The 104,685-nt window shown below is 48.2% G+C and carries 103 protein-coding genes, 11 tRNA genes and 1 pseudogene; 88 read left to right on the top strand and 27 right to left on the bottom strand.

What is annotated here, in order from left to right:
* Positions 1-249 precede the first annotated feature (249 nt).
* The 17 genes from rpmG (at position 250) to uvrA (ending at position 17,072) form a co-directional block, all read left to right on the top strand.
* Complete coding sequence (gene rpmG / locus HYX70_02545; protein ID MBI2798162.1) at positions 250-423, top strand: 50S ribosomal protein L33; 174 nt, start codon at positions 250-252, stop codon at positions 421-423.
* A gap of 339 nt (positions 424-762) precedes the next feature.
* Positions 763-1,044, top strand: coding sequence for a hypothetical protein (locus HYX70_02550; protein MBI2798163.1), 282 nt, complete (start codon positions 763-765; stop codon positions 1,042-1,044).
* Between the two features lie 176 nt (positions 1,045-1,220).
* The gene (locus HYX70_02555) at positions 1,221-1,508 is read left to right on the top strand and encodes a hypothetical protein (GenBank protein MBI2798164.1); all 288 of its coding nucleotides are present in this window, start codon (positions 1,221-1,223) and stop codon (positions 1,506-1,508) included.
* A gap of 52 nt (positions 1,509-1,560) precedes the next feature.
* Positions 1,561-2,574 carry a type I glyceraldehyde-3-phosphate dehydrogenase gene (gene gap, locus HYX70_02560; protein ID MBI2798165.1) on the top strand — a complete coding sequence of 338 codons (1,014 nt, stop codon included), beginning with the start codon at positions 1,561-1,563 and terminating at the stop codon, positions 2,572-2,574.
* 7 nt (positions 2,575-2,581) lie between these two features.
* On the top strand, positions 2,582-3,037 hold the full coding sequence (locus HYX70_02565; GenBank protein ID MBI2798166.1) for an RpiB/LacA/LacB family sugar-phosphate isomerase: 456 nt from the start codon (positions 2,582-2,584) through the stop codon (positions 3,035-3,037).
* Positions 3,038-3,195: 158 nt separating this feature from the next.
* Positions 3,196-3,831: a hypothetical protein gene (locus HYX70_02570; GenBank protein MBI2798167.1), complete on the top strand. Its 636-nt coding sequence runs from the start codon at positions 3,196-3,198 to the stop codon at positions 3,829-3,831.
* Positions 3,832-3,839: 8 nt separating this feature from the next.
* Positions 3,840-4,718: a transketolase gene (locus HYX70_02575; protein ID MBI2798168.1), complete on the top strand. Its 879-nt coding sequence runs from the start codon at positions 3,840-3,842 to the stop codon at positions 4,716-4,718.
* Positions 4,711-5,694 carry a transketolase family protein gene (locus tag HYX70_02580; GenBank protein MBI2798169.1) on the top strand — a complete coding sequence of 328 codons (984 nt, stop codon included), beginning with the start codon at positions 4,711-4,713 and terminating at the stop codon, positions 5,692-5,694. The genes HYX70_02575 and HYX70_02580 overlap by 8 nt, the downstream gene beginning before the upstream one ends.
* Positions 5,691-6,674, top strand: a complete 984-nt coding sequence (locus tag HYX70_02585; GenBank protein MBI2798170.1) for a carbohydrate kinase family protein — start codon at positions 5,691-5,693, stop codon at positions 6,672-6,674. The genes HYX70_02580 and HYX70_02585 overlap by 4 nt, the downstream gene beginning before the upstream one ends.
* A gap of 16 nt (positions 6,675-6,690) precedes the next feature.
* Positions 6,691-7,698, top strand: coding sequence for a carbohydrate kinase family protein (locus HYX70_02590; GenBank protein MBI2798171.1), 1,008 nt, complete (start codon positions 6,691-6,693; stop codon positions 7,696-7,698).
* A gap of 3 nt (positions 7,699-7,701) precedes the next feature.
* A complete protein-coding gene (locus HYX70_02595) occupies positions 7,702-8,223 on the top strand; it encodes a hypothetical protein (protein MBI2798172.1) in 522 nt (173 codons plus the stop codon).
* A 335-nt stretch (positions 8,224-8,558) separates the two neighbouring features.
* On the top strand, positions 8,559-9,482 hold the full coding sequence (locus tag HYX70_02600) for an FAD-dependent oxidoreductase (protein ID MBI2798173.1): 924 nt from the start codon (positions 8,559-8,561) through the stop codon (positions 9,480-9,482).
* 55 nt (positions 9,483-9,537) lie between these two features.
* The gene (locus tag HYX70_02605; GenBank protein ID MBI2798174.1) at positions 9,538-10,026 is read left to right on the top strand and encodes a hypothetical protein; all 489 of its coding nucleotides are present in this window, start codon (positions 9,538-9,540) and stop codon (positions 10,024-10,026) included.
* A 74-nt stretch (positions 10,027-10,100) separates the two neighbouring features.
* Positions 10,101-10,352 (top strand): glutaredoxin family protein, encoded by a 252-nt coding sequence (locus HYX70_02610; GenBank protein MBI2798175.1) that lies wholly within the window; start codon positions 10,101-10,103, stop codon positions 10,350-10,352.
* Between the two features lie 123 nt (positions 10,353-10,475).
* Positions 10,476-11,579: a M23 family metallopeptidase gene (locus tag HYX70_02615; protein MBI2798176.1), complete on the top strand. Its 1,104-nt coding sequence runs from the start codon at positions 10,476-10,478 to the stop codon at positions 11,577-11,579.
* 380 nt (positions 11,580-11,959) lie between these two features.
* Positions 11,960-13,948, top strand: coding sequence for an excinuclease ABC subunit UvrB (gene uvrB, locus HYX70_02620; protein MBI2798177.1), 1,989 nt, complete (start codon positions 11,960-11,962; stop codon positions 13,946-13,948).
* Positions 13,949-14,237: 289 nt separating this feature from the next.
* Positions 14,238-17,072, top strand: a complete 2,835-nt coding sequence (gene uvrA / locus HYX70_02625; protein MBI2798178.1) for an excinuclease ABC subunit UvrA — start codon at positions 14,238-14,240, stop codon at positions 17,070-17,072.
* Positions 17,073-17,526: 454 nt separating this feature from the next.
* Here the strand turns inward: uvrA and HYX70_02630 are convergent, their stop codons facing one another.
* Positions 17,527-17,823: a hypothetical protein gene (locus HYX70_02630; GenBank protein ID MBI2798179.1), complete on the bottom strand. Its 297-nt coding sequence runs from the start codon at positions 17,821-17,823 to the stop codon at positions 17,527-17,529.
* 139 nt (positions 17,824-17,962) lie between these two features.
* On the opposite strand from HYX70_02630, the gene HYX70_02635 reads away from it, so the two are divergent.
* Genes HYX70_02635 through HYX70_02660 form a run of 6 tightly spaced genes read left to right on the top strand, consistent with a single transcriptional unit; the run spans position 17,963 to position 23,578 of the window.
* Entirely contained in the window at positions 17,963-18,637 is a 675-nt protein-coding gene (locus HYX70_02635) for a hypothetical protein (GenBank protein ID MBI2798180.1), read from the top strand.
* 55 nt (positions 18,638-18,692) lie between these two features.
* Positions 18,693-19,772 (top strand): hypothetical protein, encoded by a 1,080-nt coding sequence (locus HYX70_02640; protein MBI2798181.1) that lies wholly within the window; start codon positions 18,693-18,695, stop codon positions 19,770-19,772.
* A 7-nt stretch (positions 19,773-19,779) separates the two neighbouring features.
* Entirely contained in the window at positions 19,780-21,231 is a 1,452-nt protein-coding gene (locus tag HYX70_02645; GenBank protein ID MBI2798182.1) for an excinuclease ABC subunit UvrC, read from the top strand.
* Between the two features lie 37 nt (positions 21,232-21,268).
* On the top strand, positions 21,269-21,631 hold the full coding sequence (locus tag HYX70_02650) for a phage holin family protein (GenBank protein MBI2798183.1): 363 nt from the start codon (positions 21,269-21,271) through the stop codon (positions 21,629-21,631).
* Positions 21,628-21,846 (top strand): preprotein translocase subunit SecG, encoded by a 219-nt coding sequence (gene secG, locus HYX70_02655; protein ID MBI2798184.1) that lies wholly within the window; start codon positions 21,628-21,630, stop codon positions 21,844-21,846. Before HYX70_02650 ends, secG begins: the two co-directional genes overlap by 4 nt.
* A 7-nt stretch (positions 21,847-21,853) precedes the next feature.
* Positions 21,854-23,578 carry a hypothetical protein gene (locus HYX70_02660; GenBank protein MBI2798185.1) on the top strand — a complete coding sequence of 575 codons (1,725 nt, stop codon included), beginning with the start codon at positions 21,854-21,856 and terminating at the stop codon, positions 23,576-23,578.
* Here HYX70_02660 and HYX70_02665 read toward each other — a convergent pair whose 3' ends face one another.
* Together HYX70_02665 and HYX70_02670 are read right to left on the bottom strand one after the other, a co-directional pair.
* Positions 23,579-24,034 (bottom strand): nucleoside deaminase, encoded by a 456-nt coding sequence (locus tag HYX70_02665; GenBank protein MBI2798186.1) that lies wholly within the window; start codon positions 24,032-24,034, stop codon positions 23,579-23,581. It abuts the gene before it with no gap.
* A gap of 54 nt (positions 24,035-24,088) precedes the next feature.
* Complete coding sequence (locus tag HYX70_02670; GenBank protein ID MBI2798187.1) at positions 24,089-24,955, bottom strand: hypothetical protein; 867 nt, start codon at positions 24,953-24,955, stop codon at positions 24,089-24,091.
* 62 nt (positions 24,956-25,017) lie between these two features.
* Between HYX70_02670 and HYX70_02675 the strand changes: the two genes are divergently transcribed.
* Positions 25,018-25,467, top strand: a complete 450-nt coding sequence (locus HYX70_02675; GenBank protein ID MBI2798188.1) for a hypothetical protein — start codon at positions 25,018-25,020, stop codon at positions 25,465-25,467.
* A 404-nt stretch (positions 25,468-25,871) separates the two neighbouring features.
* The gene (locus HYX70_02680; protein ID MBI2798189.1) at positions 25,872-27,434 is read left to right on the top strand and encodes a recombinase family protein; all 1,563 of its coding nucleotides are present in this window, start codon (positions 25,872-25,874) and stop codon (positions 27,432-27,434) included.
* Here HYX70_02680 and HYX70_02685 read toward each other — a convergent pair.
* Both HYX70_02685 and HYX70_02690 read right to left on the bottom strand, forming a co-directional pair.
* Positions 27,397-27,484, bottom strand: a tRNA-Leu gene (locus tag HYX70_02685). The genes HYX70_02680 and HYX70_02685 overlap by 38 nt on opposite strands.
* Before the next feature lie 42 nt (positions 27,485-27,526).
* Positions 27,527-28,393 carry a transglycosylase family protein gene (locus HYX70_02690; protein MBI2798190.1) on the bottom strand — a complete coding sequence of 289 codons (867 nt, stop codon included), beginning with the start codon at positions 28,391-28,393 and terminating at the stop codon, positions 27,527-27,529.
* Positions 28,394-28,493: 100 nt separating this feature from the next.
* Between HYX70_02690 and HYX70_02695 the strand changes: the two genes are divergently transcribed.
* The 3 genes from HYX70_02695 to HYX70_02705 all read left to right on the top strand — a co-directional run bounded on the left by HYX70_02695 (position 28,494) and on the right by HYX70_02705 (position 30,920).
* Entirely contained in the window at positions 28,494-30,131 is a 1,638-nt protein-coding gene (locus tag HYX70_02695; protein MBI2798191.1) for an FAD-binding oxidoreductase, read from the top strand.
* Positions 30,132-30,395: 264 nt separating this feature from the next.
* A tRNA-Leu gene (locus HYX70_02700) sits at positions 30,396-30,485 on the top strand.
* Positions 30,486-30,491: 6 nt separating this feature from the next.
* Positions 30,492-30,920, top strand: coding sequence for a hypothetical protein (locus HYX70_02705; GenBank protein ID MBI2798192.1), 429 nt, complete (start codon positions 30,492-30,494; stop codon positions 30,918-30,920).
* Here HYX70_02705 and HYX70_02710 read toward each other — a convergent pair.
* The 8 genes from HYX70_02710 to HYX70_02745 all read right to left on the bottom strand — a co-directional run bounded on the left by HYX70_02710 (position 30,865) and on the right by HYX70_02745 (position 36,226).
* Complete coding sequence (locus HYX70_02710) at positions 30,865-31,713, bottom strand: bifunctional 5,10-methylenetetrahydrofolate dehydrogenase/5,10-methenyltetrahydrofolate cyclohydrolase (protein MBI2798193.1); 849 nt, start codon at positions 31,711-31,713, stop codon at positions 30,865-30,867. The two genes, HYX70_02705 and HYX70_02710, sit on opposite strands and share 56 nt — an antisense overlap.
* A gap of 526 nt (positions 31,714-32,239) precedes the next feature.
* Positions 32,240-32,992 (bottom strand): class I SAM-dependent methyltransferase, encoded by a 753-nt coding sequence (locus tag HYX70_02715; protein ID MBI2798194.1) that lies wholly within the window; start codon positions 32,990-32,992, stop codon positions 32,240-32,242.
* Positions 32,989-33,993 carry a hypothetical protein gene (locus HYX70_02720; protein MBI2798195.1) on the bottom strand — a complete coding sequence of 335 codons (1,005 nt, stop codon included), beginning with the start codon at positions 33,991-33,993 and terminating at the stop codon, positions 32,989-32,991. The genes HYX70_02715 and HYX70_02720 overlap by 4 nt, the downstream gene beginning before the upstream one ends.
* 422 nt (positions 33,994-34,415) lie before the next feature.
* Positions 34,416-35,141 carry an SDR family oxidoreductase gene (locus HYX70_02725; GenBank protein MBI2798196.1) on the bottom strand — a complete coding sequence of 242 codons (726 nt, stop codon included), beginning with the start codon at positions 35,139-35,141 and terminating at the stop codon, positions 34,416-34,418.
* Between the two features lie 59 nt (positions 35,142-35,200).
* Positions 35,201-35,800 carry a hypothetical protein gene (locus HYX70_02730; GenBank protein MBI2798197.1) on the bottom strand — a complete coding sequence of 200 codons (600 nt, stop codon included), beginning with the start codon at positions 35,798-35,800 and terminating at the stop codon, positions 35,201-35,203.
* Positions 35,801-35,880: 80 nt separating this feature from the next.
* A tRNA-Val gene (locus tag HYX70_02735) sits at positions 35,881-35,957 on the bottom strand.
* A 115-nt stretch (positions 35,958-36,072) separates the two neighbouring features.
* Positions 36,073-36,149 (bottom strand) — tRNA-Gly (locus HYX70_02740).
* Position 36,150: 1 nt separating this feature from the next.
* Positions 36,151-36,226, bottom strand: a tRNA-Phe gene (locus HYX70_02745).
* Positions 36,227-36,496: 270 nt separating this feature from the next.
* Here HYX70_02745 and HYX70_02750 point away from each other — a divergent pair.
* From HYX70_02750 to HYX70_02760, 3 genes are all read left to right on the top strand, one after another.
* Positions 36,497-36,570, top strand: a tRNA-Cys gene (locus HYX70_02750).
* Between the two features lies 1 nt (position 36,571).
* Positions 36,572-36,656: transfer RNA gene (locus HYX70_02755), tRNA-Leu, on the top strand.
* Between the two features lie 12 nt (positions 36,657-36,668).
* Positions 36,669-36,745 (top strand) — tRNA-Val (locus HYX70_02760).
* Here HYX70_02760 and HYX70_02765 read toward each other — a convergent pair.
* Positions 36,702-37,412: a hypothetical protein gene (locus tag HYX70_02765; GenBank protein MBI2798198.1), complete on the bottom strand. Its 711-nt coding sequence runs from the start codon at positions 37,410-37,412 to the stop codon at positions 36,702-36,704. The two genes, HYX70_02760 and HYX70_02765, sit on opposite strands and share 44 nt — an antisense overlap.
* Positions 37,413-37,808: 396 nt before the next feature.
* Positions 37,809-38,285 (bottom strand): annotated as a pseudogene (locus HYX70_02770) (recombinase family protein).
* Between the two features lie 183 nt (positions 38,286-38,468).
* On the opposite strand from HYX70_02770, the gene HYX70_02775 reads away from it, so the two are divergent.
* The 7 genes from HYX70_02775 (at position 38,469) to HYX70_02805 (ending at position 43,793) form a co-directional block, all read left to right on the top strand.
* Positions 38,469-38,639, top strand: a complete 171-nt coding sequence (locus HYX70_02775; GenBank protein ID MBI2798199.1) for a hypothetical protein — start codon at positions 38,469-38,471, stop codon at positions 38,637-38,639.
* A 374-nt stretch (positions 38,640-39,013) separates the two neighbouring features.
* Positions 39,014-39,331, top strand: a complete 318-nt coding sequence (locus HYX70_02780; GenBank protein ID MBI2798200.1) for a winged helix-turn-helix transcriptional regulator — start codon at positions 39,014-39,016, stop codon at positions 39,329-39,331.
* Positions 39,318-40,721 carry a mercury(II) reductase gene (gene merA / locus HYX70_02785; GenBank protein MBI2798201.1) on the top strand — a complete coding sequence of 468 codons (1,404 nt, stop codon included), beginning with the start codon at positions 39,318-39,320 and terminating at the stop codon, positions 40,719-40,721. The genes HYX70_02780 and merA overlap by 14 nt, the downstream gene beginning before the upstream one ends.
* Before the next feature lie 621 nt (positions 40,722-41,342).
* Positions 41,343-41,945, top strand: coding sequence for a methyltransferase (locus HYX70_02790; protein MBI2798202.1), 603 nt, complete (start codon positions 41,343-41,345; stop codon positions 41,943-41,945).
* A complete protein-coding gene (locus HYX70_02795; protein MBI2798203.1) occupies positions 41,935-42,594 on the top strand; it encodes an HAD-IB family phosphatase in 660 nt (219 codons plus the stop codon). The genes HYX70_02790 and HYX70_02795 overlap by 11 nt, the downstream gene beginning before the upstream one ends.
* A gap of 53 nt (positions 42,595-42,647) precedes the next feature.
* On the top strand, positions 42,648-43,214 hold the full coding sequence (locus tag HYX70_02800; GenBank protein ID MBI2798204.1) for a LemA family protein: 567 nt from the start codon (positions 42,648-42,650) through the stop codon (positions 43,212-43,214).
* 6 nt (positions 43,215-43,220) lie between these two features.
* Complete coding sequence (locus HYX70_02805) at positions 43,221-43,793, top strand: hypothetical protein (protein ID MBI2798205.1); 573 nt, start codon at positions 43,221-43,223, stop codon at positions 43,791-43,793.
* Between the two features lie 84 nt (positions 43,794-43,877).
* On the opposite strand, the gene HYX70_02810 is transcribed toward HYX70_02805, so the two are convergent.
* A complete protein-coding gene (locus tag HYX70_02810; protein ID MBI2798206.1) occupies positions 43,878-44,243 on the bottom strand; it encodes a hypothetical protein in 366 nt (121 codons plus the stop codon).
* 120 nt (positions 44,244-44,363) lie between these two features.
* Between HYX70_02810 and HYX70_02815 the strand changes: the two genes are divergently transcribed.
* The 13 genes from HYX70_02815 (at position 44,364) to HYX70_02875 (ending at position 55,049) form a co-directional block, all read left to right on the top strand.
* Positions 44,364-45,269: a M48 family metallopeptidase gene (locus tag HYX70_02815; GenBank protein ID MBI2798207.1), complete on the top strand. Its 906-nt coding sequence runs from the start codon at positions 44,364-44,366 to the stop codon at positions 45,267-45,269.
* 15 nt (positions 45,270-45,284) lie between these two features.
* A complete protein-coding gene (locus tag HYX70_02820; protein ID MBI2798208.1) occupies positions 45,285-46,040 on the top strand; it encodes a hypothetical protein in 756 nt (251 codons plus the stop codon).
* Positions 46,018-48,036: an NAD-dependent DNA ligase LigA gene (gene ligA / locus HYX70_02825; GenBank protein MBI2798209.1), complete on the top strand. Its 2,019-nt coding sequence runs from the start codon at positions 46,018-46,020 to the stop codon at positions 48,034-48,036. Before HYX70_02820 ends, ligA begins: the two co-directional genes overlap by 23 nt.
* Before the next feature lie 145 nt (positions 48,037-48,181).
* Positions 48,182-48,838, top strand: a complete 657-nt coding sequence (locus HYX70_02830) for a transposase (GenBank protein MBI2798210.1) — start codon at positions 48,182-48,184, stop codon at positions 48,836-48,838.
* A 108-nt stretch (positions 48,839-48,946) separates the two neighbouring features.
* Positions 48,947-49,237, top strand: coding sequence for an Asp-tRNA(Asn)/Glu-tRNA(Gln) amidotransferase subunit GatC (gene gatC / locus HYX70_02835; protein MBI2798211.1), 291 nt, complete (start codon positions 48,947-48,949; stop codon positions 49,235-49,237).
* A gap of 81 nt (positions 49,238-49,318) precedes the next feature.
* A complete protein-coding gene (gene gatA / locus HYX70_02840; protein MBI2798212.1) occupies positions 49,319-50,749 on the top strand; it encodes an Asp-tRNA(Asn)/Glu-tRNA(Gln) amidotransferase subunit GatA in 1,431 nt (476 codons plus the stop codon).
* A complete protein-coding gene (locus HYX70_02845; GenBank protein ID MBI2798213.1) occupies positions 50,746-51,213 on the top strand; it encodes a hypothetical protein in 468 nt (155 codons plus the stop codon). Before gatA ends, HYX70_02845 begins: the two co-directional genes overlap by 4 nt.
* A complete protein-coding gene (locus HYX70_02850) occupies positions 51,213-52,034 on the top strand; it encodes a hypothetical protein (protein ID MBI2798214.1) in 822 nt (273 codons plus the stop codon). The genes HYX70_02845 and HYX70_02850 overlap by 1 nt, the downstream gene beginning before the upstream one ends.
* On the top strand, positions 52,027-53,460 hold the full coding sequence (gatB, locus tag HYX70_02855; protein MBI2798215.1) for an Asp-tRNA(Asn)/Glu-tRNA(Gln) amidotransferase subunit GatB: 1,434 nt from the start codon (positions 52,027-52,029) through the stop codon (positions 53,458-53,460). Before HYX70_02850 ends, gatB begins: the two co-directional genes overlap by 8 nt.
* Positions 53,461-53,463: 3 nt before the next feature.
* Positions 53,464-54,087 (top strand): mechanosensitive ion channel, encoded by a 624-nt coding sequence (locus HYX70_02860; GenBank protein MBI2798216.1) that lies wholly within the window; start codon positions 53,464-53,466, stop codon positions 54,085-54,087.
* Positions 54,084-54,356, top strand: coding sequence for a hypothetical protein (locus HYX70_02865; protein MBI2798217.1), 273 nt, complete (start codon positions 54,084-54,086; stop codon positions 54,354-54,356). Before HYX70_02860 ends, HYX70_02865 begins: the two co-directional genes overlap by 4 nt.
* Positions 54,349-54,789 carry a YtxH domain-containing protein gene (locus HYX70_02870; GenBank protein ID MBI2798218.1) on the top strand — a complete coding sequence of 147 codons (441 nt, stop codon included), beginning with the start codon at positions 54,349-54,351 and terminating at the stop codon, positions 54,787-54,789. The genes HYX70_02865 and HYX70_02870 overlap by 8 nt, the downstream gene beginning before the upstream one ends.
* Positions 54,789-55,049, top strand: a complete 261-nt coding sequence (locus HYX70_02875) for a hypothetical protein (protein MBI2798219.1) — start codon at positions 54,789-54,791, stop codon at positions 55,047-55,049. The genes HYX70_02870 and HYX70_02875 overlap by 1 nt, the downstream gene beginning before the upstream one ends.
* 99 nt (positions 55,050-55,148) lie before the next feature.
* Here the strand turns inward: HYX70_02875 and HYX70_02880 are convergent, their stop codons facing one another.
* Positions 55,149-55,535 (bottom strand): hypothetical protein, encoded by a 387-nt coding sequence (locus HYX70_02880; protein MBI2798220.1) that lies wholly within the window; start codon positions 55,533-55,535, stop codon positions 55,149-55,151.
* A 120-nt stretch (positions 55,536-55,655) separates the two neighbouring features.
* Here HYX70_02880 and HYX70_02885 point away from each other — a divergent pair, with 120 nt between their 5' ends.
* On the top strand, positions 55,656-59,279 hold the full coding sequence (locus tag HYX70_02885; GenBank protein ID MBI2798221.1) for a DNA polymerase III subunit alpha: 3,624 nt from the start codon (positions 55,656-55,658) through the stop codon (positions 59,277-59,279).
* 52 nt (positions 59,280-59,331) lie between these two features.
* Here HYX70_02885 and HYX70_02890 read toward each other — a convergent pair whose 3' ends face one another.
* A complete protein-coding gene (locus tag HYX70_02890; GenBank protein MBI2798222.1) occupies positions 59,332-59,523 on the bottom strand; it encodes a hypothetical protein in 192 nt (63 codons plus the stop codon).
* On the bottom strand, positions 59,520-59,852 hold the full coding sequence (locus HYX70_02895) for a hypothetical protein (GenBank protein MBI2798223.1): 333 nt from the start codon (positions 59,850-59,852) through the stop codon (positions 59,520-59,522). Before HYX70_02895 ends, HYX70_02890 begins: the two co-directional genes overlap by 4 nt.
* Before the next feature lie 151 nt (positions 59,853-60,003).
* Here HYX70_02895 and rplS point away from each other — a divergent pair, with 151 nt between their 5' ends.
* The 12 genes from rplS (at position 60,004) to HYX70_02955 (ending at position 71,635) form a co-directional block, all read left to right on the top strand.
* Positions 60,004-60,702, top strand: a complete 699-nt coding sequence (gene rplS, locus HYX70_02900; protein MBI2798224.1) for a 50S ribosomal protein L19 — start codon at positions 60,004-60,006, stop codon at positions 60,700-60,702.
* Between the two features lie 57 nt (positions 60,703-60,759).
* Entirely contained in the window at positions 60,760-61,020 is a 261-nt protein-coding gene (locus HYX70_02905; protein MBI2798225.1) for a DUF3850 domain-containing protein, read from the top strand.
* A gap of 15 nt (positions 61,021-61,035) precedes the next feature.
* Positions 61,036-61,647 (top strand): ribonuclease HII, encoded by a 612-nt coding sequence (locus HYX70_02910; protein ID MBI2798226.1) that lies wholly within the window; start codon positions 61,036-61,038, stop codon positions 61,645-61,647.
* 576 nt (positions 61,648-62,223) lie between these two features.
* On the top strand, positions 62,224-62,580 hold the full coding sequence (locus tag HYX70_02915) for a YraN family protein (protein MBI2798227.1): 357 nt from the start codon (positions 62,224-62,226) through the stop codon (positions 62,578-62,580).
* A gap of 386 nt (positions 62,581-62,966) precedes the next feature.
* Positions 62,967-64,223: a transcription termination/antitermination protein NusA gene (nusA, locus tag HYX70_02920; GenBank protein ID MBI2798228.1), complete on the top strand. Its 1,257-nt coding sequence runs from the start codon at positions 62,967-62,969 to the stop codon at positions 64,221-64,223.
* A gap of 104 nt (positions 64,224-64,327) precedes the next feature.
* Entirely contained in the window at positions 64,328-66,793 is a 2,466-nt protein-coding gene (locus HYX70_02925) for an ATP-dependent Clp protease ATP-binding subunit (GenBank protein ID MBI2798229.1), read from the top strand.
* Positions 66,794-66,800: 7 nt separating this feature from the next.
* Complete coding sequence (locus tag HYX70_02930; protein ID MBI2798230.1) at positions 66,801-67,355, top strand: NAD(P)H-dependent oxidoreductase; 555 nt, start codon at positions 66,801-66,803, stop codon at positions 67,353-67,355.
* Complete coding sequence (locus tag HYX70_02935) at positions 67,355-67,663, top strand: VOC family protein (GenBank protein MBI2798231.1); 309 nt, start codon at positions 67,355-67,357, stop codon at positions 67,661-67,663. Before HYX70_02930 ends, HYX70_02935 begins: the two co-directional genes overlap by 1 nt.
* Before the next feature lie 125 nt (positions 67,664-67,788).
* On the top strand, positions 67,789-69,123 hold the full coding sequence (radA, locus tag HYX70_02940) for a DNA repair protein RadA (GenBank protein MBI2798232.1): 1,335 nt from the start codon (positions 67,789-67,791) through the stop codon (positions 69,121-69,123).
* Positions 69,008-70,141 carry a TRAM domain-containing protein gene (locus tag HYX70_02945; GenBank protein ID MBI2798233.1) on the top strand — a complete coding sequence of 378 codons (1,134 nt, stop codon included), beginning with the start codon at positions 69,008-69,010 and terminating at the stop codon, positions 70,139-70,141. The genes radA and HYX70_02945 overlap by 116 nt, the downstream gene beginning before the upstream one ends.
* Positions 70,142-70,200: 59 nt before the next feature.
* Positions 70,201-70,917 (top strand): ABC transporter permease subunit, encoded by a 717-nt coding sequence (locus HYX70_02950; GenBank protein MBI2798234.1) that lies wholly within the window; start codon positions 70,201-70,203, stop codon positions 70,915-70,917.
* Positions 70,910-71,635 (top strand): ABC transporter ATP-binding protein, encoded by a 726-nt coding sequence (locus HYX70_02955; protein ID MBI2798235.1) that lies wholly within the window; start codon positions 70,910-70,912, stop codon positions 71,633-71,635. The genes HYX70_02950 and HYX70_02955 overlap by 8 nt, the downstream gene beginning before the upstream one ends.
* Here the strand turns inward: HYX70_02955 and HYX70_02960 are convergent.
* Complete coding sequence (locus tag HYX70_02960; GenBank protein MBI2798236.1) at positions 71,632-74,502, bottom strand: transglycosylase domain-containing protein; 2,871 nt, start codon at positions 74,500-74,502, stop codon at positions 71,632-71,634. The genes HYX70_02955 and HYX70_02960 overlap by 4 nt on opposite strands.
* 60 nt (positions 74,503-74,562) lie before the next feature.
* Here HYX70_02960 and HYX70_02965 point away from each other — a divergent pair, with 60 nt between their 5' ends.
* Positions 74,563-75,741 carry a tyrosine--tRNA ligase gene (locus tag HYX70_02965; GenBank protein MBI2798237.1) on the top strand — a complete coding sequence of 393 codons (1,179 nt, stop codon included), beginning with the start codon at positions 74,563-74,565 and terminating at the stop codon, positions 75,739-75,741.
* Here HYX70_02965 and HYX70_02970 read toward each other — a convergent pair.
* Positions 75,738-76,250 carry a hypothetical protein gene (locus HYX70_02970; GenBank protein ID MBI2798238.1) on the bottom strand — a complete coding sequence of 171 codons (513 nt, stop codon included), beginning with the start codon at positions 76,248-76,250 and terminating at the stop codon, positions 75,738-75,740. The two genes, HYX70_02965 and HYX70_02970, sit on opposite strands and share 4 nt — an antisense overlap.
* A gap of 48 nt (positions 76,251-76,298) precedes the next feature.
* Here HYX70_02970 and recG point away from each other — a divergent pair, with 48 nt between their 5' ends.
* The gene (gene recG, locus HYX70_02975; protein ID MBI2798239.1) at positions 76,299-78,332 is read left to right on the top strand and encodes an ATP-dependent DNA helicase RecG; all 2,034 of its coding nucleotides are present in this window, start codon (positions 76,299-76,301) and stop codon (positions 78,330-78,332) included.
* Positions 78,332-79,090 carry a hypothetical protein gene (locus tag HYX70_02980; protein MBI2798240.1) on the top strand — a complete coding sequence of 253 codons (759 nt, stop codon included), beginning with the start codon at positions 78,332-78,334 and terminating at the stop codon, positions 79,088-79,090. Before recG ends, HYX70_02980 begins: the two co-directional genes overlap by 1 nt.
* Before the next feature lie 403 nt (positions 79,091-79,493).
* Here HYX70_02980 and HYX70_02985 read toward each other — a convergent pair whose 3' ends face one another.
* Entirely contained in the window at positions 79,494-80,906 is a 1,413-nt protein-coding gene (locus tag HYX70_02985; GenBank protein MBI2798241.1) for an amidophosphoribosyltransferase, read from the bottom strand.
* A 29-nt stretch (positions 80,907-80,935) separates the two neighbouring features.
* Here HYX70_02985 and rsmD point away from each other — a divergent pair, with 29 nt between their 5' ends.
* From rsmD to rpsG, 15 genes are all read left to right on the top strand, one after another.
* Positions 80,936-81,460 (top strand): 16S rRNA (guanine(966)-N(2))-methyltransferase RsmD, encoded by a 525-nt coding sequence (gene rsmD, locus HYX70_02990; GenBank protein MBI2798242.1) that lies wholly within the window; start codon positions 80,936-80,938, stop codon positions 81,458-81,460.
* Positions 81,461-81,469: 9 nt separating this feature from the next.
* Positions 81,470-81,556, top strand: a tRNA-Leu gene (locus tag HYX70_02995).
* A gap of 58 nt (positions 81,557-81,614) precedes the next feature.
* On the top strand, positions 81,615-82,016 hold the full coding sequence (locus HYX70_03000) for an NUDIX domain-containing protein (GenBank protein MBI2798243.1): 402 nt from the start codon (positions 81,615-81,617) through the stop codon (positions 82,014-82,016).
* Positions 82,017-82,099: 83 nt separating this feature from the next.
* The gene (locus HYX70_03005; GenBank protein MBI2798244.1) at positions 82,100-82,807 is read left to right on the top strand and encodes a hypothetical protein; all 708 of its coding nucleotides are present in this window, start codon (positions 82,100-82,102) and stop codon (positions 82,805-82,807) included.
* Between the two features lie 131 nt (positions 82,808-82,938).
* The gene (locus tag HYX70_03010) at positions 82,939-83,379 is read left to right on the top strand and encodes a hypothetical protein (GenBank protein MBI2798245.1); all 441 of its coding nucleotides are present in this window, start codon (positions 82,939-82,941) and stop codon (positions 83,377-83,379) included.
* Positions 83,380-83,445: 66 nt separating this feature from the next.
* Positions 83,446-83,517 (top strand) — tRNA-Trp (locus HYX70_03015).
* Positions 83,518-83,716: 199 nt separating this feature from the next.
* A tRNA-Asp gene (locus HYX70_03020) sits at positions 83,717-83,793 on the top strand.
* 252 nt (positions 83,794-84,045) lie between these two features.
* Complete coding sequence (tig, locus tag HYX70_03025; protein MBI2798246.1) at positions 84,046-85,320, top strand: trigger factor; 1,275 nt, start codon at positions 84,046-84,048, stop codon at positions 85,318-85,320.
* An 83-nt stretch (positions 85,321-85,403) separates the two neighbouring features.
* A complete protein-coding gene (gene clpP / locus HYX70_03030; GenBank protein MBI2798247.1) occupies positions 85,404-86,018 on the top strand; it encodes an ATP-dependent Clp endopeptidase proteolytic subunit ClpP in 615 nt (204 codons plus the stop codon).
* Between the two features lie 13 nt (positions 86,019-86,031).
* On the top strand, positions 86,032-87,279 hold the full coding sequence (locus HYX70_03035; GenBank protein ID MBI2798248.1) for an MFS transporter: 1,248 nt from the start codon (positions 86,032-86,034) through the stop codon (positions 87,277-87,279).
* 10 nt (positions 87,280-87,289) lie between these two features.
* The gene (locus HYX70_03040) at positions 87,290-87,796 is read left to right on the top strand and encodes a GNAT family N-acetyltransferase (GenBank protein ID MBI2798249.1); all 507 of its coding nucleotides are present in this window, start codon (positions 87,290-87,292) and stop codon (positions 87,794-87,796) included.
* A 184-nt stretch (positions 87,797-87,980) separates the two neighbouring features.
* Positions 87,981-91,490, top strand: a complete 3,510-nt coding sequence (locus tag HYX70_03045) for a DNA-directed RNA polymerase subunit beta (GenBank protein ID MBI2798250.1) — start codon at positions 87,981-87,983, stop codon at positions 91,488-91,490.
* On the top strand, positions 91,490-95,317 hold the full coding sequence (gene rpoC / locus HYX70_03050) for a DNA-directed RNA polymerase subunit beta' (protein MBI2798251.1): 3,828 nt from the start codon (positions 91,490-91,492) through the stop codon (positions 95,315-95,317). The genes HYX70_03045 and rpoC overlap by 1 nt, the downstream gene beginning before the upstream one ends.
* Positions 95,318-95,360: 43 nt before the next feature.
* Positions 95,361-95,780 carry a 30S ribosomal protein S12 gene (gene rpsL, locus HYX70_03055; GenBank protein ID MBI2798252.1) on the top strand — a complete coding sequence of 140 codons (420 nt, stop codon included), beginning with the start codon at positions 95,361-95,363 and terminating at the stop codon, positions 95,778-95,780.
* A gap of 7 nt (positions 95,781-95,787) precedes the next feature.
* Entirely contained in the window at positions 95,788-96,264 is a 477-nt protein-coding gene (gene rpsG / locus HYX70_03060) for a 30S ribosomal protein S7 (GenBank protein ID MBI2798253.1), read from the top strand.
* A 176-nt stretch (positions 96,265-96,440) separates the two neighbouring features.
* Here the strand turns inward: rpsG and HYX70_03065 are convergent, their stop codons facing one another.
* Genes HYX70_03065 through HYX70_03075 form a run of 3 tightly spaced genes read right to left on the bottom strand, consistent with a single transcriptional unit; the run spans position 96,441 to position 97,561 of the window.
* On the bottom strand, positions 96,441-96,833 hold the full coding sequence (locus HYX70_03065) for a hypothetical protein (protein MBI2798254.1): 393 nt from the start codon (positions 96,831-96,833) through the stop codon (positions 96,441-96,443).
* Positions 96,834-96,851: 18 nt separating this feature from the next.
* On the bottom strand, positions 96,852-97,079 hold the full coding sequence (locus tag HYX70_03070; protein ID MBI2798255.1) for a helix-turn-helix transcriptional regulator: 228 nt from the start codon (positions 97,077-97,079) through the stop codon (positions 96,852-96,854).
* A 23-nt stretch (positions 97,080-97,102) separates the two neighbouring features.
* On the bottom strand, positions 97,103-97,561 hold the full coding sequence (locus HYX70_03075; GenBank protein MBI2798256.1) for a hypothetical protein: 459 nt from the start codon (positions 97,559-97,561) through the stop codon (positions 97,103-97,105).
* A 190-nt stretch (positions 97,562-97,751) separates the two neighbouring features.
* Here HYX70_03075 and HYX70_03080 point away from each other — a divergent pair, with 190 nt between their 5' ends.
* The gene (locus tag HYX70_03080) at positions 97,752-98,420 is read left to right on the top strand and encodes an NUDIX domain-containing protein (GenBank protein MBI2798257.1); all 669 of its coding nucleotides are present in this window, start codon (positions 97,752-97,754) and stop codon (positions 98,418-98,420) included.
* 82 nt (positions 98,421-98,502) lie between these two features.
* Here the strand turns inward: HYX70_03080 and HYX70_03085 are convergent, their stop codons facing one another.
* Positions 98,503-98,892 carry a hypothetical protein gene (locus HYX70_03085; GenBank protein ID MBI2798258.1) on the bottom strand — a complete coding sequence of 130 codons (390 nt, stop codon included), beginning with the start codon at positions 98,890-98,892 and terminating at the stop codon, positions 98,503-98,505.
* A gap of 28 nt (positions 98,893-98,920) precedes the next feature.
* Complete coding sequence (locus tag HYX70_03090; protein ID MBI2798259.1) at positions 98,921-99,358, bottom strand: hypothetical protein; 438 nt, start codon at positions 99,356-99,358, stop codon at positions 98,921-98,923.
* A 219-nt stretch (positions 99,359-99,577) separates the two neighbouring features.
* Here HYX70_03090 and fusA point away from each other — a divergent pair, with 219 nt between their 5' ends.
* From fusA to rpsJ, 5 genes are all read left to right on the top strand, one after another.
* The gene (fusA, locus tag HYX70_03095; protein MBI2798260.1) at positions 99,578-101,686 is read left to right on the top strand and encodes an elongation factor G; all 2,109 of its coding nucleotides are present in this window, start codon (positions 99,578-99,580) and stop codon (positions 101,684-101,686) included.
* Between the two features lie 117 nt (positions 101,687-101,803).
* Entirely contained in the window at positions 101,804-102,100 is a 297-nt protein-coding gene (locus tag HYX70_03100) for a hypothetical protein (GenBank protein ID MBI2798261.1), read from the top strand.
* Positions 102,101-102,320: 220 nt separating this feature from the next.
* A complete protein-coding gene (locus tag HYX70_03105) occupies positions 102,321-102,737 on the top strand; it encodes a hypothetical protein (GenBank protein ID MBI2798262.1) in 417 nt (138 codons plus the stop codon).
* 197 nt (positions 102,738-102,934) lie between these two features.
* Complete coding sequence (gene tuf / locus HYX70_03110) at positions 102,935-104,110, top strand: elongation factor Tu (GenBank protein ID MBI2798263.1); 1,176 nt, start codon at positions 102,935-102,937, stop codon at positions 104,108-104,110.
* Between the two features lie 42 nt (positions 104,111-104,152).
* The gene (gene rpsJ / locus HYX70_03115) at positions 104,153-104,473 is read left to right on the top strand and encodes a 30S ribosomal protein S10 (GenBank protein MBI2798264.1); all 321 of its coding nucleotides are present in this window, start codon (positions 104,153-104,155) and stop codon (positions 104,471-104,473) included.
* The last annotated feature ends 212 nt before the right edge of the window (positions 104,474-104,685 follow it).

Consider the following 104,685-nt stretch of genomic DNA (forward strand, 5'->3'; position numbering starts at 1 on the left):
ACGTCAATGTCACAAACAAATATTTAAACTCATCTATGGATCTCTGGGGTGTCCGAAGTGTAACTCCAAATTACTATTTCGTCGTAGTTATGGCCGGTGTGCAGATTGTCAAATCAAGTACTTCGCCAAGGCTGGCAGCTGCACGAATTTCCAAGCCAACACGACGACATTTGGGAAAACCCCGAACCGTATGCCCAGACTACTAAAGACTTGCTTAATAGCTAGTTTTCAGATATAATTGTCTCCATTATGTCTAAGAAAACTCAAGAACAAATCGTGGTAATGCGTAACAAGGCTACGGGTAGCCGCTACTACACCCGCAAGAACCCCAAGAACACGGCCGATAAGCTAGAACTCAAAAAATTCGACCCCAAAACACGCAAAGTTGAAACCTTTGTAGAGGTCAAAGCTAAGCTTAAGTAGCTCACCGGCCGTTGCAAGATCAGCCGTCATTGAGCCTATTCCGGCATTAAAGCAATCAGCAAGTGAAGATAGCTTTGATACTCGGTGTTCGAGGACTGTTTGAGCCCCGACGGCACCGTCGGGGCGAGTTCCACAAGAACCCGAAGTTAAAGCTATCTGAATGCTGTTGGATTGTGTCCATGCCGGCAGTTTTGGCTTAACTTTTTGCTGCCAAAAAGTAAGTCGGCCGTTCAGGCCGAAAGCTGAGTCTTGTCCTGTGCGGACAGCACTTCTTTGTGGCCAAAGAAGCAAAGCCTCCGACATAGGCTCAAGTTCTATGGCGAGACCTGCCCACATTGCATGGCAATGAAGCCAGTTGTGGCGCAGCTCGAAAAAGATTTAGATATTGAGATTCAAAAACTCGAGGTATGGAACAACGCTAAGAACCAAGAGGTAATGAAAAAGTACGAAGATATTATTGGTGAAGCCTGTGGTGGCATGGCTGGCGTGCCAAGCTTTGTAAATACCGAAACCAAACAGGCCTTATGTGGTGCTCACGACCCGGCCGATCTCAAATTGTTGATTGATGGTGCTGACTGCAAAGACAATGTCTGTAAGCCCCACAGCAAAATGAAGAAGTAACTAGGAGAGCATTTATTATCAAGCAAGAGCAAAAAAAACCAGCCTGGTTGCGGCTAAATCGATTGGCCGGTCGGCTGGGAATTCGCAAAGACAAGTCTAGCGGAAGCAAGCCCGACCAGCGCGAACTGCGTGGCCACGAACACCCTAAAGAGCCAGAGCGTAACAAAAAATAGCCAATGGAAAAGCTGCCTAGGTTTAGTTTGTATATTGCGGCAACACTCGAAATTATTTGGATTGCAGCGCTTTTATTTGCTGTCGGCACGGGCAATATAACCAGATCATTGCTACTGTTTTTGTTTTTGCTTTTCTTGCCTCTAGCGGCTACTGCTGTAGCACTGGCCGGTTTTTTTGCACATCATAAAAAGCCGATCTTGTTTGTTATACTGGCCGGCATAATTGAGTTTGCAATGATCCTTTTGGTGGCAATTGTAGCTATTGGCTTGGGCAGTCTCCAACTTACTTGAGCCAGGCACCTGTTGCGGTTACAATAGAAGCATAAGCTAAATAGGAGCTTCTATGATTCGAATTGCTATTAATGGTTTTGGTAGAATTGGCCGCAATGCGTTTAAGATTGCTTTTGCTCGCGACGACCTAGAGATTGTGGCTATAAATGATCTGACCGACACCAAGACCTTAGCCCACTTATTAAAATACGACAGTAATTATGGTACCTATCAAAGAGCGGTAAGTTCAGACGATACACATGTGATTGTTGACAACAAGGCTATTGAGGTTACGGCTATCAAGGAGCCAGATAAATTGCCATGGAATAAGCTAAGGGTTGATGTTGCTATAGAATCGACCGGGCTATTTACCCACCACAGTGATCTAAAAAAGCACTTATTAGCCGGGGCCAAGCGGGTTGTTCTTTCAGCCCCAGAAAAAGACGACCACACCCACGACACCTACGTGATTGGGGCAAACGAAAAAGATCTAAAAGCTGAGCACCAAATTGTCGATAATGCCTCGTGTACCACCAACTGCATAGCACCAGTTATGGCTGTGCTAAGCCAAGAAATCGGCATAGAAAAGTCACTTATGACTACTGTGCACTCCTATACTGCCAGCCAAGTGTTACAAGACGGGCCTGCCAAAGATATCCGCGAGGCAAGAGCCGCCGCCGAAAACATTGTACCTACCACTACTGGAGCGGCGATTGCTGCGGCCTTGACCGTGCCAGAACTCAAAGGTGCCTTCGATGGCTTAAGCATTCGTGTGCCCACCCCGGTGGTATCTATCAGCGACATTACATTTGTGGCTAAGCGCAAAACCAGCGTCGAGGAGTTGAACAATGTTTTAACCAAGGCCGCGCAAAGTACCCACCGCGGCATAATTGCCGTAACCGAAGAGGAGCTGGTGAGCAGTGACTACATAGGCGACAGCCGTAGCGCAATAATTGATAGCCAGCTAACCAATGTGGTGGGGGATAATCTGTGTAAGGTGGTAGCCTGGTACGACAACGAGTGGGGCTACTCCAACCGGCTGGTTGAAATGGTGGCACTGGTAGGCTCTAAAATAAAAGACAATTGATATAGCAATGAAGGTATTTATTGCCTCAGACCACCGCGGTTTTGTAAAAAAGAACGAGCTAGCCGAAAAGCTATCGAAGAATTACGAAGTGGTAGACTTAGGCCCCGAAAATCTTAACCCGGCCGACGATTATCCGGTTTTTGCCGAGCGTGTGGCCCGAGCTGTGGTAGAAGATCCTGGCAGTTTTGGTGTGCTGCTGTGCAATAGCGGCGAGGGCATGGAGATAGCTGCCAACAAGGTTAATGGCGCCCGCGCTGCGCTTGTTTGGCAAGAACACATAGCTCGCGAAACCCGGGCCGACAACGATAGCAACATAGTCGTTTTTGCTAGCGATGAGCATGGAGTAGAGGCGCTTCACAAGATGACCGAAGTTTTTTTGGACACAAAATTTTCTGGTGCAAAGCGGCACAAGCGCCGGCTGCACGAAATAGAGCAAATCGAACAAGAAGAGTCGAATGATTAATACTCACAATAAAACCACTTCTGATCTGCAGATCCACCAGGCGCTAATCTATCCGTCTTTTTCTTCGCAACATAGCTACGGCTATGCTTTGTCGAAAGAAAAAGAAAACGAATATTTTATTCACCGAGTAAATTTTCGAAATTCAAAAGGGGTTTACTGTGAGTATTAAAATAGTGCCGGCAGTTTTGGTAAAAACTAAGGAAGAATACAATCAGCGGGTGGGGGTTATTCGCCAACTAACCGATCGTTTTCAACTAGACGTAATAGATGCAGACTTTGTGGACAATCCGACCTTGAGCTTGCAAGAAGTTGGCCGCCCGGCCGATCTAAAGATCGACCTTGACATGATGGTGGGCGATCCGCGCAAATATTACGACCATATTATTCGCTTACACCCCTACACGGTTATATTGCATTTTGAATGCCAAGTGGAGTTGGGCCCTGTAATAGAAAAGATTAAGAAGTCTGGTTTACGGGCTGGGCTTGCTATCGACCCCGAAACTCCAGTTAAAAAAATTAAAGGTCTTATTGAGTATCTCGACTACTTCCAAATAATGGGCCATTCATCGGGCTTTGCTGGTCAGAAATTTCAACCAGAGGTACTAAATAAAATTCCAGAAGTTCGTAAACTAAGGCCGGATATTGAATTGGGGCTTGATAGCGGTGTGCGCGAACAAACTTTGAAAAAAATCTGCTCAACCGACTTAGATGTGGTTGCTGTGAATACATATTTATTTGAGACCGAGGACTCACTGAATCGCTACAGCACAATTTTGGCGGAGTGTATGCAGTGATCAAGCCAATGACTACCAAGCAATTAGAATTGACCGCCAACGAAATTCGGCAGACTATTATTAAAATGTTGGTCGAAGCCGGCAGCGGCCACACAGCTGGTCCGCTTGGCATGGCCGATGTGTTTACGGCGCTGTTTTTTGGCGGAGTGCTAAATTATAGAGCCAAGGAGCCAAACTGGGAAGAGCGCGATCGACTTGTTTTGAGCAACGGCCATATCAACCCTGTGCTGTATGTAACCATGTCGAAGGCAGGCTACTTTGCGCACAAAGAGCTAGCGACTTTGCGCAAGTTTAACACCCGCCTACAAGGCCACCCCGAGCGTACTCGGTTGCCGGGCTTAGAGACTACCAGCGGTCCGCTCGGCTCTGGAATCAGCCAGGCCTCAGGCATGGCCTACGGGCTGAGGATGGACGGCAAGAAGTTGCAGCGGGTTTATTGCCTGTGTAGCGATGGCGAACTACAAGAGGGTAATAGTTGGGAGGCAATTATGTTTGCCGGCAAAAACAAACTCAGCAACCTAACCGTAATTGTAGATCGTAACAACATCCAAATCGATGGTAACACCGAAGATGTGATGCCACTAGAGCCACTAGCCATGAAATGGCAGGCTTTTAATTGGCACGTAATAGAGGTTGATGGTCACAATTTCGATGAAATAATTGGTGCTTGTAATCAAGCCAAAGCAATTTTTGAAAAGCCAACTTGCATTATTGCTCACACTATTCCTGGCAAAGGTGTAGATTTTATGGAATACGATTTTCGTTGGCACGGCATACCGCCCGACAAGCAAGACATTCCTGGCGATCCACCGAAAGCTGTTCAGGACAGAGTAGCCCTCGACAGGCTCCGGACCCTAAACGGCCGCATCAGGAGTGAGCATGAATAAATCACAGCATTTGAGCAACAAACTTTTTCGCGACGACATTGAGATGCTGCCAATACGCAAAGGCTTTGGCGATGGCTTGCTAGAGGCTGGCAAAAAAGATAGCGAAATTGTTGCGCTGAGCGCAGACCTTGTAGAGTCTACGCAAATGCAAGCCTTTGCTTTAAAATATCCGGATCGCTACATAGAGATTGGTGTAGCCGAACAGAACCTAGTTACGGTTGCTAGCGGCTTAGCAGCGGTTGGCAAGCGCCCGTTTGTAACTAGCTACGCTGGCTTTAGCCCGGGTCGCAATTGGGAGCAAATTAGAACTACAATCTGCTTAAATAATAGAAATGTAAAGATTGTTGGTAGCCACGCCGGTGTTTCGGTGGGGCCCGATGGCGCAACCCACCAAATGCTCGAAGACATTGCGCTTATGCGGGTGCTGCCAAACATGGTGGTGGTGGTGCCGACCGATGTACACGAGGCTCAAAAAGCTACTTTGGCCTTAGCCAAAATCCAAAAACCGGCTTACTTGCGGCTAGCTCGCGAAAAAACTGCCGTTATTACAACCGAAAAATCACCATTTGAGATTGGTAAAGCTCAGATCTTACAATCTGGTAGTGATATTACAGTTGTAGCTTGTGGGCCATTGGTTTACGAAGCTTTGAAAGCGGCTCACACACTGACAGGCAAGGCTTCGGTCGAGGTAATAAATAGCTCCAGCATTAAACCGCTCGATGAACAAACAATTACCAAAAGTGCCCATAAAACCGGCTGCGTAGTGACTGTCGAAGAAGCCCAGGCAGCTGGCGGACTGGGTGGTGCTGTGGCTGAGTTGTTGGCCAGGACCTATCCGGTGCCGGTTAGTCGTGTGGGTGTACACGATAGATTTGGTCAATCGGGCGAAGTTCAACAGCTCTGGCAGGAATATCAATTAGATGCCCCGGCCATATCGGCGGCGATTCTGGCGACCATAGAAGGCAAGCAAAAATGAGCTACGACCTAATTGTACTTGGCTCTTCAGCCATGGATGTTTTTGCTGTTTCAAGGAGGCTAAAGCCAGAGAAGCACGACCGTCATGAGCTTATTGTGCTTCCTAGTGAGCAAATACTATGGCTCGATAATGCTATTCACGATGTTGGTGGTGGCGGACTAATTGCGGCTGTACTTTGTGCTCGCCAGGGTCTTAAGCCGGCTTTGGTTAGCAAGCTTGGTGCCGACATTTTTGCCCGTACCATTGAGCAAATTTTGAGCGAAGAAAAGGTGGGTCTAGACCACATAGTGACTGATCGTAAGCACCACACCGACAACACCATTCGGCTGACCGTCAACGGTAAGCACCAAACACTCTTAAAATACCAGGGCTCATACATAAGCCTTACCCCGCGCGAGATCAAGATGCCAAAAGTTAAAAAAGGCTGGCTATACATTGCTACTCTGCCGGCAGAATATAAGACATTGCGCACAGCTGTAAATTGGGCTAAGCAGCACAAGTTGAATGTAGCTATTCACCCCAATAATGTTCACACTCTTAAATCTAACCGGCTGTGGTCGCTACTGGCAGAATGCGATCTGGTAATCTTGAATAGAGATGAATTGAGTATGCTATTGGGGGGTTACTACAGTGCTACTGAGGGACTGGTAGCCGCACATCAACACGGCCTAAAAAAACTAGCCCTATACGACGGTCTCGAGGGCTCTTACTATATGAACGAGAACAACATTTTTCATGCCCCGGCCTACAAAAAGACCAAACCACTCGAAATAACCGGTGCCGAAGATAGTTTTGCAGCTGGACTTTTGGCGGCCACAATTGCCGGCGAGACAGTTGCCAAATGCCTGGCTTTAGCTGGCGCCCAAGCAGCAGCATCGTTAAGCGTGGTGGGGGGGCGCTCAGGCATATTACGCAAGCCACTGGTTAAGGAGCAAAAACTTAAGCACTTTGTGATTTCGGACCAAACGAGGCATAATTAGGTAAAGGAGAAAGCTGGTGAAAAACAACTTCGAGTTTATAGCCGTAGGCGATGTAGTGACCGACGCTTTTATTGAGCTTCTGTCGACCGAAGCCAAGGTCGAGCAAGACAGATCACATCACCCCTTGTTGTGTATGACCTATGGCACCAAGATTCCTTTTCAGGAGGCGATCGTTGTTCCAGCTGTTGGCAACGCTGCCAATGCCGCTGTAGCAGCGGCTCGCCTGGGATTAAACACGGGGTTCATAAGCGATGTTGGCAATGACGACAACGGCCGTGAAATGCTCCATAGCTTAACCAATAATAACGTTTCGACCGAATTTGTAAGGATTCACCATGGCAAACACAGCAACTATCATTACGTGTTGTGGTATAAGGCCGATCGCACAATTTTAATTAAGCACGAAGCCTACGACTATCGCTGGCCCAGGCTACATGATCACAATAAGTCAGAATGGTTGTATATGAGCTCAATCGCCGAAAGTGGTGAACCAATTCATGTTGGGCTTGCCAAGTATCTGGAGGCCAACAAAGATGTTAAGTTTGCTTTTCAACCAGGAACATTTCAGATACGTGAGGGCAAAGCCAAACTTGCTAAACTTTATAGCCGAGCCGAAGTTTTCGCGGCCAACAAAGAGGAGTTTCAGCAAATCTTGAACAGCAATTCGAATGATGAAAAAATCTTAATAAACGATATGCACAAACTTGGCCCCAAAGTCGTGTTGCTAACCGATGGCCCCAAGGGCGCGTTTGCTAGTGATGGTAAAGAGGTGGTGTTTATGCCACCCTACCCAGACCCCAAGCCACCCTATGATCGCACCGGCGCCGGTGATGCTTATGCCAGCACATTTACAGCCGCCTTGGCACAGGGCAAGGATTTGGCCACCGGCTTGGCGTGGGCCGGCGTGAATTCTATGAGTGTGGTGCAGCAAGTCGGCGCTCAAGCCGGACTGCTCAAAAAGCCAGAGATTGATCACTGGCTCAAGAAAGCGCCAACTAGTTTTAAACCTAAGTTGGTGAATTAGTCTATGAATAAATCTCCAGATCCGATTTTACAAACAGAGGGTATTTTGTTTTTTCAGAATCCAAACGACAAACTTCAGTCTAAGTTAATGCAGCATTCAAAGTTTGGCAGTTTATGTTCAGACGGCAAGCAGATTTGGTGGCAGTCCGATTCGCAGAAGCTTTTTAGAACCCGCTTAAAAAGCGCATCGGTCAGAATCGAAAACGAAAGCCAAAGAGAAGCAACTTTGCAGAATAAGCTGCCTTACATGCGCCTAACAGCTGACACTAGAGATTATTGGATTGATTTTGGACCAAATGCTTTTGCTGGTCCAACTGCAGCGTTGCTATCTAGCCGAAGGGTACAATACACCAATGCTTGGCTAAAACTATTTAACGGCGGTTCAGTTGCCGAAGCTCAGAAGATTGCCAACGAAAAAAGTCATAGCAATCGAAACAGTTTGATAATTATCTGCACAGTACTTGGCATCTTCTTGCTAGCAGCGGGTTTGATCTGGATTTTCTTGCCAAAACTCTCGGGCTTTTAGATGAGCCTAAACAAGGTTTACCCTTGTACAAGGGTAAACCTTGTTTGCGGTTATTATGGTCGTCTCTGGCAATGGGATAAGATCAGGAATAACCAAAAATGGATAGTTCAATTCGTCTCCACCGATGACTCATATATCTCAATTGAAGAAGCGCGCCATATTCACAAGGAGCTCAAAACGGAATATCACGAGCAAAATGATCAAGGTCACTATGGCAGCGATGTGAGCGAGAAGCTTGAATTTCCTGAGTTGGTTAAGATTATCACTAAGAAGCTCAAACATGACTAGGTCAAAAGCACTTTAGCCTTTTATAATAGCTTGCTATAATACTGCTTATGTATGATTTAATCATCGTGGGCGCTGGGCCGGCCGGTATGACCGCTGGAGTATATGCCGCCCGCAAAGAACTAAAAACCCTGGTAATTAGTCGAGATGTAGGTGGTCAGGCGGCCTGGAGTAGCGACATCGAAAACTACTTGGGCTTTAGTATGATCACCGGGCCAGATTTGGTTAAGAAGTTCGAAAACCACCTCGAAGAATTCAAGGATCATGTTGAGTTGCGGCTGGTGCCCAGCGGGGTTAAAAAGATCGAGAAGTCTGGCAAACACTTTAAGGTTACAACTGGCGACGGCAAGAGCGAACAGGCTCGTAGCATAATAGTCGCTGGCGGCAAGGTGCCACGACCACTTGGTGTAAAAGGCGAGCAAGAGTATTTGAACAAAGGCGTGGCCTATTGTGCTTGGTGCGACGGCCCGCTGTTTCGCAACAAAGAAGTTGCAATTATTGGTGGCGGCAATGCCGCGCTCGATGCCGCGCTCAATTTGGCCAAGACGGTTAAACAGATATATATAGTAAACATAACCGCCGAGCTGACCGGCGATCCAATAATGATCGATAAAGTAAAGGCTGCAGTCCACGCCCGAATTTTAAACAATACCGAGGTAGTAGAAATTAAGGGCGATAAATTTGTTAACTCGATTGTTATTAAGCCCCACGACTACAGCGCTACCAAAGAGCTGCCGGTTGAGGGCGTGTTTGTGGAGGTGGGCAGCTTGCCGGCTACAGATTACCTAAAGGGTCTGGTGAAGCTCAACCAGGCTAACGAGATAGTTATAGATAAGAACAATATGAGCTCGGTACCAGGAATATTTGCGGCCGGCGATATTACCGACGTGATTGAAAAACAAATTATTACAGCCGCTGGCGAAGGCGCTAAGGCTTCGATAGAGGCCTCCCAGTATCTAGCCAAGCAGGGCTAATCTAAAATCTGTTATGCTATAATCAAATTCTTAACTCAGAAACAAGGAGATTCCTGTGTCGCCCAATAAAAAATCTGTCGACGGCATGATTGTTCGCTCAGCCCAGCCCAAAACACCGGCCAAGAAGCCAGTGCCCACTAAGACCCAACCCCCTAAGCAGCCAGTAGACACCAAGCCTGCTGCACAGAACAGTGTCCAGCTTAAGTCTGAACCAGCCAATCCCAATCAGCCGCCCTTAACGGGGTGGAGCTGGGGCGCGTTTTTGCTTAACTGGATCTGGGGAATAGGCAACCATGTCTGGATTGCATTGCTGGTTTTGATTCCAATAGCCCCAATTAACCTAATCCTCGCGATCTACTTGGGTTTAAAGGGCAATGAATTAGCTTGGCGGGCAAGACAATGGGAAAGCCCTGAGAAATTTATTGAAGCCCAAAGGCAGTGGGCCAAGTGGGGTGTTGTTATTCTCATTCTTGGTGTAGTAGTGGTCTTAGCTTCAATTGCACTGGTAGCTTTGCTAGCCAGCTCCACCACCACTGGCTATTAAAATATGTTAGCTACTAACTATTTTTTAGGTACTCAAGATAGAGTATAATTAATGGTCTAAGGGAGAACCGTAAGATGGCAGATGGGTCAGGATCAGGCAAAGCGATTATCTACACTACACCGTGGTGCCAGTTTTGCAAACATGTTGAAGCTTACTTAGATGAACAAAAATATCCCTACGAGAAAATCGATGTTTCAACCAATCAGGCTAAGGCTCAAGAGATGGTAGAAAAATCGGGTCAAATGGGGGTGCCGGTAACAGAGATCAAAGATCAGATTATTGTTGGTTGGGATAAGCCTAGGTTTGAGGCTCTGTTTTCTAAATAGTTTTGTTGTTGATAGGTTTGTCTGGTTCATATAGATGAGCGCCGCTTAGATTTGACATCTGACACTGTTTGTATTACCATAAGCGTAATAACCAGCAGCTGCTAATGATGCCAAAAAACAAACATGCCAGCTAAGCCGCGTACCGGTAAGTCCCAACCCCTAGGCAAAAAGGGTGCTTTTAGGTTTCGATGGTGGATGGTGGTAGTTTTGGTAATGATTGTAGCGGTAGTCGGCATAGCCGTGCTGCGGTTTTCCAGAGCCAGCGGCAGTCAGGGGATTATGTTGCCCGACAGCCCCTATACTCGGCATGATGGTGGTGAATTCACCTCTTCTGCAGATGGTATTGCTTGGACGACAAGCGTAAATAATATTGGGCCTGGAACCTGGCAGTGGTATGGCCCTTTCGAAAAACTTACGGTTTGGCCCAATGATGCTGCCAAGTCGGTGGTTGCTTGCTGGACATTACGCGATAACTTGCCTTATGGCATACAGGCCGAGTATGCGCTCGATATAACCGCCGACAACGGTGCAAAGGTTTTAGGTAGTCGGATGGTCAGGGGGCAAGAAGGCGCCTTTAAAACTGTTGCTAACTCGCTAACCCAACAGTGCCTGAGCGCAAATATAGATAATGGTTATTATGATCTGAACAGGGTTGAGTATCGTCTTAGCATGCGCCGGGGTTCAGTAAGTATTTTTCGTGCCAATCGACAGCTAGTTGGTGCAATTACGAGTGATATGCAATTAGCTACTAGTTTTCCAGCCTACATATGGCCCTTGTTGCCAGGAGTTGGCAGTGTACGCGGGCCAGATGCGCAGGGTGGTGGCTGCTGGGGAGGCCCGCGTCCGGGCCGGCCGCACAATGGCCTAGACATATTTGCGCCTGATGGTTCCCAAGTGATATCTGTACAGGGGGGTACGGTGGTAAATATTGACAACCCACCAGACCCAGCTGGCTTTGGGCGCTTTCTGATAGTGAAAAACGACGACGGCCGCTACGCACTCTACGGGCACGTTAAAGATGTGCGTGTTGGTGTGGGCGAGCGTGTAGCGCAAGGACAGTGGATTGCAAGCGTTAGCAATACCGGCAATGCCGAAGGGGTAGGCAGCCAACTACACCTACAGATCCAGACCAACTATAACGGCAGTGCCTCAACTACTTTTGGCCAAACTATAAACCCTGCAAGCATACTGCCCCAGACACGACTACTAAACGGTTGCACACTATAGTTAAAAAAGGATACCAAACAGGTAAGGCGACAAAATAAAAATAGCAGCACGAAGTGATGTATAACAATCATTGTTATCGCACCGATTGCAATTGTTGGTATCGCCTTCGTCGGGCTGGCACCAAATAGTATAAAGCCCAAAGCCATGGGGGTAGCTGAGTACTTTATGGCAACAGCTCGGACAACATGCCACAACCAAATGATGCTAAAAGTTGGCAATATTTAAAGCCAAGAATGCAAGAATAAAAGAAAGGCCAACCAAATCAATAGCTAGCCGACTGTACAGGCGCAAGAAATCAATATAATCCCCCAGAGCCAGAACTGCCACTATAACTTTCAGGCAAAGAGGAATAGTAGTTGCTTGACTGCTATAATTAGCATGTGAGCTTGTTTAAACTTACATTCAAATACCAGGCAGCTGGTGATCAGCCCAAAGCCATAGAGCAGTTAAACAGTGGTTTGCGAACTGGCAACAAAGAGCAAACCCTACTTGGCATTACTGGTAGCGGCAAGACCTTTACTATGGCCAATGTGATTGCCGATTATGGCCAGCCAACCTTAGTACTGAGCCACAACAAAACCTTAGCGGCTCAGCTGTATGGCGAGTTCAAAGAGTTTTTCCCGAACAACGCTGTGCACTACTTTGTAAGCTACTTCGATTACTACCAGCCAGAGGCTTACATCCCGCGCAGTGATACCTATATCGAAAAAGACAGCGATATCAACGAAGAGATCGATAGGTTACGGCATGCTGCAACCGCAGGCCTGCTTAGTCGCAAAGATGTAATAATTGTGGCTTCGGTAAGCTGCATATATGGCATAGGCAGCATCGACGACTACACTAGTATGACCATAACGCTAAAGAAAGACGAAAGGCGGGTACGCGATAAGTTGCTGCGGCAGCTTAACGACATACAGTATAGTCGCAATGATACAGCTTTTGAACGAGGCACGTTCCGCGTGCGCGGCGAGAACTTAGATATCTTTCCGGTTGGCGAAGAATCGGCGTATAGGGTGGAGTTTTTCGGTGATGAAGTCGAAAGTATTAAGCAAATTGATTATCTGACCGGCGAAGTCACAAGAACCCTAAACGAATACACGATTTTTCCAGCTAAGCACTACGTAACTCCGCGCGAGCAACTCGAGCGCGCAATCGTCAATATCAAAGCCGAGGCCGAGCAGCGGGTGGCCTGGTTTAAAGACAACGACATGCTAATTGAGGCTCAACGACTGGGTGAGCGGGTGCGCTACGACATTGAGATAATGGAACAAACAGGCTACGTAAAAGGCATTGAAAACTATGCCCGTTACTTAACCAACCGCGAACCAGGCGCCCAGCCGGCCACACTTATGGACTACTTCCCAGACGACTTTTTAATGTTGATTGACGAAAGTCATATGACCATTCCGCAAGTAGGCGGCATGTACAATGGCGACCGAGCCCGTAAACAAGTGCTGATAGATCATGGTTTTCGCTTGCCCAGCGCACTCGATAACCGTCCACTAACTTTTACCGAGTTTGAACGACATATTAATAACGTGGTGTATGTTTCGGCCACACCAGGCAGCTATGAACTAGCTCGCAGTCAACAAACGGTCGAGCAGATTATTCGCCCCACCGGCTTACTCGACCCGATTGTTGAGGTGCGTCCCAGCGAACACCAGGTAGACGATGTGATTGCCGAGATTCGTGATCGAGTGGGTAAAAAGCAGCGGGTGTTAGTAACAACTCTTACCAAGCGTATGGCCGAGGATCTAGCTGAATACCTGGCTGATCTTGGTATAAAAGTGCAATATCTGCATAGCGAGGTCGACACCTTTGAGCGAACCGACATTTTGCGTGATTTGCGCATGGGGGTTTATGATGTGTTGGTGGGTATAAACTTGTTACGCGAGGGCCTGGATTTGCCCGAAGTTAGCTTGGTGGCAATCATCGATGCCGACAAAGAAGGTTTTTTGCGCTCCGAAACCAGCTTGATTCAAACTATTGGTCGGGCTGCCCGCCACCAAGAGGGCAAGGTTATAATGTATGCCGATAACATAACCGGCAGCATGAGCCGAGCGATCGAAGTTACCAAAAAGCGCCGCAAGGTTCAAGAAGAGTACAACAAAAAGCACGACATTACCCCAACCACGGTGCAAAAAGCTATTACCGAGCGTATGCATGAAGAGGCTGAGGCCGAAACGGCCGATGTTAAGGCCATAGATTTTAAGAAGGTGCCCAAAGACGAGCTGGCGTTTTTAACCAAGCAGCTTACGGAGCAAATGGAGCTAGCGGCTGCTAACTTGCAATTCGAAAAAGCTGCCGAGCTGCGCGATCAAATTGAAGAGATCAAAGAGATTCTAAAGGCTAAGAGGATAGGCAAATGAGTGTAGAAACTAATAACGATAATGCCAAAGATGCTAAGCCAGCCATGTCGGCCGACACCTTGGGGGATTTAAAAACTATGGCGGCGCGCACGTAGTTAGTCTAGAACCTGTGTTGAAATCATACTATGGCTCAATGAAAACAAATATTCAACACCATGCTTAACCCTTGAACAATCTTGACAATAGGCGTACAATGGGTGGGTTTTAGTGCTAATGGACTAACATTATTGTTCGAACAAAGTGAGAACTAAATAGTTCTCGTCGATTACTCCTCGAACAATAAACTGCAGTGGAGAAAATTGTGGCTCAGAACGACAAGATAGTTATAAAAGGTGCCCGCGAACACAACCTAAAAAACATTGACCTTGAAATCCCGCGCGACAAGCTGGTGGTGATTACCGGACTCTCCGGGAGCGGCAAATCGTCGTTGGCATTCGACACTATTTATGCCGAAGGTCAGCGACGCTATGTTGAGTCTTTGAGCGCCTATGCTCGACAGTTTTTGGGGTTAATGGAAAAGCCCGATGTCGATCAGATCGATGGTCTCAGCCCGGCCATTAGCATCGACCAAAAGTCGGCTAGTCGCAATCCGCGATCTACGGTTGCTACCGTTACCGAAATTTATGATTATTTGCGCTTGCTGTTTGCCCGCATTGGCACACCGCATGACCCAAATACCGGTGAGGTCTTAACTAAACAAACACCCACCGAGATTGTCGACAAAATCAAGGCTTACCAAAAGGACACCCGGATAATTTTACTGGCACCAATTGTGAAAGATAAAAAAGGCGAGCACCGACACTTGCTCGATGAAATCCAAAAGGCCGGCTACTCGAGAGTTCGTTTAGATGGCACAATTATGCCAATCGAAGAGGTGCCGAGTTTGGATCGTAACAAAAAGCACACCATCGAAGTGGCCGTTGACCGGATTGCGATCGACCCAAGCAACCCCCAGCGATTAGTAGAGGCCGTAGAGGCGGCACTCCACTTGGGCGAGGGCGTGATTACGGTCTTGAATTTCGACTCAGGCGAGGAACAGCTCTTTAGTGAGCATTACACAGCCGCCGGTAGCACCTTTGCTTTGCCCGAGATCGAGCCACGCCTGTTTAGTTTTAATAGCCCGCACGGGGCTTGCCCAACCTGCATGGGCCTGGGCTCACTGTTGATAGTAGACCCCGAGCTTATTGTGCCCAACAAAAAACTTAGTATTGCTGAGGGCGCCATTCGCCCCTGGAGTCGTACCACCCAGCGCCTCAATTGGTACACAAAATTGCTGGAGGCAGTTGCCAAAAAACATGGCTTTGATTTAAATGTGCCGGTTGAAATGCTAACCAAAGACAACCTATACATCCTATTTTATGGCACCGGCGAGGAGGTGGTGGGTGTGCCGGGGCCAGGTGGGCGAACTTACAAAACAAAATTTGAGGGTATAATCCCCAATCTCGAACGGCGTTATCGCGAAACCGACAGCGATTTTGTAAAGCGTGAAATCGAAAAGTACATGACCACTCAGATTTGTGGAAGCTGCCAGGGCAAGCGCTTAAAGCCCGAGGTTTTGGCCATCACTATAGACGACAAGTCTATTGCCGACGCCTCTGAGCTAACGGTTGAATCGGCCTTTGAATATTTTCAAAAGCTTAAGCTAAACCCCCAACAACAAAAAATTGCCAGCCAAATACTCAAAGAAATCTGTGCCCGTTTGCGGTTTTTGAATGACGTGGGTCTAAACTACCTTACTCTTGACCGTAGCGCCAATACTCTGGCGGGTGGCGAGGCCCAGCGGATTCGTTTGGCCACCCAAATAGGCTCTAGCTTAATGGGCGTGTTGTATATATTAGACGAGCCTTCAATTGGCCTGCATCAGCGCGACAACGACCGGCTGATAACAACGCTTAAACGGCTGCGAGACTTGGGCAATACTGTAATTGTGGTCGAACACGACGAGGATACGATTTTGGCTAGCGACTACGTGATCGACATAGGCCCTCTGGCCGGCGAGCATGGTGGCCAGGTTGTGGCGGTTGGTGCGCCCACTCAAATTGCAAAAGTTAAAGCATCCTTAACTGGTCAGTACTTAAGCGGCCACAAGAAAATCGATGTACCTAGCAGTAGGCGCAAGCCCGATGGCCGCAGCTTAAAAATAGTTGGTGCTACCGAGCACAACCTAAAAGACATAACTGTCGACATTCCACTGGGTATTATGACTGTTGTTACCGGTGTTTCTGGCAGTGGCAAGTCGAGCCTTATTAATGACATCTTGGCGCGCAAGTTGAGCCAGGAATACCACCGGTCTCAAGAACCAACTGGTAAATTCAAGTCTATCGAAGGTACCGAGAATCTCGACAAGGTAATTGATATCGACCAAAGCCCAATTGGCCGCACTCCGCGTAGCAACCCCGCAACCTATACTGGTGCTTTCAACGACATACGCGAGCTATTTGCCATGGTGCCCGAGGCCAAGATCCGTGGTTATTCGGCTGGCCGATTTAGTTTTAACGTAAAAGGAGGTAGGTGCGAGAACTGTAAGGGTGATGGAATTATCAAGATTGAAATGCACTTTTTGCCCGATGTTTATGTAACTTGCGATGTTTGTCATGGCAAACGGTATAATCGCGAGGCACTCGAGATTGTGTACAAGGGCAAAAACATCTCCGATGTTTTGGAGATGACGATCGAGGAGGCCTGCAGCTTTTTTGGCAACATACCAACTATTAGTCGCAAGTTAGAAACCTTAAACAACGTCGGTTTAGGTTATGTTAAACTGGGCCAGCCAGCTACTACGCTGTCGGGCGGAGAAGCCCAACGTATTAAGTTGGCAGCCGAGCTGAGTCGAAGGGCCACCGGCCGCACACTATATATTTTAGATGAGCCCACCACCGGCCTGCATTTCGAAGACGTGCGCAAACTCTTGGAAGTTTTGAATGCTCTAGTAGCCATGGGTAATTCGGTACTTATAATTGAACACAACCTAGACGTTGTAAAATCAACTGACTGGGTGATCGACCTGGGTCCAGAGGGCGGCACCGGCGGTGGTGAGGTGGTGGCCCAGGGCACGCCCGAAGAGGTAGCCAAAGCCGCCAGGAGTTATACGGGTCAATATCTTAAGAAATTGCTAAAAAAATAGACCAAACGGCCTTCTTATCTATTTGTCTGCAGGCCTAGACACTGTCGCCATTGACAGTGTCTAGGACCCGATTTGTGGTTGCATCACGATGCCCTCTTTTCCGGTGGGTCAGACTGCTTGGCTGGCGGGGTCGGTTCGGCTGAATGGATCTTTCGCCAGCTCGCTATCTGTTCCAGCCAGTAGCTGTCGTCTTGTGCGATGTCGAACAGAAAACCGCTGGCGAGAGACCAAGGACGTGCCGACAGAAGACCCCAGCTATCCCGACTGGGAGGTGGTTCCTCCGCTCTGAAATAGCTTTCAAGCAGGTCGACTAGCTGACGTCGGCGCACATCGTTGGGTTGACGCGCCAGCAGGTCCTCGAGCTCCATGTATACGTGCTGCATTTCACCTCCTTTCGAGGTGTAGGTACGGTTGGACAGCCCCATTGTAGAACAAATACCAAAAATTGCAAGCTCTAGAAGTTATCTGAGGTCTCGACTGCAAACCAATTGAACTGTAACTCGCTTTCTTGAGCCGGGTCAATCTGGATTTCGAAACCTTTTTCGGTAACGTTAACAACACCGTATTTTGGCGATACTATACCGATTGGTGTTACATTTATTACTGGTGGTTTGGAATATGGCCTAGTGAATTCAAGCCTAAGATTGGTTTGGCCGGCAGGAATCTTAACTGTTCCGGCGGTGTTATTGCTGACGGTAATAGTATTACCAAAGCTGACCTTTGACTCAAAGCCAACGTTGTTCTTGAACACCACCTTGTCTATAAAAGTTGCTAGCTTATAGAATACAGAACTATTTAAGAACTCGGCCGGCCCCGTAACTTTGATTGCACCATTGGCAAAAAGGGTGCCGTTGGCAGTTAAGTCTTTGGTGGTTGTGGCGTTCTGAACCGTGAAGTTGGAAAGGTCGGCTATCGAATTAGCTGCAGGGTCAGACGAAGCTCGTATAACTACTTATTCGGACAGCTCGTGGACAACCGCAATCGATGGTACTGGCGCAGGTAGCTCGGGCGTAGTTGCGGCCAGTACGGCCAGCCAGATTACTGTTAGCGGTACTGTTGATGAGACATTAACATTTTGCACAGGCACCTCTGGCATAACAAGCTCGAGCTGTGCTGGAGCCACCGGTACCAGTGCTGGGCTCGGAACGCTTTCAACAAGCTCCGCTAAAACCAGCACTTCACAGATTGGCGTAGCAACAAACGCTGGCTCTGGCTATGCCATAACCTATACAGGAGCCACTCTAACCTCTGGCTCCAACACAATTGCTGCTTGTTCGTCTGGTTGCACCTCCTCGACAGGCTCAGGCCAATATGGCTTTAACCTAAGAGCTAACACTTCGCCATCGGTAGGGTCGAATCCAGCTGGAGCTGGTTTAGCCAACCCAGTTGCTAACTACAATACCAACAACACCTTTCGCTTTGCTACTGGTGACACGGTGGTGAGTAATAGCAGCGCAGATGATTTTAGACTGTTTACAGTTGCCTACTTGGCTAACATAGCCAATACCACACCGGCAGGCATATATAGCTCGACTGTGACTTGGGTTGCAACACCAACTTTTTAAGTGTAACTCACAAGTTGTTGGTGACAACTACCTAGAGCTCGTATAGAATTAGATTATGACGCTAAGAATCAGACAGTTTTGTAGCTTTGGTGGGTTAACAATAATTATGGCTGTCGTCATGTTGGGTGGCTATGCTCATAAGGCTAAGGCTGAAGCGGGTCAGGCTTTGTCGATTTCGCCGCCACTAGTAGAAGTAAAGAGTGATCCGGGCAAGCTTGAGAAGGTTTCTATTAAGGTCACCAATCTTTCGAGCGGTGAATTATTAGTTAAAAACCAAGTCAATGACTTTGGTGCCAAAAATGAATCGGGCGAGCCCAATATTATATTCGACGACAACCAGAACGAACCTTACAGTTTGCGAAACTGGGTAGAGGCACCGGCGCCCTTTAAATTGGCCAGCCAACAGTCGCGGGTGGTGGAGTTTAAAATAAATGTACCCACCAACGCTGAGCCAGGCGGGCACTACGCCGTGTTTCGCTTTACCGGCCAGGCTCCAGAATTAGAGCAGTCTGGGGTGGCGTTGTCAGCCAGCATTGGTTCGCTCATACTTTTGCGTGTCTCGGGCAATGTTTCTGAGCAGGCCAATTTGGTAAGTTTTTATAGTGCCAGCCGGCCACAATTTAGCAAGTCAGGTTTTTTTGAGAATGGTCCGATTGGTTTCGTAGAGCGAGTTCAAAATAATGGTAATATTCATGTCCAACCGACCGGTACAATAACTATCAAAGACATGTTTGGCCGGCAGGTTGCCAGCCTTAGAGTCAACGGCGAGCCGGCCAGCAAACAGAATCCGCCTCGCAGTGTATTGCCAAAAAGTATTCGTAAATTCGAGCAAATCTACGACAAAAAATGGCTCTTTGGATATTATAGCGCGACTCTAGATCTTACTTATGGCTCAACCAATCAAACGCTGCGTGGCACCACTGGTTTTTGGGTAATACCATATAAGTTAGTGTTATTAGCGCTGTTAATTGTTGTGGTACTTGTGTTGCTGGCTCGCTGGTTACTCAGGCGCTACAAGGCTCATGTTGTAAAACAGATCCAAAAAAGCCAAGAACAAAATAATGGTTCTGACAGGCAAACTAAAAATCTAAGCGGCCACAAAAAGGTACGCCCCAAAAAGCGATCTAAGCTATAATTGCAGCGTGAAGAAGTCGTTGCAGCAAAAATTAAAAGAGCTTCCACTTAAACCAGGTGTCTATTTTTTTTACAACCAGGCTGGGGAAATTATTTACATTGGCAAGGCCTCGATATTAAAACGAAGAGTGGCTAGCTATTTTCAAAAACACCACCGCGACTACAAAACCCCGCTATTAGTAGAAAACATTGCCAACACTAGCTGGATAGAGACGGACTCAGAAATTGAAGCCTTGTTTTTAGAGGCTGAATTTATTAAGCGCTATAAGCCGCTTTACAATGTGCTCGAAAAAGACGACAAAAACTTTATTTATGTACGTATTACCACTAACCAAGACTGGCCAGCTGTTAGCTTTGTGCGTCGCCCAAGCGATGACAGGGCGAGATATTTTGGGCCCTTTGTGCATGGCTATGCGGTCAAGAAGGCTCTACGGTATTTACGACGGATATTCCCTTACTATGTAAAGCCAGAACGCAATATATCATCGAAGCTAGAACACCAGATAGGGGTGGTTCCCAAGCCAGATATGAATAAGACTGAATATCGCAAACTAGTGAAGCGGTTGATTTACGTACTCGAGGGCAAAACCTCGCAACTGCTTACGCAGCTCGAGCGCGAAATGAAAAAACTGGCTCAAGATAAAAGGTATGAACAAGCCGCTGAGGCTCGCAATCAGTACTTGGCACTTAAGGCGCTTAGTACCAAAATAGTTTTTGGCACTCAAGAAAAATTCGATCTCACACTCGACCAAGCTCTCAATGGTTTAGCTGATCGGCTAGGCCTAATGGGCGCACCAAGACGTATAGAGTGCTACGACATAAGTAACTTTGCTGGCGGCGATGCAGTTAGCAGCATGATAGTTTTTACCGACGGCGTGCCCAATCAAAGTGAGTACCGGCATTTTAAGATGCACAGTGTTGGCCCAAACGACTTTGCTATGATGCGCGAAACTTTGCGACGCCGTTTTTCTGGCCGTCACGATGCTTGGGCTAAGCCAGACTTGGTTGTGATTGATGGTGGCAAGGGGCAGCTTAGTTCGGCTTTGAATGCCATGCAAGAGGTTGGCGTGGCGATACCAACGGTTGGTTTGGCCAAACGGCATGAGCAAATAATTCAGTTAGCTTCGAGCGCCACAACAGGCCTGCAGGCTGGTGAAAGGATAGAAGGCGATTACAAGATTATTGCTCTCAACCATGGATCGGCAACTTTGCAGCTAGTGCAGCGGATTCGCGATGAGGCTCATAGATTTGCTGTTAGCTATCACACCGCTGTGCGTAACCAGCGCACCAAAACATCGCAACTCGATGCTATCGCGGGCGTTGGCCCAGCTACTCGTAAAAAACTTGTTAAGCATTTTGGCAGCGTGGCCGGCATAAAGGCAGCCAGTCGGGCCGAACTAAGTGGCGTGGTGGGGCCCAAGCTAGCCAGCACAATTAAGGCCGACTTAGGCACCGTTTAGACTACCATGCAATCTGAAAATATGGTAAAATAGCGAAATGATAAAACGCTTGCTTTTGAGCTGGCTGGTGAATTTTTTGGGTCTCTGGGCAGCCGCTAGCCTATTGGTTGGCATACAGTATAATCAACAGCTAACGGTGCTCTTGATTGCTAGCTTGATTTTTGGTATTGTCAATGCGCTAGTGCGGCCAGTGGTGGTTATACTTAGCTTGCCAGCAATAGTAGTTACCATGGGGCTATTTACGCTCGTAGTAAACATGCTAATGCTTTACATTACTAGTGCTCTCTATAAGCCATTTCAGGTTAACTCTGTTTGGGCAGCACTCGGTGCTGTGATTATTATCTGGGTCGTAAACTACCTAATGAACGATTTATTAGTTGAAGAAAAACAAGAATTATGAAAAACATCCTACCCTACATAACAATTATCTCAGCCGTTCTTTTGATCGGTTGTGTTTTGTTACAAAACCAGGGTATGGGACTGGGCTCGGCTTTTGGCGGCGACAGTAGTTTTTACCGTTCAAAGCGGGGTATTGAGCGGATATTGTTTATAGCTACCATTATTCTAGCTATTATTTTTGTGGGCAGCATCATAGGTAGCTTGGTTATTTACTAAACAACCAATGTGGAAGTATCTACGGTTTAAATTACGTCGTAAATCTCGCCGCATGTATTATCATCTTCACCTTTGGCGTATTTGGCTGTTGAACTACTTTAGTCGTCATATCTACGGTGGCTGGCAAAAGCTAGGTTCTATGCGAAGCGTAATGGTGGCTTGGCTGGGGTTAGTTTTGATTTGTTACTGGGGATTGCTGGTAGGCATTCAAAATCTCGATGCCCGCTATGTTGCCACAGTACCCGCCTATGGAGGTAATTATTCTGAAGGATTGACCGGAGAGTTGAGATCTATGAATCCAATTTTTGCCGACAACTCGGCGTCCAAGGACATCTCGGCTTTAATATTTTCGGGCTTAACCAAGATCGACCCGAGCGGAGGCTATGCTGGTGATCTAGCCAACAATTGGGATGTAAGCCCAGACAAAAAGAGCTATACATTTTATCTTCGATCCAATGCCAAATGGCAAGATGGCCGTCCGGTAACAGCCGAGGATATAGCCTTTACGGTCTCTGTTATTCAAAACCCTGATACCCGCAGCCCATATAGCGCTGACTGGAAGGGTGTTCAGGCCGAAGTACTCAATAGCTCAACCGTACGCTTTAACTTGCCAGCCAGCTATAGCGAGTTTTTATACACGACTACGGTAGGGATATTGCCCAAACACATACTGGCCAATGTTAAACCTTCGTTGCTCAAGCTGCATGAATTCAATCAAAGACCAATCGGCAGCGGTCCGTATCGGTATGTAGGTGGGTCGGCCAATTCGGGAGTGGTTCGACTACAAGCATTTAGTGAGTTTTATATGGGTCGGCCATACATTCCAACCATGCAAATGTACATATACCCAACCGAGCGCGACCAGATTACGGCCTATGAGCGCAAAGAAATTATGGGTATTTCTCAAATAGAACCCCCAGACTACCAAACGCTTTCTAAAATTGAAAACCTTAAGCTATATCAGCTCAAGCAGCCGGCCTATGTGGCGGTGTTTTTCAACCTCAAAAACAGTAAGCTTACCAAGCCTCTTCGTCAAGCTCTAGCCTACGCCACCAATCGCGACACTATAGTAAGTGGAGTGCTGTACAGTCAGGGGGTGCGATCACAACTGCCATTGCCGGCCGGCTTTAGTGGTTTTACTGCTGACACCACCCGTTATGACTATAGTCAAGATTTGGCACGCTCATCGCTAGCTACTGCTAAGGCACAAGACACCACTCTGAATCTTGTAACCCTAAAAGGCTCGGTCTACCAACAGGTAGCCGAATCGTTAAAAAAACAGTGGCAAGCAATAGGGGTTAATCTAAACATAAATGCAGTTGACGCCACGAGTTTGCAGCAAGACTATGTTCGACCCCGTAATTATGATCTACTGCTGTATGGCCAAAACCTGGGTGCTGGCTCAGACGAATATAGTTTTTGGCATTCCAGCCAAGTCGACGATCCTGGGTTAAATTTAAGCAGTTACAAGAATAGTAATGTCGATCGCGATCTAGAAGCCGGGCGAATTGCCAAGGACCCTGCCTACAAAGCTAGCAAATACACAGATTTTTTAAAGCTCTGGAGTCAAGACGAGCCAGCCATAATCTTATACAATCCTTATTATGACTACGCGCAGAGTGTCGTGTTGAAGGGCTTTAACACAACCCGCATAATAGAGCCCCAAAACCGGTTCAACAATGTTTACAAATGGTACATAAATACCCGGCCGGCCCTAAAAGCCAGGCAGTAATTATTTAGCTTTTTCCCAGTCTTCAACTACACCCAAGGCTAGTTGTTCAAGCTCTTGGAGATGGACAAGCTCTACTGGCCTCAACGACTGTCTGTTTATTTCGGCTAAATTATGATCACCCTCAAAGTGCTGTTGTGATAATTTCTCTCTTGCGCAGGCATATACTACCCTTGGAATATTGGACCACTCAGTTGCTCCATAGCACATTAAACAAGGCTCCATCGATGAATACATAGTGGTATCACTCAAGTCTGTTGTCTTAAGTTGGTGACAAGCTTTGCGGATGGCCTCAATTTCTGCGTGGCTGGTAGGGTCATTGAGCTGGTTGCCACTACTTACACCAGACGCGAGGATTTTGCTTTCTTTAACAACAATGGCGCCGGCGGGGAATCCGCCCCTTTCAACTGACTCCCGCGATAGCTCAATTGCTTTCTCTAAGTAAGCTCTATCATTCATAATTGCAGTGGTGTCTATCTACAACGAGGCTCGAACCTATTTCCAAGAAAAAGCCTAAAGTAAGCCCCGCCGTTTGCCAGCCAAAGGCTGACCCGCCCCGCCAGCCCTGGATTTTGATTGTTTTTGGATTTCCCCCGCCAAATTTCTTTGCGTTGTATTTTCGGGTTCGGTCAACCAGAAGACAACCGGATTTTTGCTACCAAAAATGGCTATCTTAGGTTCTGGTTTTGGCTGCGGGATAGAGCGGCTCAAGGTCATAACGGTCTCTGCTTGTACTCGGGCACCAGTATCGTCCAAGCCTATTTTGAATTTTTGTTTAACTTCATCTAGTTCGTTTCTGTTTAACGCTACGATCTCTGTCATTTTTCTTTCATAATCAATCTGCTGTGCCGGAACTATTACTTGGTCGTAGTGTTCGGGAGCTGCGTCCTTGAAGCCCGCAGCTAGTCTACTAGCCGCAATAAACAGATTATAGTAACCGCTGCTTTGCAGGCTTTCGAGCGGTATTTCCGCAAACCACATAAGCGCAGCTCGTCCGTCGTCAAGATTAAGGGGTGCAATCGCTACTTGAACATTGTTGACGTTGGCGAGAGCTAGGTCTGAAAACGAAACAGCTAGACGTGCAGCACCGGCATAGTCAGTCAGTGTAGACTTCTTTGCTTTTATAGTCTCCCGCCAAACCATCTTTTTCGTATCAATTGTTGCCGTAACAGTTCGTGTTCCGGGGTCTATATCTATACACATTAGGTCATCAAAGAAACCTGTTTGCAAATTTTCTGCCACAGTTGGTAGAACAATTTCTTGGTGTTGCACATATGAGTCGGCAGCTTTTGCCGCACCGTTCAACGTAATAATGTCAATCGCCGAAACACCTTTTTCAAAAACAAGGGCTTGGTCATCAAATTGGCTCTGGTATCGCATTTTTATTACTCCTTGCGTATAATTATAACTGAAATTGTTAGCAAAAACTTGAAAGGGAAACTATGCAAGACGACAATCAGCAACCACGAGACGACCAGCAATACCACAACCCAGTAGACGGCCAAACTTACGTAACGAACGGCACATGGCAGACACACAACCCTGCAAGCCCTGCGCCCGAACCAACAGGACCAGTGAAGCTGGAGGGCGTCCGTCTCTTGGCCGATGAACAGACAGTTGCGGCTAGTGTTTCCACTGAAGCCCTCAGCCAGTACATTAAAAGTATCTCTGGAGTTGTTGAAGCAGTCGCAAAAGACTCGCCTACGGCATTCGAGCTTCTTATTCAGTTTGAGCTGGCAACCGATAAGCCAGTGTCTGTACAAATCAGTAATCAGGGTGAAGTATCTCAAGAGTTATTACAAAAAATCTACGAAGCACTAGGCACATTACAAGCACCTGCTGTTTCTGGAAATCCAGTACCATTCCAGGTGCACTACAAGATTAACCCCTAGCACCGACCACCACGCCGTTTCTGCCGTTTTCGGCAGCCGACCCGACAGACCTGGATTTTCTCAACTGAAAAAAAGAAATTTGGCGGGGGAAATCCAAAAACAATCAAAATCCAGGGCTGGCGGGGCGGGTCAGCCTTTTTCGGAATTGCCGCTCATTCGGGCGGTATTTTCTTTGGCTTTGCGGAGCAAAAGCCATATGTTCTTGGGGGGAAACGTATTTGGGGCAGCCGTTGGATGCGCCTTTTTGGTTTTTAGCCGCCATTGGCGGTTTTTGGTATAATTGCAAGTGGAACCAATTCAGTAGTTGTCTTTTTCGTTTGTCGGCTTTAATAGCCGTCTCGGACAATTTAAGGCAACTTGAATTGGTTCCACCGAGGCGGCTATTTAAGTTGAGAGGGGGTGCTATGAACGAAAAATATTATTTATACGCCAGAAAATCTACTGACGTAGAGGACAAACAAGTTTTGTCTATTGAGGCGCAACTCGTTGAGTTGCGAGAATACGCCAAGCGAGAGAGTTTGCATATTGCCGCCGAGTTTGTGGAGAAAAAGTCCGCCAAGACAACGGGCAGACCCATATTCGGCAAGTTGTTAGCTGAAATAGAGCAAAATGGCGGCAATATTCTGGCGTGGCACCCAGATAGACTGGCTAGAAATAGTGTGGACGGTGGACAGATTGTCTATTTACTAGACAGCGGACAACTCGGCACACTCAAGTTCCCCTCTTTTTGGTTTGAGAATACTTCTCAAGGCAAGTTTATGTTGTCCATAGCGTTTGGACAGTCAAAGTATTATGTAGACAATCTGTCCGAAAACACCAAAAGAGGTTTGCGCCAAAAGGTGCGGCGGGGCGAACGCCCCGGCCTTGCACCTGTCGGTTACATCAACGATGTACGCACAAAAACAGTTGTCGTAGACAAACGGCGTTCGCCTATTGTCATTGAGGCTTTTGGGTTGTACGCAAAAGGCAATCAACGGCTTGAGGATATTGCGAGCTTTCTTGCTAGTAAAGGAATACTAACCAAATCTGGCAAGCAATTCCCCAAAGACAAAATTAAGCGTATGCTGACAAATCCGTTTTACTACGGACATTTCCGCTATTTTGGCGAGATACACGAGGGCAAACATACAGCCATAATTTCCAAGAAACTGTTTGACGAGGTGCAAGCTACGCTTGCCAAGCGTGGACGACCACAAAAAGGCGCAACTGCTCCACAGATTTTCTGTGGCTTGCTGCGTTGTGCAACCTGCAATCTAGCCATAACTGCCGAAAAGAAAGTAAAACATCAAAAGAACGGCAATATTCACGAATACGTGTACTACCGTTGCACAAGAAAGCACAAAACAATCCGTTGCACCGAGCCAGCAGTAACCGAACCAGAACTAGCAACACAGCTCACAGACATTTTGCATAGCTACGCTATACCCAAAAGTTGGGCAGAACAACTAGAAACAATGCTTGCTGCTGATGAAAAGAAAGCTAACCAATCCTCTGGAGTGTTTGTGGCTAACGCACAAACACGACTTGCGAGCTTGCAGGGCAAGCTCCAGCGACTTTTAGACGGCTATTTAGACCAAGATATAGAGCAGAGTGTCTATCGGGCTAAACAAGCTGAGCTAATGTCCGAGAAAAAGTCGCTAGAGGAACAAGTCAGCAAGTTCACGCTTGCTAGTAATAGTTGGGTTGAACCTATGCGCCAGTGGCTCAAACAAGCGTATGACCTCAATGGAATTGCAGAGAGTGGCGAGCATAGTGCGATAAAGTCCGCTTTTCTTGAGATGGACGGATTGAAACTGTTTCTAAAAACCAAAAAGGCGCAGCCAACGGCTGCCCCAAATACGTTTCCCCCCAAGAACATATGGCTTCTGCTCCGCAAAGCCAAAGAAAATACCGCCCGAATGAGCGGCAATTCCGAAAAAAGTTTTCTAATGGTGCCGCGGAGAGGACTCGAACCTCCACGAGCGTAATGCTCACTAGAACCTGAATCTAGCGTGTCTACCAATTCCACCACCGCGGCGTGGTTTAACTTGAGTATTTTACTATAGACGGGTCAATATGGCTATTTTGTATAGAAGAAGTTATAGCCGCCGTCGTAAGCTCGATCCCAGGTGTAAGCTGGGTCTAGCAAACACCACACACTATGGTAGCAATCAACACCGGCCCGTTGGGCCTCATAGCTCACGGCCTTAGCGTGTTCCACTACGTTATTAACACGCGCCAAGGTTGCGCCCTCTGGGGCGCCAGCGACTACACGCAAACAAAATGAATTATTAACTGGAATGCCAAAGCTAAAGCGCCCATCATCACCAGTTACTACATTACGATCACCGCTACAGGTGTTTAGGGTAACCCCCTTAACAGGTTCATTATTAAGGGTTACCCGGCCGTTAACAACTACGTTGTAGCTACCAGAGGTAACCACGAAGGGGTTGGGTGGCGGAGATGATGCCGACACGGCCGCAATTTGAGAAGACGGGTTAAGCGTGTTGTCGTTGGTGCTGGCAGGCACATCGGCGCCGCTTATCCAGCAACGATAGCTGGCATTCCAGGGCTGAGTGCCGCGCCTGGCAAAGGTGTTGTTAAATGCCTGGTCTTGCACAGCCGGTGGGGCTTGACGTGGATCGGGGTATTGAGCTGCCAAGTCGGGGCCAACTGCACCTTTCCATGTGCCATAGTCAAACTGATAAGCGCCAAAGTTGGTGCCATTGCTGGCCTGGTAGTTGCCTCCAGATTCACAACGAGCGATTCTTGAACGCCAGTAGTCTGGGTTGGTGTTAAAAACTGGAGTTCCGGCTGCATATATTTGAGTAATTATAAATACGCCAACACCCACAAATACAAAAACTAAACCGAGCAACAGAAACTTGTTGCGTTTGGTAATGGTAAGTTTGTTTTTGCCGATTCGGGACTTGGTTTTGGCAGCCATAATTTGGTATAAACCTTACGCTTAGCCTATCTTATAATCAGGCCATAGTCAAGCTGGCTAGCTTGCTGCCTACCAACATACTTGTTATGATTTTAGAGATATGAAAAGCCCCATCAAAGATCTCGCTAGCCAATTAAGCGGTGAAGTTACAATAGCCGAGTCAGCTCGTCGCTACTTTTCTACCGATGGCAGCATATTTACTGTTAAACCAAAAATGGTCATTTATCCGCGCAATGAGACCGATGTGGTAAATGTGGTTAAGTATTTGAACTGGAAGGCTCAAGAAGGCGAGGTGATTAATCTAACCGCCCGTGGCAAAGGCACCGACCAAGGCGGCGGCGCTCTGGGCAATGGTGCCATGTTGGTGTTTCCGGCCCATATGAAGGCACTCAAACACATCGATAAAGAAACCATTACCGTGCAACCCGGCATGATTTACGCTCACCTGCAAGGAATCTTGCACAGCCACTGGCGTTTTTTACCGCCGTACCCTGCTAGCATAGATTTTTGTACTATTGGTGGGGCAGTGGCCAACAATGCGGCTGGCGAGAAGACCCTTAAGTACGGCTCTACTCGGCACTGGGTTAAGGCGTTGCGTGTAGTTTTGAGCAATGGCGATGTTATTACCACCAGTCGTTTAAACAAAAAAGAGCTAAGAGCCAAGAAAGCTCAAAGCGACTTCGAAGGCCATTTGTATCGCGAGATCGATGCTATGATCGAAGCCAACCAAAAACTGTTACACGATCACAACTTGCACGTTAGCAAAAACTCTGCCGGTTACGATCTGTGGGACGTTAAACGTTCAGATGGTAGCCTTGACTTAAGTCAATTAATTGTCGGCTCCCAAGGCACGCTGGGGGTTGTGTCCGAAGCCACTTTTTATACCGAGGCCTACTCATCCAAAACCACCCTCGTGGTCGGTTATTTTGAAAGCATTCATAAGGCCCAAGAGGCTGTTCAGCACCTAATGAAGTTACAGCCCAGTGCGCTCGAGGTGGTGGATCATCACTTATTGGAGTTTTTGCAAAAAAACAAGCCCGAGCAGCTCGCAGGCTTACTGCCGAGCGAAGAGATCCCCCGAATTGTGCTGCTGTGTGAATTTGACGACTCTAAGCCAAAAGCCCAAGCCAAAAAGGCCAAAGCAGCCAGCGCCATATTCAAACACTATGCCCACGATCAACGCCTAGCAGTCAACAAAGATCAAGAAGACCAGCTGTGGCGCATCCGCCGGGGAGCGGCGGCCGTAATTTGGACCGTCGATGGGCCCAAAAAAGCCTTGCCAATTATCGAAGACGGTGCCGTGCCGGTCGAAAAACTAGGCGAGTTGCTAGAAGAAGCCGACAAGATGTTCGCCAAGTACAAGGTCGAAGTAGCTATTTGGGGTCATGCGGGCAATGGCCACCTGCATATTCAGCCGTTTCTGGACCTGGCCAACTTGCGTGATCGTGCCAAACTGTTTGCGCTTACTAATGCCTTTTACAAATTAGTCATTAAACTTGGCGGCACCACATGCGGTGAACACAACGACGGCATTATGCGCGCGCCGTATTTAAAAGCTCTTTATGGTGCTGATCTGTACAAACTTTTCGAAGACGTTAAAAACTTGTTCGACCCCAACAACTTTTTGAACAATCAAGTGAAAATTGGTGTTAGCCACGAAGACGCTGTAACCAAACTGCGCCGTGAATACAACATGCGTCATTTGCACGACCATCTGCCAGCTAGCTACAACCACTAGCTGACTTATTGTTCGAAGCTTTAGCTGAGAACTACAGCAGTTCTCGACTGTGGTCTCGAACAATAAAACTAAATATAGTAAAATGTAGCGGTTAGGCCGCGGTGGTGGAAGTTCGCAAAACACGCAAGCTGTCGAGCAGAAGCGAGCAAGTTATATTAGGCTAGACTAGCCCCTCAACTAGTTTGGGGAGCTGATCAACTTAAAGATTAATAGGCCGCGGTGGCTCAACTAGTTTGGGGAGCTGATCAACTTAAAGATTAATAGGCCGCGGTGGTGGAATTGGTAGACACGCTAGCTTGAGGGGCTAGTGCCCACTTTTCGGGCGTGGAAGTTCGAGTCTTCTCCGCGGCACCAGAAATTATGAATATTATAGACGAAGTTAAAAAACTCAATCTCCCCATAGGAAGCTATGCGGTTTTCGGAAGCGGCCCAATGCAGGTTCGGAAAATTAAGCCTTTTAATAAAGATATAGACTTAATTGTTACACCCCAACTTTATGAGCAAATGAAGAGTGCGGGGTGGGATGAGAAATTTTGGGATGAAGGCACCAGATATCTGGTAAAAGGTATTCTTGAAGTATGTGATACTTGGGATTATCCTCCTTACCACCCAGATGTGGCTAAGCTGATAAAGCAAGCAGAAGTTATCGAAGGTGTGCCATTTGTTCAATTAGAAGAGGTTTTAAAGTACAAAAAAGCCTATAATCGCCCAAAGGATCAAGTGGACGCAAAGCTTATTGAGGACTACTTAAGTTCTCAGCTGCCTCAACCACATTCTCCAGCAGCATAGCCACCGTAACCGGCCCCACACCGCCAGGGACTGGCGAGATGTAGCTGGCTTTTTCTTTCACACTGCTAAAATCAACGTCACCCTTTAGTTCACCGCCCACATCCATGGTGCCGGCATCTATCACAACCGCCCCCTTCTTAACCATATCGCCCGTAACTAGGCCAGCTTTGCCGGCGGCAGAGATAATAACATCGGCTTTTTGCAGGGTGCCGCTAAAATCTTCGGTTTGTCGGTGGGCTACAGTTACATCTTGGCTTTCGCTGGCTAAAATATCGTGCAGTGGTTTGCCCACCAACTGGCCGCGACCAACAATAACGATGTGTTTGCCCTTTAATTCAATATCCTCTCGGCGCAAGAGTTCCAGAATAGACTTGGGAGTAGCTGGCACTAGCGGGGCTTTGTCGGTTTTTAACAACTCCTGGCTGGTGCTGCTCAGCCCATCCACATCCTTTTCGGCCGGTATGTGGTCGAGCAGCTCTTGAGCACTGCCCCAACCATTAAAGGGCAGCTGGGCAATTATGCCATGAACTTTTAGGTCTTCAGCAAGCCCAGCTACAATCTTTTCGCACTCAGCTGGCGATTGACTGCTCAAGTCTAAGTACTCGGTAGCTATGTCGAGCTCGCCAGCCCGGCGTTGCTTCATGCGAATATAAACTTTCGAAGGTTCGTCGGGATTAACGCCAATAATAACTAGCTTGGGCTGCACCCCGGCTTTTGCTAGCTTTTCTACACGAGGCTTAAGGTCTTTATAAACTTTTTGGGCGATCTTGCGGCCATCTATGATTTTGGTCATAACTTAATTCTATCAAAAAAGAGCCAATAGGCTCTAATGTTGGAATAATTTATGGTGGCCCTTTTCCAACGGCTTTCGAATCCGCGCGGCGCGTTGGCGAATTCCCCTGAGGCATCCGATGAAATCGGCGCTGATGCGACACCTGAACCGTCTGGCACAACGACCGATCGGACTGTCCAGAAGCAAGTTCGACTCTCGTCTGAGCAAGTTGACGACCTCGTGGCCGCGTATCAGGCCGGGTGCTCAGTCCGTGACTGCGCACGGGACTTTGGCGTCCACCGGACAACTGTCATGAGTCATCTCGAGCGTCGCGGCGTTGAGCGGCGGGCACAGGGCCGCAAACTTGACGACGAAGCGGTAGCCCATGCCCGCTCGTTGTTCGCCGCTGGCCAGTCGGCTGCCTCGATCGCTCGCGAGTACGAGGTAGATGCGGAGACAGTTCGCCGAGCGCTGCACAACGACTATCTAACGTCGTCGCTGCCGAGCACACAGCAACCTCGTCTGACGTCAGTGGAACAACGGCCGATCAACGCGGAGTGCCGGAGATGACGACATACCCATAGTCCTTCTCAGGCGCGGTCACGAGGTCGGCATTCTGCTCAGACCATCGGCCGGTAGTGATGTCGTTCTCAAGTCGTTGCATTGCGGTCGCGAGGTCACGGTCACCGATGCGCGCGAAGGCCGAGATGTTCCGGCGTACCCGGGGATTGAGATACTGCTGAGGGCGTCGCCAGAATGCTTCGTATATACCGTCCTCAAAGTCCCACGGAAGTGGGAACGGACGCACCGAACCATCATTCAGATACTCGGTTATCTCTCCGATAGCAGGAAAGTTCGACCAGTCCTCGTCAAGCAGTTGAGGAAGGTACTGTCGTTCAAGCCAAAAGTCGTACTCGCAATCAGGATCTTGGGTGATGATCACCACCCTCGAAACACCAACGCGACAGACTTCGTCCAAGCCCAGTCGCCAGTCCTTCCAATGATGCAATGTGTGAACCGCGAGCACTCCACTCACGGACTTTGATCGTAGTGGGAGGTCTTCAGCAACGGCTCGCACTGAGATACCGCCCCCTCGCTGCGAAAGCATCGTTCTCGATGGGTCAAGACCGATGACGAACTTGTCCGGCGGCTCGTACGAACCGCTACCGCATCCGACGTTTACAACCGAGTCGGTTCCACCTAGAAGTCGATCCACGATTTCGCGTAGACGAGGATCAGTCCTTCTCGTCTCTGCGTATCCCGCGTCGAAGGCATTCGCCCCCAAGCCTGGAACAGTCATTGCTTTTGCAGTTCCGGGTGTTGACGAAGAAGGCGAACTGGATCAGAGCTCGCCACGAACCACAGGCGAAAGAATCGCCGAATGTAGGCGTCATACTCAACTGCGGGCTCAGATGGCATCCGAAACATGAACAGGTACACCCGGAAGTACACGTCACGCAAGATCAATGCTGCCTCCGCTCGTTGCAACTCTCGCATCGTCGTAGACCTCTCGCTCAATGGCACGAGGCCAAACAATCCGGCATCCGCCAAGGCCAATTCGGATGGCACTGTCAGTGCTTCCAGTCCATCCGCCTCTGGCAATACGTAACCGTCGAGGTGAAGACATTCGTGGCCGGTCTTTCTCGCGAAATCCGAGAACAGACGCCACCGACTAATCGATCGACTGCCGGAACCGGTGATCTCAAAAGACAGCCACTCGACACCATCAAGCTTCGCAATGATCAATTCGAGTTTGGCGACAAGATGACGAGATATTTCACCTTGTCCGATGCCTGCCACATTCTGGGCCCCGAAGAATCCGACATAGAGCTGACGACTCTTGCGCAATGCGATCGCCTTGACGAATCCCACCACCTCGTTGCCTGACTTTGCGACTACGAGGAGATGAATTGGATCCTCAGCATCGGCCATCCATAGCTTGTGCATGGCCCTCATGGTCTTGGGCGAGTATCGCTTGTCGCCGAGCCACACGGCCAGCTTGTCCGGCGATACTCGATCGCAGTCCTCGATGAGGTCAATGTATTGATGCACGAAGCGGTCTACCGTCGCCGGCCGTCGTGGGTTCAGTACACACCGCACGTGGCGCTTGTACTTGTCGTACATCAGGTAGGCGAAGAACCCGCCAATCGTCGCGCCCACGATCGCCACCGTCCATGCACCAATTGGGCTCGCTGTTCCATTTGGGTCAGAAGGCGTCTGCGAGGGCTTCGGTTCGGTGCCCGTCGACACGGCTGAAGACGGCGGATCTTCGCTAGCTATTGCAGTGACTGGTGTTGCCACGCCAAGAGAAACGACGAAAGCACATGCGCCGAGTACGCAGAGACAAAGGGATCGGACGAGGTCTCGGCAACCCATTCCGCTTCTCCGTACTTCCGGTAGTAGCTCCTGTACGTGCACTCGGGGGATGGCCCCCACCAACACGGTAGGTAAAAATAGCAGGTGATACCTCGATTCCCCAGTTCAATTATCGCTAGACCCCGGATCGGAGCGTACGCCTGATACTCGACTGTCCGCTTCAGAGACCTGACCACTCGCGGAGCCAGCGTCTCGACGACGTCGGTGGCCGCGTCCAAGTGTGCTTCTCGGCCATCCGCAGTCACAGCCACCACGTCGAGCGAGAGCGGATGAGCGTCATATCGTGGCAACGTTGTGCTGGCCCGCGGCCGAGGCCGTTGGGGTGACTGCTGCTCCCCCTGCATGAGCTAGTGCGGATCGCCAAGCATCGACCGGATCGAGATCTCCTCCACCACTGCCTGAGGCGAGAGGCTGAGGACGGCAGCCAGCAGTATGCCATGGTCATCCGGATCGAGAAGGCGCCCTTCCGGGAGTTCCTCGTCTGCCCACATGTCTGTCGCCGTCGCACCCGCCGCAAGATGCGTTACACCGATGTTCTCTCCGACAAGCTCTTTTCGAAGGTTCTGAGCAAATCCCCGCAGCCCCCATTTCGTGATCCCATAGTGCGCACCTCCCGGATAGGGCTCGAAGCCTGCGGTGGAGCCCGTTATCACTATCCTCCTCCGCGTCCCACGCTTCAGAAGCGGGAGCATGCAGTGCGCGATGTCCATGTTCGCCAGTAGATTCACGCGGAGTTGAGTCAGAAAATCGTCGCTCGCGCCGTCTACCGCGTCACCGTCCAGGTAGATCCCGCCATTTAGCACGAGCACGTCGAGTTGGTCACGATGGGTCGCCACGGCGTCTGCGATCGCGCGAGGGCTTCCTTCGTCGGCTAGGTCCGCGGATACGCGAAATTGCTTGCATTCTGGGGCCAGCTCGTCCAGCCGCTTGCTTATTGCGTCCAACGCTCGATCGGTACGCGCATGAAGAAATATCGCGTCGGCCATCGGCGCCGTCGCACATGCCATCGCGAAGCCGATTCCCCGCGACGCGCCGGTGATCAATATAGAGTCAATTCGCCTGCTCTCACTCATGATCTACTCCTCGTTACCTTCCAATTGTCGCGTAGTCTTACTGCAAATACAAGGTATCACTAGCCGATAAGGCCGCTAAGCCAGGTTTCCACCGATGTTCCCAGCGAAGGAAGGTGGTAACCGCCTTCCTGAACTACCACCGTTGGGATACCCAAGGCCCCAACTCGAGTGGCGGCGCCCTCATATCCACCAAGCGTAAGCAGAAAATCGCCAAGTTGATCGTCAACATAGGTATCGAGCCCAAGAGACAGCACCAAGTATGCGGGCTCGAATCGTGCGATTTCGTCGCATGCTGCCTTCAGACATTCAAGGTAAGCGGGGTCAGACGTGCCGGTTGGTAGCGGAAAGTTCCTGTTAGCACCAATGCCATCCGATTTACCCAGCTCCGTGGCCCGACCAGAGAAATAGGGATAAGCATGGTCTGGATCTCCGTGGATTGAGACATACAACACGTCTCCACGCGTATAGAACAGGTCCTGTGTTCCATTTCCATGATGGAAGTCCACATCCAAAATTGCTACCCGCTGTCCGCCTTCGCAGAGGAACTCCGCCGCCGCCGCGGCATTGTTGAAATAGCAGTAGCCGCCGAAACTTGCTCTACCTGCATGGTGGCCGGGTGGACGGCAGAGTGCGTATGCAGATCGATCGCCCAAGACCATGAGGGCCATGCACAAGCTATGGATGGCCGATGCTGAGGATCCAATTCATCTCCTCGTAGTCGCAAAGTCAGGCAACGAGGTGGTGGGCGATGTAGGACTCGAACCTACGACCTCCTCGGTGTAAACGAGATGCTCTAGCCAACTGAGCTAATCGCCCTTGTTATTTGGGTGCCCGCAAAAGTTCAGACTTTTGTGGGAGAAGGAACATTAATGCAAGAGTTACAAATGCAAATTGGTAATTTGTCTTTATCAACTGAAGCATTAAAGTGCTGTGGTGCGGGTAGTGGGACTCTAACCCACGGCCTCATCCTTGGCAAGGATGCGCTCTAAACAACTGAGCTATACCCGCTTGGTGGCGCCTGCTGGAATCGAACCAGCGACGCATGGCTCTTCAGGCCATCGCTCTACCAACTGAGCTAAGGCGCCTTAACGGCCAAAACCATTCTCGCTTTTGGCCGGGCATAAACAACTAAATAACGCAACTTATAATACCAAATTTTTGCACCTTTTTCTACCCCTTTATAAGATTAGCTATAACAGGTATAATATGGTGGTCTTGAGCTTGCGATTTGCCGCTTTAGTGAACTAATCCGCCGCAAGGCGGATGTTTGATAAGCGAGAGGAAAAATGAACACGCAAAAAAGTTGAAAATTAAATACTTTTTTGTTTTCAATATCAAGAAGTTTATTTTGACGAGGCACGTTGGCCGAGTGGTTAGGCAAAGGTCTGCAAAACCTTTTACGCCGGTTCGATTCCGGTACGTGCCTCCAAGCGCGGGTGGTGGAACTGGTATACACGACGGACTTAAAATCCGTTGCCTCACGGCTTGCGGGTTCGAGTCCCGCCCCGCGCACCAAGTAATAATTAAGGACAATTAGCTCAGCTGGTTAGAGCGCACGGTTCACATCCGTGAGGTCACAGGTTCGACTCCTGTATTGTCCACCAAGACAAAACTTTTCGGCTTTTTGAGAGCCAGATCGTGGGCGGCACAAAGTGCCGCCCATTGATTTTGTGGAGGTAAATCCTCTCCGCTCGGCGCGCGCAGGCGCGCCTCGCGGTTGGCCAAAACGAGGTTCGAGCCGAACAAAGTTCGGCAAGCAACCTTTTTCGCAAAAAGGTTGCTCTCTTTTGCGATTTTAGGCAGAGATTCTGCCTCTTTTATCCATTCCTCAAGCGGTTCGAGCCAGCCAATCCGCTTTTGTTCAAGACGGGTAGATTGTTCCTCCAGCGACTTCTTTTCGCTTAACAATTTTGCTTTTTCAAATCGGTAAATTTCGCGTTCAATATCTTGCTCTAAATACCCATCAAGAAGTCGCTGGAGCTTTGTGGTAATAGTGCGGATTTTATCTCGGGACTCTTGAACAAAAGCGGTGGAGGATTGGGCGGCTTCCGTTTTGTCTTTTTCAAGCATGGTGCGTAATCCTGCCGCCCAATCCGGTCTCAAAGAAAAATTTTGAAGCAAAGAGGAAAGCTGTTTGTCTAATACCTCTTGGCGAATACAAGGTTCGGGACATTTCATATCCTTGCGTTTTTTGGTGCAACGGTAGTAAGTGTAATTATGAACATTACCGTTTTTCTGCCTCTTAACCTTGTACTCGCCAGTTATCATCATGTTGCAGGTGGCGCAACTCAACAGTCCGCAAAATGGTCGAGGTTCATTTTTTGTTTTTTGCGGCTTTCCTCTTTGCCTTAAAACTTCTTGGACTTTATCAAAAATTTTCTTTGAGATGACTGGCTGGTGCTTTCCTTCGTGAATTTCCCCAGCATAGCGAAATAGCCCGACGTAAAATGGATTGGAAAGGATAAAAGAAATTCTGTCTCGTTTGATTCGCTTGCCGCCGGAAGAAAAGATATTGTTTTGCGCCAAAAAGTTGGAAATGTCTTCAAGTCGCGAGCCATTTTGCGCGTATAGCTCAAATGCTTTGCGAATGAGGGAGGCGCGCTTTTTGTCCACGACGATTGATTTTGTCCTAACGTCATTGATGTATCCAATAGGTGCTAGACTTGGATATTCGCCACGCCTCACTTTTTGGCGCAATCCGCGCTTTGTATTTTCGGCAAGCGAATCAACATAGTATTTGCTTTGCCCAAAGGCGATACTCAACATAAATTTTCCTTGCGAGGTGTTTTCCGCCCAAAATGTCGGAAACTTGAGTATCGCCAAATGACCGCAGTCCAAAAGATAGATTATTTGTCCGCCGTCCACAGAATTGCGCGCCAATCTGTCGGGATGCCACGCCAAAATTCCGTTTGCTTCGCCTTTCTCAATACGCGCTATCATTTTACCGAATATCGGACGGCCAGGAATTTTGGCCGATTGTTTCTCCACAAGTTCCTCAATAATGTTTAGCCCTTCGGTTTTTGCAAAGGCGCGCAATTCTGTGATTTGTGCCTCAATACTCAAAACCTGCTTGTCCTCGACGTCAGTGGACTTGCGGGCATACAAAAAGAATTTTTGCGAGATATTTTGCGTGTTGTTATTCATAAAATTTGAAAACTTAAATGGCCGCCCCGGTGCACTCAATCCAAGTTGCCCTGAACTGACCCGAGACGGCCATTAAAAAAGACAACTTGTCCGATTGAGAGCAAACTCATTATAGCAAAAATTCTTTTTGTTGGGCAAATCAAATCCGAGACAGAATTAAATCGCACAAGAGCAAACCTCGTTTTGGCCAACCGCGAGGCGCGCCTGCGCGCGCCGAGCGGAGAGGATTTACCTCCACAAAATCAATGGGCGGCACTTTGTGCCGCCCACGATCTGGCTCTCAAAAAGCCGAAAAGTTTTGTCTTGGTGTATTTATACAACCGCGCTCGAACCTATTTTAGCAAAAATCTCTAACCGAAACCAATCGCTCCGCCCCGCCGCCAGCCGCCGCAAAGCGGCGGCCTGCCTCGCAGAAAAACCTTCTTTACAATTTTGACTTTGCGCGCGCCACTAAAAAATTCTTCTAAAAAGGAAAAGAAAGTTTTTCTGCTCGGCTCCGCGCTCAATCGCGCGGGGCGGCGGGGCTTCGCTTCGGCTCGGGCGGGGCGGAATTCCCCCCCCACACCCCCCATCCGCCACGCCCTCGCTTCCGGCGGCTATTTTTTCGACGGGCTTGTCTTTTCCTTGTCCCACCTCCCAGCGCGGAAAAGATTGAGGAGCTCCCTATGAATAGAATACTTGTTGTCCTTTTTCTTTTTGTCTGCTATCATTTGAATGTAGGTTCAAATATGAAAAAGAACGAACTCAAAAAGGAACTCAAGAATAAGGAAGCAATTCTCGCGTGTGCGCGAGAATTTAACATGGTCGGCGATCCAACACGCCTGAAAATTTGTTATCTCTTGTGCCGCCACAAAGAACTTTCGGTCGGTGAGATTACCGAAGTCGTCGGCGTTTCGGTTTCTGCCGTTTCTCATACGCTTCGTAAGCTCCAAAAAGCGAATATGGTTGAAAGCCGCCGCGAATTCCGCACCGTTTATTATAAACTTAAGAAATCACCTGTCGTCGAGGTGATGAAAGAAAGAATCACCCATTATGAAAACATTTGACCTTATCATTATCGGAGGCGGAGCCGGAGCATTCGCGGCGGCAATTCGTGCTAACGAACTTAAAGCGAAAACGGCTCTTGTGAATGCCGGGCTTCCACTCGGCGGCACCTGTGTCAATGTCGGGTGTGTTCCCTCAAAGACGCTTCTTTATGCTGGCGAAATTTTGCACCATGCCAAACATCACGGCGTTACTGGCGTTGAGCTTGAAGTGAAAAACTTTGATTTTCAAAAAGTCGTGCATGACGAGCTTTCGCTTGTGGAGAAATTGCGCCAAGAAAAATACGAAAAGGTGCTCAAAAGTTTAGAATATGTAACGGCAGTTGAGGGTAAGGCAAAGTTTATTTCTCAAAACGAGGTGGAAGTGAACGGCGAAACATTGAGTGCGGAAAAATTTATCATCGCCGTGGGCTCCACTGCCAATGTTCCGCCGATTGAGGGAATACGAGAGACGGGGTTTGTCACGCATATTGAGGCGTTGCGCCTAGAAAAGCAACCGAAAGAATTGGTTGTGGTCGGTGCAGGGCCGCTTGGCTTGGAATTTGCTCAAATGTTTTCTCGCTTTGGCACGAAAGTAACCATTTTACACCGCGGCGACTCAATTTTCCCGCACTCTGAAAAAGCACTCACTGATCGCCTCGCCGAAATACTCTCAAAGGAAGGAATAACAATCAAAACGAATGTTGAGATAAAAAGCGTGCGCAAAGAGGGCGATAAAAATGTTGTCTCGTATCAAATCGGCGAGGCACAAGAGGAAGTATCCGCTGACGAAATACTTTTGGCGGCAGGCAAAACGCCTAACACGCAAGGACTCCGTCTTGATGTTGTTAGTGTTGAAATAAATAAAGGTCAAGCGGTAGTCGTCAATCAGTATTTCCAAACATCCAATCCGAAAGTTTTTGCCGTTGGAGATGTTACCAATGGTCCTTTACGGCTTGAACCAACTGCCGGACGTGAGGGAACGCTTGCCGCAGAAAATGCGCTCAAAGGCACAACACTTTCGATTGATTACAATGCCGTGCCTTACACCATTTTTACCGACCCTCAGCTTGCCGGAGTTGGTTTCACCGAAGACGAGCAAATGAAGCAAATGGGCGTTTGCGCCTGCCGCACCGTTTCGTTTGAGGATGTGCCCAAAGCAATTATTATGCGGCGCACAGAAGGAATGATAAAAATGGCGATTCATCCGCAGACAAAACAAATTCTCGGCGTGCATATTCTCGCACCGAATGCTGGAGAACTCATCGCTGAAGCGATGGTATTGGTGAAGAACAAAAACACGATTGACGATGTGGTGAATTCTCTGCCGATGTTCCCAACACTTTCGGAGGCAATAAAAATCGTCGCACTTTCGTTTACAAAAGATATTTCTAAATTAAGTTGTTGTATATGAAAAACGACGATAAAACGTTTCTTAAAATCGGGATTATAGGGGCATTTCTCGCTTCGCTCTGTTGTCTCCCCCCTTATTTTGATTGCGTTCGGGGTACAAAGGAGCAGCATTGAACGACGAAGCGACACGAACCACTGAACTCGCTCCGCTTTCTAAAACTTTTGGACTTTAATTTGATTCTCGTGCATTTTTCAAAGCACGAGCCCACCAAAGAAGTCTCTCTCGAACCCCATCCGAACAATGTTTCGGCGGGGTTCTTTGATTCGGCTTCCAGGTCGTTCGCGAGGTCGTCGCGTCGGAGGGTGGCGTACGGCTCCTTCAAGATCGCTCGAACAACACCCTCGGTATCGATGCCACCGCTTTGCGCTCTCTACAGAAGGTCTTCGAGCTTGCTGACCTCGCTCTTGATCGCGTCGCGGGTGATGGACCAAGCCGAGGCGTTGGAGGTCAGTGTGTTGGACAGCCAGGCGACGCCGAGTCTGTCATTGACACGATCTTGGCTCCCAGTCGATTGTGGCGCAAAAAAACCGGCTTTACAGAAGTCACTTTCTACTACTTCGACATGATGAGCACCAACTAGCCTATCTACCAAATTAAAGTTGTTCTGGTATAATCTCATTGATGTTGCAAAAATTCAGTAAAGAGATATTTTCCGATCCAGATGTTCACCACATGAGTATCCCGGAGTTTGTAGCCGAACACATGGCAAATAGGCTTAATAACTACGACTCTGCTGTTGAGTTATGCTCTGGAGTGGGCATGCTCTGTGTAATCCTGGCCAAGCAGATTAATCATGTAACGGGTATAGATATCAATGCCGATCGCATTAATATGTCTCAAAAGAATGCCGAACTATACGGCGTAAGCAAAAAAACTGGATTCGTCTTGGGCGATGTCTTAGCCCCAGAGCTTCTAAAGAAGCAATCCGCCGAAGTTGTGATTCTAGATCCTGACTGGAGGGAAGGTGGACCAAAGGGGGAGTTCCCGCCACTTTTAGAAAAAACCAACCCCAGCTCAAAAACACTGTTTGATCTAGCGAAACGATGGATAGCACCAAATATTGTAATTCGTGCACCAAAAACTATTCCGGTTGATGAATTTAACAAATATGGCGCTTGTGAAATTGAGAACGTTATCTGGGACGGGAGTCTTAAGTTTAAGATTGCATACTACACGCCAAACATGGAACAAACTATCGAGAAAGAGGTAGTCTTTGAAGGATGAGCAAACGAAGTTAATTTTTTTTGATCTGGACGGCACCCTTACTGACGGTTGTGAGTTTGTGTTTGGCCACGTCTGGGATTACTTTAATCTTGACCACGAATTAAGCAAAAAACTTATCGCCGACTTCAATGCTGGGCGATTAAGTTATGAGGATTGGGTCAAAGAAGATATCAGAATTTTTAAGGAAGCAGGTGTGACTAGAGACGAGATGATTAGGTCGTTTGGTAAGATTTACGTCACTAAAGGTGCCCACGAAGTTTTAGGTGTACTTAAGGGAGAAAACTATAAGATTTTTGTTGTCTCGGGCGGTATTGATCTGGTCATTTATCATTTATTTCCGCACTGGCAGGAGATATTCGAAGACATCTTTATTAACAAGTACATTTTTGACCCGCAAGGAAGCATAGCCGATGCGATCCCCACGCCTTATGATTTTGAGCACAAAGCCACTTGTATACGCGACATGGCCAAGAAGTATGGGGTTAACATCGATCAAACAGTTTTTGTGGGCGACAATCACAACGATATTCACGCAGCAATAGCAGCCGGCACCTCAGTTGCCTTTAACTGCAAGTCTGATCAGCTGGTTCAGGTGGCAACTCATCATGTTGAATCGAATGACCTGCGCGACATTCTGCCTTACTGCTGATTGCACTATGTCTGCACCGGGCGTATAATAACATCTAGATAAAGGAGTAATTTATGATTCTTTGGATTGTCTTAATTTTAGTCGTAGTGGTGCTAGTTTGGCTCTGGGCTACCTACAACGGCCTAATCAAATCGCGCAACCGGGCCGATGAGGCACTGAGCGACATTACTGTGCAAGAAAAGCGTCGCCTAGACCTTATTCCCAACCTGGTGGAGTCGGTAAAAGGCTACGCCAAGCACGAAAAAGGCGTATTCGAAGAGGTTACCAAAGCTCGTAGTGCAGTAATGAATGCTCCAGAGGGCGACCTGGGTAAACGAGCCGAGAGCGACAACATGCTTAGCGGGGCGCTTAAAAGCCTATTCGCAGTTAGCGAAAACTACCCAGACCTTAAAGCTAATCAGAATTTTATGCAGCTGCAAGAGGAGTTGGTCGATACTGAAGATAAAATTCAAGCCAGCCGCCGCTTTTACAACGGTAATGTGCGTGACTTTAATACCAAGTTACAGGTTTTTCCAACTAGCCTAATTGGTAACATGTTGGGTTTTAAGGCCAAAGATCTTTACGACGTAGCAGACAGCGAAAAAGAAGCTGTTAAGAAAGCCCCCGACGTAAAGTTCTAGTCCTTTATGATTCTCGCGGATCCAAAACGTCTTATACCCAGCGACAGCTTCGGGGTAAAAGGCAAGAACTACTATTGGAACAATCCCCAGCGATTTGGCATTAGTGAGCACGAGCTTAAAGACCTAGGAATTACCGATGAGACGGTCTTGGTTGATCTAGACCTCAAAGCACCACTGGCATTGGCAAAGCAGAGGTTGGGTAAATATGGCTATACTATCGCAATAGTAGACGGTTACCGCAGCCCCGAACTATATAAAATAGCCCATCGCACTCGCAGCAAAGTAATGGGAAAAGCTAATGCCAACGCTTTAATGAATCTCAAAGATATGCCACATGCTAGTGGGCGTGTTGTTGATGTACAGTTAATCGATACAAAAACAGGCAAGGAAGTTTATATGCGTGATTCCAAAGACAGCATACCGGCGCATTTTGTTGGGTTCTATACTGATAAAAATGATGCCCAAAGCAAAACCTTTCAACGTCTACAGGATTTGTTAGTGAAAACCATGTTGAGCTTGGGTTTCAAACTCGGCAGCAAAAAAGAATATTGGCATTTTGAGTTACCACTTGATAAATAAACGGCTATAAAAAGAAAGAGACCCGCCCACGAAGGAGCGGGCTTCTTTCGTGAGCGGGCTTGGTTGAGCTAGGCGACCGATCGGTCAGACGACGGTGTCGACGAGCTGCTGGAGCTCTTGGCGAGCCTTCTGCTCGGCCGGTGATCCTGCCAGAGTTGGCAGGTTGTCGTGGATCCAGCTGTCGACGCTCGAGAACCGGACCACCTTCTCGGGCTCCACCAGGTACCACAGGCTGTGGCGACCGCCACCCGTTGCACGGCAGAACAGCCTGAGCACGTCCATGCTGTCGTAGGCATGGTTCTTGACGGCAGGCAGCTCGGCGAAGAGCCTGGTTGTCTCCTCGAGTGAATCGGGGCCAGCGATCAGTTGTCCGTCAGGGTTGGCTTCGGTTCCGCGCGTTCCACGAGTGATCGTGATCTTGTACTCGTAGACTGCTTGAAGTATTGTCATGGCGCCTCCTGGGCGTTTGGTGCGGACGGTTTGTCTGGCGCCCATGTTACAATGGCAGATAGCATTAGTCAATACTTACAGCTTCATTTTCAGGTTAAAACCAGGTATAATTAGGGCTACATGTATACCGAAATATCCAAAAACAAGCGCAATAGTTGGTTTTTGATAGGCGGCTTTGTGATTGTAATTACATTGCTTTGCTATGTCTTTGCCTTGGCGTTTAATAATCAAGCCGTACTATACTTAGGGGTTGGCTTTGCTGTTTTTTATGCCGCTATAAGCTACTATTTTGCCGACAGCATGATATTGGCAGTCTCCAAGGCACAAAAAATAGCCAAAAAAGACAACCCCCAGCTATATAGAACTGTCGAAAACTTGAGCATCACGGCTGGTTTGCCAATGCCATCTATTTATATAATCGATGATACAGCTCCAAACGCCTTTGCAACTGGCAGAGATCCTAAACACGCGATTGTGGCGGTAACCTCTGGTTTGCTAGAGAAGCTGGATAAGCCAGAGCTAGAGGGTGTAATTGCTCATGAGCTGAGCCATGTTGGTAACTACGACGTAAGGCTTATGGCATTGGTGGTGGTTTTGGTGGCGGTGATTGTATTGTTGAGCGATTGGTTTTTGCGGTTTAGTTTTATATTTGGTGATGATAACGATTCCGGTGGCGGAACATTTCAGTTGATTATGATTGTTATCGGCATAGCCCTGGCATTACTAGCACCACTAATCGGCGTGTTATTACAACTGGCGATTAGTCGCAAACGCGAGTATTTGGCCGACGCCAGTGGGGCTATGTTAACGCGTTATCCCGAAGGGTTGGCTAAGGCACTACGCAAGATCGAAGGCGACACGGAGCCCCTAGAAGCTGCTAATAGAGCCACCGAAAACCTGTACATCATCAACCCTTTGCGTGATAATGTGCATGGGCACCGCAGTTGGTTTGCGGGGCTGTTTAGCACTCATCCGCCGACCGCTGAGCGCATAAAAAGATTAGAAAGCATGGATCTACACCCATAAACAGGAAAATTATAGATGGCAGATCAAAAACCGGTTATTGAAAAAATAAAGTTAAACCCGTTTAAGCTATTGGTTCAAAGTTGGCAGCGCTATCGCAAAGATTTTGTACGACTATGGCTAACCGCCGTAGTGGCATCTGTGCCGGCTAGCATATTAAGACTAACCGGGCAAAGTGGGACTGTTGATCTGAGCTACATTGGCAGCATGGCCGGCATTTTCATGCTAATTGCTCTGCTTTTGGTTGTATTAGAGCGTGAAACCAATGCTCGTCAATCATTGGTAGCTCTGTATAACCAAGCTAGCGGATCATTCTTGCGCTACTTGGGTCTAAGTATAATTGAGGCAGTCATCGCTGTGCCGTTAATTGTAAGTTTTGTATTGCTGGTTTTGGCGCTTGGCGTGCAATTTAGTTTTTGGCCAGCCATAGTTGTAGCAGCAGCTGTTGGACTAGGTTTTTTTGCCTATATTTTTACGCGTTTTTCGTTGAGTCCTTATTTTTTGCTAGATAGCAATATTACGGTCTGGCGCAGCTTGCGCAGTAGTTGGCGTATGACCAAAAAGCGGTTTTGGAAGATCTTGGGTGGCTATGTGGTGATCCTGCTGATTGTAATAACTATTAGCAGTGGCACTGTTCAGCTACTAAACATGGTGCCACTATTTCGACAAAACGATTTTGTAAATGCTATTATAAGCGGTCTTTTGGCAAGCTTGTTGTTGCCATTCTTGCTGGTCTATGTAGGAAAAATCTATGACCGTGTTGCCGCCCGATAATAAACCCGCCGCCGCCAAAAGAGCCAAAAAGTTACGCGACGTAATTGACCGCTATCGTTACGAGTATCATGTAATTGATAAGCCAAGTGTTACCGATGAGGTGTACGATTCACTTTTTAACGAGCTTAAGGGCATCGAGGCTAAGTACCCGGAGTTCATTACTCCCGACTCGCCGACCCAGCGCGTGGGCGGTAAAGCGCTAGAGAAATTCAAGAAAGTTGAACACAGGGTTCGCATGCTCAGCCTGCAAGATATTTTTAGTATCGAAGAACTGGAGGCTTGGGAAAAGCGAGTTCACAAACTTTTGGGCAAAACCGAAGTTGAATACTATGCCGAGCTAAAAATGGATGGTTTGGCTATGGCATTACAATACGAAAACGGTGTGTTTACACGCGCCATCACCCGAGGCGATGGTGCAGTTGGCGAAGATGTAACTCACACCGTTCGCACCATTCAGACTGTGCCGCTAAAGCTTCGTAAATCCCTAAAAGCGCCAAACGAAGTTTATAACTTCTTTGAAATTCGTGGTGAAGTAATTATCCCAAAAGCTGAATTTGAGCGCATAAACACTGGGCGAGCCAAGGCCGGATTGCCGCTGTTTGCCAACCCGCGCAACGCTGGAGCTGGCACTATCCGGCAGCTAGATCCCAGCGTGGCTGCTGGCCGCAAGCTAGAATTTATAGCTTATGGCATAGAAATGGATCTGCCACAACTCAAGACTCATGCCAACGAACATACCCTTGCGCGCGAGCTGGGGTTTAAGGTAGATTCGCACGACGGAGTTTGTAAAGATTTGAAGGCTCTAGAAGGTTTTGCGAGTGAGTGGGAGGGCAAGCGAGTTGGGCTACCATTTATGGTTGATGGCCTAGTATTTACGGTTAATAGTAATGCTGCTGTCGAGCGTTTGGGCGTAGCTGGCAAGGCGCCGCGCGGGGCGGTAGCCTACAAATATCCTGGCGAAACGGCCACAACAGTGCTAGAGGACATTCGAGTAAGCATTGGCCGAACCGGGGCAGTTACGCCCTATGCGGTTCTTAAGCCAATTAAGGTGGCGGGCAGCACAGTATCGCGAGCCACCCTGCACAACGAAGACGAGATAGCTCGCAAAGATCTGCGAATAGGTGATACGGTAGTTATTCACAAGGCCGGCGATGTTATCCCTGAGATTATTGAGCCAATAGTAAAGTTGCGCACTGGCAAAGAAAAAAAGTTTGTAATGCCAGCCGAATTTAAGGGTGTAAAGATAATTCGCTCCGAAGGCGAGGCTGTGGCTCGGCTAGCCGACCTGGGTTACGGCGAAGTTAAATGGCAACAGCTAATTCACTTTGTTAGTAAGCCGGCGTTCAACATTGACGGCCTAGGCGAGAAGATATTGGCTCAACTTATGCAAGAAGGTTTGATCCAGAGTCCGGTCGATATCTTCTGGCTCACCAAAGACGACTTAGTTGGTTTGGAGCGATTTGCCGAAACCTCGGCTCAAAACTTAGTTGATTCGATTCGTGAACATTGCAAGATTAGTCTAGGGCGGTTTATTTATGCCCTGGGCATTCGCCACGTTGGAGCCAAGACCGCCAGCGACATTGCCGAACACTTTGGCAGTCTAGATGATTTTATGCAGACCAACGAGGAGCAGTTGGGAGACATAGATGGGGTTGGTGGCGTTGTGGCTGATTCCGTGGCCAACTGGTTAGCGAATAAATCCAATCAAAAATTAGTCAAAGACTTGTTAAAAGCTGGAGTCAACGTTCAAAACCAAGCCAAGTCAAAGGACGGTAGGCTAACTGGGACAGTTTGGGTGTTTACTGGCACCCTCAAAAGCATGAGCCGCGACGAGGCTGGAGCAAAAGTTGCGGCTATGGGTGCAGATGTAACTAACTCTGTTAGCAAAAACACCAGCTATGTGGTGGTTGGTGCCGAGCCGGGCAGCAAGGTGGATAAGGCTCGTAAGCTTGGTGTAAAGGTGCTTACCGAGCAAGAGTTCATAAAGCTGATCTAACACTTCCATCCATGTCGTCCCAGCCTACGAGTTCGAGTTCTGCAAGGTTTACCCTTGTGCAAGGGTAAACCTTGCACCCGTCTTAAATCGATTCTTGAAAGTGCTTAAGCTGTACAAGGCTAACCCTTGTGGCTACAATCCAGATATGCCAAGCAAAAATGTTACGAAGCAATTTGTGGAAGGCGGCTACTATCATGCCTACAACCGTGGCGTTGAAAAACGAAACATCTTTTTAGATGAAATGGACTATAGGGTTTTTATTAGCCGAATTGTTCAGATATTGAGTCCTGTAAGCCCCCAGGCAGAAACATCTATTCGCTTAAAAAATTATGTTAACGAAATTGAACTTGTGGCTTTCTGCTTAATGCCGAATCACTTTCATTTACTTATAAAACAAGTAAATCGAACTAGTATGACTGCTTTTATGCGGACACTTTGTACTAGCTATTCAATGTATTTTAACGCAAAGTATAAGCGAGTCGGGCGCTTGTTCCAAGGTTCGTATAAGGCTACCCAAATTGAATCTGGTGAATATATTACCCACCTTTCTCGCTATATACATCGCAACCCGCTTGTGCTTGGCTTCGAGCTGGAGAATTACCAATATTCTAGCTTCAATCTATTGCGGTACCCACCAAGCTGGCTCAGGCACGATATAGTTAATCAAAGCTTTCGGTCGATAGATGAATATCTGGAATTCGTATTGGATGAGTCTCAAGCCCCAGACGAAATTTTAAATCGACTAATATTGGAGGAGGTCGAAAAAATTCCTGCAAGTACTGCAAGGATTACCCTTGCATAAGGGTAATCCTTGCAGTACTTGCACTAGAAGTCTAGGGTAGAGCTTGTTTTTGTGAAATCGCCCGTGCTTTATAGGCTTATCTGAAGCTGGTATAATTATGTAGTATTTATGCCCAAATTAAGTTTATCTGAGATCCAAAAAGTTGCCCGCTTAGCGCGCATAGAACTAGCCAGCGAAGAGCTCGACAGGATGACGCTCGAAGTTGGTTCTATCTTAGAGTTCGTAGATAGTCTGCAGGCTATTAAAACCGAAGGTGTTAAACCCACCAGCCAAGTTACCGGGCTTAAAGATGTCTGGCGCGAAGATGTCGTGCAAGACTGTGAGATCCCACGTGAAGAGTTACTCAGCCAATCCCCGGCTACTCAAGATGGGTATGTTAAGGTGAAGAAAGTATTATGACAGATTTTATTGTTCGAACCCAAGCGAAAACTATGGTTTTCACCCGCCAGCCGGCAGACTCGGACGATAACGGGGTGGAATATGGCTGAGCTCGGATACCTTTCAATTAAACAGACCCACGAACTTTTGGTGAGTAAAGAAGTGTCGGCGGTTGTGCTTACCCAATATTATCTGGATCGTATTAAACAATACGATGATAAGGTTAAGGCTTGCCTATATGTCTGTGAAAAAGAAGCAATCGCTCAAGCTAAGGCTGTCGACGAAAAAATAGCTAGTGGTCAGGTAATTGGAGCGATAGAGGGAATTCCCTACACCGCCAAGGACATGTTTTTAACTACAGGCATTGTTACCACAGCAGCCAGCAAAATTCTTAAAGACTACATGCCACCGTATTCGGCAACGGTAGTCGAAAAACTGAACAAGGCTGGAGCAATCCTGCTTGCTAAGGTTAATCAAGATGAGTATGGGCATGGAGGCAGCACTGAAAACTCCGGCTATCACCCGACCCATAATCCCTGGGATCTCGAGCGAGTGCCAGGAGGGAGTTCGGGCGGCTCGGCCGCTGCAGTGGCTATGGATTTTGGAATTTTTAGCTTGGGTACAGACACTGGAGGCTCAACTCGACAGCCAGCAGCTTATTGTGGGGTGGTTGGGTATAAGCCCACCTATGGGCTGATAAGCCGCTACGGAGTAGTAGCTATGGCCTCGAGCCTAGACACAATCGGTACCTTGGCACGAAATGCCGACGATGTAGCGAGGCTGGTTGAGACCATAGCTGGTCGAGACCAACAAGATTCGACAACGATTGAATCTAACTTTAAGCTTGAAGACTTGAGTAGTGATGTCAAAATTGGAGTACTCGATTCTTATAAAGACTTAGAACAGGTAAAAAACTTCGTTGGTGCAATAAAGCCCACAGAAGAATTTACCCAGGCTGAATTTATTAATCCAGAGTTAGCTTTGGCAACCTACTATGTTTTAACTCCATCTGAGATAAGCTCGAATTTAGAGCGATACGATGGCATTCGTTATGGTCAGAGTTCGGCCAAAGCCGATGATCTGTATGAGGTTTATGCCAAAACCCGTGATGAATTTTTTGGACCCGAAGTTAAACGCCGCAATATGATTGGCACCTATGCACTATCGGCCGGCTACTACGATGCTTATTACAAAAAGGCTATGCAGGCTCGAACCCTAATATGTCAGACATTCGATAGGCTTTTTGAACAGTTTGATTTGATTGTTACACCTACTACCCTTACAGCAGCATTCAAACTAGGCGACAAGTCGGATCCGGTGGAAATGTATAAAGAAGATATTTTAACTGTCTCGGCAAACTTGGCTGGCATTCCGGCCGTAAGTATCCCAGCTGGTGTAGACTCAGAAACCGGGTTGCCCTTAGGCCTGCAAGTAATGGGTCGACAAGGTGAGGATGCGAAGGTAATATCTGCAGCCAGGGCTTTTCAGGCCAAAACAGATTGGCATAAACGGGTAGAGGGGATAAGGCTATGACACTTGTCTCGGTGATTGTTGCCATTATCGTGCTGTCTGGGCTGATGTATTTTGTTATGCGCGGTAAAGCCAGCAAGCAGAAAAAGCGGCTTAACCCAGCCATGGCCGCTAAAAAGCTGGGGTTTGCTGATAGACCCAAACTCGACGTTGCTTTAGTGCAAAATAAGTGGAGAGATATACAAGCAATGCAAAACTCTGGCCCTAGTGGGATAAAAAACGCACTTATGGAGGCTGATAAACTCTTGGATTATGTGTTACGAGCCAAGGGCTTTCGCGGCGAGACTATGGCCGACCGAATGCGCTCAGCTGGCCCTCAGTTAGGCAGCGTAACGGCTGTTTGGGCGGCCCATAAACTGCGCAATATGTTGGCTCACGAAGTTGAGCACGACATTGTGCCCAATCAAGTTAAACAAGCTGTTGCCGACTTGGGCCAGAGCATACGAGATTTAGGAGTAGGCATCTAATGCCAGACAAACCTATCCCAAGACCACCAAGCGATGAAGAAATGGGCCGAGCTGACCTGCGTATTGATCAGTCAAACCGCCAGGCTGTGGTGTTGGCTCGTATAGCAGAACTACAAAAATATGGTTTTAGCCAAGAGTTTGTAAACGATTTTAGAGCCGAAACACTGGTTGGAGCTAATGTTTCTGTAGGGGAGCGGCTTGATAGCCTAACTAGCCAAGGCTTCCACAGCCCCGTCAGCTTGATTGAAAAACAGCCCAACATACTCAAATATGCTCCAGAATCTATCCAAGGCAAACTTGATAGCCTAACTAGCCAAGGCTTCCACAGCCCCGTCAGCTTGATTGAAAAACAGCCCAGCATACTTGGTTTGGCTCCGGGAAACATTCAAAAACGAGTTGTTCTATTTTCTAAGTTAGTAGGCTTATTCAACTCACCAATTAACCCGGTTAAGCTTATGGAACAAGAAGCTGGGCTATTTTCAACAAAGATCGACAAGTTGTTAGTGTTAACCCGAATAGCTCGTAATTCCACAGCCGACGCCAGCCAGGTAGATCGCAAGCTGATCCATGATATTATGTTTGCAAACCTAGAAGATGTGTTGCTTGGTCTGGAAGATTTGGGTGAAGAGCAGCAAAACGCCAACCCCAACTATACTATTCAGCAATTACTGGCCAGGGCTAAAGAAATTAAAAAGCAAAGTCTGGGTAAAAACACCAAACGAGCCAGGATAGAGCGGGCTGCAGAGCTCGATCCAAAGGTGAAGGCTCGATACTTTAAAGGCTATCCATTAAAATCTGCTTTGGAGCAAAAGGATGAGTAAGCAATATACTCCTACCATTGGTGTAGAGATACACGTTCAGCTAGCCACCAAGAGCAAAATGTTTTGCGCTTGCAACAACGACAGCCGACAGGCCGAGCCAAACACCAATGTTTGCCCAGTTTGTTTGGGCTTGCCCGGCACATTGCCAGTTATTAACAAAGGTGCTGTTGAGAAAGCCATAATCCTAGGAACTGGCCTAAATGCTAAAGTTGCCACAAACACTAGCTTTGACAGAAAAAACTATTTTTATCCCGATTCGCCCAAAGGCTACCAAATCACTCAAATGGACGAGCCGATTGTTCAGTCGGGATATGTAGAGATATTGGTAGGCGACGAATTTAAAAAGGTTGGTGTCCATCACGCTCACTTAGAAGAAGATGCTGGCAAGCTAACTCATCCGGCTGGGGCCGACTATAGCTTGGTAGACTTCAATCGTGCTGGCACGCCGCTTGTCGAAATCGTATCTGAACCCGATATGCATTCTCCCGAAGAGGCCAAACGCTATCTGCAAGAAGTTTACAATATAACTACAACTCTAGGAGTGAGTGATGGCGATATGCAGCACGGTAATTTTAAGTTTGATCTTAATGTATCGGTAAGCTCCGATGACAATTTGGGTACCAAGGTCGAATTGAAAAATCTTAACTCGTTTCGCAATGCCGAGCGAGCATTAACCTATGAAATCAAGCGCCAAGTCGAGCTTCTAGAACACAGCCAAGCAGTAGAACAAGAAACCCGCGGTTGGAACGACGGTAAGGCCAAAACCTTCTCGCAACGCAGCAAAGAAGAAGCTAACGACTATCGTTATTTTCCGGAGCCTGATTTGCCGCCTCTGGTTTTGACTGGCGAAATTGTGGAACCGATCCAAAGCCAACTAGCTGGCCAGGCTATGCCTATAGAGGTTCGCAAGCAACTGAAGGATTTGGGCTTAAACATCGACGAGCAAGATGTTTTGATTGGCCAGGCCAAAACTCGAGACATTTTCTTTAGTGCCTCCACAACACTCAACGATCAAAAGCTAACTAAAAAAGCAGTTAACTGGCTAGTTGGTGATTATCAAGCTTGGATAAAAGAAAACGACATAAGCGAATCCAAGCTGACAGGTGCGAATTTAGCTAATTTGATCAAGGAAGTTGACAACGGCACTATCAACAATACAAAAGCAAAGGAGCTTTTCGTTGAAGTTGTTAGTAATGGTAAGCCTCTCGAGATCAAAACTAGTGACCTTATCGATGTTTCAGACTTGGAGCTCGAAGTAGTTGCCCAGAAAATAGTAGCCGAAAATCCCAAGGCTGTAGAAGATTTTAGATCTGGCAATCAAAAAGCGCTTGGATTCTTTTTGGGCGCACTCATGCGCGAAACCCGCGGCCAAGCCAACCCTACCAAGGCCAATCAAATTATGCTTAAATTATTAAAAGGCGATTAGTACATGCAAAATATAGGCACAGATTTTTTAAATAGCTTTAAGAGCGTGGGCACTAGCTTTAACTCAGTAATCCCAAATCTACCCAAGGCCATTATTATTGCCATAATTGGCTACGTTGTAATGAGGGTTGTGGCTGTCATTTTGCGCCAGCTAATACGATGGACGCATTGGCCAATAGGCTTGCAAGAAATTATGAACACAGTAGTTCGGATTGCACTGTGGTTGTTTTTGATTATAACAATTTTACAGATTTTGGGGCTTAGTAGCATTGCCCTGGCTATTACCGGCTCGTTTGCAGTCTTGCTGCTTGGCTTTTCGCAGGGCATTTCGGCCACCGTGAGTGATTTAGTGGCCGGGTTGCAACTCAGTAGTGACAAGGATTTTAAGGTCGGTTACCGCATTAAGGCTGGTGATCAGCAAACAGCAGGTATTGTGCGCGAGATGGATATCAAAAAAACTAGGATCGAAGATGATGACGGTAATTTGCATGTTATACCCAATGCCGTGATAGACAAAAACGAGTGGACAGTGCTGGAGCGGCACGTGCATAGCTCAATGCCGAGTAGTATAATGAAGCGGACAGCCAAGGCGGCTGACAAAATTAAGCAGAAAGTGAGAAAGAAATGAATATTTTAGTAATCGCACTTTTGGTAGTAATGTCGATCGCGCTAATTATTTTAATAACCTATACCGTAATATTTTTGGTGGTGCTGGTGAAAGCTCTCAAACAAGTACGCCTAGCAGCTCAAAAAGTTCAGGACAGTGCTGAACAGGCCAGTGATTTGGTCGACGAGGTTCGTCGCACCGTTGTAAATCCAGGAGTAGTCGCCATGATGATCGAAAAATACCTAACCAAATTTAGGCACAGCAGCAAAAGGAAGAAAGACGATGAGTAAGAACAAAGGCTTTTTAAAAGGAGCGATAGTTGGCGGCATTGTGGCCGGTGTAGCTGCGTTGTTGTATGCACCCAAAAGCGGTAAAGAAACCCGCGCCGAACTCAAAAAAAAGTTAGACGACACTCACAAAGATCTAAGCGCAATGGTAGCCGAAGCCAAAAAGTCCGGCTCCACTGAGGCCAAAAAGTTAGCCGAGAGGGGTGATCAAATGTTAACCCAGTTAGCCAACCGAAGTGGTGATTTGGGCAAGAGTACCAAAAAAGTTAGCAAAGTCGCAACCGATGAAAGTAAGCTATTGGTTCATCGCGCCTCAGAGCTAATGGCTGAGATATCAAAGTCAACCAAAAAAGTTATTCGCCAGGGTCAAAGAGAATACAACAAGATTCAAAAAAAGAATCAGGCCAACAAAGCCAAGCCTAATACTGGCAAGTAATGTCCAACAAGACCAACGAGCCAAGAAATCAGGAAGTTAAGCTTCAAAATAGTTTGGCGTTTGATCAGATTGCCGAGCTGTTACACAACAAACGCAAGCTATTCTGGCTTAATGTTAAAACCGGCTTTGTACGTGGCTTCGCCGGCGTATTAGGGGCTGCTCTAGCCATAGTTGTTATTGGGTTCTTGGTGTCGGCCTTGGGTGGATTGCCGGTAATTGGGCAGTTTTTGCATACTTTGAATGCAGCTACAACTAAATAACTAGCCTAAATACTTAGTTTTGGGGTAGGTGCTAAGGCTAGCTACCGATCCGTAGGTTTTCTCTCCTACGGATCGGTTATTGGGCGGGTCTTTTTGGTGTCAACCAGCTCGAGCGTGCACCCAGGACAGGCTGTGATGCTGCCGCCCGAGCTCCCTTAAGTAATCCTGGTGGATCCTAATGAGCAGTCCGCGAGCCACCTCCTCGGACTCGCCACCGATCTCGCGGAGTGTTCGACGGCCACCTTGGCGGTGGAACACAACCCCGCAGTCAATCTGAGGGTCGGGATCGAAGAAGCTGATGGTCTCGATGATCGTATGGGCCATCGAAGTACGTACAACGACCTCAATATCCCACTCACCAACACGGAATCTGGATTCGTAAACACGACCATCTTCTTTGTCGGTCTTGCGAATGGGCCGGCCGGCACCAGAGACCAGCGTTTCGAGAAGCGCCGTACACTTTTCGGTTGTCAACTTGGTAGGCATAAAATCTCCTTATTGAGTAGCCTTGCCTTTCAAAGTAGCAGCATTATAGTACAAAAATCGGAGTTTATCAACTACCAATCGGCATGAGCAGTTTGCTATAATAAATCTCTAAGGGGAAAAATGGCGGATAGCAACAAAGAGGCCAATGGAGTTATGCAAAAGGCTCGGCAAGCACCGGGCTTTGTGGATTTTGTGCACTTGCACAACCACACCCACTACAGTTTGCTCGACGGCCTACAGAAGATACCAGGTTTAATAGACAGGGTAGAGGCCATGGGGCAGCAAGCGGTAGCCATCACCGACCACGGCACGCTGTCGGGCGCAATTGAGTTTTACAAGTCCTGCACGGAGCGCGGCATAAAACCAATCATTGGTATCGAAACCTATGTTGCTCCGCGCAGCTATAAGGACAAAAATAGTGCCGAAGATCGCAACCCTTTTCACCTAATTTTGTTAGCCAAAAATAACATCGGCTACCAAAACCTAATGAAGTTAAGTACCATTGCCAACTTAGATGGGTTTTACTATAAGCCACGCATCGACCACGAGCTCCTAGAAAAATATCATGAGGGGCTAATTTGTCTTTCTGGCTGCATTGGTGGTGAGGTCGGCACTTATATATTGAATGATGAATATGATCGAGCTGTAGAAACAGCCAAGCTGTACAAGCAGATTATGGGGTCAGATAATTATTACCTCGAAATGCAACCGCACACAGAGTGGGAGCCACAACAAAAGGTCAACACGGCATTGCGCCAGATTTCCAAGGAGCTCAATATACCACTAGTGGTAACCGGCGACGCCCACTATACGCTTGCCGACGATCACTATCCGCATGACATTTTACTGTGTGTGCAAACTGGCAGCACCGTCGAGGATCCCAATCGCATGAAGCTCGAGCAAGATCTAAGTGTTAATGACGGCGAATCTTTTATGGCCAAGTTTAAAGATACCCCCGAGGCTATTTATAACACTGTCAAGATTGCCAAAATGTGTAATATAAGCATAGAAATGGGCAAGATCTTGATACCAAAATTCGATGTACCTGAGGGCGAGACCGAAAAAAGTTACTTACGCAAACTGGTATTTAGAGGCGCCGCCAATCGCTATACCGATACTCCCAAGGAAGATTTACCCGGCTTAAGTGAGGGGCAGGTAAAGGCCAAGCTGCCGGCTGAAGTTTTAGAAAGAATCGATTTTGAATTAGGTGTAATTGGCGACATGGGCTACGAAGGCTACATGCTAATCGTGGCAGATCTTATAAACTGGAGTAAAAATCAGGGTATTGTGTGCGGACCTGGACGCGGATCAGCCGCCGGTAGCATAATTGCCTATGTTACTAACATTACTGAGTTAGACCCACTTAAATACGATCTATTGTTTGAGCGGTTCTTAAACCCCGACCGCATTAGTATGCCCGATATCGATATGGACTACGCCGATGACCGGCGTGAGGAGGTGATTCAATATGCCACCGAAAAATACGGTCAAGAGAGGGTGGCTCAGATTATTACCTTTGGAATCATGGCAGCTCGTAACGCTGTGCGCGATACTGGCCGGGTTTTAGGCATGCCCTATGGCGAAGTCGATGCTATTGCCAAGTTAATACCGGCACCCATACAAGGCCGACATATTCCGCTGGCCAAATCAATTGTCGACAATGCCGAGCTTAAGAAAGAATACGACTCGAATCCCAGAGCCAAGGAGTTGATAGATGTGGCGGTTCGGCTCGAGGGCACAATCCGCAATGCTGGCACCCATGCCGCCGGCGTAGTGATCGCCCCCGAGAACCTGGTGGAATACGTGCCACTAACTAGAGCCAGTAAGGGCGGTGTGGCCACCCAATACACCATGTTTCCGATCGAAGACCTGGGCTTGTTAAAGTTTGATTTCTTGGGCTTAAGCAACTTAACTATCATCAAAAATGCTCTGCGCATAATTCGCAAGGTTTACGACAAAGAAATCGATGTTACCGAGATCCCGGTCGATGACCCCAAAACCTTTGAATTATTAAGTAGTGGTGATACCACCGGCGTATTTCAACTTGAGTCGGCAGGCATGAAGCGCTACTTAAAAGAACTTAAACCGACTGTGTTTGAAGACATTATTGCTATGGTGGCGCTGTATCGCCCTGGGCCCATGCAATGGATCGATGATTTTATTAACCGCAAACACAACCCAGAGCTGGTACAGTTCGATCACCCTAAAATGGAAAACGCCCTTTCTAACACCTATGGCGTGATTGTGTATCAAGAACAGGTTATGCAGCTAGCCAAGGATCTCTCGGGCTTTACCGGTGGTCAGGCCGACACTCTGCGTAAGGGTATTGGTAAAAAGATTCCAGAGGTTTTGGCCAAGATGAAAAAAGACTTTATTGAGGGTGCCATTAAAACTAGCAATGTCGATAGGCAATTCGTGGAAAAGCTCTGGAGGAGCCTCGAAGACTTTGCGGCCTATTGTTTTAACAAGTGTCACTCGGCCTGCTATGCGCTGATTGCTGTTCAAACCGCCTGGCTCAAAGCCCATTACCCGGTGGCCTTTATGGCGGCGCTGCTAACTAGTGATCACGAAAACTTAGATCGTATAGCTATCGAGGTGGCCGAGTGCCGCAAGATGGGAATCGAGGTATTGCCGCCCGATGTCAATGAATCATTCTCAGAGTTTGCGGTGGTGCCAGAGAGTGAGAACATTCGTTTTGGACTGGGTGCGGTTAAGAACGTGGGACTGGGCCCGGTCGAAAAGATACTCGAGGCTAGAAGCAAAGATGGCAAGTTCAAAAGCCTAGAAGATTTTTGCCAGCGCGTTGATGCCACAGTTATTAACAAAAAAGTTATGGAGTCGCTCATTAAGTGCGGGGCCTTTGACTCTATGGGTGATCGCGACACTATGCTGCATAATGTCGACAAGATTATCACTTACGCAGCTCGGGCTCAAAAAAACGCCTTAAGTGGCCAGATCGATATATTTGGCGCCCTAAATATGCACGAAGAGGTGCCGCCGTTGCATTTGGACACACCTACCGAGAAGGCCGATTCGCGCCAGCACCTTATGTGGGAGAGAGAATTGCTAGGTCTTTACCTTAGTTCGCATCCGCTCGATGATTACAAAAACTATCTACTAACCAAAACAGCCAGCATGGCCGAGTTTACAAAGAATGACGACGGCAAGGTTGTAACGGTTGGCGGCATTATTACTAGTTTACGGAAAATATTTACCCGCAATAACGACCCCATGGCTTTTTTGCAGTTAGAAACATTGGCGGGTGATGTTGAGGTGATTGTGTTTCCAAGAACTTTCGAAAAAGCCCAGGCCCTGCTAGTACCCGACAATGTAGTTGAGATTACTGGCAAGATCAATGCTCGAGGTCGTGACGGCAAGAGCACCGAGGAGCTCAAGGTTATGGCCGACAAGTTTAAGTTGATAGATCACGAGATTGCCAAAAAAATCCCAGCTCCGGCCGAAAAGCCAGAGGAGATCGAGAAGGCCAAAACCTCGCCCCAGTATGGTAGTGTCGAGATCCGGCTGCGCTCCAGCTCCGACACTGAGCAGCTACTTAAGATTAAGGGCATTATTGATAAATTCCCCGGTACCACACCGGTTGTGTTGTACTTCGAAAATAGCCAGCAAAAGCTCAAACTCAATCAAGGTATAGATGCCCTGGGAGACTTTTTTACCGAACTTTATAAGGTTGTAGAATCTGAGAACGTAGTGCCGATCGAAAAGCAGGCGGCTGTAGCTTCGTAACTGAAAGACCCCCGAAGGGGCCCTTCAGGGGTTTGAGGTGAGTGGTCAGCTGCTAACAGATCCAGCGTCTCACGATGAGCAGGACCAGGCGAGCGATCAGGAAGGGCAGCCAGAAGCCGCCAACCAGTAGGCGTTCGCCAATTTCTGGTTCGTACTTCCAAGCTCCTTGGACGAGCCAGAGCCATGCGAATCCGAACACAGCACCAATCAGGTACAGAACCAGGATCCATTCCCACCAGATCATGTGGTTGCTTTTCTTCTGTGCCCAGTCAGTAGCTCCCGGCCGACCGGTGTGATGGTGTAGAACTCGCGCTCCACCACGTCTTCTGGGTGCGTTGCTGGTCTGGCGTTCTTCATCTCGCTCTCGATGTAGCCAGAACTCTCGAGCTGCCACAGGATCTTGCCGAGCACCTCGTTGGCAGGTGTCCCCCAAAACGCTCTCCGGATCATGCTGGCTGTTCTTGGCCTGCCGTCTGTCAGGACACCCAACACGCCTTGCCGATACCTGTCGACCATGCCACGAGCGTATTGATCGCCAAACCACTGCCAGGCGATTGTCGTTGGTACTGACAACAAGAGGATCTTGATCCCCAGCAGCTCATCACTGCCGTAGACGAGCGTCAGCAGGACGCCGCTCCTTGATAGATAGTGGGTGGGTGCGACTTTCGCGATCATTATACAGGTGCTTGAAATTAATTACCAGATGTGCTAAAATTTTGTGGTTATGAACAAACTAGCTAGCATAGAAAAAGCCCAATTAAAGACCAAATTGCCCAGTGTGCGTGTAGGCGACACCGTGCGTGTACACCAGCTAATTCGCGAAGGCAACAAGCAACGGGTGCAGGTATTCGAAGGTTTGGCAATTCGTTACCGAAAAGTCAACAGCCTGCAAGCTTTTATTACTGTTCGCAAAATTGCTAGCGGCATAGGTGTTGAAAAAAGTTGGTTTGTGCACAGTCCTAATGTTCAAAAAATCGAAGTTGTTAAGCGCAGCAAGGTGCGCCGAGCAGTCTTAAGCTATATGCGCGAACGCCGTGGCAAATCGGCCCGCATGAGTGAGCTCGAGTTTGATAAAGCCGGCACCAACGAGGCCGATACTCGCACGGCTGCTCAAATTGCCGCCGAAGAACAAGCCAATTCGCTGGCCAGCGAAGCCGAAACCGAAGCCAAGCTCGATGGTGATGCTAAAGGAAAAGATGATGCTTTAAATCAAGCCGACACCGAAAGCTTAGACCAGGAGGTTAAGCAAGAAGATAAGGCTGCCAGTAAAGACGATCCTTCGGGAGCCGACGATGCCGTGCGAAAAGGTGCCACTCAAGAAGAGAAAGTTCAAGCCGATGGTGATGACGAGGCTCAAACCCCAGCCGAAGAAGTCCAAGAGGGCCTAGATAAAGCCCAAACTCAAGAAGACAAAGGCAAATAATAGATACAGCAATTTGTAAAAAGGCTCTACGGAGCCTTTTTTGATATACTTCAAATAATGATTGTTGAAAAGAAAATATTACCAGAATATTTTGAGCTAGTTAAAAGTGGCAAGAAGATGTATGACTTTCGGTTGGCAGACTTTGACATTAATCCTGGCGACACACTCATTCTTAAAGAATGGGATGAAACTAAGAAGACCTTTACGGGCCGTGAAGTAAAAAAGCAGGTTTCCTATGTTGGCAAGACAAAAGGGGACACTACTTGGACACAAAAGGAGATTGATAAATACGGATATCAGATAATCAGCTTTAAATAAGGTATAATTCAGTGCATGAGGGTGAGTGCAGGATATTCTATGGAAAAAGCAATGCAGGCAAAAGGCAGCTTACTGGTTTGCGGTATCGACGAGGTCGGCCGTGGCTGTTTGGCTGGCCCATTGGTGGCCGCAGCTGTGGTGTTGCCGGCAGGTTGTGAGCTCGAACTATACGACTCTAAAATGCTCTCACCAATTGAGCGCTTGCAGCTCGCTAACTTGGTGTCTGAAGAGGCAATTGCTGCCGGTACTGGTTGGGTTAAGAATACCGAAATCGATGAGCACGGCATGGCTTGGGCATTGCGCGAGGCCTACGAGCGAGCCCTCGAAGATATGGAATGCGAGGTAAGCCAGATATTTTTGGATGGCAATTATAACTACCTGGCCGATTACGAAATTTGCGAGACTTGCATTAAGGGCGATCAAAAAATCGCCTGTGTGGCTGCAGCTAGTATATTGGCCAAAGTGCAGCGCGATAGATTTATGATTGAGCTGGCCGGCCAATATCCAGAATATGGGTTTGAGACCAATGTGGGCTACGGCACCAAAAAACACAGGAATGCGGTTGAAGCCAAAGGCCTAACCGACCTACATCGTAAAAGTTTCTGCCGCTCTATTGTTCGGGCGTAGCGAGAACTACGGGCTAGTTCTCATTGCATTCGAACAATAAATATTGTAAAATAGCGCTGCATATCGGGGAACACGCCTCGGTATTAGTTTCGCCGCTGGAGGCAGAAATGAGAGATGAACGAAGATTCACCCGCTTTGAAGAGGCACAGCAGGTCGTGCGACTTGCCCCCGTCGTGCCAAGAGCTATGCCGCGCTCGAAGAGAGAGGCGGTCTGGCGGCTCTTCACCGATGTGCTCGAGTCGGACGAAGGAAGCGAGGTGGATCGCGCCAACTTCCGAGAGCAGGTTCGCATGCTCGAAGAGTACGAAGAGACTCTTGGGCAGAGCTTCTCCCCTGCCCCCGTACAAGCAGATCCGCGCGATGGGCTTCTCACGACCGAGCAGTCGGTTCACGCCCGCCCAGGGAGGATCGAAGACGGCCCGCCCGTTGCCGGGCCATCAATCGGCCGCGCGCCATACTCGGGCTGATCTGTGCCCAACCCCCTGCGGCCAAGCGCCCCGACCATCAAGGTCGGGGCGGCTGCATTTTAAGCGGCTTATGCTCGCATAAAAACCCAGACATTATTAGTATTAGGGCATGAAGAATACCACTAAAGTTGGTAATAAGGGAGAGACACTAGCCTGTGAATTCTTGACTAAGAATAAGTATCGAATTATCGAGCGCAATTATCGCGATCGGTTTTGCGAGATCGACGTAATTGCCATCAAGAAGAAAGAAATCGCATTTGTTGAGGTAAAATATAGATCTCGCACAGATTTTGGCGGGGCGGTGGGCTCAATCACGCCAGACAAGTTTAATCGAATGCAAACTTCGGCTGAATATTGGTTAAGTACCCACCCTAGATTCAGTCACATGCAGCCGAGTTTAGACGTAGTAACTATTGAAGGCTCCGGCGAGCCCGCAATTGAGCACTTAAAAAGCGTGTTTTTGTAGTCCTTCCGTAATCCTCGAGTCGAAGCGACGCATTCGACACCGGGGATCCGGGGTGGATTCCCTGCCCGAATTCGATCGAGATCGATTCGATAGGGAATGACTATTTAGTGTTTTTGTAAAAAAGTCCGTTAGCACTCTTGACAGGCGAGTGCTAAATCCGCTAGAATCGTAAGTATACTCAGGTACGAAGTGATGGAAGTCGGAGCAAGTTGTTGCCGGCTTTTTTTAAACCCTCCTAACGCACATCTACAGCGAAATACTTTGTTAAAAGCTCCGGTGCGCCCTCGGCGTAGGTAATCTACGTCTCGGTTTGCTCCTCGCTCTTGCCTCGTATTTCATCTGCAGCTGAACGTTAGGACAACAAGCAAATGAAAGGATAGAAAAACATGAACAACCAATTTGTATTGGCAATCGAGCAGATTTGCGAAGAAAAGGGTATAAGTAAAGACATGGTAATCGAGGCCATCGAGGCTGCCTTGGCTGCTGCATACAAAAAGGACTTTGGTGATCGCGACCAAGAGGTGCGCGTAGTGCTCGACAGCGGTAGTGGTGCCATGCGAATTTTTGTAACCAAAGAGGTTGCAAAAGAGGTTGAGAACGACCATCTTCAGATTAGTCTAGACGAAGCCAAGAAAGTTGATTCAGACGCCAAGCTCGAAGGCACGGTCGAGATTGAAGTCGATGACAAAGACTTTGGCCGCGTGGCCGCTCAAACTGCCAAGCAGGTAATAGTGCAGCGCATTCGCGAGGCCGAGCGCGATGTAATCTTTAATGAGTTCGAAGACAAAGAGGGCACCATTATTAATACTGTGGTGCAACGAGCCGAGAATGGCAATGTCTATGTCGACTTGGGTCGAGCCGTGGGTATAATGTTCCCGAACGATCAGATTGATAGCGAAAAGTATTATCCAGGCCAGCGCATAAAAGTTTATGTGGTGCGAGTCGAACAAACTCAAAAAGGTCCACAGATTGTAGTTAGCCGAACTCACCCCGACATGATCCGCAAACTGTTCGAGATGGAAGTGCCCGAAATCGCGGCCGGCACGGTTGAGATTGCCGGTATTGCCCGCGAGGCTGGTATGCGCACCAAGATAGCTGTAAAGAGTAATGCTGAGGGTGTGGATCCAGTTGGCACCTTTGTGGGTGGCCGTGGTACTCGCGTTCAGGCGGTGATGGCTGACTTGGGCGAAGAAAAAATCGACATTATTGCTTATAGTGAGGATCCTGCAGTATACATTACCAACGCGCTTAGTCCCACCAAAGTTATAAGCGTAAAGACCGACGATGATAGCAAAAAAGCTTTGGTAAAGGTTCCGGAAGATCAGCTGAGCTTAGCGATCGGTAAGGCCGGACAAAATGTGCGCTTGGCTGCTAAACTAACCGGCTGGAATGTCGATATCGATGGTGCCGACGAGGCCGGCGTAGAGGCTACAGCCGAAGCCACCGAAGATCAAGACCAGCCCAAGCCTAAGCGCACTGGTGATCTCGAAGAATCGCTAATTGCTAGTCTAGCCGGTGATGAAAAAGACAAGGCCGCAGAAGAGCCAAAAGAAACTACTGAAGACAAAACAAGTGCAAAATCCGACAAAGCCGAAGAAAAAGCAGAAAAAACCGACAAGCCCAAAACCACCGAAGAAAAGTAGTTTTTGAAACTCCAGTAATCTCGCACCCTAGCCCGCAAACAAAATATTCGAATTTAGCTTAAAAAACAGATTGTAAGTGGTAAGATATAGAAAGGATAAGAAGTATGCAAGATAATTTCCCTAGCCAGTTTGATCGGTTTACTCAAAACGCTAAAAAAAGCTTAGAAAACGCCGGCGCGCTAGCCCTTAGTATGGGCTCGCACTATGTTGGTACCGAACACTTGCTGTTGGGCATTTTGCGCACCAACACATCTTTGGGAGCGCGCATGCTCTCAGACATGGGTGTAAGCTTAGACAAAATCAAGCTCGATACGTTCAGTAGCGTGTCTAGTACCACGCCACAGTTAATTGATTTAAGCGAAACCGCCAAAAAGACCCTGGCTCTGGCTCTGCGAGTGGCTCAGCAGTTTAATCACCCCTATGCTGGCACTGAGCACCTCCTGTACGCGCTGGTTAGCCAAAAAAACTCCCGGGCCAACACAATTTTGCGCGAGATCAGCATTAATCCTAACGATATTCGAGCCGAGGTAGAGAACTATCTAAGCTCACAGACTTACCAACAAGAAGATGGCCGGCCTACTGCTACAACTGGGGCTAAAACCAACACCAAAACCCCAGCGCTTGATCATTTTGCGATTGATTTAACTCAAAAAGCCCGCGACGACAAGCTCGATCCTATGATAGGTCGCGAAAACCAGTTAGAGCGAATGATCTCAATTTTGAATCGCCGTACCAAAAACAATCCGGTTCTAATAGGCGAGCCAGGTGTAGGCAAAACCGCTATTGTTGAAGGGCTGGCCAAGCGAATTGTTGATGAGCAGGTGCCCGACATGCTGTTGGGTAAGCGCATTATGATGCTCGACATGGCTTCTATAATTGCTGGCACCAAATTTCGCGGTGAATTTGAAGAGCGGCTCAAGAAGGTAATCGACGAGGCTACCTCCGACGAAACGGTCGTATTATTTATTGATGAGTTGCATAACGTTGTAGGTGCTGGTTCGGCCGAAGGGGCAATAGACGCTGCCAACATATTAAAGCCGGCTCTAGCTCGGGGCGAGGTTCAAACCATTGGCGCCACCACGCTCGACGAGTATCGTAAATATATCGAGAAAGATAGTGCCTTGGAGCGCCGATTCCAACCGGTGGTTGTGCCCGAGGCCACGCTCGAAGAAACCATTGCGGTACTTGAAGGTTTGCGACCGCGCTACGAAGAGTTTCACCAAGTTAAAATTAGCGATGAGGCTATTAAACAAGCGGCTGAGCTGGCCAAACGCTATATTTCCGACCGGTTCTTGCCCGATAAGGCTATCGACCTAGTCGACGAGGCCTCGGCTCAAGCTCGCATTAAGCGCGGTACCAGCACCAAAAAAGACAAAGGCTTAGATGGCAAGTTAAGTGATGTTATGAGCAAAATCGATGACGCCGTATACAACCAAGATTTCGAATATGCCGCCAAACTCAAGGCCGAGGCCAGTCTGCTCGAGCAAAAGATCAATAAAGCTACTGCTACTCTCAATAAAGCCAGCGTAACAGTTACGGCCGAAGATGTGGCCGCAGTTATTTCTCAGAGCACCGGTATTCCAATTACCAAACTTATTAAGTTCGAAACCGAGGCTTTGCGCAAGCTCGAAGCCAATCTAAAAGCTAATGTGATTGGCCAAGATGAGGCCGTCGAAGCCGTTGCCAAGGCCATTCGCCGCTCGCGCACCGGCATCGCCGACGCCAACCGACCAATCGGTAGCTTCATATTCCTAGGGCCCACAGGCGTGGGTAAAACCGAGCTAGCCCGAGTTTTGGCCGAAGAGTTGTTCCACGATAAAGATGCCATGATTAAGGTCGATATGAGTGAATTCATGGAAAAGCACAATGTGTCTAGGCTGGTGGGCGCACCAGCTGGTTATGTGGGTTACGACGAGGGCGGCCAACTAACCGAAAAAGTTCGGCGCAAACCTTACAGCCTAATTCTGTTCGACGAGATCGAAAAAGCTCACCCCGATGTGTTTAACATGCTGCTGCAGATACTAGAAGATGGCCAGCTGACAGACGCCAAAGGCCGCAAGGTGGATTTTCGCAACACCATCATAATCATGACCAGCAACGTTGGTGCCAAGCAATTACACGAAGAGGCTCGCATTGGTTTTGCTACCGATACCATTGCCGAAGAAAAGAAGCTCGAGAAGTTTCATGAGCACATGCAAAAGACCATTAAGCAAGAGCTAAAGAAAAGTTTCCGACCGGAGTTCTTAAACCGCATCGATCACATTGTGATCTTTAAGGCTCTAAGTAAACTCGACATTCGTAAGATTATAGACCTGCAGCTCAACGACCTGCGAGCTCGCCTAGAATCTAAAGAGGTTAGTGCTAAATTCAGCGAGCCTCTTAAAAAGCTCCTTCTTAAAGAGGGCTACGATGCCGAAAACGGTGCCCGCCCCATGCGCCGAGCGATTCAAAGACTCATCGAAGACCGCATTGCTACCGAGATGATAGAAGGCTTTATTAAGCCGGGCGATACCGTGGCCCTCTCGGCCAAAGGCGACGAAGTCGAACTCAAAGTCGCTGCTGGCGTATAATAGCAAAATGAAAATTTTAATACTGTCGGGCAGCGCTCGGCCAAAATCACACACAGTTGCTCTTGCCAAGGCAGTAGCTAATGAAATTAAGAAACAGGATGGTGAAGTTGAACTAATAGACTTAGCTGAACTCGATTTGCCGCCTGCCAACCCCGAGTTTCACAAGGATCCATTGAAGAATCCTGATCCAAAAGTTGTTGAGCTAGCCAAAAAAGCCAACGAGGCCGATGGCTTTATGCTTTTGAGCCCCGTCTACCACAATTCTTATTCGGGTAAGCTTAAAAACGCCTTAGACAACTTAGCAATTGCACAATTTGCCGGTAAACCCATGGCTTTTGGCGCCCAGGGCGGCAACCGCACAACCCAGCCGATAGATCAGCTAAGGATAGTGGCCCGAGGCTTAAATGCAATCGGTCTTCCTTCGCAAGTCTGTGCGACCGAGGAAGATTTTGAAGAAACCGATAACGGCTTTGAGCTTACTAACAAAAAAATCAAGGAACGTGTAGAGGGAGTAGCTAAAAGGCTTGTAGAAACCACAGAACTGTTTAAGGGCTACAATTAGTGAGACCAACGTCTATAGACCACATAGCAATCTATGTAAGTGATCTAGGTAAAGCTAAGAAGTTTTTTCAAGACCTTGGGCTAGAAGTTGATGGCACGTATGGCGATGAGGTTTTCTTTCGAATTGGCAAACAAAAACTTGCTATATTTAAAGGCAACAACACCGACCAGACGGTCAATCACATTGCGATTAGTGTGGGGGATTTCGAAGAAACTATAGCTCATTTAAACAAGTTAGGGTATAAGGTCTACGACTCTGATATGGTAGATGGTCCCGATGGGATTCACATACAAATTGTAAAGAGATGACATTCGCTTATTGTTCGTATAAATGGATTGTAGTATACTAAAAAAAGTAAACAGGAAGTTATCGTTCGAGACTTGCCGAGAACTACCTTGCCATAGTTCTCGCTTTGCTCGAACAATAGATGCTTATGGCCAAGCCAACCAGTCAATTTGTATGCCAAAATTGCGGCGCCACTTACTCTAAGTGGAGTGGCAAGTGCATGCAGTGCGGTGCGTGGGATAGTTTAGTCGAAGAGGCTATAGCTATGCCAATAGGGGGTAGCAAAACTAGTGCCAAGCCAATTAAGCCAACAAAGCTCAGTGCTGTCGGCAGTCAAAAACAAGCTCGCTTTAGCACCGACCTAAGTGAGGTCGATACGGTTTTGGGTGGCGGCATTGTGCCGGGAAGTTTAATCTTGCTAGCTGGCGACCCAGGTATTGGCAAAAGTACATTGGTGCTACAAGTAGCGGCACATCTGAGTAAAAACAAGTCGGTACTCTATGTGAGCGGCGAGGAGTCGGCCGGCCAAATTAAAATGCGAGCTGATCGCATAAAAGGCATTAAGCCTAACTTTGACTTTGTAAGCAGTACCGATCTCGACTCGGTATTGGCTAGCGTGCAAGCTAGCGATTATGACTTGGTAGTCTTGGATTCCATACAGACCATGAACACTGGCCTGAGCGCTTCGGCAGCTGGTACTGTTAGCCAAATCACCAATGCCGCGGCTGCCATAATGAATGTTGGCAAAAGTACCAATACGAGCTTTGTAATCATTGGCCACGTAACCAAAGAGGGCAACTTGGCCGGACCACGCCTGCTCGAGCATTTAGTGGACACAGTACTGTATCTTGAGGGTGAAAAATACGGAGCCTTCAAAGTACTCAAGTCGGTAAAGAACCGGTTTGGTAGTACTAATGAGGTTGGAATACTGGAGATGACAGACTCGGGTCTAAAAGCCGTAGGTAACCCAAGCCAGCACCTACTGCAAGAGCGTTCACAGGCACCTGGTAGTGCCATATTCGCTACCATGGAGGGCAGCCGACCCCTACTTGTTGAGGTGCAGGCCTTGGTGAGCCCAAGCGTGTTTGGCTACCCCAAACGCTCGGCTGTAGGCATTGATTTAAATAGGCTAAGTTTGTTAGCGGCAGTAGCAACTAAGCGTGGCGGCATCAACTTGAGCACGAGCGACATTTATGTTAACATCGTAGGCGGTCTACGGATTACCGAGCCCGCAATTGATCTGGCAATTATTTTGAGCATTGCTTCGGCAAGTAAAAATGTCATTATAGATTCTAAAACTGTGGTATTTGGCGAAGTGGGTTTAAGCGGCGAAGTCCGTTCTGTCCACATGGCCGACCGTAGGATATCTGAGGCCAAAAAACTTGGCTTTAGCCAGGCCATTGTGCCGCCGCAGATCAGGTCTGTCGGAGCACACAGCGCCAAATCGATCGTCGAGGCGATCAAGCTTATCTCTAAAAAATAACAGAAAGGACTGTCTCCCTGTGATTATATTTATTGCTGTAGCTTTAGCGGTACTCTTGTTTGCTTACCTGGCAGTTAAACTGTTGCAGCTTAAGCCACAAAAACTTGTACTAGTGATAATTGGCTTTGTAACCGGCTCATTAGTGGGCGCGCTATTTTCGGTGCCGCTATCGCGCCTGCCCGATCCTTACGGTAATGTCTTGCCAATAACTGTTACAGCTCTCTCGGCGCTCACTTTTGTGTTTGTGTTCTACTCCCAACACAACAACCTAAGTCAGCTCTTGCCAAAGTTTGGCAAAAAGCAGTCACCAACCGAGGGCGATCAAACAAAAGCCAAAAGCCAAATATTGGTAGACACCAGTGCAATCATTGATGGTCGAATTGCCGACATCACCAAAACTGGCTTTGTACCTGGTAAGCTTTTGGTGCCGCGATTTGTGCTGGCCGAACTGCAAAATATTGCCGACAGCGAGGATTCCATGCGCCGCAGTCGCGGCCGCCGCGGCCTAGAGATGCTTAACATGATGCGGCAAAACCCGAGCGTAGAACTTGATATTGTTGAAGAAGACCCCAAAGATGTTAAGGAGGTTGATCACAAGCTGGTGCACTTGGCTCGGCGCTATGGCACGGACATTTTAACAACCGACTACAATCTTAATAGAGTTGCAACCATCGAATCTGTAAAAGTTTTGAATATTAATGAGCTAGCTAATTCTATCCGCCCCGTGGTCTTGCCGGGCGAAGAAATGCTGGTTAAAGTAGTTCAGCCGGGCAAAGAGAAGAATCAGGGCGTTGGCTACCTACCAGATGGCACCATGATAGTTGTGGAAAACGGCGATAAACTAATAGGCAAAGAGGTTAAGACAGAGGTCACTAGGATATTTCAGACTGTTGCTGGCAAGATGATATTTGCAACCCCCATGAGCGCCAAAAGCCAAGTCAAAAACGGTCAGTCTGGGCAAGCGCCAAAACCGCCAAAGGCTAGCTCCAAAAATCGACCAACAAACAGCCATAAATAATAGCCCAAAAACGGTATAATAAGCTTATGTGGTATTCACATAAGCTACATACTCATAGGTTGCAATCAAGTCCAAAGGCCGCCCGGCGACACATACTCATAAGTTTTGTGTTTATAGCCACAATCTTAATTATTCTATTTATATTGGCTCAGACAGGGTCAATTAATTGGCCGCAGTTTTTGTATTTCTTTGTCTCGAGTGCAATTAATGTGGCTATTGCCTATGTTATTGCGGCCATACTCGCATTGGCATTGGCTTTGGGCATAACTCGTAGCAAGATTTTAGAATCACTTTTTTTACCGATTCTAGATGTTGCCCAAAGCTTTCCGACCTTTGCGCTTATACCGGTGTTACTAGTACTATTTGGTAGGACACGCTGGGTGGTGATAACGTTTTTGGTTGTCACCATAATCTGGCCGATTGTATTTACACTTATAACCGCCATTAAGACTGAACGCCAAGACCTGGCCGATGCCGCTACTATTTACGGAGCCAAGGGCGTAAGCAGGTTTTTGCACTTTCGCTTGCCAGAGATTTTCCCTAGCTTTATTACAGGGTCGATTATTGGCTGGGGGGAGGCCTGGGAAGCATTAATTGGGGCTGAGATTATTGTCCAAATTGCTGGGATTGGGCACTATTTGAATGGTCTGGGCGCAAGCGGGAACGTGCTGACGTTGACATTGGCAATAACTATGTATCTGTTCTTGATATTCATATTCAACCAGGTGATTTGGCTACCACTACTCAACTATAGTTCGAGGTATCAAAATGACTGACCAAATTTTGATAGAGAACATAAGCAAAACATTTACCCAGAACGGCGTAAATAACAAGATTTTGCACAACATAAACCTAAAGGTTCATCCGGGTGAATTTGTTTGTATAGTTGGTGCCTCAGGAGCCGGTAAGTCTACCCTGTTAAAGGTGCTGACGGGTTTAGAAAAGCCGTCGAGTGGAACGATTTTGGGCATGCCCAAGGCTGTTGGCTTTGTATTCCAAAACTTTGCCTTGTTCCCATGGCTCGATGTGGCCAGCAACATTGGCTTTGGCTTAAAAATGCAAGGCCAAAAACCGCAAGTAATTGCCAATATTGCCCATCGCCAGATTGATCGCATGGGCTTGGGTGGTTTTGCTAATGCCCACCCCAAAGAGCTATCGGGTGGCATGAGGCAGCGGGTTGGCATTGCCAGGGCACTGGCGGTGAGCCCCGAAGTTTTGGTGCTCGACGAACCATTTAGTAGCCTCGATGAAATTACGGCTAAAGCTTTACGCCAAGATCTTTTGCAGATATGGCGGGTCGAAAAACCAGCCAAAACAATAATCATGGTAACCCATTTAATAGAAGAGGCCGTGGAGCTGGCCGACACAATTGTGGTAATGGATCATGACCCTGGGCGGATTAAGAAAATAATTTCTAATAACTTAAACAGGCCACGCAACTTACGCAGCTCAGAGGCCTATAGAATTATTGATAATGTAACTAATCTTATTTAACTTTTAGGAATTGTTTGGCCATCAACCCGAGCCTCGGCGGGCCAACTGGGGTTGGTGTATGATCCAGGCCAGCTTACGGAGTTAGTACCGCTCTTGGGATTTCCAGCTGCTGAGCCGCCATTAACAAACAAAAAGGCATTTGTTATTGTCCCGCCGCCTAGCTTGGCCAAGGTGCACGACGGTATGGAGCAACTTAGTTTAAAACCCAATGAGTCACCAGTCGAAGTAACCGAAACCGTGTTGCTGCTAGTGCTATATAGCGCGCTGTCTTCGACAACCGCACTGTAGCTATGGTTGCCAGCTGGCGGGGTATCGGTAATGCTGGTGGTAGTGCTGCCACTAAGTCCTTGAGCGCTCAAGACAGCTCCATCTCGATAGTAGGTTATCTTAGTGGTTGGGTAGCGGCCGCTAGTAACACCAGCAGTAATGGTGAAGGTGGAGCCGGTTGACGGGCTAACCGAAAGTGAAACTTGTGGTTTGGCGTCACCACAATCATGCACATTGTCGTTTTCGGTAGGAATAGCGCCACCACTGTCATACCCCAATGACCGAGCCAGGGCTTGGACTGGTGGGTTCCATCTGTTAAAGGCTGGATCGTTTGGAGATACCTCGGCTGTTATGAGGGCACCCGAGATTTGTCTTTTGGCAGATTCTGGCGTGCAAGATGTAGCCAATTTGCCCGAGATTGTATCGATAGTAGCGCTTTGGGTGTTGTCGGCCTTTGGTATGTTATACCAACTCGGGAAGACATCGGTTCGAGTTTTCTTAGTGGCAGCCGTTGGTGCCTTACCGGTGTTAGCATCGATTGTAATGTCTTTTATGCCGGTAGGCCGGCTGGCGGTTAGCTGTTCAACTGGGTCATTCTTGGTGACAGCCTGCATGTATTGTCGCCAGATAGGTGCCGACACAATACTGGCAGCTTGAGTCATGGGGGAGTTGTTGTTGTTGCCAGCCCAGACGCCTGTTACTACTTTGGGAGTGTAGCCCATGGTCCAGGCGTCACGAAAGTCTTCGGTGGTGCCGGTTTTGGCGGCCACTGGCCGGCCGGGTAGTGTTAGGGGGTTGTTGCATTGGAAAGCGCCTAGACTACAACGAGCCGAATTATCACTCAAAATACTGTTGATCATATAGGCTATTTGGGGGTCAAGCACTTGCTTGGGCTTGTTGCTATCTGGCTTGGTATTATCCTCCAAAACTTTGCCGCTGGAGTTGGTAACTTTTAAGGCATAAACTTGATTGCGATGTTGCCCGCCCTGAGGGAAGGTGCTGAAGGCGCTAACCATGTCAACCAGACGAACTTCGCCCGAGCCAAGAGCCAAACTCAAGCCGTAATCGCTGGCACTCCGGTTGAAAGTGTTTATACCCATGTCTCTGGCCGTACCAATCATTTCGTTTATACCACCAAGGTACAAGGCCTTTACGGCATCGATATTCAGAGAGCTGGCCAGAGCTTGCCGGACAGAGACTACTCCATAGGTATTGCCCGTATAGTTTCTGGGCGAATAGCCGCCGCCAAAGTCGGTTTTAACATCGTACAGAGTAGTACCGGCGCCATAGCTTTTCTTAAGTAAATTTGAATATACGATCGGTTTAATGCTCGAACCCGGCTGGCGCAGAGCCGTAGCAACATTGAATGAGCCAAAGTCTTGATTGTTATAATCGTAACTACCGACCATAGTTAAAACTTGGCCGTTACTTGGATCTTCCGAAACCAGCGCGGCATTACTACCACCAAAACCACGTACCCCTTTCATGTTATCAGTAATGGCTTGTTCAGATAATTTTTGCTTCTCAAGATCAAGCGTGGTGATTACCTTAAGGCCACCCTCGTTGACTTGTTTTACGCCATATTTAGTCTCGAGTTGCTCACGCACATACTGAACAAAATGGGGAGCAGTTACATTGGCATATGGATTGTACGGTTTAACTTGAGCCAATACATCGATTTGTTTGGCTTGCTCGGCTTGTTCGGGAGTGACATATTTTTGCTGAACCATCAGATCTAGAACGCGATTCTTTTTGGCAATCAGTTCGTCGGTGTTGTTGCCGCGCGGCGAATAATAAGATGGTGCTTGGGGTAGGCTGGCCAGCAGGGCGCACTGTGATAAGCTAAGATCTTTGGCCTCGATACCAAAGTATTGCTTTGAGGCCGCCTGAATTCCGTAAGCTGTCGAACCGTAAGGAATTTCATTGAGATATAGCTTAAGAATATCGTCCTTTTTGTATATTTGTTCTATTTCAATTGCCAGAATCAGCTCTTTGATCTTGCGGGCGTAGCTTCGCTCGCCGGTTAAGAGAGCATTTTTAACGTATTGCTGGGTTATGGTGCTGCCGCCACCTTTGCTGGGGTCGCGAAAAATAATACCGGAAAACGCCCGTACGATACCAAGTGGGCTAAACGCACCTTGTTTGTAGAAGTTCTTATCTTCTAGTGAGACTGTAGCGTCCTTAATACACTGGGGCATTTGGTTAAATTCAATTATGCTGCGATCCTTGTTGCCGTATATTTCAACTAGCAGTTGTTGGCCGGTGCGGTCGTATAGCTTGGTGGTTTGGGCGCCGGTTATGGAGTTGATCTTGTTGGGGCTAGGCAGATCTTTGGCAAACCAGGCAAATATGCCAGCTATCAATAGAAAGAAAGAAAGCGCGGCAATGCCGTAGATTTTGAGAGCCTTTTTACTCGAAGCAACAGCCCACATGTGCTTGGGGTTAAGCTTGGCCCAACCCTTGGCCTTGGGCACCGTGTTAGCCCGTACTTTGCGCACACTTCGTGTCACGGCAGTGTTAGTGCCACCACTACCATCTTTACCGCGAGGTATGCGCACCACGCGGCGGTTGCCGTTTAATCTGGTTTTCCGCTTAGCCATAAGAGTATTTGTTGAGAGTAATTATAGTATAAAAACGCTATATTTGCTACAATGTGACTCATGAGCAGACCTGATATCGATGATCTTTTAAGCCGAAACGTCGAAGAAATCATAGGCCGCGAAGAGCTCGAAAAAAAGCTCAAAAGTGGCAAGAAACTTCGTATTAAACTTGGTTTTGATCCAACTGGTTCGAGATTACACATTGGCCGGGGAGTAACTCTTTGGAAGCTACGCCAATTTCAGGATCTTGGCCACAAAATCACCTTTGTAATCGGTGATTTTACCGCTCAAATAGGCGATAGCTCCGACAAAGACGCTGAACGCCAGATGTTAACGCTCGAAGAGGTTAAGAAAAACTTCAAAGACTACCACGATCAGCTGTCTAAAATACTAGATATGAAAAAGGTCGAGCTGTTTCATAATGGTAGCTGGTTTAACCCCATGCATCTCGACAAGTTCTTTAAGTTAGCTAGCTTATTTACAATCCAACAGATGACTGAGCGCGACAACTTTGCCAAGCGCATAGAAGCCGGCAAACCAGTTGGGTTGCACGAAACCCTATACCCACTCTTTCAGGGCTATGATTCGGTCGAGATGAAAACAGATCTGGAAGTGGGCGGTTCGGATCAGCTGTTTAACATGCTCGCTGGGCGTACTGTTCAAAAGGCTCACGGCATGGAACCACAGGCTGTTATGACATTTTCTCTACTGGAAGGTACGGATGGGCGCAAGATGAGCACAAGTTGGGGCAACTGTATTTACATTACCGACGAACCGCTCGAGATGTACGGCAAAGTTATGACCATCCGCGATGAGCTGATTCCGGCTTACTTTAAGGCCGCTACAGATATGACACTAGATCAAATTGAACAGATCGAGAAAGATCTAGCCAATGGCGACAACCCGCGCGATACCAAGGCCAGCTTAGCTCGACACATTGTAGCTCGCTACCACGGCGAGGAGGCAGCTGTTAAGGCCGAAGAAGCCTGGAGCAAACAATTTCGTGAGGGCAAGCTGCCAGATGACATTCCTACTTTTAGCTTAAAGAAGAAAACAGAGCTAGTTAACCTAATCCACGAAGTTTTCGGTGTGTCCCTATCCGAAGCCAAGCGACTTGTCGGGCAGGGCGGGGTTAAATTTGGTGGTAAAAAGATGGCCGACCCTAGCTTTGAAGTTAATAAAGCCGGAATACTGCAAGTCGGCAAACGCCGCTACGCCGAGATAGTTAAGAAAAACTAGCTGTCATATTTATTTAGGAAGTCGATCAATTCTTCTTTTTCCCACCATCCGAATTCGTCTGGAATAGAATTCTTGGTAAAAGACACCACTTCGGTGATTTTGTTACCGTTGTTGCCCGGTACCGGCATCTCCTCTAGTTCAACAAAAGTGTAGGGGGTCCAGGCCCACTGATTAGTATCCTTGTAGACCTCCATTTCCAAGTGGGCAACTTTGAACTCTTTAACACTGACGCCCGATTGTTCAAGAACCACACGATGAATATAAGTTTCCAGATCTTCACCCCATCTGGGCAGATTGTGAATAAAATATAACAGGCCATCTGAATTATTTTGAGCTTTTTGTGGGACTTCGTGACCTGGAATCGCATATGGACGACGTAATGCGATGTACTTTCCTTGATATTTAGGAATGTTCTCAATGGAAATGTGCGTACCACCACTGACTTCTTTTGGGACGGGCGGTCCAAAGTTTGCCTCCTTATTGCTCCAGATGTACTCGAAATCACTCACTGGTCAAATTATACCAGAGATGCCAGCCTGGTATGAGATAATATGTGCATGAAGCTAACTGATTCGGTTAAAACATTAACTGGTGTGGGGCCAGTGGTGGAGAGGGGTTTGCAAAAGCTTGGTCTAGAAACTATAGGCGACCTTTTGAATTATTTTCCACGTAAGTGGGAAGATTACAGCAAGATTACTAAAATTCGCAGCATTCGACCGGGCAATGTGGCCTTGCTTGCACATGTTGAGACAATCCACGCTCGGCGCTCATTTCGCAACCGCCGCCTAGCCATTACCGAGGCTATATTGAGCGATGGCACTGGCACTATTAAGGCCACTTGGTTTAATCAGCCCTACCTAGCCCAAACCCTCAAGCCCGACGAGGAGTATCTGTTTGCTGGGGTATTTGAGTTTAAGAATAGCTTTTTGAGCTTGCAGAACCCAACATTCGAAAAAATTGAGGGCAAGCAGGCAGGTGGGCGAATATTTTCGGTTTATCCCGAGAACAAAGTCATAACCTCTAAGATCATTCGCAAACTTGTGGCTCAATGTATAGATCTGAGCAGTAGTTTGAGCGACTATTTGCCGGTTGAAATCGAAAAAGATCACAAACTCACCAATTATGCCGAGGCCATTCGCAATCTTCACCAACCAGAATCAACGCAACAACTCGAAGAAGCCAAACGTCGACTAGCCTTTGGCGAGCTGTTTAGCTTAATATTAACCAGCTTAGTGCTAAAACGTCAGATTAAAACCGAGGTTTCGCCCAAAGTTTCGTTTAAACTCGAGTACGTTGAAAAGATTCTGGGCCAGCTAGATTTTAAGCTAACCGATGCTCAGCGCAAAGTGGCTTGGCAGATATTTCAAGACCTAGAGGGTGAGCATCCCATGAATCGCATGCTCGAGGGCGACGTGGGCAGTGGTAAAACCCTGGTGGCGCTATTGGCCGCGGCTCAGGCAATTAAGGCCGGCTATCAGGTTGCCTTAATGGTGCCAACTGAGATTTTGGCTCGCCAACACGCCAAGACAGCCGAAAAGTTGCTGAATCCACTGGGTATCAAAACAGAACTATTAATCTCGGCCCTAAAAACCGCCGAAAAGAAACTGATTCACGATCAGCTAGCTAGTGGCGACATTGGTTTAGTTATAGGTACTCACGCGCTACTGGGCGAAAAGGTAGAGTTTAAAAACCTGGGCTTAATTGTGATCGATGAACAGCACCGATTTGGTGTAAACCAGCGTCGGGCCATAAAAACCAAGGCTAAGACCATGCCGCATGTACTAACCATGACGGCCACACCCATACCGCGTAGCCTGGCCCTAGTTGTTTATGGTGATCTGGATATTTCGGTGATCGACGAACTGCCGCCGGGTCGCAAGCCGGTTAAAACACAGGTTGTGTTTGATAGTGTTAGAGGCGAAGTCTATAAACACATTGAAGGGCGGATTGCAGCCGGCGAGCAGGTATTTGTAGTCTGCCCATTGATTGATGAAAGCGATGTTGGCGGTAGACGCAGCGTGACAGCTGAGGCAGACCGATTAAACAAAATCATATTCTCGCATCGTAGGCTAGCGATTCTTCATGGCAAGATGAAGCCCGATGAGAAAGAGAGTATTATGACCGATTTTCGCAACGGCAAATATGATATTCTAATATCTACCACGGTGGTCGAGGTCGGCGTGGACATTCCAAATGCCTCAGTAATTATTATCGAAAACGCCGATCGGTTTGGTTTGGCGGCGCTGCACCAGCTGCGGGGTCGAGTTGGTCGTTCGGGCCAGCAAGCTTATTGTTATCTATTTACCGACTCAGACAGCCCAACCACTGTAAAGCGATTGGGCGCACTCGAGCGCAGTAATGATGGATTTAGAATTGCTCAGATTGATCTGGAACTACGAGGGCCAGGCGAGATATATGGTGCTCGCCAGCACGGCCAGCTGGACCTCCGCCTGACCGACGTTACCGATGCCAAGCTCATCGCCGAGGTGCACGCGGTAGCTCAAGCTTTTTTAGATCAGGATAAAATGGTAAAATACCCCTATATTATGAAGAGAGTGGACGAGCTAAAAGCTCTAACAACGTTGGAATAATGAATTCAGGCTTACTAACATTTGCAACCAAGGGCAAGGCCTTTAAAACCTTCGGCACCCATCAAAAGTTCGACCGAGAAGCTCATCGACTAGCTTCGGCCTATATTGGAACTGGATTTCCGACTCGAAAACAAATTTTAAACTTCGAGGGCATGGGCGGACCCGATGGGCTTAAGTTTAAAGGCAAGTACACCGCTGATCATTTGTGGGATCCCATCAATGAGATCGGCTTCTTGCCCATCTGGATAGACGTGCACTACAAAAACCTTGTAACCGCCCTAAAACTAGGCGATACCCAAAAAGCTGCTTTTGAGGCTGGCTACATGGCGCACTATCTTACCGACAGCCTTACGCCGGCTCACCACTTGAGTTTTAAGTTGATTATGGCGGGCTACGAAGATTCTGGAAGATGGCGCAAAAAGTGGCTAGCTTGGGGCGGGCGCAAAGGCCCTATGCGCTCTCATGTGGCTTTCGAAACCGGTGTGAGTTCGGCAGTTTCGTTTGGATCCATACATGCTAATTTTGATCCTCAACTATTCAAGAACATCCAGAAGAACGGCTTGCCGGCCGTGGTTAAACAAGAATCGCGATCGATTGCGGAGCTAGATTTATACCAGAAATTCTTGCGCTCGGGCTGGACAGTCAGCCTGGCCAAAGCCGTGAAAGCCGTGGTAGTTAAGCGCATTCCGCAGCTGATTGCTGCCGCCTGGGTGGCGGCGTATGCAGAGGCTGGTCACGAACTTAAGACTAAGCCATAACCAACTGCATTCTCTCCGACACTCGAGAATCAGAAAGCAAAGCTATATGAACACTTCTGCTCGAGCACGAGTGCCGTCTCTGTCGCAGAACAGAAAGATAAATACAGCCTTGTGATTCTAAATTTGAGCCTATGTTGGAAGCTTTGGCAACTTTTCGCTACAAAGAAGTCCAGCGCGGACAGCGCAAAACTGTTTCGGCAGTTTAGCCGACTATCTTTTGAAAGACCAAAAGATAGCAAAAGTCTTTGGCCTGTGCTTACGATCGAACAGCACTCGGCTGCCTACAACTTCCTGTTGCTGCGCGGTTTGCTAGCCAGCGAATTCTCGCAACAAGAGCGTTGTTGGCTAGCCTCACTTGCTGATCGCAGCAACGGCCTGAGAAGAATCGAATGTCGGAGAGAGACTAAGCCATAACTGAGATCGATTTAATCTCGGCCGTTCGTTCCATAATATCGATTGGGTATTTACCACTAAAGCAGGCGGTACACAGCATGTCCTCACTTACGCCAATAGCATCGATCATGCCTTCGTAGCTAAGAAAGCTTAAACTATCTGCCCCTACTAGTTGGGCAATCTCGGCTGGAGTTTTGTGCGACGATATCAACTTGCTTTGGTCGGGTGTGTCTATACCATAAAAATCCGGATAAATAATCGGTGGGCAACTTATGCGCACGTGGATTTTGCCAACATTGCAGCTACGCAACATCCCAATTAGCTGTCTTAGGGTTGTGCCGCGCACTATTGAATCGTCAACCAGAACCACATCTTTACCCTCAAGCGTACTGCGCAACGGATTAACCTTCATCCTTACGGCTTGCTCACGCAACTCTTGTGTTGGGTGAATAAAAGTGCGGTGCACATAGCGATTTTTTATTAAGCCGTGATCAAAGTCGATGCCACTTGCTCGAGCAAACCCGAGCCCGGCCGGAACAGCCGAGTCGGGCACAGGTACCACCACGTCGGCTTTGGCCGGAGACTCCTCGGCTAACTTCTCGCCCAATCGACGGCGCACTTCGTTAACAGTTTGTCCGAGCAAACGGCTATCGGGTCTGGCAAAATAAATAAACTCAAACACTTCGAGCTTGGGATCTGGCTTTTCGATTTGGTAGCTTGTTAGGCCGCGGCCAGTGATTTTTACCAACTCTCCCGGCAAGACATCGCGCATAAACTCCGCGCCTATAAGATCGAAGGCACAGGTCTCCGAGGCTATGGCATAGCCAGAACCCAGCCGGCCAACGCTGAGCGGGCGAATACCGCGACTGTCGCGAAAAGCGTATATGCCGTCATGATCCATCAGCACACAGCTGAAAGCTCCGGTAAATAAGGGCCAAGCTTTTTTGATCGCGGTGGCAGCACTGCTGCCATGGTACATATAGTAGCGAATGGCATCGGCCATCATCTCGCTATCGTTGCTGCCGCGCTTGTAGATCTTCTTAAGCTTTAGGAACTTCATTAGCTTGGTAGTGCTGGGTAGATTACCATTGTGAGCCAGGGCTATTAGGTCGTCACCGCGCAAAACTGGCTGTATGTGGCCATCTTGCTTACTACCAGAAGTGGCATAGCGATTATGCCCAATCGCCATATGACCGTTAAGTCTACTCAAATGAGCCTCCGAAAAAACCTGCGACACCAATCCGCCAGCGCCATGGGCAAAAAACTCGTCGCTGTTGCTACTAACAATCCCGGCCGCTTCTTGACCACGATGTTGCAGGGCTGATAAGCTAAAGTACACCAAACGTGCGGCCGTTTCGTTGTTTGTAAAAACGGCACTTACTCCGCACTTTTCTTGGAGCCGGTCGCCCGTATAGCCCTCCATAGTTAAATTAATTGTACACCTAGGTAGTTATGCTTACAATTGTTTCTGGCAAATATAAAGGACGAAAACTTAGTTTTCCGCCCCAAACTATTACTCGAGCAGTTTCAGAAAAAGTCCGAGCGGCTATTTTTAATAGCTTAGCTGACCGAATTGAGGGGGCGAAGGTACTAGATCTTTATGCCGGTAGCGGAGCGTTGGGGCTTGAATCGTTAAGTCGTGGGGCTAGCAGCGTAACCTTTGTAGACAAAAGTCGAGAGGCCGCTTTGGTGATAAAAAAGAATGTCACGACCCTTGAATCCAACGAGGTATCCATTTTGACGGAATCTGTCGAAAAGTTTGTCGAGACAGGGCAAAAGTTTGATATTATCTTTTTTGATCCGCCTTATGCCGAGCTTAACTTTGATCTGGTAAAGCAGGCCCTAAATCTGTTACAATTAGACGGCATATTGGTACTAAGTTGTTCGAGTAAAACCAAAATTGATGATTCTCAGTTTAATGTTGTGCAGCAAAAGATTTATGGCGACACCCGAATAGCTTACTTATCACCAAACTAATCAAAACACGCCGCGGTGGTGGAATTGGCAGACACGCTAGCCTTAGGAGCTAGTGAGGTAACACTCGTGAGAGTTCGAGTCTCTCCCGCGGCACCAAGCATTTATTGAGGAGGCAACTATAGAGGCCAAAAAGATCGGTGTCGGCTTTGGGGTAATGGTCTTGAATGACGGCAAGATTCTGTTAGGCAAACGTCACGATGACCCAGCCAAAGCATCGAGCCTGCTAAACGGTGCCGGAACCTGGACTATGCCGGGCGGCAAGCTACATTTTGGCGAAAGTTTCGAGGATGGTGCCAAGCGCGAAACTCTAGAAGAAACAGGCATTAGCTTAAAAGAAGTTGAAGTTATAAGCATTAATAATGATTGTGTGGAAGGAGCCCACTTCGTAACAGTTGGGCTTTTTTCGACCAAATTTACTGGCGAGCCTAAGGTTATGGAGCCAGATGAAATTACTGCGTGGCGGTGGTTTGATCTGAACGATCTGCCCAAACCAATTTATTTCCCTAGTCAGAAAATTCTAGATAGCTATACAAACAAAAGATTCTACACAGCTTAGCTGTAAGAATTTTTATTACAAGAAATTATTTTTATCTATATAATTGCTGCACTATCCACACCTTAACAGAGAGGCTAGAAGCCATGAGATTCTGGTATCGAAAGACAGCGCGGGTGATCTTTACCGGAGTCAGCCACGCACAGAAGTCTGAGCCGTTTCCGTTCTTGGAGCTGGATCTAGACGGCATTGAGGGAGATAGTTATTACGGTCAAACCTGTCGCTTGGGTGCTGCCGGCAGCGGCCCAATTGCCCGCTACTTTGGCTACTCCAATAAGGATAGGTGCGAGAATGACCGCCAGTTCTCGGCAGTCTCGCTTGCCGAGATCGAGCGTTTGATAAGCGAGCTTGGACTTATAGCGGAGCGCAAGGGTGAGCCATCGCTTACGCTCAAGAAGGGTGTTGCCCAATGCATGGCGGTGAACTTGGTGATCGATGGCATTGACTATTTCGATAAGTTGCCACCTGGGTCGGTCATGGTTTTCGAGAATCCCCTTGGTGAAGACACCTTTCAGCGAGGCACTATGCTCGAAGTTGGCAGCCATAGCTCACCGTGCCTTGTGCCGCACAGCAACATCGTAGAAATGATGCGGGCCGAGGTGGATCCGTTTTGGGGACCCAAAGAGCGCTTTGGTAAATATGCCACCGCCTGGCAGGGAACCTTCGGTAGGGTGAAGCTGGGTGGCGACATATTCCCCAACCGCGGGGTTGAGGTGTGGGTGCCTGGGCACATCAAGATGGAGGAGTTCGCTCTGCAAGACGGCTTTGAGTCGATCGAGCTCCCAGCGCACTAGCCCCCGAGGGGGTCGCGGAACCCCTTCGGGGGTTTCGTGTTGCTTATGGTTTAATGTTTTTATAAATTATTAGATAATTGTCGCTGACCGAAGCGAATCTGAACAAGTGAATAGGAAAGAAGGTGGTCACAGTGACCGCAACGAAAAACGAACGCGGGCTTACCGACGAAGAGATGGAAGTCTTCGGTGAGCTCAAGCGAAGGATCAGGGCTTCCGCCGAGGCCTACTTGGCTTCACCGAACATCAAGAAGCTTGCCGAGTGCGCGCCGGTGATCCTCGAGGTCCTGCAAGAGGAAGATGACCCCGTGCTGGTTCTGAAGGCCCTCACAGAGCTCTACTACGAGGAGATCTACTGGGCGTTCAAGCAGTTCCCTATGTACGAACTGGTCGTCGACGGCAAGTCCAGGTGGTTCACGCTGGGCAAGGCTGGCCCCGTGTATGACAACGGCCACATTCAGGTGCGTTTCGGCACCGAGGTCATCCTCAACAACCATGGGGAAACCAGAGCGATGACCGATGCCGACAAGAAGGCGATCTCAGATGCAGCCGATGAATACAGCGCTAGCAAGTAGATCTTGACCCACAAGCTAAAAAGGAGTAGAATCTCTCGGTACTGGGCCTTCCAAGCTCAAGCACCAGTGGCTGTAGCTCAGAGGTTAGAGCAGGTGCCTCCAAAGCACCGCGCGGGGGTTCGAATCCCTCCAGTCACGCGTAAAATGCATAAAAATATATATCCTCGGGCCATAATGCCAAGGCCCCTGCCGGTTAGTAAGGCGCAAGCGAGCACTCGCAGTTCAAGAGTGCTTTTGCCAAATGTGCCACCAAACGGTAAGCCCGAGGCTCCTGGGGTAAAATAAAAAGTAAAAATGCTTCGTGGTGGACGGTTTCCGAGCCCGTTCCACCGCACCCGGTCGGGCAAGCTCAGTATTGGTAGAGCGTCAGCTTATCACGCTGAAGGTTCGCCGGTTCGATTCCGGCCCCGACCACGCACCACTCGTAATAGGAAAGGACTAGCGCCAAGTACTGTCCGGAAAGCTACTTGGCCTGTCTCCGACTGAAGCGAGTGTGAACCATGGGTGCCGCCTTCCCTTGTGCGGGGTTAGTGGCGAGCTTCGGCTCAACTCTGGTTCAAACGCACCGAGGCTTCGCTCCGGTGTGCCAAAGGGCGTCCCTGCGGGGGCGCCCTTTCGAATTTTAGGCTAGAAATAATTTAACCAATCTGTTATACTTTCACAGTTATGAAGCATTCTATTAGCAAAAAATCCAGCACCGGCATCACTCTAAGCATAAGTGTCGACGAACAATTTATTAGCCCTTATAAACAAGCTGTGCTCAAACGGCTCAAAAAAGATCTAAAAGTTGATGGCTTTCGACCCGGCCAAGCGCCCGATCATATAGCCATTCGCCAGATTGGCGATGACCGCGTCCAGGCCGAGGTGATTGAAGAAGTAATTACGCATGCCTACACCCGCGCGGTACGCGAACAAAAGCTCGATACCATTGCCTCCCCCAAAATCAGTCTCAAAAAATTTGTGCCTTATAGTGAAATAGAATTTGAGGCCGAGGTGGCAACCATGCCCGAGATTAAATTCGACCACACTAAGCTGCGAGTTAAGCCAAAAGAAGTCAAAGCCGAGACTAAAGAGGTTGAGGAGACATTAGCCGGCATGCAAAAACAAATGGCCGAACGCAAGCCCAGCGAGGGCCCGGCCAAAGATGGTGATGAGCTAAAAATCGATTTTGAAGGCAAACGTGGTGGCAAGCCGGTTGAAGGTGCGGCCGCCAAAGATGCCGCAATTACAATTGGCGATAAGCAGTTTATACCAGGGTTCGAAGAGAACTTAGCCGGGCTTAAAAAGGGTGACAAGAAGACCTTTGATGTCACATTCCCCAAAGACTATCACGCCACAGAGTTAGCTGGCCAAAAGGTTGAATTCAGTGTGCAAGTGCACGAAATACACAACATGATCAAACCCGAGATCAACGATGATTTTGCAACCCATGTAGGCAAGTTCAAGAACTTAAAAGAGCTTAAGGCTGACATAGAAAAAACCATCAAGGCTCAAAAAGAGGCTCAAAATGCGCAGGAGTATGAGAATAAGGTGGTTGATGAGTTAATAGACAAAACCAAGTTCGATGTGCCGGAATTCTTGCTCGAAGACAATGAGCACCGCTTGCAGCATGAGGTCGAGGACAACCTAAAGAACAGCGGCATGGATCTTAAAAAATGGCTGGAAATTCAGAATAAGACCGAAGACGATTTTAAAAAAGAACTTCGCACCGAGGCCGAACGCCGGGTTAAATTGGGCATTCTTATGCGTTACATTATAGAAAAAGAAGACATTAAAGTTAGCGATGCCGAGATCGATGCCGAAATGGAACGACTGCGCAGCCAATATAGCGACCCCAAAATGCAAGAGGAGCTAACTCATGGGCATTTTCGCGATGACTTGCGAAACCACATGATGACCCAAAAAGCTGTTGCCAAGCTTGTGGGCTACGCCAAACAGTAGCTTGCTTCATTGATCGACATTTGAGCTAGAAAATTGTAAAGTATATAGTTGAAGCTTTTAGATGGGGAGAAAGGAAGTCACTTATGAGTGATAGTATTCGAAGTCAAATATTAGTACCGACCGTGATCGAAAAAACCAATGCTGGCGAACGAGCTTACGACATATATTCACGTTTACTTAAGGAGCGCATAATTTTTCTGGGTACCGAGGTAGACGACACCGTGGCCAACCTAATAATTGCCCAGATGCTGTTCTTGGAGAGTGAAGACTCCACAGCCGACATTAAACTATATATCAATTCCCCGGGTGGCAGTGTAACTGCGGGGCTAGCTATATTTGACACCATGGATCATGTAAAGTGTGATGTAAGCACCATTGTGGTCGGCATGGCCGCCAGCATGGGTGCATTTTTGGCGGCCGTGGGTAAAAAGGGCAAGCGCTATGCCCTACCCAACTCTCGAATTATGATTCACCAACCATCAGGTGGTTTCCAAGGTACAGCGTCGGACATCGAAATTACCGCCAATGAGATTGTAAAAATTCGCCACCGCTTAAACGAAATCTTAGCCAAAAAAACCGGCCAAGATCTTAAGAAAATTGAAATTGATAGTGATCGTGATTTTTGGCTAAGTGCCGGCGAAGCCAAGGAATATGGGCTGGTAGATTCAGTCGTAAGCGACAAGAAATCACAAAACTAAGTAAGCCAAAAAAGTGTATAGAAGCCTACTCAAAAACAAACAGTTCGCTAAGATTTGGTCGGCTCAAGTCATGTCTGGCTTGGCCGCCAATCTTTTAAATTTTGCCCTTGTTATACGGGTATTCGATCTAACTCGCGGTACCAAGGTGGCCAACATTGCTGTTAGTTTGTTAATCATGAGCTTTGCAGTGCCATCCATAATATTTGCGGTTTTTGCTGGTGCTTATGTCGACCACCTAGATAGACGCAAAGTGCTCTATATTACCAACTTTGTTCGAGCGGCTCTGGTGCTGTTCTTTTTGTTCTTTGAAAGTAATTTGTTGGTGGTATATGGACTGGTGTTTGTTATATCGATTTTTACACAGTTCTTTGTGCCGGCCGAAGCGGCAGCTTTGCCCAAGCTGGTAAAACGCCAGGAATTGCTCAGTGCCAATTCGTTATTTTTGTTCTCGTTTTATGGCAGTTTTGTAGTTGGCTATGCTCTGGCCGGCCCCATAGTTGCGCAGTTTGGACCGACGTCGGTTTACATAATTACCGGTGGTGCTTTCTTGTTGGCTGGAATTTTGACCATTACTTTGCCCAGCCTTAAACCAGAGGCCGCCATAGTTAAGTGGAAAGAAATTAACCAGCAGGTGTTTGGTGTTGTGCGAGCCAGCACCAGAGAGATATTTTCGACCCCGCGGCTGGTTTTTCCAATATTTCATCTTACAGTTGGTCAGGCGCTGTTGGGCGTGGTGGCCGTGCTGACGCCAGGGCTTGCCTTGCTGCTGTTTGGCAAAAGCTTGGCTCAGGCTAGCATTCCATTGATTGTGCCGGCTGCTATCACCATGGTGCTAGGTGCAATTGCTATCGGGCAGTTCGGCAAGCATGTGCGCAAGACCACGCTTATAAACTATGGCTTGGCGCTGGCCGTGATAGGTCTGGTGGGCATGAGCCTAGCTAAATATTTCCAGGGTCTAGGCCACTTTACGCTTATAATAATTGGTATCTCAGCAGTCTTAGGGCTGGCAAACGCACTGGTGACAGTCTCGGCTCAAACTTTGTTACAAATGAACTCGACTGACGAAACAAGGGGCAAAATCTTTGGCACGCTCAACATGATGGTGAATGTTGCCGCCCTGGTGCCGGTCCTCTTGGCCGGCGTTACGGCCGATCTTATATCGCCGTTTTCGGTGCTTCTAATAATTGCCGGCCTATTGTTTGTGTATGGCTTGGTACAGTTCAGCTTTTACCACCGGCTTAATTTGAGAACGGTCGAGTAGATTTTAAACAATGACTAATGCAAAAGTTATCCAAGACGCACCAAGGGCAATAGAGGTAATTAAAAACTCTGCTCAGTGGTTGGTAGATAGTGGTAAGGAGAATTCAAAATGGTGGGATCCAGCTAAACTCAGCCTGAATTTCTTCTGCCCCTACGCAAAAGCAGATGAATTTTATGTTTTATTAGTCGATAACCAACCAGCAGCGGCCGTGATATTGCAAGCTAAACAGAATATGCAAGACTGGAGTGCTGTAGATGGAAGTTCCAAACCAAAAGCCCTATATATCCACTATGTAGCTGTGCACAGAGATTTCGCCGGCCAAAACCTAGTTAAACACCTGATGGACTTTGCTACCAAACTGGCAAAGAAGCAAGCTCTTCAGGCTTTAAGGCTCGATACCAATGCTAATGAACCTAAACTTTGCGACTTATATGAGGGCCTAGGATTTAAAAGGGTTAAGGTGCTTAAAGAAGAGGGAGGTGCAACCGTGCTTTATGAGAAAAGATTAAAGCAATAAAACCGCTTGACATAAGATTAAAAACCAGATAATATAGTACTCAAGAGGAAGCTTAAACAACTAGAACCGGAGAACCCCAACAGGGAGTACCGCCGGTTTATTGTCGGTTTAGAAATGCCTCGGCTTCATTATACTCAAACCAAATAAAATTTGAATCACTTATCTAGAGGGAGAACAAAGCTTCATGCCTAAAGCTGCGGCGTCGAAACGTGTTTATCTAAACCAAGACAAAAACATACTACCCCTACCAAACCTAATTAAGATTCAAACCGACTCTTACGATTGGTTTGTAAAAGAGGGCTTGACCGAGTTATTCGAAGAAATTTCGCCTATCGAGGACTTTACCGGCAAAAAATTTGCCCTAAGTCTCAAAGATTATCACTTCGAAACCCCCAAAATAACTGAAGCTCAAGCTAAAGAGAAGAACATCTCTTATGAGGCCTCACTAAAAGTTAATATTGAGCTTTTAGTAAAAGAAACCGGCGAAGTCAAAACTCAAGAAATATTCTTGGGTGATTTTCCTATTATGACAGAGCGCGGCACCTTCATTATCAATGGCGTTGAGCGGGTAGTAGTAAGTCAACTAGTTCGATCCCCGGGAGTGTTCTTTACCATCGATGGCGGTGAGTACTTTGGAGCCAAGATAATTCCAAGCCGCGGCGCTTGGCTCGAGCTCGAGACTGGCCAAAACGGTGTTATGAACGTCAAGATCGATCGTAAACGTAAGCTTCCGGTCACCACCTTGCTGCGGGCTTTTGGATACGGCACCGACAGCGAAATTAAGCAACTATTTGCAGAGGTCGATAACGGTGAAGTTCGGTTTATCGATGAAACTCTGGCCAAAGACCCAACCAGTACTACAGCTGAGGCGTTGATGGAAGTTTACCGACGCATTCGACCTGGCGACATGGCTACGGTTGAAAACTCCAAGAGTCTTATAGACTCCATGTTTTTTGACTTTAAGCGCTACGACTTTAGCAAAGTTGGCCGCTACAAGACCAACAAGCGCTTAGGGTTGAACATTAAGAACGATCAAGCCGGCCGCACCCTACACAAAGAAGACTTTGTGGCTATTGTGGCCGAAGCCATTCGCCTAAGCAATGCCAAGGCTCAATCTGAAGACATTGACCACCTTGGCAACCGCCGACTCAAGATGGTGGGAGAGCTTATGCAGGGTAAATTCCGAGTTGGTTTACTACGTATGGAGCGAATCGTAAAAGACCGCATGAGTGTAGCCGATCCAACCACCATTATCCCGGGTCAGCTGGTAAATGTTCGCCCAATCGTGGCAAGTGTTAAGGAGTTCTTTGCTTCGCACCAACTAAGCCAGTTCATGGATCAGGTTAATCCGCTGGCCGAAATCGTACATAAACGCCGCTTGAATGCCATGGGTCCAGGTGGCTTGAACCGTGAGCGAGCTGGCTTTGAGGTTCGCGATGTGCATCGCACCCACTATGGCCGTATTTGCCCAATCGAAACACCTGAGGGTCCAAACATCGGTTTGGTTTCAGTTCTCTCAACTTATGCGCGCGTAAACGAATACGGGTTTATAGAAAGTCCTTACCTCAGAGTGTTGAATAAGGTAGAGCCAGCCAAAGCTGCGGGCGAAATTGCCAGCCGCCAGCTCAAAGACGACAAAGGCAATGTGGCAGTAAAACCAGGCGACAAAATTACTCCAGCGGCTGTTACCAAGCTTAAGAAAGCCGGCCTAGATCTGGTGCCAATTAAGGCTCGTTTAACCAGCACGGTTGATTATCTCGATGCTAGCGATGAAGAGAAAGCTGTAATTGCTCAGGCTAACACCCCAACTGATAGCAAAGGCTACTTTGTTCAAAGTCGTGTGTCGGTACGAGGAGTTGGTGGTGAAGCTGATGAAGAAGATGCCAATAGCGTTGATTATATGGACATCTCGAGTAAACAAATTGTTGGTGTTTCGGCTGCCCTAATACCTTTTTTAGAGCATGATAATGCTAAGCGCGCGCTTATGGGCGCCAACATGCAACGCCAAGCCGTGGCACTGGTACGACCAGAGTCACCAATTGTGGGTACCGGCATTGAGGCCAAAGTAGCCGAAGACTCAGGGCTGGTGGTTTTGGCCGAAACCGATGGCGAAGTAACTTCGGCCTCAGCTGACAGCATTACGGTCAAATACAAAACCGGATCAAGCAAAACCTATTCGCTTATTAATTTCGTGCGCTCAAACAATGGCTCTTGCATTCATCAGCGTACGGCTGTGGTGAGTGGCCAGAAGGTAAAAAGGGGCGACCTATTAGCCGATGGCATGAGCACTGTCGATGGCGAGCTGGCACTCGGTCAGAATGTGTTGGTAGCTTTTATGCCATTCGAGGGCTTGAATTACGAAGATGCGATCATTATTTCGCAACGCTTGGTGCAAGATGATCGGTACTCCTCGATCCACATTGAGACTCACCAAATCGATGTGCGCGACACCAAGCTTGGTTCAGAAGTTGTAACTCGCGACATTCCAAACGTATCTGAGGATTCGCTGCGCGATCTCGACGACACCGGCATTGTTCGGATTGGCGCCGAAGTAACGGCAGGCGATATATTGGTTGGTAAGATTACGCCCAAGGGTGAGACCGATCTAAGCAGTGAGGAGCGACTGCTACGAGCCATTTTTGGCGAGAAGGCTCGTGATGTTAAAGATACCAGCCTGAGACTGCCAAACGGTGCCACCGGCAAGGTGGTAGATGTTAAGATTTTAAGCCGTGATAGTGGCGACGATCTGGCGGCTGGTGTGATAGAGCAAATTTACGTTTCGGTAGCCGAGTTGCGCAAAATTTCGGTGGGCGATAAAATGGCCGGCCGACACGGCAATAAAGGAGTAATTTCAAAGATTTTGCCAATCGAGGATATGCCTTATGCCAAGGATGGCACACCAGTAGATATTATCTTGAACCCACTTGGCGTTGGTGCCCGTATGAATATTGGCCAGGTACTAGAAACGCACTTGGGCTGGGCCGCTGCTTGCTTGGGCTACAAGGTGGCCTCGCCGGTGTTTGATGGCGTCAGTCTCAAGCAAATTCGCGACGAGCTTAAAAAGGCTGGTTTGCCAGAAGACGGTAAAACCCAGCTGCTAAGTGGCTTTACAGGCGAACCATTTGCCGAGCGTACCACGATTGGCTACAAGTATATGCTTAAACTTCACCACATGGTTGACGATAAAATTCATGCTCGCTCAACCGGACCGTACGCCATGGTTACCCAGCAACCGCTAGGTGGTAAGGCCCAAATGGGCGGCCAGCGCTTTGGCGAGATGGAAGTCTGGGCTCTAGAAGCCTATGGTGCCTCGCACACCCTACAAGAGATTCTGACCATTAAGTCCGACGATGTAATTGGGCGATCCAAGGCCTATGAGGCGATTATTAAAAATGAAGAAATTAAAGGTCCTCGCATTCCAGAGTCGTTTAATGTCTTGGTTAAAGAGCTGCAGAGCTTAGCTCTAGCGGTTGATCTTGAGCGCACTCATCAGGTTGTTGATGCCGAAGAGGTAATTGCCGATGAGCTAGACGCCGAAGCCAAAGACCTGGCCGAAGACGGCTTGTTGGTTGGTGAAGCGGTTGAAGGTGAGGCTATAGTTGATATGGATGGACCAGCTGGCGATGAATTTGAGGCTTTAGCCGAAAACCAAAGCCATAAAAAATTAGCTAATGAAACTGAAGGAGAAAAATAATGGCCGCCACAACTCCTAATAACCAAAGCAACAAGACCGCTACGCCGCTTCACGACCAGCCAATTACCGACTTCGATGCCATTACTTTGAGCCTGGCTTCGCCAGATCATATGGCAGAATGGTCGCATGGCGAGGTTACCAAGCCAGAGACCATTAATTACCGCACGCAAAAACCCGAAAAAGACGGTTTGTTCTGCGAAAAAATCTTTGGCCCAACCAAAGACTGGCAATGTTATTGTGGTAAATACAAAGGCATTCGTTACAAAGGCATTGTTTGTGATAAATGCGGCGTGCTGGTAACCCGCAGCATTGTACGACGTGAGCGCATGGGCCACATTCAACTAGCCGTGCCGGTTGCTCATATTTGGTTCTTGCGTGGCACACCATCGGCCGTCAGCCTAATTTTAAATTTAAGCGTGCGTGATTTAGAGCGCGTGGTTTACTTTGCCAACTTTATTGTTACCGAGGTAAACGAGGTTGCCAAAACCAAGGCCCTCAAGGATTTAGAGGTTGATTATAAATCCCGGCAGGCCGATGTGCTTAAAAAACACAAGCTGAAATCAGCCAACGCCCCTGGTGCAGGCGACGACGTAAAACATGAACTCGAAGAGCTAGAAAACTCCTATCAAGGTGCCAAAACAGACCTGGCCAGCCTAGTAAAATACGAGCTTTTGCCAGAAAGCCGCTACCGTGAGCTCAACTTAAAATTTGGCGAGGTTTTTCGTGCCAGCATCGGCGCCGAAGCTATTCGTCAGTTGCTCGAAGAAGTTGATCTCAAAAGATTAGCCAAAGACTTGCAAGCCGAAGCCGAGGCCAGTGTGGGTCAAAAGAAAAAGAAAGCCCTAAAGCGACTTAAATCGGTTGAGGGTCTTATGAAGGCTGACTTGCGGCCCGAATGGATGATTATTACCACTCTGCCGGTTATTCCACCCGATCTGCGTCCAATGGTGCAGCTCGATGGTGGTCGCTTTGCCGCCTCAGATCTTAACGATCTGTACCGCCGGGTTATTAATCGCAACAACCGCCTTAAGAAGCTTTATGCCCTCGAGGCGCCAGAAGTAATTTGCCGCAATGAAAAGCGAATGCTGCAAGAGGCTGTCGATGCTCTAATCGACAACAACGCCCGTCGTGATCGAGCTGTTTCGGCTGCCGGTAGTCGAAAGAAACTCAAGAGTTTAACTGATTTACTCAAGGGTAAACAGGGGCGTTTTCGTCAGAACCTCTTGGGTAAGCGGGTTGATTACTCGGGCCGCTCCGTAATTGTTATTGGGCCCCATCTGCGGCTAGATCAGTGTGGGTTGCCCAAAATGATGGCGCTCGAGCTATTTAAACCGTTTGTTATCGGTAAGTTAATCGAACAAGGCTATGCTCACAATGTGAAGAGTGCTAGCCGCATGATTGAACGTGCGCGCAATGAAGTTTGGGATACGCTCGATGAAGTCATTGCCGGCAAACATGTGCTCTTAAACCGTGCGCCTACCCTGCACCGCCTGGGCATTCAGGCCTTTAAGCCGGTGCTGATCGAAGGTAAGGCTATTCAACTGCACCCACTGGTTTGCGAGGCTTTTAATGCCGACTTCGATGGCGATCAAATGGCTGTACACGTACCGCTGAGCGAAGCTGCACAAGCCGAAGCTCGCGAGATTATGCTTTCCCGTATTAACCTGCTTAAACCAGCCGATGGCAGCCCGGTAGTCAAGCCGAGCAAAGACATTGTACTAGGTTCATTCTTCTTAACTAGTGTTAAGGACGGACAAAAGGGCAGCGGCAAGATCTTTTCAGATGCCAAAGAGGCTATTTTGGCACATCAAGATGGTGCGGTAGACCTGCGGGCTGCTGTTAAGGTGAGAATTGATGGTAAGCTGGTCGACACCACTGTTGGCCGACTAATATTTAACGAAGCCCTCCCAGAAGGTATTGAGTTTGTAAACGAAACCCTAAACAAAGCCAAGCTTAAAAAAATCATGGCCGAAGTTTTTGCCAAGCTGGGCAAAGAGGCTACTGCCGAGCTTGCCGACAATATCAAGACTCTCGGTTTTAGCTACAGCACGCTTTCGGGCATGTCAATTGGTGCCGACGATCTGGTGGTGCCACAAACCCGCGATGGGTTAATCGCTGAGGGTGAAAAGAAGATTGTGGAATATGTAAAGCAGTATGAACAGGGTCTAATAACCAACGAAGAACGTCGGGCCCGTACCATCGGCACCTGGAAGCAAGTTGGTGAAAAGGTTGAGGCCGAGCTAGTCAAATCGCTTGAAGATAGTGATTCAACCTTGGCTATTGATATGGAATCAGGCGCCCGTGCTACCATGGCTCAGGTGAATCAGATGGCTGGCATGTTGGGCTTAATGCTTAACCCAACCGGCCAAACTATTGAGCTACCTATACGCAGCAACTACAAAGATGGTTTGTCGGTGTTAGAGTACTTTATTTCAACCCACGGTGCGCGCAAGGGCCTTACCGATACTGCTCTACGAACCGCTGAATCGGGCTATCTAACCCGGCGTCTGGTCGACGTTAGTCAGGATATTGTAATTGCCGAAGACGACTGTGGCGACAAGACCGGCTACTTAGTAACTCGTTCTGAAGCCTTAGCTGCTGGCGAAGAGGGCCTATCGAGCTGGATTGCTGGCCGTACCGCTTTAGAAAAAATTATCGATCCTAGTTCCAAAGAAGTGCTAGTAAAAGCCGGTATATTAATTGACGACCAGGCTGCCAAGAAGATCGACGAGCTTGGCTTGAATTCGGTTCGAATTCGCTCGATCTTAAAGTGTCAAAGCCAATGGGGGGTGTGCAAGAAGTGCTACGGTGTTGATTTGGCTACCGGCGAGCCAGTTCAGCCTGGTGAGGCCGTGGGTATTATGGCCGCCCAAAGTATTGGCGAGCCAGGTACTCAGCTAACCATGCGCACCATGCACTCTGGCGGTATTGCAGCTGAAGATATCACCCAGGGTCTGCCGCGTGTCGAAGAGATCTTTGAGGCTCGTTCACCCAAAGGCCAAGCCATATTGGCCGAGCTCGATGGCGTGGTGCAGATTAAGCGCAGCGAGGGCAAGCAAATAGTAACTGTGTTGCCAGCGGATCAAAAAGTCACTACCTATGACCTAACCGGCATGAAACCGCAGATTAAAACTGGCGCCCATGTAACCCGCGGCGAGCTATTGGCTAAGGCCGAAACCGGCCGCAAAACCATAAAAGCCGGTGCTGCTGGTACGGTTAAGGTTGGCAAATCTGCCATCGAGTTGGTGCACGAAGGTGGCGGTGGTCGCGAATACAGCCTGGGTGAGTATGTAAATATCGAAGTCAAAAACGGCGACCTAGTAACGGCTGGCCAGCGACTGACAGAAGGCTCGGTCAACTTGCAAGATATGCTTAAGCTACTGGGTGAAGAAGCCGTACAGCGCTACATTATCGACGAAGTTCAGGCTATTTACCTCAGTCAAGGTCAGGCTATTGCGGCCAAACACATCGAGGTAATTATTCGCCAGATGTTTAGCAAAGTTCGCATTGAAGAGCCCAACGGCACCAGCTTTATCTCGGGCGATGTAGTTAGCAAAACTGTGCTTATGCAAGAAAACCGGCAAGCCATTACCAAGAAGGACAAACCGGCTACCTTCGAGCAATTGCTGTTGCCAATTACTAAGATCTCGACCGGCTCAGATAGTTGGCTAAGTGCCGCTTCGTTCCAAGAAACCACTCGCGTATTAATTACAGCTGCTATGCGTGGCAAGAAAGATCACTTGCATGGTCTGAAAGAGAATGTGATTATCGGCCGACTCATACCAGTAGGCACGGGCTTTCGTAATGCCGACAAGGACGATAAGTAATCTTGACCCTGCGGCCTAAATCTGATAAACTCACTACTTGTATATGCCAACAATTAACCAACTAATCCGTAAGCCACGAACCGACAAGGTTCGCAAAACCAAATCGCCAGCCCTTGGTAAGAGTTTTAATGCTCTTAAGGTTAAGACTCGACCGGTAAACTCGCCGTTTAAGCGTGGGGTGTGTGTTAAGGTTTACACCCAAACTCCGCGTAAACCAAACTCGGCTCTTCGTAAGGTCGCCCGTGTGCGCCTAACCAACGGCATGGAGGTTACGGCCTACATTCCTGGCGAAGGCCACAACCTGCAAGAGCACTCCGTGGTGCTGGTGCGCGGTGGCCGGGTTAAAGACCTTGGTGGGGTGCGCTATCACATTGTGCGCGGTGCGCTCGATACCGCTGGTGTGGCCGATCGCAAACGTGGGCGTAGCAAATACGGCACTAAGCTAGACAAGAAAAAGGGTTAATTAAGAAATGCCACGCAAAACTACCAAATCTCTCAAACGCGAAATTACTCCAGATCTTAAGTACCAAAGTGTGCTGGTTACCAAGACCATCAACAAGGTAATGTTTGATGGTAAAAAGCAACTTGCCGAACGCTTAGTTTATAGTGCAATTGAAAGTGCTAGCGCTAAGGTTAAAAAAGAACCGGTCGAAGTGCTCGAAACCGCGGTTAAGAATGTCAGCCCACAGGTGATGGTTAAAAGTAAACGTATTGGTGGCGCCAACTACCAGGTGCCAATGGAAGTTAAGGGTGATCGCAAGGTTCACTATGCGCTCATGTGGATTCTAGACAGTGCTCGTACTAAAAAGGGCCAGAGTTTCGACAAAAAACTAGCCAACGAGTTAGCCTCGGCCTATGCCAATGAGGGCGATGCTGTTAAGAAGAAGCAAGATGCTCACCAGATGGCCGAAGCCAACAAAGCCTTCGCTCATTTTGCCCGCTACTAGCGGCACATTTTCAGAACGAATTACGGCGTTATAGCAAAAACCGCAAGACATTCACCGTAGGTCTACTACGACTCATGCTTGCGGTTTTTGCATGCCTTGTACTTCATTACTGAAAAAGTGCCTTATCTTAATGTAGAGTGCGACGAGCCCCGACGAATCGGGTGCCCGTCGGGGCTTCAGTTTTTGACGACAGGACAGATTTTGTCGTGTTCGTCCATATCAGTTTCGAGCACCTGACGCTCGCACCGGCAGCAAACCACAACCACCACCAGCTTGTAGTTGAGCCTGTAGTCTCTCTTTGACAAGCTCAGACGCTGAACATAGTCGGGGTGAGCGACATATCGGCGAATATCGCTGCGGTAGTCAACGATAGGACCGAATGACTCCTGGATTCTACGCAGGGTTTGCTCGAATCCGCTAATGGAGTCTGTGCTGTGCATGGCAGCGCTTCCACGCGGGATTTGGCTTGGCTCAAGGGTTGAGCACCACTCTTTATACAAATCTCTGAGTTGTTTTTCCGTCAGGCCTTCGGGGTGTTCTTCGAGGGCTTTGACTATGTACATATACACGAGTTTCTCCTCTGTCGGTCAAAGCAGGTTGATCAGGTACTCATCGCCCCAAATGTTCATGGGGTGTAGGTTGAGGCTAGTGGCGATTTGGTTGGCTGTATCTATGCGAATACGGTGCTTGCCGTGTCGCCACCGGTTCACGGTTTCGCGCGACACTCCCAAGCGCTTGGCCATTTGCACATCATTGGTGCGCGACAGTGCGGCGAAGAGTGACTGGGGGTCGAGCGTGGATTGTTTGCGTGGCATGACTCTACTTCCTTTCTTCAAGTTTAATTCTTGCTAGCACCAACCCGGACTGGTTGGGGCAGGCCTTGTGCTTCAGCCCACTGAGTAACGGCTGGGGGCCAAAAGTCGGTGCCTATGCTTTGAGTCCAGACCTCACGAACGGCTAGCTCGGGCATATCTACAATGACGTCAATGTGTTCGGGCAGTTTGCAATCGGGGCAGGTGGTGTAGACTTCTTCGGGCCGGCCTTGCACGTGCACTACCTGTAATTGGCTCTCTGGCACTAGGTGGGTTATGAAGGCGTCGACCGTGCAAAGCCCCAGCCCGTGTTCGATTAACGACTTTATTACTATTTGTCGGAGCTGTTGGTTGTAAGCTTGTACTGCCGTGTCGATCACTCGGTGGGTCGAAACTTCGGTTTTAGCTTGTTGGTTGTTTTGGTCGAGCTGTTCTATAAACTGCTTGACAGTTTGCAGAGCAACTAGGTCGTATAGTTGTATCATTTTTAAATCTCCTTGCTTAAAATTTCAAAAAAAAATTAATTGACGTTTTGAGCTACGAACTAATTTTCAAGGTACGCCCATAGCATAAGTCCGATCAATTTAACCTTCTAGACTAGACCTTTTGACGTAATTTAAGTTGAGTCAAAATCATTGACTTAATTGTCACACCCACTGTGCTACACTGAGTGTAATGATGCACATAATTCAAAAAGAAATCCTGGCCAAACTAATAGGCGCCAAAAGCCTCCGGTTTTCTCAACTCAAACCGGTAGATATTGAGAGTAATCACTTTATGTATCACTTGCGAGCCCTGATTCGCGAAGGCTTGGTCGAAAAAAAACCAACCGGGGAGTATTCGCTTACCACCGAGGGCAAACTCTATGCCGACCAAGTTAACCTCAAAACTCTAAAAGTTCGGCGGCAACCCAAGATAGTTACCTTGGTGGCAGTACAGAACAAAGAGGGGAATTGGTTATTATATAAGCGCAACCACCAGCCGCTGATTAATCAAATTGGCTTTCCCTACGGCAAACTCCACTTGGGCGAAACGGTTAACGAGGCGGCCGAACGTGAGTTACTCGAAAAAACAGGCCTTAAATGCAAATTAACCCACAAGGGCGATGGCTATATTATTATGCACGAAGACGGCAAGCCAGTGAGCCAGATTTGTTTCCACTTGTTTTATGGCAAAAACCCGACCGGGAATATGAAGACCGAGACACACTATGGCAAGATCTTTTGGTCTAAACCAGGCGAGGATTTTAAAACCAAGCCGCATATGGCGGCCCTGCATGATTTAGTGAAGCTGGCCAGCCGTAAACAAAAAGACAGATTTTTTGCCGAACTAACTTATAAATAATTGCATATAAATGGAGAAGCCCCGGCCGAAGCCGGGGTCTCCGGTCTCGATCGGGGCGATGTTGCGTTCGCTCGCTTATGGCTCAGTTCTTTACGCGCCTGACCTCCTCCCTCAGGAACTCCTCGAGCTCCTTCATGAGTTTGCATTCGGCCTCACGCAGGGCCCTCTCGGCTTTCTGGGGATCCTTCTCGTCCACGACAGGCTGTTGAGGTTGCACGGTCCACAGCTGTTTGCCATGATTGCTGAAGACGTTGATTTCGACGGGGCGGATCGTGCTAGCCACCTCGCCGATCTCAAATCGAGTCTTCGGATCGCGACCAGCTGACTTCGGCGAAGCCACAACGACCTTCTTCACCAGGTCATCGTTGTTGCAGATTCGGCCGAAGATTGAGCCTGTGCCTGGCAACAGCGGGCTACCGCTGTGCTTTACTTTGGCCGCTCCCTTGAGTGTGGCTACTTTCTGTTTTCCCATCTGCTTCCTCCTCTGTAGTCGGATGGGCTTACTTGGACTGCTGGATGTCTATGTGGTCGAGCGAGTGTTGCTCATGGTGGCGAAAAGCTTCTTCTTGCAGATCGTCTTTGGTGATATCGATCTGGTCGAGCACCAGCTGTAGCTGCGGGTGGATGAGCAGTTGCGAGCTCACCAACAGATCTATCAGCTTGAGTAGCCAAACGACAGCCAACGACTTTGACTCATCAGCGTCGGTATCGGAGACCAGGCTCCAATACTTCTTGCCACTTGCAACCAGCCACCCCTCGATCTCGTGGTAGCTGGTGTCTACGTCGTGAGGCGCAACACTGCTATCGACCAACTTTGCCAGATCTAGCGCAAACGCTAGACCACCCTGGCGACAGAGGTCGACATAATGCATGGCCTCGTGGTGCGCGCGGGATTTAGTTAGCACGTTTTCACCTCCTCCCGGAGTTGTAGGAAACATTCTTGCGAACAGATTACATATTAACATAAAAGAGTTAAAAGTCAACAGATTAGACCCAGCCACTTGTATCTGTTGGCTAAATTTGCTATACTAGCTCAAAAGCCGCATGCGGCAGTTTTTAAGTTTGCTTTACAGTTAACCTGTCATTCTGAACGAACGTGAAGAATCTCTGAGATCCTTCGTTAACACTCAGGATGACAAAGGAGAAAAGGATAATTTATGGCGCGCGAATATAGTTTAGAAGACACACGTAATATTGGTATTATTGCCCACATCGATGCCGGTAAAACCACCGTAACCGAAGGTGTTTTGTATCGCACTGGCCGGGTGCACAAGATTGGCGAGGTTCACGAAGGTGAGGCTACCATGGATTGGATGGAACAAGAACGCGAGCGTGGCATTACCATTACCAGTGCTGCTACAACTTGTTTTTGGAAAGACAAGCGCATAAACATTATCGATACCCCGGGGCACATCGACTTTACAGTCGAGGTTGAACGCAGCCTTCGTGTGCTCGACGGTGCGGTTACGGTTTTTGACGGCAAAATGGGTGTAGAGCCACAGTCCGAAACTGTTTGGCGCCAGGCCGACAAATACGGCGTGCCGCGCATTTGCTTTATTAACAAGATAAACCAAACTGGCGGTGACTTTTATAAATCACTCGAAAGCATTCATGAGCGCTTGAGCAAACACGCCTACCCAATTCATCTACCAATTGGCTTTGAACAAGAGATAAGCGGCGTGATTGATCTGATTGCTATGAAGGCCTACACCTACAAAGAATATGTCGACAGGGAGTTGGTAGAGGGCGAAATCCCCGATGACATGAAAGAAAAGGCCCAGAACTATCGACGCCACCTTATTGAGGCTGCAGTTGAGGCCGACGATGCCATAATGGAAAAATATCTCGAAGGCACCGAACTTACCGACGACGAAATCAAAGCTTGTATTCGCAAAAGTGTACTGCGTGGTGACTTCTTTATCGTATCTGGTGGTGATGGTCGCGGGGTGATTGTTGAAAAACTGCTCGACATTGTTACCGAATACTTGCCAAACCCGCTCGATATAACGCCACCACTAGCAGTCGACGAAAAGACGGGTGACGAAAAGGTGCTGCAGGTAAGCGACGAAGCTCCGTTTGCCGCACTGGCCTTTAAAATTGCCACCGACCCATTTGTGGGTAAGCTGGCGTTCTTTCGCGTTTACTCGGGCACCCTTAGTTCGGGCAGCTACATTCTAAACCCCAGCACCGGTGAAAAAGAGCGTATTGGGCGAATCTTGCGCATGCATGCCAACCAACGCGAAGAGGTAAAAGAAGTATTTGCTGGCGAAATCGCTGCCGCTGTCGGGCTTAAAAACACCGTTACGGGCAATACCCTGTGCGACCCTTCGCACCCTGTAGTCCTAGAGAGCATTACCTTCCCTGAGCCAGTTATTAGTATTGCCATCGAGCCCAAAACTAAGGCCGACCAAGAAAAGATGGGTATTGCCCTGAGTCGTCTGGCCGAAGAAGACCCTACATTTAAAGTCCACTCCGACGAAGACAGCGGCCAAACCATTATCGACGGCATGGGCGAACTCCACCTCGAAGTAATTGTTGATCGTATGAAACGCGAGTTTAAGGTTGAGGCCAACGTTGGCCGACCGCAAGTGGCTTACCGTGAAACTATTAAGGGCACTGCCCAGGTCGAGGGCAAGTTTGTGCGACAATCTGGTGGTCGTGGTCAATACGGTCATGTTTGGCTCGAGCTCAGTCCTTTAGTCAAAACAGAAGAAGACGACAAAGGCAAGATATTTGAATTTCAGAATGCCATTGTAGGTGGCGTAATCCCCAAAGAATACATCAATCCCGTCGAACAAGGCATAAAAGAAGCCATGCAAAACGGTGTGTTGGCCGGCTACCCTGTGGTAGATATTCACTGCAAGCTCTACGATGGTAGCTATCACGAAGTCGACTCCTCAGAAATAGCCTTTAAGATTGCTGGCTCCATGGCCCTGCAAGAAGGTGTGCGTAAGGCTCAACCAGCCATTCTAGAGCCAGTTATGAAAGTCGAGGTTATTACCCCCGAGGAGTTTATGGGCGATGTAATTGGCGACATCAATGCCAAACGCGGTCGAGTAGAGCAAATGGAAGACCGCATGGGCGCCAAGGTGGTTGATGCTTTTGTGCCGCTAGCCGAAATGTTTGGCTATGCCACCAGCTTGCGATCTATGACCCAAGGCCGTGCGGCTTACAGCATGGAATTCGATCACTACGCCGAAGTTCCTGGTAATGTGGCTGAAGAGCTTAAGGGTAAATATACTGCTGCTAGGGAGGAGGGAAGGTAAACTCCCTCTTAGTCATCCCGGACTTGATCTGGGATCTCCGAAAAAGACCTTAGGGTCTTTTTTGTTATAATGTTACTGACCGACTAGCTCCGAAAGCGAGGCGCAATGCCCTCTACATTGGAACCACACGACTGGAATGAGACCGTTGCGTGGGGGATCGAGCAGGTTCTGTCTGGAAAGACCGCCGAATGCCGCTCCCTGAAGGATCTCGAGCGGCTGATTGCCGCGCGGTTTCGCGAAGAACGCCAATCCAGCAGCGACAACCATCATTACACAACGCCAGTAACCACTCCTGGTATGTGTGCCGAGACGATCCTGTGGATGCAAGCCAACGATCATCCAGGCTTTCCGCTGGTGGAGGGTCTTCATGAAGAGGCAGCTGCCTACTACGCGGAGACACATTCAAAGCAATAGGTCTGGGGTCGATACCACACATTGTCTGCGAGGAAAAGAGAAGTCACACCAATGACGTTCCCGCCTCGCGGGCTCTTTTTCGTTTATGCTTGTATTTTTTGCTAAATTGGCGAATAATACCGACCACACTCCGTGAGAACGGTTGTGAGGGCTGCCCGGATGTTTTAGGGCAGGGAAGCGGAGTATTGTCAGTGTCGGCTCTACCGAAAGAGAGACCCGAATGCCGAACGACGATACGCCCAAAGCAGCATCCGAAGAAGTAACTACCGAAGACAAGTTGGCGGCTCTGGCCGAGGACTCTGAGCTAGATCGCGCCGATCTGATTCGAGCTCTTCGCCAGACAGCTGATCTTCTGGAGCAACTCGAAGTTGATGTAGCGGAGCCGGCAGACCTAGATAACCCCAGGGTTCGCCAGGTGTTAATGGCCGAGGTACAGGAGCTAACGGGGCGAAAGCCCTCGAGGCAGCCGAGCCCAGACCATCCCGATCCGACCCGTCACCCCTCAGCCCATATGCCCGAAGGGACGGGCAAACCAGCTGATCCAGGGTCGCTCAAACGACTCCGCAACCGCATTGCCAACGAGGAGGTGGCTCAGCGCATGTTCGACGACAAGCCAGATCCACCAGTAGCCTCCTGATCAATCGCTCACGGCTAAATGGCTCTCACTCCTTTGCGGGGTGGGGGTCATAGCCATTAATGACCAAGAACAATGCTGTTAAAAAAGCCTTTACAAACTGCAAGATTGCACATATAATAAACAAGTCTAAATAAAAGGGCATTTTTTATATTGCCCAAAATTTATTACTAAATCTAACCGAGGAATTAGGAGAAAAAATGGCAGATTTTAAGCGCGATAAAACCCACGTCAATGTTGGTACTATTGGCCACGTTGACCACGGTAAAACTACGCTGACCGCAGCGATCACTACATATTTGGCTAAATCAGGTAAGGCCGAGGCTCGCAAATACGCTGAGATCGATAACGCTCCCGAAGAAAAAGAGCGTGGAATTACTATTGCAACTAGCCACCAGGAGTACGAAACCGACAAGCGCCACTACGCTCACGTCGACTGCCCTGGTCACGCCGACTATGTTAAGAACATGATCACTGGTGCCGCTCAGATGGACGCCGCCATTTTGGTGGTAAGCGCTGCCGACGGTCCTATGCCTCAAACTCGCGAACACATTCTGCTTGCCAGCCAAGTAGGTGTTAAGCAGATCCTGGTGTACATGAACAAAATGGACATGGCCGACCCCGAACTAGCCGAACTAGTCGAAGTTGAAATCCGCGAACTGCTGGACAAATACGGCTACCCAGGAGACAAAACCCCTGTTGTTAAGGGCTCGGCTCTTAAGGCTCTCGAAGGCGATGCCGACAACGAAAAAACCATCCAAGAACTCCTAGACAAAATGGATGAGTACATTGAAGACCCAGTACGCGATCTCGACAAGCCATTTCTTATGCCGATCGAAGACGTGTTCTCAATTAAAGGTCGTGGTACAGTTGCCACCGGTCGTGTTGAGCGCGGTGTAGTTAAGGTTAACGAAGAAGTTGAAATTGTAGGTATTAAAGACACCACCAAGAGTGTGGTAACTGGTGTAGAGATGTTTAAAAAGCTTCTAGACCAAGGTCAAGCTGGCGACAACGTTGGCGTACTGCTTCGTGGTGTAGAGCGCGAAGACATTGAGCGCGGTCAAGTTTTGGCCAAGCCAGGCACTATTACTCCCCATACTGAATTCGACTGCGAAGTGTATGTGCTCAAAAAAGAAGAAGGTGGTCGACACACGCCATTCTTCAAGGGCTACAAACCACAGTTTTACTTCCGAACTACCGATGTAACTGGCGAAGTTGAGCTACCAGAAGGCACCGAGATGGTTATGCCTGGCGACAACATCAGCGTAAAGGTTAAACTAATCACTCCAATCGCCATGGATGAGGGTCAACGCTTCGCCATTCGCGAAGGTGGCCGCACCGTAGGCTCTGGAGTCGTAACGAAAATAAGTAAATAACTCAAGCAAGTAAACTCCAACTAACCAAAGCACCTTACAACAATGCCAGAAAAAACCGAAAAACAACGCATCCGGATCAAGCTCAAGGCCTACGATAGCAAGATTATCGATCAGTCGGCCAAGCAGATTATTGATACCGCAGTGCGAACTGGTGCCAATGTAGCCGGGCCTATCCCGCTACCAACCGAGAAGAGTAAGTACACGGTTTTGAGCAGCCCGTTTGTTTTTAAAGACGCGCGCGAGCAGTTCGAGATGCGCACTCACAAACGACTGATCGACATCACCGAGCCCACACCTAAAACAATTGACTCGTTGATGAACCTGAGCTTGCCAGCTGGCGTAGATATCGAAATCAAGATGTAAAACAAAGCAGAGAAGCCCCGAAAGGGGCTTTTTTGATACAATTAGACATAAAAAAGCAGAACTAGACACTTGGGTTCTTTAAACTAAAACGGAACAAGCCTTACAATTAGGTTGCAAACTAACAACTTAACGAAAGGACTTGTTCCATGTATACATTACTAAATTTACCTCAGGATAACCAGGAGTGTGTTGAGCTGGTGGTACATCAACTC

This window comes from Candidatus Saccharibacteria bacterium (assembly GCA_016191105.1).
GTDB lineage: Bacteria > Patescibacteriota > Saccharimonadia > CAILAD01 > BJGX01 > JACPPH01.

Excerpts from the sequence above, each read along its gene's own strand:
- rpmG (MBI2798162.1), top strand. The coding sequence starts at position 250 with ATGTCTAAGAAAACTCAAGAACAAATCGTGGTAATGCGTAACAAGGCT.
- HYX70_02550 (MBI2798163.1), top strand. The coding sequence starts at position 763 with ATGGCAATGAAGCCAGTTGTGGCGCAGCTCGAAAAAGATTTAGATATT.
- HYX70_02555 (MBI2798164.1), top strand. The coding sequence starts at position 1,221 with ATGGAAAAGCTGCCTAGGTTTAGTTTGTATATTGCGGCAACACTCGAA.
- gap (MBI2798165.1), top strand. The coding sequence starts at position 1,561 with ATGATTCGAATTGCTATTAATGGTTTTGGTAGAATTGGCCGCAATGCG.
- HYX70_02565 (MBI2798166.1), top strand. The coding sequence starts at position 2,582 with ATGAAGGTATTTATTGCCTCAGACCACCGCGGTTTTGTAAAAAAGAAC.
- HYX70_02575 (MBI2798168.1), top strand. The coding sequence starts at position 3,840 with ATGACTACCAAGCAATTAGAATTGACCGCCAACGAAATTCGGCAGACT.
- HYX70_02580 (MBI2798169.1), top strand. The coding sequence starts at position 4,711 with ATGAATAAATCACAGCATTTGAGCAACAAACTTTTTCGCGACGACATT.
- HYX70_02585 (MBI2798170.1), top strand. The coding sequence starts at position 5,691 with ATGAGCTACGACCTAATTGTACTTGGCTCTTCAGCCATGGATGTTTTT.
- HYX70_02595 (MBI2798172.1), top strand. The coding sequence starts at position 7,702 with ATGAATAAATCTCCAGATCCGATTTTACAAACAGAGGGTATTTTGTTT.
- HYX70_02600 (MBI2798173.1), top strand. The coding sequence starts at position 8,559 with ATGTATGATTTAATCATCGTGGGCGCTGGGCCGGCCGGTATGACCGCT.
- HYX70_02610 (MBI2798175.1), top strand. The coding sequence starts at position 10,101 with ATGGCAGATGGGTCAGGATCAGGCAAAGCGATTATCTACACTACACCG.
- HYX70_02615 (MBI2798176.1), top strand. The coding sequence starts at position 10,476 with ATGCCAGCTAAGCCGCGTACCGGTAAGTCCCAACCCCTAGGCAAAAAG.
- HYX70_02640 (MBI2798181.1), top strand. The coding sequence starts at position 18,693 with ATGACGCTAAGAATCAGACAGTTTTGTAGCTTTGGTGGGTTAACAATA.
- HYX70_02650 (MBI2798183.1), top strand. The coding sequence starts at position 21,269 with ATGATAAAACGCTTGCTTTTGAGCTGGCTGGTGAATTTTTTGGGTCTC.
- secG (MBI2798184.1), top strand. The coding sequence starts at position 21,628 with ATGAAAAACATCCTACCCTACATAACAATTATCTCAGCCGTTCTTTTG.
- HYX70_02660 (MBI2798185.1), top strand. The coding sequence starts at position 21,854 with ATGTGGAAGTATCTACGGTTTAAATTACGTCGTAAATCTCGCCGCATG.
- HYX70_02665 (MBI2798186.1), bottom strand. The coding sequence starts at position 24,034 with ATGAATGATAGAGCTTACTTAGAGAAAGCAATTGAGCTATCGCGGGAG.
- HYX70_02670 (MBI2798187.1), bottom strand. The coding sequence starts at position 24,955 with ATGCGATACCAGAGCCAATTTGATGACCAAGCCCTTGTTTTTGAAAAA.
- HYX70_02675 (MBI2798188.1), top strand. The coding sequence starts at position 25,018 with ATGCAAGACGACAATCAGCAACCACGAGACGACCAGCAATACCACAAC.
- HYX70_02680 (MBI2798189.1), top strand. The coding sequence starts at position 25,872 with ATGAACGAAAAATATTATTTATACGCCAGAAAATCTACTGACGTAGAG.
- HYX70_02690 (MBI2798190.1), bottom strand. The coding sequence starts at position 28,393 with ATGGCTGCCAAAACCAAGTCCCGAATCGGCAAAAACAAACTTACCATT.
- HYX70_02695 (MBI2798191.1), top strand. The coding sequence starts at position 28,494 with ATGAAAAGCCCCATCAAAGATCTCGCTAGCCAATTAAGCGGTGAAGTT.
- HYX70_02705 (MBI2798192.1), top strand. The coding sequence starts at position 30,492 with ATGAATATTATAGACGAAGTTAAAAAACTCAATCTCCCCATAGGAAGC.
- HYX70_02710 (MBI2798193.1), bottom strand. The coding sequence starts at position 31,713 with ATGACCAAAATCATAGATGGCCGCAAGATCGCCCAAAAAGTTTATAAA.
- HYX70_02715 (MBI2798194.1), bottom strand. The coding sequence starts at position 32,992 with ATGACTGTTCCAGGCTTGGGGGCGAATGCCTTCGACGCGGGATACGCA.
- HYX70_02725 (MBI2798196.1), bottom strand. The coding sequence starts at position 35,141 with ATGAGTGAGAGCAGGCGAATTGACTCTATATTGATCACCGGCGCGTCG.
- HYX70_02730 (MBI2798197.1), bottom strand. The coding sequence starts at position 35,800 with ATGGTCTTGGGCGATCGATCTGCATACGCACTCTGCCGTCCACCCGGC.
- HYX70_02765 (MBI2798198.1), bottom strand. The coding sequence starts at position 37,412 with ATGATGATAACTGGCGAGTACAAGGTTAAGAGGCAGAAAAACGGTAAT.
- HYX70_02780 (MBI2798200.1), top strand. The coding sequence starts at position 39,014 with ATGAAAAAGAACGAACTCAAAAAGGAACTCAAGAATAAGGAAGCAATT.
- merA (MBI2798201.1), top strand. The coding sequence starts at position 39,318 with ATGAAAACATTTGACCTTATCATTATCGGAGGCGGAGCCGGAGCATTC.
- HYX70_02790 (MBI2798202.1), top strand. The coding sequence starts at position 41,343 with ATGTTGCAAAAATTCAGTAAAGAGATATTTTCCGATCCAGATGTTCAC.
- HYX70_02800 (MBI2798204.1), top strand. The coding sequence starts at position 42,648 with ATGATTCTTTGGATTGTCTTAATTTTAGTCGTAGTGGTGCTAGTTTGG.
- HYX70_02805 (MBI2798205.1), top strand. The coding sequence starts at position 43,221 with ATGATTCTCGCGGATCCAAAACGTCTTATACCCAGCGACAGCTTCGGG.
- HYX70_02810 (MBI2798206.1), bottom strand. The coding sequence starts at position 44,243 with ATGACAATACTTCAAGCAGTCTACGAGTACAAGATCACGATCACTCGT.
- HYX70_02815 (MBI2798207.1), top strand. The coding sequence starts at position 44,364 with ATGTATACCGAAATATCCAAAAACAAGCGCAATAGTTGGTTTTTGATA.
- HYX70_02820 (MBI2798208.1), top strand. The coding sequence starts at position 45,285 with ATGGCAGATCAAAAACCGGTTATTGAAAAAATAAAGTTAAACCCGTTT.
- ligA (MBI2798209.1), top strand. The coding sequence starts at position 46,018 with ATGACCGTGTTGCCGCCCGATAATAAACCCGCCGCCGCCAAAAGAGCC.
- HYX70_02830 (MBI2798210.1), top strand. The coding sequence starts at position 48,182 with ATGCCAAGCAAAAATGTTACGAAGCAATTTGTGGAAGGCGGCTACTAT.
- gatC (MBI2798211.1), top strand. The coding sequence starts at position 48,947 with ATGCCCAAATTAAGTTTATCTGAGATCCAAAAAGTTGCCCGCTTAGCG.
- gatA (MBI2798212.1), top strand. The coding sequence starts at position 49,319 with ATGGCTGAGCTCGGATACCTTTCAATTAAACAGACCCACGAACTTTTG.
- HYX70_02845 (MBI2798213.1), top strand. The coding sequence starts at position 50,746 with ATGACACTTGTCTCGGTGATTGTTGCCATTATCGTGCTGTCTGGGCTG.
- HYX70_02850 (MBI2798214.1), top strand. The coding sequence starts at position 51,213 with ATGCCAGACAAACCTATCCCAAGACCACCAAGCGATGAAGAAATGGGC.
- gatB (MBI2798215.1), top strand. The coding sequence starts at position 52,027 with ATGAGTAAGCAATATACTCCTACCATTGGTGTAGAGATACACGTTCAG.
- HYX70_02860 (MBI2798216.1), top strand. The coding sequence starts at position 53,464 with ATGCAAAATATAGGCACAGATTTTTTAAATAGCTTTAAGAGCGTGGGC.
- HYX70_02865 (MBI2798217.1), top strand. The coding sequence starts at position 54,084 with ATGAATATTTTAGTAATCGCACTTTTGGTAGTAATGTCGATCGCGCTA.
- HYX70_02870 (MBI2798218.1), top strand. The coding sequence starts at position 54,349 with ATGAGTAAGAACAAAGGCTTTTTAAAAGGAGCGATAGTTGGCGGCATT.
- HYX70_02875 (MBI2798219.1), top strand. The coding sequence starts at position 54,789 with ATGTCCAACAAGACCAACGAGCCAAGAAATCAGGAAGTTAAGCTTCAA.
- HYX70_02880 (MBI2798220.1), bottom strand. The coding sequence starts at position 55,535 with ATGCCTACCAAGTTGACAACCGAAAAGTGTACGGCGCTTCTCGAAACG.
- HYX70_02885 (MBI2798221.1), top strand. The coding sequence starts at position 55,656 with ATGGCGGATAGCAACAAAGAGGCCAATGGAGTTATGCAAAAGGCTCGG.
- HYX70_02890 (MBI2798222.1), bottom strand. The coding sequence starts at position 59,523 with ATGATCTGGTGGGAATGGATCCTGGTTCTGTACCTGATTGGTGCTGTG.
- rplS (MBI2798224.1), top strand. The coding sequence starts at position 60,004 with ATGAACAAACTAGCTAGCATAGAAAAAGCCCAATTAAAGACCAAATTG.
- HYX70_02905 (MBI2798225.1), top strand. The coding sequence starts at position 60,760 with ATGATTGTTGAAAAGAAAATATTACCAGAATATTTTGAGCTAGTTAAA.
- HYX70_02910 (MBI2798226.1), top strand. The coding sequence starts at position 61,036 with ATGAGGGTGAGTGCAGGATATTCTATGGAAAAAGCAATGCAGGCAAAA.
- HYX70_02915 (MBI2798227.1), top strand. The coding sequence starts at position 62,224 with ATGAAGAATACCACTAAAGTTGGTAATAAGGGAGAGACACTAGCCTGT.
- nusA (MBI2798228.1), top strand. The coding sequence starts at position 62,967 with ATGAACAACCAATTTGTATTGGCAATCGAGCAGATTTGCGAAGAAAAG.
- HYX70_02925 (MBI2798229.1), top strand. The coding sequence starts at position 64,328 with ATGCAAGATAATTTCCCTAGCCAGTTTGATCGGTTTACTCAAAACGCT.
- HYX70_02930 (MBI2798230.1), top strand. The coding sequence starts at position 66,801 with ATGAAAATTTTAATACTGTCGGGCAGCGCTCGGCCAAAATCACACACA.
- radA (MBI2798232.1), top strand. The coding sequence starts at position 67,789 with ATGGCCAAGCCAACCAGTCAATTTGTATGCCAAAATTGCGGCGCCACT.
- HYX70_02955 (MBI2798235.1), top strand. The coding sequence starts at position 70,910 with ATGACTGACCAAATTTTGATAGAGAACATAAGCAAAACATTTACCCAG.
- HYX70_02960 (MBI2798236.1), bottom strand. The coding sequence starts at position 74,502 with ATGGCTAAGCGGAAAACCAGATTAAACGGCAACCGCCGCGTGGTGCGC.
- HYX70_02965 (MBI2798237.1), top strand. The coding sequence starts at position 74,563 with ATGAGCAGACCTGATATCGATGATCTTTTAAGCCGAAACGTCGAAGAA.
- recG (MBI2798239.1), top strand. The coding sequence starts at position 76,299 with ATGAAGCTAACTGATTCGGTTAAAACATTAACTGGTGTGGGGCCAGTG.
- HYX70_02980 (MBI2798240.1), top strand. The coding sequence starts at position 78,332 with ATGAATTCAGGCTTACTAACATTTGCAACCAAGGGCAAGGCCTTTAAA.
- HYX70_02985 (MBI2798241.1), bottom strand. The coding sequence starts at position 80,906 with ATGGAGGGCTATACGGGCGACCGGCTCCAAGAAAAGTGCGGAGTAAGT.
- rsmD (MBI2798242.1), top strand. The coding sequence starts at position 80,936 with ATGCTTACAATTGTTTCTGGCAAATATAAAGGACGAAAACTTAGTTTT.
- HYX70_03000 (MBI2798243.1), top strand. The coding sequence starts at position 81,615 with ATGGTCTTGAATGACGGCAAGATTCTGTTAGGCAAACGTCACGATGAC.
- HYX70_03005 (MBI2798244.1), top strand. The coding sequence starts at position 82,100 with ATGAGATTCTGGTATCGAAAGACAGCGCGGGTGATCTTTACCGGAGTC.
- tig (MBI2798246.1), top strand. The coding sequence starts at position 84,046 with ATGAAGCATTCTATTAGCAAAAAATCCAGCACCGGCATCACTCTAAGC.
- clpP (MBI2798247.1), top strand. The coding sequence starts at position 85,404 with ATGAGTGATAGTATTCGAAGTCAAATATTAGTACCGACCGTGATCGAA.
- HYX70_03040 (MBI2798249.1), top strand. The coding sequence starts at position 87,290 with ATGACTAATGCAAAAGTTATCCAAGACGCACCAAGGGCAATAGAGGTA.
- HYX70_03045 (MBI2798250.1), top strand. The coding sequence starts at position 87,981 with ATGCCTAAAGCTGCGGCGTCGAAACGTGTTTATCTAAACCAAGACAAA.
- rpoC (MBI2798251.1), top strand. The coding sequence starts at position 91,490 with ATGGCCGCCACAACTCCTAATAACCAAAGCAACAAGACCGCTACGCCG.
- rpsL (MBI2798252.1), top strand. The coding sequence starts at position 95,361 with ATGCCAACAATTAACCAACTAATCCGTAAGCCACGAACCGACAAGGTT.
- rpsG (MBI2798253.1), top strand. The coding sequence starts at position 95,788 with ATGCCACGCAAAACTACCAAATCTCTCAAACGCGAAATTACTCCAGAT.
- HYX70_03070 (MBI2798255.1), bottom strand. The coding sequence starts at position 97,079 with ATGCCACGCAAACAATCCACGCTCGACCCCCAGTCACTCTTCGCCGCA.
- HYX70_03075 (MBI2798256.1), bottom strand. The coding sequence starts at position 97,561 with ATGATACAACTATACGACCTAGTTGCTCTGCAAACTGTCAAGCAGTTT.
- HYX70_03080 (MBI2798257.1), top strand. The coding sequence starts at position 97,752 with ATGATGCACATAATTCAAAAAGAAATCCTGGCCAAACTAATAGGCGCC.
- HYX70_03085 (MBI2798258.1), bottom strand. The coding sequence starts at position 98,892 with ATGGGAAAACAGAAAGTAGCCACACTCAAGGGAGCGGCCAAAGTAAAG.
- HYX70_03090 (MBI2798259.1), bottom strand. The coding sequence starts at position 99,358 with ATGTTTCCTACAACTCCGGGAGGAGGTGAAAACGTGCTAACTAAATCC.
- fusA (MBI2798260.1), top strand. The coding sequence starts at position 99,578 with ATGGCGCGCGAATATAGTTTAGAAGACACACGTAATATTGGTATTATT.
- HYX70_03105 (MBI2798262.1), top strand. The coding sequence starts at position 102,321 with ATGCCGAACGACGATACGCCCAAAGCAGCATCCGAAGAAGTAACTACC.
- tuf (MBI2798263.1), top strand. The coding sequence starts at position 102,935 with ATGGCAGATTTTAAGCGCGATAAAACCCACGTCAATGTTGGTACTATT.
- rpsJ (MBI2798264.1), top strand. The coding sequence starts at position 104,153 with ATGCCAGAAAAAACCGAAAAACAACGCATCCGGATCAAGCTCAAGGCC.